Below are 115,343 nucleotides of genomic sequence, written 5' to 3'. Positions count from 1 at the left end.
GGGTTCAGGGTCAGCCAAATCTCGCTGCCCTCCTTCCGAATCGTAGGGATCAGGGTGCCCCAGGACTTCTTGCTCACGCCATGGGCTTCTTCCACCCAAACAATGTCGCAGCCCTCAAAGGACTTGATGGAGTCCACGGTATGGCTCTGCAGGCCGGAAAACAGAAACAGCGAGCCATTGATGCCGCGCACCTCGGTTTCCAGCACCTCGAAGAACGCATGCAGGTTCAGCCGCGCGATCACATCCTTGAGCAGTTGGTGCACCGACTGCTTGATGGACTTCTGAATCTCGCGGGTGCACAGCACGCGCAGTGGCCGGCTGGCCGCCATCACCAGCAGCACGGCCGCCACGGTCCAAGACTTGCCGCCGCCGCGCCCGCCGTGCATGACCTTGTAGCGCTTTGGATCCCAGATGCCGGCCAGCTTCTCGGGGATGGCCAGCACCGGCACCTCGGGCATGCGCTGCGCAGTAGAGGGGACAGGAGCTAGCTTCATGCCTGCTCGTCCTCATCGGGCTCATGCACAGGTGCCTTAACGTGCACGATCTGGATAGCGGGCGGCACATAACCAGCGGTACCAGGTGCTGGCTCGTCCTTTTCCTTGTCATCCATGCCAAAGGCCGTGCGCTCCATGTCCACCAGCATGCGCAGGCTCTCGGAGAGAGTCTTCATGGTCTTGGAGCGCTCGGGCAGGCTGATGACCTTGTGATACAGGTCGTTGAGCCGATCAATCCCGTTCTCGTCCGGGTTGCGCATGTTCTCGCCCAACTGCTCCAGCAGGGCTACGGTGTCGGCGTCGGCCTGCTGCTCCAGCTCGTCCAGCAGCGCATTGGTGATGCGGCGGGCTCGGTGAATGTCACGGCGGTGGGCCAGGCGCACATCGGCAATGGCCTGTGCATTGGCATCAACTACAGCGCGCTCCACAGCTCTGATTTCCTTGGATACCTCGCTGGATACTGCCGCTTTGGATACCAGTGCATCCGCTTTGCGCTGGATTTTCTCGGACAGGTCACGCTCCCATCCATCGCGCTTTGCTCTCTTGTTGATAGCGCCGTGCGTAATACCGTTCTCATCTGCGATCTGACGCAGCGTTTTTACGCCTGCACGATAGTCAAGCTCGATGCGCTCCCAATCCGCAGGCGCAGCCTTGCCGGCCTCCTTCGCGCCGGGGGCCGACTGGGTACTCTTATTGGGTTTGGATACTGCCTCACTGGATGCCATGCACCGGATACTGAGGCGCATGGCATCAAGCGTCGAACCCTAGCTGGGTTCACTGTAGCTCAGCGATGAGACGCGCTTAAACTCTCCTAACGACCAGAAGCTGTCATTTGATAACGGGCTTAAACAGCTATCGCTTGCTCCTTCTCTATCATTGTTGCGACCCAAGAGGTTTTTCCGATCGACGATCGCGTTTAGTTGCTCATCCAAATCTAACTGTGCTCATCTCACAATGAACTCTCCCATGAACAGAGAACAGCAATCTGCCGCATATCAAATTGCAAGATCGGTGCGAGACGGGGGAGTATCACAAAAGGCTGGTGCGGCCCAGATGCATCGAGATATTGGGCTGAAACTCTCAACTGCCAGCTTCTTGATCTATGTTTACCTTCATATGAGCAGTGGCAGTCAATACAAGCGAGCACTGAGCGCTCCAGATTCAGACTACTTGCTCGAAAAAATACGCAAAGACGATGGCTTAGACCGGCTTCATCTTGCGCTTCAAGCTTTTCGCCTTCATATCGAATACAGAGAAGGCATGGGAGTCACGCAAAAGGCAAGCCGCAAAATTCTGCGTAGGCATGAACATTGGCTAGAACAGTTGGGCGCTTTCCAAAATGGTGAGCCCGTTGACATCTACGAGTTGAACTTGCAGTTTGAGCATCAGATTCAACGATCACAGAGTGACTCGGTTGCAGCACGCCAAAAGAGACTGAGCACAGCATCAACGCAACCGCAGCGGATCACAAAACTGGTAAGGCTCTTTCAGAGAAATCCAGATGTTGTAGCGGAGGCCCTCTACCGCGCAAATGGCACCTGTGGAAACTGCGGTAGCGAAGCACCATTCAAGCGTCGCAGCGATAAAAGCCCATATCTCGAGGTCCATCACAAGATTCCACTTGCGGACGGTGGTGATGACACAGTTGAAAACGCTATCGCGCTCTGTCCCAATTGCCATAGAGGAAAGCACTTCGGCCCTATTGACGCCGAGTCCTCTCATGCCAAGTGTTAACGAGTTTCTGCTTTATGTCGTTAACAACCGCCAAATTTGACCGGGATTGACTCACTGAGCTGTACCGTAGTTAGAACCTGGGCGTGGCATAGCCACGGCCAAGGCATGGGTAACTTGCCCCAATCTCAATTAGTGCAACGGCGCCCCGTCAGAGCTTCATTTCTTTGGTAACGGATTTGAGAATCCAGTTCATGTCCTCTTCCGAGTAAACATGATTCGGAGCAAAGAATAGAGTCCCTGAATACAAGCCAAACCGCTTACCGTCCTTGCCTATTGGTTGAGACGATGTGAGAGACCACAGTGCTTGCTTCCCCTCAATCTTGAAGCACATTTCTGTCATGTCAGGGCTTGAGTGAACAAGTCGGCCCGCTCTGGCTTCAAGCCCACCCTCATATTTACCGTTGCGTGTACTGCACTCATAAGCCGCCTCACGCGCGCCAAAGTATTGAAGGCTTGGATGTGCCTCTTCGCGCATCATATGAATGTACTTTGGTAGGACGACAAGATGCGCCCTGCGCCCAGAGACGTTGCACAAGACTTCGGCACCCTCATATGTTGACGGCTGAATCTGGCCGCCGGCATTTTTACACGCCTGAGTGAATGATTGCGTGACTTGGTCCTTGTTTGCCTTGGGGATGGACTCACAACCCACAAGTGCGAGCGACGCAACAGCCATGAGCATGGAGCAAATTTTTTTCATAGATTTCCTGGTGGTTCCAGCTTAGGAAGTGAACTCTGTAGATAAAAGATACCTTCTGATAACTTTGATACATATTGTCACTCAATCCAGGGCTGCTTCGGCGAATGCAAGGCGCCATTGACTAGAACGCCAGCAGTGCACCCTTGTGAGCACAGAAAAGCCGATGCCGTGGAAGCAAGCCATGACATCTACTGGATCAGCTCAAGACTTTGCTGCGCCACATTCCCCGACTGAGATGCTTTGAGCGCTTTGTATCGGCGCTCAACATCCCTGACCTGCTGCGCCATCTCCACCATGCGCGCCTCCATCTCCTGTACGCGCTCCAGCGCAGAAGCCTCCAGCGCCTTGCCTGCCAACATAGGTGCGAGCTGCCGCGCTTCTGCAGGCACCAACGTCATCACTTCATCGCCCTTCTCGATCTTGTAGACCCCGTTGGGCATGACTGTGCAAGAGACAGGCTGCGCGGCCACATGCTGGTGCAGCGGTCGGTAGCACTGCTTCAACGGGCTGATCATGCCCTCGCCTCGCAGCACCTTGATACGGTCGTCCACCGTGGTTGGTTTGAGGCCAGTCATTGCCACGATGCGCTCGCGCGTCGGCTCTCCGCCAGCATCGTGAATCTGCCTGATTGCCTCAAACACCAGCATGAGCGTCGGCGTTTCCTCGGTAGCCCCAAGATCCACGCCTCCATCACGGGCGCGGTGTGTCGATGTTCCAGAGGTTTGCGTTGCTTGTGTGGAATTCATTGATGCTCCAGGGTGTTTTGTTCAATACTCTTCTCAAGCCCACAGGGGCAGCTTCCTGGGCCACAGCCCGGCCTTCAGGATCTGTTCGCGGGTAAATCGGCCGGCCTCGATGCCGTACTCACGGTGGGCCTCTCGCCCTCCGCTCTCCAGCAGCCGGTAGTTGTCATAGGCCACATGGCAGCCCTCGATGTCAGGACGGCTGCAGCACAGCGGGAAGCCGGTGCGGTCGTCGGTCTTCAGGCCCAGGCCTTTGCCCAGATTCAGGTGGGCATGCTGGCTATAGCCGCTGATGCCGCACCAAAAGCAAGGCAGCTCTGCCACCAGACGGCGGTAGGGCTCGCTCTCGATGACGTTCTCTTTCAGCACAGTTATGCCAGTCGTGCCAGCTCCGGGCTCCATGGTGACGTTCTCGGGCACCAGGTCGGCCGTTGCCAGAGCGCTCTCGATCTGGCGGGCGGCGCGCTCGGCAAGACGCTGCTCTCGGCAGTCAGACTGGCCGGGCTCGTAGTGGTGACCCTCGTCCTGGTCATCACGGAGCCCAGCGCCAGCCCAGCCGCCGCGTGACTTGAAGCCCTTGCCGGACTTGAGGGGGCAACGGCGCATCAATACCATGAGGGCCCCCAGTCATCGACCAGCACGGTATCGCCGTACTCGTCCATCACATAGATCCTGCGGGAGCCGACCTCAATGGGGTTGCCGCAGCGGTTTTCCATGGTGACGCGATGCATGTACCGACCGTCGCACATGCGGTCCAGATGCGGCTTCAGCAGCCGGGTGATCGTGGATTTGCTGGGCGGCTTGCGCTGGCCGGCCAGCGGCACGACCTTGCCAAAGAAGGCCGGGTTCAAAGGCTGGATCATTTGACCAACCTCACTTCCAGGCCCAGCAGAGCCTTCATCAGGTGACGCTTGAGCTTGAATTCAGTGGTCAGCACGCCCTTCACGTCCTCGATGACCTCGGAACCCTTCTCCACGTAGACGAAATCGGCCACGTAGCGGATAGCGGGCTTGACGCGGCTTGCGTCCGCAAACTTCACGGCGGGCACCAGCTCATAGGCCACCTGCCGGCGCAGCTCGCTGATTTCACCCGCTCGCAGCTGCATGCACAGATGCCCCCAGCGGCGTGCCTCGGCCCTGCTGTCGAACTTCACCCCATCGGGGGTGACGGTCTTCTTGTTGCCGTACTTGGCTCCACCGGCTCCAGATCGCTTGGCGGCGGCTTGAACCCTAGGCGCTTGAGTTCGCCCCGAACCGCTTCCCGCATTCCCGGCCACAGGCCGTGCCCATGTGTCACGGATTCCTCTTCCAACGCCAAGGCCCTGCGCCTTGAGTAGTGCCACCATCCCGGCGTCATTGCCAGCTGCGCGAGATGGTCCCTGGCTTCCAGGTAGTGCGGTGGTAGATCGTTTGGCATTCATCACCTGCCCTCCTGCTGCCGGCTCAGGCCCAGGGCCTCCATCGCTGCCATGCGGCTGTGGCGCGTCACCGTCTGATCGCCATGGTTGATGCGCGCGACGATCTTTCGAGCCCAGTCCTTGCTGTCACCCTTGAGCTCGACCGGCACGTCCAGCAGGCGCTCTACCTTGGGCGCAGGCAGCGCCAGCAGGCCGTTCTCTTCAAAGTAGGTCTTGCGCGGCGTCAGGGCTTCGCAGGCCTTCACGAATTGCGGCAGGCTGGGTGGGAACTCGGGGCTCTCGCGCTGGGCATTCCGAGAGGCCGTCTCGATTACGTCATCCGCGAATTCAGCCAGGGCGGCATCCCAGACCAGTTGCGCCGCCCGCATGCCCTTGTCCTCGCGGCGTTCGTTGAGCTCCCCTGTGCTGAACTTGGCCAGGAAGGCTGTGCCGTAGGCGCTTTGCAGCACCACGAACAGCTTGCGGGTGCGGATGGATGCCTCCGGGCGCTGGGCCTGGCCCTGCTGCTCGGCGCCCTGCAGGGCGTGCTGCGCCAGGTCTGCAATCTCGTAGCTGCGGTTCATAGCTCGATCCCGTCAAAAATGGCTTTGCCGGCGCCAGCAAACTTGTGGCTCGCGGCCGGGGCCAGGGATGGGGGCGGTGTGCTCGCGCCGGTATTCTGCTGGGTGGCCCACTTCTGGGCATGGCTCAGCAGCAGACCCACGGGATGCAGCTGATCGCAGATGAACTTCTCTTCGACACGGCGCACGTAGTGCACTGCGATACGGGGCGCCCGCTCCGCTCCCACCTTGTCGATGAACTTGATGATTTGCCCTGCAACGGACTCGTTCCACAGGGGCCAGTCCTTGTAGCGGCCCTGGTAGGCAATCGCATAGGCCACCCAAGTTTTGTGGCTCTTGGTGCTCTCGCCCGGATAGCGCAGCTCACCGGGGATGACATGGGTCACGCCGTTGGGCGCTTTCACCATCATCGGCTTGATCTCTTTGGGTTCCTTGGCCTCCTTCGGCTTCTTCGGCTCCTTCCCCTTCGCAGCCTTGGCGCCAGCCTTGGCTGCAATAGAGGGAGTCTCTGTAGGAGTCTTATGTGGAGTCTCTGTACCATTAACGGACTGCGTTTGGCGCAGTTCGTCGAGCGACGAATCAGCAGCCCCCGGACTGCTTTTGGCGTCACTCCCCAATTGCGGATTTGTGTTTTCCCGAACTGCGTTTTCGTCGTTCGGGGAATGCGCTTTTGTTTGTGCCTCGGTCCAGGCGTCAAAAGCAGCGTCCACGGCCTCCAGATTCAGGCGGTAATAGACGCGATGCTCAAGGCGGCGGTGTGTCTCGACCAGAAAGCCGGCCTCGCGCAGTTGCTTGCGCGCTGTGACCTGCTCACGGTAAGACAAGCCCGTCTCTTCGCTGAACTGCTCAGAGCTCTTGTGCGTGCCCAGGTCGCTCTCGCCGCGCTGGCTCCAGTAATGCAGCTGTGCAAACAGAATGGCCACGTTCACGGAGCCGAAGAAGCGCGCCAGGCGCGGGTAATAGGCCACGGGATGGCCAACATTGGTCAAGGATGCGGAAAGGCTCATGTGCTGGCGCTGCCTTCCTGCGCCAGCCGCGCCTTGTGTGTGCTGGGGTTGGTGTGTTGCTGTGCCATCACGCAACTCCTTCGCTTGTCAGGCGCTCAACAATCCATGCCTCGCCGGCGGTGGTGAACAGCGGCTGCGAATAGCCAAGCTCCGTTTGCTTCAGCTCGCCATAGCCCTTGTCGATCACCCACTGCTTGAAAACACGGGCACGCTTTACACCCATGGCATAGATGCCCAGCTCGTCCAGGTGCTTGTTCAGCTTGATGGCCGACATGCCCAGCTTCTGGGCAACCTGCGTGGCGGTCATCAGTGTGGTGCGCTCAACCACCTTGTCAAAGAAGGTCACCTTCGGTGCCGCCAGCGCCAGCTGAGCAACGGCGTTCTGCTCGCCTTCCTTTGCGTCAGCCCAGGCGCGCGCGGCGGCCACTGGATCTGCAAAGTTAGGCAGTGCGGGGACCTGCCGGGCCTCCAGCGCTTGCCAGCGGTCGATGATCTTGGCCCGCACCTCCGCGCTGTAGCCAGACACCACCACCATGGTGTTGCGGTAGTCCAGCAGGAACTCCGGGTAGGTCTGCTGGTTCTGGGGGTGCGTGTAGAGGGTCTCGTTTCCAAAAACGACACCCCTCTCGATCAGTTGGCGAATGGTTTTGAGCACGCTGTCGTGCTGAGTACCGACATACCAGGCAATCTCGCGGCTGCTCATGGTCAGCTGCACGGCCGCCGGGGTCATGGTCGAAGTCAGATTCATTGCTTGCGGTTCCCCATGAGTTCGGGGCCCCCAAATGGACCTATGAGCTGAGCCATCGCATCGATACGATTGGCTTCATGGTTCATCTTCTCCATCACCATTTGCCGATACGTCTTGCCGTGCACCAGGGCGTAGATGCAGTCGCGCAGCACGCAGGCGGTATCCAGGCCGCGCGCAGCGCAGTACTGCAACCACAGGCCATAGGTGACGTCATCGATCTTGGTTTTGACGGCGCAGATCAGTTTTCCAAGCGGGCCGGCGATGCCGCGAGCGAACATCGGGGGTTGGTCGTCAGCAGCCAGATGTTCGGCCGCGTGATCCAAGACCTCCTGCGCATCTTCGGGCGGCAGCCCCTTGAGCGCGTCCAGAACAGCAGCAAGTGCAGTGTTCTGATCCTTGGACAGGTGAGCGAGTGGCGCTATGCGCTTGGTGGAGTCAGCCATGTGTGACCTCCTCATGCAGGTTCTCCGCGCAATCCGCTTTGTGCACGGTATGGCGATAGAAGTTGTTGAACAGGTGCCACAGCGGAGTGCCCACTGCGTAGCGATTGGCCAAAGCCAAGGAGATTCGGTTTTGCGCGGCGTGCTGCGCCTGGGTGCCCACCGCCTCCCGGGGCAGAATGGAAGCTCCTACACAACCATTCCCGGGAGGGGTAGACATGAACAAGTGCCCGAAGTGCGAGCAAGACATCCAGGAATTCCGCATTGCGACCCTCAACGGCATAGGGCCGGACCACAGATCGTGGAAATGCATTGCACACACCTGCCCTCATTGCTCAACAGTGATATCGGCGCAAATGGACCCTGTTGCCCTGAGTGCAGACACCTTGAATGCCGTTCGCGCTCTTCTGGCTTCTCAGCCACGCTTTTGAGCTCGCTTGGCTCTGGCGCGGCATCAATCAGCGTCAGCTCAGATACTTGGTGTGGAGTTGGATCAGTCATTACCCACCTCCTTTTCTGGGGTGGATGGCTGAGCCAGCTCCTGGGGCGACTGAATGGTGCGTAGGTATGCCCAGTCGACGTCAGGGCGCAAGTCCTCGCAACGAATGCGCCCGTGGTTCAGCTTTTCAAGAGTGATGCATTGATCTGCCGGGAGGGTGCGCAATCCATCGCGCCAAAAACAAACCGCCTGGACAGATACCCCGCATGCGCGCGAGACCTTAGCTGGACCTCCTGCGCCGTTAATGGCTTCAGTAATTGCGTTCATGACACAAATTCTACAGTTGCAGAAGAATCAATTCAACAACTGTATTTGCGCCAATTCAACAAATGTTCAATGATCGGCCGCTATGGCACTAGGCACCCGTATTCGTCACTACCGAGAAAAAGCAGGACTCACCCTTGAGCAGCTCTCTGAGCGATCTGGCGTGGAGGTTGGGACAATCTCCGCACTCGAGAATCGAGACAGCAGCCGTTCAAAGTTCGCAACCCTCATCGCCCGTGGCCTAGGCATGAGTGTGGAGATGCTTGAAGACGAATCCCGCGACTTGGATGTCGCATCGCTGCTGGAAGTGCCACCCTCTTCTGCTACGCGTGAGATAGACATGGCGGCATACGGTGCTGTTCCGATGTATCGCGCACCTGACGCTGTAATTGTTCCTTTGCTCTCTAACTGCGGCAGCATGGGCCCCGGTTCCGAGTTGCTGGAGTCAGATGTCATTGTGGGTGACTTGGCCCTGTCTCCACACTGGATCAATCAGCAGATCAGACCTCAGAACCCACAAGAGCTACGCTTCATCCATGCCTACGGCGACAGCATGCATCCAACCTTTACAGACGGTGATGTTCTGCTCGTAGATACCGGGCTCAGTGCACGCGATCCCAGCTCACGTGAAGGCGTCTACGTTTTGCGGGCGAATGACCGAACTTTCGTTAAGCGCGTCACCCCGACCTTTGACGGCAAGCTGCAGGTTACAAGCGACAACCCCAGCGCCAAGACTGTGCAAACACTGAATGGTGATCATCAAGTGGATGTGGTGGGTCGGGTGGTTTGGGCCTGGAATGGAAAAAGGCTGTAATCGGTGCGACTGATTCACATCTTCCCAAGAGGTGCGTAGTGAAAAATAACTGTGCAGCATTGCTTCCGGTTATTTGCTGCTTGTGTGCCGCACCCGCCCTGAGCCAGCAAACATGGCAGGCCGACCTCAGCAGCTACGTGGGCCCGGTCGCAAGAGTCGGGCTTCCTTCAGAAGCCGCCACGAGTCGCTTGGTTTTGATTGCATTTGAATACGCCACCCAGTGCAACCCGCTATTCACCTATGTAGAACTGCAAGGCCCAAAGTTCGGAGTAGCTGAAAAGCAGTCTTCATTGCCTCCATCAAGCATCGGCGGAGCCATCAATGGCAAGCGCTACGCAGGCAACTCCGCAGCAATGACGCTGTATAGCAATGGGATTGAGGTGGGTTTTGCCATGCCTGATGAGATGGCGATGGCACTGGCATCGGATCCAATCACCTCAATCTCATTCACCACACCAGCTGGCAAGGAAATACCGCTTCCCACAACTGGTCTAAGCAAAGCCGCTGCACAGGCACTAGACGCCTGCACGAAAAAGGTTTTTTTCTAGGACTACTGCTTCTCGCTGTTTCACGGAGATAGTGAGTGCAGGCAGGCCTTCAGCGAGCATTCTGCACAGCACTGCTTCTCATGCCGCAACGTAAAACCGACCATCGCTATCTCTAGACAATCCGAACAAGCTGTCTCGAAGCCCGCATCAGCGGGCTTTTTTGCGTCGGTGCTTTATGGATCGGCAGGCGAGTCCATTTATCTACATAAATTCAACAAATTTCTTCTACAGTTGTTGACTGCATTAAATCTACAGTTGTAGAATTCATTCGTCGCAGCAACATCCCGCAGCGATGGGTGCGAAGTGATCGAGCCGCGCGCCACGGGTCTTTAAAAAGATGCTGGTGTGATTTGGAGAGGTGGGCGCATGACTGGAGCTGGCTGGCTAGTACCCGGCCTGCCACTGGATTCGTTGCCCGAGAGCTGCAGTGCTTACTCAGACGGAATGCGTCCTTGCATAGCGGTGAAAGTAGCCCGCCCGCCTCCCCAAATCGCACCAGTCACATAGATAGCGCAATAGCCGGGACGCAGTGATCAACAGCGTCTGGCGCGGGTTAAACCCGTCTCCAAGCCGAGTGAGTCGGTACACGGAGCAAGCAGGCCGGGCATGCGGGCAAAACCTTCATGTTCAAGCCGGGTCGATTTCAAGCAAATCGCATTCGGGGACTGCGCGCGGAAGGAAGTGCAACGCGTGAGACCAGAGCACTGCTGAATCGATGCCAGCGAAAGCATCCCAACCAGGCAGCCGCGCGCTGCGAAGGAGAACACATGCGAGATGAATAGGCCGGGTGACCCGGCCCAGCAACTGCCAATCACAGGCAGGCGTAGAAAGCCGCACGAAAGCCGGCACGGGATCAAAGTTGGCCGATGGTTTGAGGAGTCGCCCGCCCTCTTACACCAGGTGACGCCGCCACATGCACGCATCTGCGCAAGCAGCGCCAGCCCCTGAGCGAGATCAGGGCGCAAACCAAAGCTTTGCTTGCAGGGCTTCGGTTTGGGTACAGTGAATCCATGACACGCATAAACACCACCGAAATCTGGGAGCGGCACGGCTACAAAGTCGAACGCATTGAGCAAGTCATGGGCGCGCCACAGCGCAATATTTATGGCCCAGACGGCACGCTGCTGATCGCGGACGCAGAGTACACCCAAGAGACAGAAGCGCTGCGCGACCTCGGCTTCATCGACTGACCGCAGCTGCGACAACATGGTGGGGTATGTATTTTTCAAGGGCCCCGTTTAAGGTCATTTAAAAGAGTACCTTGGGACAAGGCAATCAATCTTGATCAGCCACCTTAGACCGGAGGTCTACTTGTTAAGTAACCCCATTCCCATCTCTACCCCATCCTTTTTGGACACCTTGAAGCTGATGTTCTTTTTCACGGATGGGCTCCCAGCCCCACAGCAACAAGGCAAACCGCGCGTACCGAAGAAAAGGAACGAGGAAGAACAGCAGCAGCAACGCAAGCAGTAGCGATATGGTGAGGCGTTTTGTCGCGTCAGGGCTGGAATGGTTGCGTCGAGCAGCCGTTTAGAAAGAGCGGCCAAGCCACCTTCTCGGTTGTTTTCCAGCAGCGTTTAAGGTCTTAAAAAAGCGTACCGTGGACACATGTAAGTCATCCTGATTTGCTGCTTTAGACCGGAGGTCTATATGTTTCCACTCCTTGTGTACCAGAGGTATGTCGCATTCTGGCGCGACATGTGGTCGATCATCCTCGAGCCCATTTCTGAGCTTCCGCCAAGCCCTTCAAGTTTCGGCCAAGAGCCTTCCGGCAAGCCTGAAGCGCAGCAGCCCGCGCACCATGCAGAGGCAACCACGGACAAGGCCTGACTCAACGGCTCCTTAAGCCTGAAGAGCACGAAATCCGGATCCTGAGCCACCTTTCAAGGTGGCTTTTCGTTGGGAAAGCGACTGCGAATGACGCCCCGCAGTTCATTCCTGACGTGAGCTTTGAGCGCTCCGTTTAAGGGCATTAAAAGGAGTACTGTGGTGTGAGACGGCCTATCTTGGACCGCCAGAATAGACCGGAGGTCTATATGTCTTTCATCAACAAAACCATCTTTAACATCCGCTCGCGACTTCCCGTCGCGAAACAGGACGTCGAATCCCGGAACGCGGCGGATGACGACCGAATCTTTCACACGCCATTTCAAACGGATGCACAGCTGCAGGAAGAATCACCTGAGCAGATGCTGCGCAAAAAAACGAACCGCCTTTTGCTGCAAGCGGTCCTCAACAAAATCTCTGCCGCTTGAGCAAGCATCTGACCGGAGGTCTATATGTTTTCACTACTTGGCTACAAACGTCAGTCCGAGTTCTGGCGTGATATGTGGGTGATGCTCCTCGAGCCGATTTCAAAGATTCAACCCATCGAACCCAGTCTCGATCAAGCACTCGCGACGACGCCAAAAGCCCCACAGCCCAGCTCCGAAGCACCTGCTGTCAACGACAAGGCGTGACAGCACCACACGGAGACGCAGCGAGCCCCCGTAGCTCGCGCGTGTCAGTCCGGAGGTCTATATGTCAGCAAGCCGCATCCCATCTTCATTCCTGAAGGTTTGGAGAACAGTCAGACGAGTCTTCGCCAGAGGCGAGCTACTCCCCAGTCCACCCAACATCGAGCAGTGCGGACCTCCCGAAAAAAACAAACGAAGGCAAAAAGAGAGGCAATCGCGCATGCGCCATAGCTATCGGTTCTGGTAGCAAGAGTGCTCGACAGCCCACACGATTAAGGGCTTCATTTTCAAAAGCCACCTTCTAAGGTGGCTTTTTTGTGCCCGGATATCTTGAGATGTGAGCGTTTAGCCAGCATGCGGCATGCATGTGCCTTCCCCCGCAGGGCTTAGCGGGGCCATCCGGTGTGACCATGGGAAGCTTTCAGCGAACTCACTCCTCTGCAATGAAAAGCGAGGTCGCATCAGAAGTCTTGATTTACATGCGAAGTAAATCAAGATGGCTGCCAATAGAGCAGGACGCCTTCTGAGCCCGTTGCCTTAAATGCTGGAGCACTGTAGCTAGCGAGTTCAGCATTCCACGAAGTAGTAAGAGAATTCAAGCTAGGACTGCACATGCCCAATCCTTTGAGATCGGAAGCTTGAGGAACCTTTTCCTGTTGAAGAAATTTCGCAAATGCTTCGCCAGCAACCTGACCTCGAGAGTAAAGCTGAGATTTTTTATCAGCAACGGGGAATATATCGCTAACCCAAACTAACTTTTTTGTCCCATCCATGGGAGGCATGGCGATAACATAACAATAGCCCTCTCTATTTGTCGGAAGCATTGCATCTGGCTGTGTATCGGAAAGGGTGATATTTAGGATTTGTGCTGAACGATTTCGCCAAACCTTGAGATTCAATTTATGGCCCGCTCGCAAAGAAACCAAATAGGTCTTCAATGCATCTCCGCTGTTGTACTCTTTGTCGTCAGCGGACAAAATGACATCCAATGATCGCATTCCAGCCCGGCCGGCCGCTGAGTCTTTAACGGCACCTTGTACAAACACACCCATAGGTTCAGACAGCCCCAAAGATGCGGCTAAGACCGGGGTGATGGGAACTTCTAGCAATGAGACTCCAAGCCAGCCACGTGCAGATGAAGAGACTCCTGAAGCAGCCTGACTTGCGACACCGGATTCCTCAGAAATCCTGGACTTTGCCTCTTTTGTTTTAGCAGGCACGGGAGCGGAGCTCTTAGGCTTACCGGATTGCGCTTGTTCAGTCCTAGATGGCGGAGTCTTCGATTTAGACGTCTGAGAAGGGGCAACTAATGCAGCTAAGGCTTTCCTTGCTGCAGGTGATTTGAGCTTTGAATCAAGCTCTTTCGCAGTACTGGGGTTCTTGGAAATGAATTCAAGGATGTGAGCCTCACTGGAAGAGATGCCAAGCACGCATCCTTTCTCCTTCTCAACTTGCTCCACTACAGCCAATTTCCATCTGCCGCGCTTTTGGGAGTATTCCGTGTGTTCACCAATGCGAGTGGTCTCACTTAGCGCATGCTCTCGTTCTGAGGCAAGTTCAGCACAAGATTGACTTCGGTACTTGGAGGCAACCTCTCCAACGCTCTCAGGCGTTTCAGAACTAAGCTGGTTGACAGCTACGGCAGTGATCAGCGACTGCCCGCATCCTGCAAGCGTTAATGACAGCAATACCACTGCCACAAACTTGAACACGTTGTTGAGACTCACTGGGTAGGCTCCTAAATTTTCAGAGCTTCATCATTACTCAGGATGTTGCATCCAACATTGCATGTTGGAAAAAATCCAATCGAAATAGATTTCTAGCTGGGAAAGGTTTAAGAGGAGCAACTTAAAGGGCCCTCTTCCTCTGCGAACTACGCAGAGCCATCCGGCGTGACCACTCAAGCAGGTACGGCAGTTCAGGAATGGGCCTGGGCTGACGGCAATTACGAACTAGGCGACAGTGGTCACACCAGATGGCGCAGCACCAGTTTTAGGTAAGCCGAACTCCTATTGATTGCCTGAAAAGCATCGTGCAGAATTCGCCCCCATCTACCTGTTACGCCGGGCCTGGGATCTTTCCTCCCTCCCTTTCTGACCTCTTCCCCAGGCGTGGCCCGAAAGGGTCACCGGCTCTTTATTCAAGCCCGCAGCAATCGCTCGCGGGCTTTTTCTATTGCCCACAGGAGACCCATGCACTCGAGTCCAACCACCACCTGCACGGCAAAACTGCTACTCGCCAAGCAATAGGCACTTACAGGCTTAGGCCTCGAATGTACCTTCCCTCGCAGGGCTATAGCGGGTTCATCAAAATAGTAAATGTGTATTAATTTGCTTCTATCAATAGAAAATACTGACAGGGTCTGCAATTGGTGAAAGCATTCACCTTAATTGATGTCTTTGAATGAGCGCAGCTACTCAGGTGTGAGAAAAGCCTCTTTAAGCCACCCTTCGCGGGGTGGCTTCTTTTAAACCAAAGTCAGAGCCATCCGGTGTGGCCACTCAAGCAGGTACGGCATCTCAGGAATGGGCCTGGGCTGCTGTCAATTGGGAGCACGGCGCTTTGCGTCGTGAGCGACAGTGGTCACGCCAGAGGGCGCAGAACCTTTTCTTTAACCATGGGAAAACTGCTGCGTCGTTTACCTGTTTCGCCGGGCTTGGGGCAACTTTTCACTCCCTTTTTAGCTCACCCAGGCAAGACCGAAAGGTCACCGGCTCTTTATTCAAGCCCGCAGCAACCGCTCGCGGGCTTTTTCTTCGTCCACAGGAGACTCCATGCATTCGACTCCACCTACTGCCCATCCCACAAAGCTGCTGCTCGCGGCGCAATGGGCTCTCACTGGCTTCGGCCTCTTCTGCCTGGTCGGCGCGGCCGTGGTCATAGCTCTCACGCCCGAGGCATGGCCCGTCTGATCATTCAATTTCGATAGCTGCTCGCGCTTTCTGGATAAGCGCTAAGGAACGAAACCATGACAAAGCTGCTTGAAGCCCTGATCTTGATCGTGGCCATCTGCCTGGGTCTTGCATGGCTGGCCGTGCCAGATGCCCAGGCCGATGAACCCCAGACCATTGCCCAAAACCTGCGCGACGAGTTCGCCTGTCCTGGCATGCATGCCGAGTGGCTGGATGACAAGACAGTGCAGTGTCTGAAGGAAAAGCCCTGACTGCGGGGATGCGGAGCCTTTCACGTTCCTAGTAGCCCCAGCGATGCCCCCCTGGGTAGGCGTCTTCACCGCTGTAGCCCGATCCAGGCCAAGGCCTCAAACCAGCTTGATCTTCATGCCCCTCATTACCCCTGTCGCGGTAATGCTCCCGATCCCAGTCGTTGTCAAATTCAGGAGAACTATCCTGATCCCGGATCTGATCATTTCTAAGATCCTGATCAGTATTTCTTTCCAGCTGATTAGAACCAAGACCATGCGATTGCTTATTCTTATCGGGCGGTGGCATCGCACACCCTGCCAGCATCCCGGCAACCGCAACCAGTGCAAGTAGATTTTTCATGGTGACCCTTTAAGTAAGTGGCTGCATTCAGCCTATTCCCACTGCAGATGCCCCATGTAATTCGATGTTCCGTTGCACTGCACAACACCCCAATCACCCGACTGCCCGCTGCTAAGCGGGCTTTGTCTTTCTGGAGTTCCGATGTTCAAGAACATGATCATTTACCGCATTGCCGAGAGCTGGCAAGGCGATCTGCAGGTGCTGGAGGATGCCCTGCAGAAGACAGTCTTTGCCGAGTGCGGCGCGACCCAAGAGCGCTCTGTGGGCTGGGTTCCGCCGCGCGGCGAGCAGCACGGCCTACTGGTCGAGTCCGTGGCCGGCCAGTGGGTGATGTGCTTCATGACCGAGGCCAAGGTGCTGCCGGCCAGCGTGCTCAATCGCAAGGTCGAGGAAAAGGCCGCGCACATCGAAAAGACCGAAGGCCGCAAGCCTGGCAAGAAGGAAAAGCGAGAGCTCAAGGAAGAGGCCAAGCTGGATCTGCTGCCCATGGCCTTCACCAAGCAGGGCAGCATGTGGGTCTGGATCGACCCGCAGGCGCGCACTCTGGTGCTCGATACCAGCGCCCAGGGGCGCGCTGACGAGGTGGTAACGCTGCTGGTTGAATGCCTGCCCGGCTTTGCCCTGGCTCTGCTGGATACCCAGACCAGCCCACAGGCCGCCATGGCGCATTGGCTGATGACGCAGGAGCCGCCCGCCGGATTCACCGCCGACCGCGAAACGGAGCTGAAGGCTGCGGACGAGTCCAAGGCAATCGTGCGCTACGCCCGCCACCCGCTGGATATCGATGAGATGCGCCAGCACATCGAGCACGGCAAGCGCCCTACCAAGCTGGCCATGACCTGGGACGACCGGGTGAGCTTTGTGCTGACCGAAGGCCTGCAGATCAAGAACATCACGCTACTGGATGCAGTCATGGATGGCAACAGCCAGGACGACAGCGGCTTTGATACCGATGTGGCCATTGCCACGGGCGAGCTGTCGCGCCTGATTCCCGACCTGATCGAAGCCCTGGGCGGCGAAGGCCGCACCAGCCTGGGCGACCTGCCTGCCGCGCTGGCTGCCAGCGCCAGCGGCCACGCATCACTCCAGGGCAGATGTGAAAGCAACGGCTAACGCAGCCACTGCAGCACCTCCTAAAGCAAGTCCTCCAGCAACATGAGTCCAAGGAGTGGCTTGAAGCGCTCAGAGGTTGACCATCGTCGCGACAGCTTAACAATCAAAGCCAGGAAGCTAGCATCACTTCAATATTCGACCGCATCTTTGTAAGCATCGCTTTAAAGCGCTTGCCCTCCTCAGCCAGTTTCTCGTAATCAGCGTCTTGCTTGCTCTTGAGGGCCGCGAGATGCAGCTCTAACTTTTCGCGCTGCCTCACTACCTGATCCAATAGCCTCTCAGCTTCTGCTTGATCAGCAGCGTTCGCACTCATTTTCTGCACACGCTTCATCAGCACATCGATATGAACCAATTCCGCTTCAGACTCGCGAATATGTCTTTCAGCCATCTGCTCTATCGTTTCCATCACGGCCTCCTTGCAGTCAGCACACTGCCTTGCGAATCTGGTTAATCAGTATGAGAAGCCCGTCTCCTTGAGAAAAGAGCAGGTCAACACTGCCGTTCATAAGGTACAGCAACTAGCCTACCGGTGCAAAGAGATCCATTGCCAGACACTATGTCTCTAAGTGCCATCACAGGCGCAAAAGCACACGCACAAAGCGTCTCTATACCTCCTCACCTCACTTCCATACCTAAACGGCCCGCCACTGAGCGGGCTTTTTGCTTTCTGGAGCCCTATGCGAACTGTTTGCCAATTTTCATGTGGCGCCGCCTCAGCAGTAGCCACCAAGCTCGCTATCGCTCAGTACGGCGACCATTGCGAAATCATCAATGCCTTTCTAGCTGGTGAACACGTCGATAACCGTCGATTCCTGGCCGACTGCGAGGCCTGGTTCGGACGCAAGGTTGTAATCCTGCGTGATGAGAAGTACGGTGCGGACCCAATCGAGGTGTTCCGCCGCACTCGCTACATCAAGGGCCGACAAGGTGCTTCCTGCACCAAGAGGCTGAAACGTGACCTACTGCGCACATTCGAGCAGCCCGGCGATGTACTGGTGTTGGGCTACACCGCTGACGAACAGTGGCGCCTGGACGACTTTCAAGAAGCCTACCCAGAACGCCCTGTAGTCGCACCGCTCATTGAGCGCGGGCTCACGAAGACCGACTGCAAGACCATGGTTGAGCGCGCGGGCATCACCTTGCCATTCATGTACCTGCAGGGCTATCAGAACGCCAACTGCATCGGCTGCGTCAAGGGCGGCGCTGGCTACTTCAGAGCCATCCGCGAAGACTATCCGGAAGAGTTCAAGCGGCTTGCAGACGTGGAAGCCGAGATCGGCCCAGGTGCCTACATCCTGCGCCACCGCTCCGGTCCGCTGAAGGGACAGCGCTTCCCCCTCCACCAGTTGCCTGCAGGCAAGGCCGACCGCAAGGAGTGGCTGCCGGCCTGCGGCGTCACATGCGAAATCGCAGAGCAGGAATACACCGCCTGACCACCAACACCCAAGCCCGCAGCCGCGGGCTTTTCTCATTCTGGGAGCCACCTATATGCAAGACAAGCAAGAGATCACCGCAGCATGGCATGCAGGCCTGCCCTGAACATCCAATCATTCCAGACGTTGGCGGATGGTCACGAAGCACCGAGCCTTGAGCGCAGCGTTGTATTGCGCCCAGTTGGTGCTGCTGTAACGGGGTTTGGGTGACCAATACTGACTCAACGGCTGAGGCTATCCGTCTCAGGGGGGCTATTTATGCAAAAACACCCAATAAATTAGATCTCCCTTTCCAATGCCGGTTTACGCAAAAAATCTCTTAATGATAGAGCCAACAATCCCAATCCATCACCCGCAATCAAATTGTCTACATAGTATCGCCAATGAAATATATTCCTGTAGGTAGGAGATTCAGGCCTCACATCATAAATAATATATGCGTCACCATCATCATCATATTCTGAACCAATTGCAATTAAGCCATTAGGTAGCAATGAGCGATGATCATAGACTGACTCCTGTAATAATTTGGTTGAGTTCACAACTCTATCTGTAGAAGATAAGGTAGCCATAACGACCGCCCTAGTTTTTCCGTTATATGTTGCTATAAAATTATCTAGTTCATCCAGTGGGCTACATGCTTGATCGCCGACCAGATGAATAAAATCCAAATATTCATCTGGCAAGCTAATCAACAACGCCTTTTCTACATCAGCGATTCTGCTCTTTAGAAAGATTGGATCAACCATTAAATCCGGTTCATCTGTTTCCCATTTTGCCAAGTCTTCTTGTTTTATCTTCATATTAAAAATCCTTACCACGCTACATGGAGTCACCACATACATGGCGGTGTTCCATTATTAGCAGCACCCGACTTACTATTCTTGATTCGCATGACATTCGCTCACATAAACTTCGCGACATCAGTTGGTGTTGCGCGCTTAGAGGATAAGCCATGCGGCACGGTTACTGGATGGCCTGAAGGCAAGGATTGCCATCCGCCCTGAAGGATCGCACCCCAATCCAATTCAGCGCATGGCTTATGGCATAACCGGCCACCTATCCTGTTAGTCGCTCCAATCTGTATCCACCCCACACACCCGCCACTCGGCGGGTTTTCTCTTTTGGAGCCTCCATGAAAGAAACCGGCTTGATGTTCAAGGCGCCCTTGGTGCGCGCCATCCTGAGCGGGCAGAAGACACAGACCCGCCGCATCGCCAAAGATGTGCGCCACCCTGACTTGGGCAACTGGTATGCGCCTGGTGCCCTTGTACTGGAAGGAGAGCCCCAGCATGTCATTCATCGGGCATGTCCATGGGGCCAGCCCGGCGACCGCATCTATGTGCGCGAGACATGGCAAGGGCCATTGATGAGCGCAAAGGAGTGGGAGGACCACTATTTCTCAAAGGCAGACGAACTCCCCTCGAAATTCAAAACACCCGCCTATTGCAAGTACGCGGCAGACGGCGGTGCACCACCTGAATTCATGACGATGGATGACGACATCGTCGCCCGCTGGAAACCATCAATCCACATGCCAAAGTGGGCGGCCCGCATCTGGCTGGAGGTCACTGGCGTGCGCGTGGAGCGCCTGCAGTCCATCAGCGAAGAAGACGCCGAAGCGGAAGGTATTGGATTCCTGCGAACCGTGCCAGATGCTGATGAAACGTTGACATCCAAGCAACTATTTGAATGCCTGTGGGATTCAACAGGCGGCGACTGGGCAGCAAACCCCTGGGTATGGGTGATCGACTTCAAGCGCATCGAGAAACCGCGATGACCAGCGCCAGCACTGTGGGCCTGCCAGAAGACAAGGCCTACATAGCCCACCACTTCAACTGCCCTACCTGCTGCGCGGCCGGCCTCTCAGGAGGCAAGCAGGCTCGCTGCGCCGGTGGCCAGCAGCTCTGGGATGCCTACAACCAGGCCGCGCGCCTTATCAGCCATCCAAAGCAGAAAGCCCCGAACCCCGGGGCCTAACTATTCACACGCACCATGACCGCATCTACAGAAAACTCTGCCCTGCTCGCCTTGAAAAGCCAAGTGGCCATTTTGACGAGCGCTATCCAAATGCTGTGCGTACAGCAAGGCTCACGCCTCACACGAGCTCAGCTGTCGCACAGGCTGGGCATTCACCGTAACTCATTGAATGTTCGCCTCGCGCAGGATAGAACCATGCCCCGCCCCGGCACAGATGGCAAATGGCTGCTGTCTGAAATCATTGAATGGGAGTCGCGGCGCGCCCAGCGTTAAGCCGTGCGGCAATATCAGATCCCGTGGGGTTGTAATACGTTAGCGCGCGCTTCGTATCCGTCCACCCAAACGCTTTGCACAGATCCAGCACATGCAGCACCTGAGCCATACGGGTCGCTGCTGTGTGTCGGGTGTCGTGAAAGGTGAACCCGTCCAGCTCGGCTTTAGCTCGGTGACGGCGGAACAGCGCGTCAAGTGATGCAGCCTCCACGCCGAACACCAGCACATCATGAAACCCACGCATCATTTCGATGTTTCTGCGTGCGGCATGGGTCAATGGGACCTGGCGCCCTTTACCCGTCTTCGTGCGACCTGTATGCAATATACAGAATGAGTCTCGCACATCATCCCACTCTAAATTAGCGATCTCGCTGGCGCGCATCCCAGTTTGCAGAGCGGCAATAAAGCAATGTGCCACAGCATGCTTTGTAGTGGTCGCTCTCCTGCCTCTCGTCCATTCCAGTTGCCTCAGCATGGCACGGATCTCTGGACCCGCGATGATTCGCTCCCGATGATCGGGCGTTTTTGGCCTGCGTACATCAGCCATGGGATTGCTGCTGATCCAGCCCCAGTCCTGGCGAGCGGTATCGAGAACATGGCTCACCAATGCAATTTCACGCAGCACTGTGCCTTTGGACACCGCCTTCAATCGAGCATCACGCCACTGAATAAGGTCCTGGGCATCCAGATCTACCATCCGCCTCTTGCCCGGCCAGTGCGGGTGCTTTGTCGTAATCGCTTCTATGCGAAGCAGCTCCCATCGGGCGCCGCGCTTTTCTGGTGAAACTTCCTCTCCATACTTCTTCATAGCGTCGTTCAAATTGAACGCTTCGCCGCGAATCTTGGCAGCCACGGTCCCGCCCTCTGCAGCAGCCCGTAGCTCGGTTCTACGAGCATCGGCCCACGCCCGCGCCTCGCGCTGCGTAGGGAAGGTTGCGGCGTCACGCGCGCCTTTGTAGAAGACCTGTATCCGCCAGCTTCCTGAAGGCGTCTTTTGGGGTGCAGACATGGGCAAAAAAAACGGGTAAAAGTGGGTAGGAATGGGTAGAACTTCTGTTCAAAACCTCGCATTCATCGCACTATACCAATTTTTCAACACTCATAACATGTTGATTTAATTAACATTTATGCATCTATTGCACAGCTCCGCACAAGCGTTCGATTCATCTCTGCGGCACCAGGATAAAAGCCCCAGGTTCTTGCGTGCCTGGGACTTTTTCTTTTGCTGCGCCTCGGTTTCATCACAATTTGCTCATAAAAGAACAATGCTTTATAATTGGAGGATTACTGCGTGGCACTTGCCCTACGCAGCATCTCTCAGGCAGTTCTCACGTTGCCCACGCTTGGATCCATACAGCCAAAGCACTCCATGGCAAGAAGCATAAGTCACCCGCAAGCGGCTGGCTTATTTGATCCTGGCTCATTAGAGCTGGATTCCTTCATTTTTCATTGGTCGGCACGCCCTGCCCTGGGTTTTTTGCCGCCCGTTGACTCGATATGCGCACAGAACAAATCACAGAGCGTGTCGGCAACTACATTGTGACTGCCCTCACCCAAATGACTCACTCCGGCAAGATTGCTGCAGCGGTTTCCATCCGACGCGGAACCTATGACCGGATTTTCAGGTTTATCCGCCAGTTCGACACCCCAGATATGGCCAGCAAATATGCCCTCGCCGAGGGGCGCAGCATGGTGCTGGACAACCAATTGAACTGACCTCTTTGTAGAAAGGAAATATTTTGGCCAAAGAAGAATTGATTGAAATGCAAGGCAGAGTGGACGAGGTTTTGCCGGACGCCCGCTTTCGTGTGACGCTGGACAACGGCCACCAGCTGATTGCCTATTCCGGCGGCAAGATGCGCAAGCACCGTATTCGCGTGCTGGCAGGCGACAAGGTAACGCTGGAGATGTCTCCCTATGATCTGAACAAGGGTCGCCTGACCTTCCGTCATATCGAGCGTTCCAACAACAGCAACCCTGCGCCGCAGCAGCGCCGTCACTAAACCTCAGCGGTTGACATGGTGCGCTACGACGGCCACCAGCCCTGACATGGGGCTTATGCCAGTTGCAGGATCACGGGACCGCGCAAGCACCCAGCCTGCAGCTCAATTGCAAGCCCTGCCTGCACCCGATCCAGATCGCAGCGGTCAGCTCTGACTCTTCGATGCTCGCGCTGCTTTCAGCGCGTGTCGACATGGATCGCTGGAGCACTCTCACGCCATCTGCTTGAGATTCCCACATCTGGCCTGACCAGCCTGGCATCAGGCATGCACAAAGTCCGCCACCAGTCATGGGTGGCGTTGCTATCGCCGGCCTCATCCCAGCTCCAGCCCACCGCTGCAAGTGTTGAACTTCCTTGTGGATCTTCGACCTTCCAGCACATAGCACTGGCGTCGATGCCGCTCATAGCCTTCAGAGCCAGCATCAACAATGCATCTGTATGAGGCCGTGTCGTGAGTCATGCGATAGGCCAACCTGCCTTCGCGGGCACCAGTGTTCAAGCGTCACTCACCCCATCGCACGATATGCTTTGCCTGCGTGAGGTTCTTGCGAGCGCGCAGCACTTGCTTGCTGAATGAGTTCACCGACATTGGCAAGCGCGGTGCTTCCCATCAGCAGGTCTTGCTCGGAGCATTGCGCTTCAGGGATTGGCTGCTCCGGTGGACATCCGGAAGATCAGCAACGGTCATTGCCGCCCAGTCCGAGCACAAGAGCCTCTTGGAGATGCCATCCAGCAGGCTTTGCCGAAGACGGAACACGCCAGAAATTCGCAGAAATTCGCTAGCCGGCTTCGGTGCTTTTGCTGCGTCCTGCGTGGTTGCGGACATGCCGGATCTCCTGGCCATGGCTCGACAGACACCTCCAGGCAAGGTTCCCCTTTGGCAAGACTACGGATTCGAAATGACGGCTCGCGCCCTCAGATTGCTTGAAGGTCGTCAAAGGATCCAAGAGACCAGCTCCGACAGCTCAGCACTCGGCACGATTGCGCCCAGCCGCCTTGGCCCGATACAGGGCTTGATCGGCCGCTTCAACCAGATACAGCGGACTCGCCAGTTCATGCCTGCCCTGCATGCTTGCAGCTCCTATGCTCACAGTGACATGGCCGAATTGGCTGGACTCATGGGCAATGCCGAGTCCTCGTATGCACTTCAGCAACTCCTCGGCAACCCGCAGGGCCCCCTCCAGCGCGGTATTGGGAAGAATGATGGCAAGTTCCTCCCCGCCGTAACGTGCGGCCAGATCCCCTGAGCGCTTGGCCGACAGCTCCAACTGCCGCGACACCGCTTTCAGGCATTCATCGCCGGCGACATGACCATAGCGGTCATTGAAGCCCTTGAAATGATCCAGATCGATGAGCAAAAGCGAGAGCACCGTCCCCTCGCGTGCGGCACGGCGGACCTCCAGTTGCAGTACCTCGTCGAAGCGACGCCGGTTCGCCAGCCCTGTCAACGAATCCTGGGTGGCCAGCCGCTCCAGTTCGAGGTTGGCATCCAGTAACTTCTCACGCACTGCCATCAGGGATGTCTCTGCCTGCGCACGCTGCCGGATGACCTGAATCAGGCGCCAGCCTATCAGTGTGACAACTGCCAGCAGACCTAGCACCACACCTGCCGTCAGCAGCGCCTGGCTTCGCCAGGCTTGCAGTGCCTCATACCGCCCCCGGGCCACCACCGTGAAAATGGGATAACGATCATTGCTCCTGAAGGCATATAGCCTTTCCGTTCCATCTATGCCGGACTCAAAGGACGCCGTGCCGGATTTCAGGTTTGAGTGGTAGCGCAGAAAGTTGGGGGAACGAGAGAAGTCGCGCCCAAGATCCTGCTCACGAAATGGATAGCGCACCAGCAACTGTCCGCTGGTGGTTGCCAGTCCAATAGACCCTTGCTCGCCGACATCGATCTTGCCGAACAAGTGCAGAAAGTTCTCTATCCCCAGCACGACAACGATGACCCCGGCAAAGTCACCCTCTTTGCTATCAAATCGCCGGCTGATGGTCAGCACCCATTCACCTGTAGAACGACTGCGTATGGGCGCACCGATGAAGATCTCGTGCGACGGGTTATCGCGGTGATATGAAAAAAAGCGACGGTCAGCACTGTTCGCCCCGTCGAAAAATTCCCCTCTCGATGACATGAGCCATTTACCGCTCGCATCGATGACGAGCAGTTCATTGAGCTGGGAAAACAGATGTTCCTGGCGACCGACCAGTTGCTGCATGCGGATCAGATGCTCAGGCGTGGCGCCCTCCACCTCCAGGCGCTCAAGCATGCCGAGCAGCAGCATGGAACTCTGGGTGAAGACGCCCTCGGCATAGGTGTTCAGCGTCTGTGCAAGATTGCGGTTGTTGGTATCAATCTCGCTCAGGGTGCGCTGATGCGCCGACCCGATTTGCCAGCTGGTAGCCACCAGTACAGAGACCCAGATTACCAGCAACAGACTGGTCGCCAGCTGAGCATCTCGCTTGGCAGCCAGAACTTTGCACACGCCATCACGACTGGTGACGCCGCCCTCCCTCTTGTTCTTTCGACACCACACCTGAACATTCCTCTCATCGTCAACCTGGCAAGAATGGCACTTTTGCATTGCCTGCAGCTTCCCTGCTCAGATTGGACAGGGTCGGTACGAATTCTCCACCATCTCGTGAAATGACATGGGACAAAGCAGCAGACGAGGCTGAATCTGAAGCTACGGCTCAATCGCTGCCAACGGGGCCGCGGCGAACATTGCTGCCCAAAGAAACTCCGGCACAGCTCCCAGGCCTGCCTGGGCGGCCTGGGCAGCAGCCGCATCTGCCAGACTGTGCCAGGTGCCCATCGACAGAAGACATTCAGGCTCTGCCTGCCCGGCTTGCCGGTGGGAACGCCAGGCACACGGGATCAGTCCCTTATGGAGCCATTGATCCGGCGATAGACGGCACCAGAGCGGAGCCATCTTTTGCCAGCGCGCGCCAGCTACAGCGACCAAGGCAACACCATCCGGAAGCGTCTGCCCAGAAAGCAGCCGCCACGGCCCAGGCTTGCAATCCGGCTGTCGAAGCCTCTTCGGACGCAGACATGCCTTGAGAGGAAATCTGCGATCCGGCCCAGCCCGAAGCGGTCTTACGAAACGCAGCCAATTCCTGCGCCGGTTTGCGAGATCAATGTCCGAGCCTTGAAGCCATGGCATTCAAGGGCTGCATCTACCACGGTCCAGATCAAAGCAGCCATCCATTGAAAAGCTATTTTTTTAGTAGCTTACTTCACTTGAATTTACTTAATTTCAGATAGAAATCATTTCAAGTTCCTTATTCTTCAGGCGCAAGCTGCTCTCTTTTTTATAAGAACCTGCACCTCATTCCCCTCCAGCGCACAGCCACAGGACAAATCTTGCTCATGAATTGATACAGTCTCTTCGGTGCATTGCGCTTATGCTCGCAGCGTTTGAAACCGATGCGTCCATGGCTCGGGTCATGGACTGCCCCACCCACAATGAAGAAAATCCTTGCTCTTGTTTCCATCTGCCTGCCTGTGGTGCTGATTGCCACGCCACTGAGCAGCCAGGCACATGACCGCCATCACCACCATCACCACAAGCGCGAGCACAAGGAGGAGTACTGGGACGGCCACTGCAAAGTGCAGCGCAAGTGGAAGAGCAATGGCGAGTACAAGGAAAAGCGCAAGTGCAGAAACCGTCCTGAGGCCTACTATGCGCCACAACCGGTTTACGTAGCCCCGCCCCAGCCGGTATATGTCGCGCCGCAACCGCAAGGGCTGGTGATCGATTCACGCATCGTGCTCAGGCCCTGACCCTCTATTCGCCCAGCAGACCGACCGCCTCCTCTGCAATCAGATCCCAGACCAGATGCGCGACAGGCGATAGCTCACGCTGCTGGCGCTTGACCAGCATGATGCTGCGCTGCACCTTGGGCACCAGGGGACGGCTGACCAAGGCGGCACTGCCAGCTGCCGCTGTCGTTGCAGTCCGAGCCGCCCAGGCCGAGGGAATGGCGAGACGCGGCACCACGCTCAAACCCAGACCTTGCTGCACCATGCTGTAGATGGTGGCCGTATGCCCCACCTCCTGCACCACCGATGCAGCCGCGCCATGCACCTGCAGTGCCGCATCGATCAGGCGGCGGCTGCCTGATGCATGATCGAGCAGCACCAGGGATTCGCCCGCCAGCTGGGCCCAGTGCACCTCTTTCTTGCGCGCCAGGCCATGCGAGGAAAGGCAGACCAGACAAAAAGGCTCGGTCAGGATGGTCTGTGCATGCAGATCCTGTTTCTCGGATGGGTCGATCACCACTCCGAAATCCACCTCCCCGCTGCGCACGCTGAGCAGCACATCGCTTTGAATGCGATCGAGCAGCTGGATATTGACGCCCGGCGACTGCTGTCTGCCACGCGCAATGCACTGCGGCAGCAGGTTGGCGGAAAGCGTGGGACTGCTGGCCACCTTCACGCGGCCCTTGCGCTGCGTCGCCAGGCCTTGCACTTCGAGCAGGCAGGCATCGAGATCCTCGAGCACGCGCGAGAGATTGCCCAGCAGCAGACGGCCTGCCTCGGTCAGCTCCACCTCACGCGTGGTTCGATGCAGCAAAAGCAAACCCATGGCCTGCTCCAGGTCCGTCACATTGCGGCTGACGGCAGGCTGGGTCAATGCCAAGGCATCGGCAGCGCGGCTGAAGCTGCTGCTTTGAGCCACTGCCACAAAGGCACGCAGTTGGCGCAGGCTGATATTCATATCAAAAAATTATAGGACTATCGAATAAATCCATTTCTCTTTTAAATGGATTGCGTGTCCAATACGCAGCCATCGCGCACCAGCCCGGTGCCTTGCATGGATGGCTTCAGTTCAAGAATATGTCTCGCCCCCGCTTTGTCCCCGATAACTTCACGCTGGCACTGATTGCCACCGTCGTCCTCGCCAGTTTTGTGCCTGCATCCGGCCAGTTGGCCAAATATGTGGAGCTTGTCACTACAGGCATCGTCAGCCTGCTGTTCTTTCTGCATGGCGCCAAACTCTCGCGCCAGGCCATCCTGGCAGGCATAGGTCACTGGCGCCTGCATATCTGGATCTTCATCGCCACCTTTGTGCTGTTCCCCTTGCTGGGGCTGGCACTGCGCCCGGTGCTCTCGCCCCTGGTCACCACCGAGATGTATATCGGCGTGCTGTTTCTTTGCACCCTGCCCGCCACGGTGCAATCGGCGATTGCCTTCACCTCCATGGCGCGCGGCAATGTGCCTGCCGCCGTGTGCAGCGCATCGGCCTCCACCTTGCTGGGAATCCTGGTCACGCCGATTCTGGTGAGTCTGATCCTGCACAAGAATGCGGAAGGCGGCGATGCATTGCATGCCATTGGCAAGATTGCCATGACGCTGCTGTTGCCCTTTGTCATCGGCCATCTGATGCGCCCCGTGATCGGCGGCTTCCTGCAGCGTCGCGCCTCCATCATCAAGCTGGTGGACCAGGGCTCCATCCTGTTTGTGGTCTACGCGGCCTTCAGCGCTGCGGTCATCAGCGGCCTGTGGAAGCAGACGCCGATTCCCTCACTGCTGGGCTTGATCGTGCTGTGCTGCATTTTGCTGGCAGCCGTGCTCTTGATCACCACCTGGAGCGCACGTCGCCTGGGCTTCAGCAAGGAAGATGAGATCACGCTGGTCTTCTGCGGCTCCAAGAAAAGCATGGTCAGCGGCATTCCCATGGCCAATGTGCTCTTTCCCGCCGCATCCGTGGGCGCCATCGTGCTGCCGCTGATGCTGTTCCACCAGATCCAGCTCATGGTCTGCGCCGTGCTGGCACAGCGCTATGCCAGGCGCGTGCAGATTGCCGATGAGAGCGCGCCTCATTAAGAGCAGCTGACCCATGAAAAGGGGCGCCTTGTGCGCCCCTTTTTTCCTTACTTGGACGACCCGCCGTTTCAAGCCGCCAGCGTCAGCGCATTGTGCTTGTGCAGCAGCTGTGCGGTTTCCGCATTGACGGAATCGTTCACGATCACCTGAATCCCCAGCCCTGTCGCGGTCTCCACAATGGCTTGCAGCAGATGCAGGGCACCCGGGCTTTGAGCAGCCTGCTCCGAGAACTCGCTGCCCAGCTTCACATAGCGCAGCGGCAAGGTGTGGAGCTTGGTCAGGCCCATGGGTTGCTGATCCAGACGACGCAGTCCGACGCCGACACCGGCCAATGCCATGGCCCGGCAGAACTCGGCCACCTCATCGGGGTAGGCCGTCAGTCCATGGGCATCGAGTTCCAGACAGAGCAAGGACAGGCGATGCCCCCACTTCGGCGCACTCAGCTCTTCACGCAGGCGGCCCAGGAAGTCGGGCTGGGCCAGCGAGGGCAAGGAGATTCGAATGACCAGCTCGCAGTCGTTCTGTTCAAGGCACCCAGCACCGAGAGCCACTGCTCGCAAATCAAACTCTGCCGACAAGCCCAGACGCACGGCCACCGGCAGGAACAGCGACCCCATCAAGGTTTCGCCGGAAGCAGTGCGCAGCGAGAGCGACGCTTCGCCACGCTCCTGCACCCCGGTGCGCCCCTTGAATTGCAGCGGCTGCACGGACAGGGAAAGTGCATCCTGCGCTTCCAGTGCCGCAATCAGCATCTGACGCCACAAGGTCTCTCCGGCCAGATCGGAGACCACCTCGTCATCCCCGTAGGCCACATATTCCACCTCGGCCTGGCCCGAACTCTCGGCGCGCATCAAACCGTAGTCCAGCCGTGCAAGCACACCGGTCACCGAGCTCGATGCCGAGTAATCGGTCAAGGCAAAGCTCCAGCGGCACCACTGACCACTGCTCAGGGTCACACGCATGGACAGCAGCACCTGCCGGATCTGCTGCACCAGAGACATGGCCTGAGGTCCCGCCAGGGCCGGCATGAGCACCACAAAGTCCGAGCCATTGAGGCGGGCCAGCTGGGCCTTGCACTCGGCATGACTCTTCAACACCTGATTGACCTGCTCGCCCATCGCTGCCAGCCAGGCATCGGCACTGACGCGCGACATCTGCGCATTCAAGGCCAGCAGATCACGCTGCCTGAACAGCATCACATGGCCATGTGGCGCAGCGCCATCAGCTCCGCTCAGCGCGCGGCGCAACTCATTGACAAAGTACTTGCGATTCGGCAGCTGAGTAACAGGATCACGATTGACCTCCAGCTCCAGTGATTCGATACGCTCCATCTGCTCCTGCGCCGTAGCCTGAACCCGTTCTCGGGTGTCTGCAATGGCACTGAGTACGGGCACCAGCTCGGCCACTGCGGCCCTGGCGGGCCTCGCCGGAACCTCACTGCCGGCCTGACGTCCAATTGCCTGAACCTGTGCCGAGATTTCCTGCTGCAAGACCTTGCGAAACCATCTGAACAGCAAGACTACAAAGAAAGCCCAGGCCAACCCGGCAAGCACCACCACACCTGCCAAGCGCACGCTGCTGCCCCACAGTGCCTGGCTCGCATAGCTGTTGTCCACAACCAGCGTCAATTGCCCGACCTGCTTCCAGCCATCGCTGATCACTCGCTCCGCCTTTGGCGAGCGCAGCGGCAGCATCTCAACAAACCACGGCGGAGCAGCACTGTCTTTGAGCTTGGCAGCAGGGGCCGAACTATCGGTAATGTCTTTGTCGCGCCGGCGCTCGAACAAGGTTTCGCCCTCGGGCGAGGCCAGGCGAATCAGCTTGAACTGTCCGCCATCGAACAAGGCCATCATCAGCAGCTCCTGGGTGACCGGGTCCTGATTGGCCGGCTGCGACAGTGACAAGGCCAGCGACGAAGCGGCATTCTCGCTCTCGGACTGCAACTGCCCATCCAGATACTGGCGCGCGGCACCTATGCTGAACGCCAGGGTGCCAATCAGGATGGCCACGATGGCCACTGTCACGCTGATCAAAAGTTGTTTCAACAACGACATCTTGCTGCCTTATCTGTGTCGACCATTCAATAGGGCTCCGCTGCCTGCACCGCGAAACATGGCATTCATGGCAAAAAACCTTCCTGCTTCATGCGCGCCAGCAGATCGCGCCAGCGCGTGATCCTGTCCACCGAAGCAGGCTGTGCACCCGCGACATACACCCCCTGGGCATTGAAGCTGAACACAGGAGTCAAGTCCTTGCGCTGGCTGGCCGGCATGATGTTGTCCAGCAGACTGTCCAGCACCAGCGGCTCGGCTGCAGGTGTCTCGTAATAGCCCAGCACCATATGCGCAATGCTCTGCGTGCTGCCTGCGCCGCCCAGTCGGGCACGCACATAGATCAGGCGCAGTTTCTCGACCGCCACGCCCAGGCGCAGCAGCGAGAAATACTTGCCGATCACGTAGTCCTCGCAATCTCCCGCCCCCTTGCCCAGTGTCTCCAGCGGCGTGGCCCAATAGTCGGGCTGGGACCACAGCATGCTGTCCTCCGATTGCAGCACGGCGCGATTCCAGAAGGTATTGACGGCCGGCAACTGCTGCTGCAACGGCCTGTCTTTCTGGGCCTGCTGCATGGCCAGCCACTGGTTCAGCCTCTGGACACCTGCGCCGCCATAACGGGACTGCATGGTGCTGTGCAGCCGCTCAGCATCGAAATCCAGCGCTGCGGCGTCAAACCCGCGCTGCAGCAGCCAGCCGCCGACAAGCGCAGAGCCATACAAAAGCATGCCTCTGCGCGACAGACGCTGCGGTTTTTCCACGGCATGTGGAAACAGAAGGCTGGGCGAAGTGCTCAATCGAGTTGCAGGAAGAGCAGGCACCCAAGACAGAATCTGCTTGAAGCGCCTGTGAATATTGTGATGACTGCTATGAAGCTTGATGGTTCGATGAGAACACAGTCAAGATTCAATGCTCACAAATGTAACCAATCAAGCAAGCTCTGAAAACGACCTGACGATCGCGCCCGGGCAAGGCGGCAGAAGACTTGATTTATCAAGCCCTCTGCCGGCCCTTGCCGGAGCCCTCTTATCAGGTGTGGTCGATCTTGAGCTTGCCTTGATCGATCAGTTCCTTGATCAAGGCGTTCTGATCCGCCGTGGTGGTCAACGCGTGCCCCGCCGTGAGGTCCACCCCCTTGAACGTGATCAGCTGATCGTAGTTGGCGCCTGAAGCCCCCAGACTCCCGTCAGTGGAAACCTTGAGCACGGTATCTGCACCACTCTTGGAGAAGTTCAGGAACTTGGACAGATCCGTGCTGCTCTCCTCACCTTGCAGCAGGTCGTGCAGATCCAGTACGTCGCTGCCGTTGGCGTCGGAGCCGCCCTTGCCAAAGTCGTTGATCACATCCTTGGCAGGAGCCGCAGTGGTTCCCTGATCGCCCTTGAGCCACAGGAAAACATCATCTCCTTCGCCGCCAATCAGCGTGTCATCGCCCTTGCCGCCGATCAGCACGTCATTGCCCTTGCCGCCGTCCAGCGTGTCGTTGCCGGAGCCAGCCATCAGGATTTCGCTATCGTTGGTGCCCACCAGGTGGTCACCCGACTGGTAGCTTACTGAGACATTGGCGCTGTCGCTGTGACCGTCGGCGGTCTGGATGGTGTACGTGCTATTCGCGGTAGCACCATCCAGGTTGACCTTGCTGTAGTCGACCGTCATTGTGAGCGTGTAGTTCTCTTCCGCAGTGGAGCCAGTGCCGTTTCCATTGTCGGGAATGTTGACGATGTGGATCTCGTAGTTGCCTGACTGTGTCACCGGGATCGTTCCGCCATCGGCAACGACGGTGTATGGTCCAGTCGAGCCGGCCAGGCGGTACTCCATCCTGATCCAGTTGGGGTTAGTGAAGTTGTGATCTAAGGTCAACACTTCACCGGCGGTCAGCGCAATGAACAGAGTGTCTTGATCGTTGCCATTATTCGCGCCAACTTTGTCCAGATAGCCCTTCACCACCAATTGGGCCCTGTCCGTACCCGCGCCGGTTTTCATAAATTCACTGCGCGCGATTGACAGTTCCTTAGTGTTCTTGCTGGTGATTTCATAAGTTTTCAACGAACTACGCGTGAAGTCCTTGCCTTGATCCCAGCCCGTATTCACAGTGAGCGGACCCATCGTCAGCGCTCCCGTACCGCGCACGTCGTTCGCCAGCAGCGATCCCGATTGCACCGTGAGCTGCGTGCCCAAGATGTTGGTGATGATCTTGTCATTCACCGCATCCGGGGTCTGGTACACCGGCGGCGTCACGTTGACCGTGATGCTGGAGCTAGCCGTGTCGCCGTCGCCGTCCTGCACCGTGAACTGGATGGTGTCGGTGCCGGCCGTCTTCGGCACGTAGCGGTAGTTGCCCAGATTGTCGCCCGCCAGGTCCAGCGTGAACTTGCCATGCGCGGTGGTCACGGTCAGTTCGGACGTGGCTGCGTCGAAGCTATACGTGGCGCCCGAGGTGGCGGTCACCTTGTTGGTTGCGGCATCGTAGTTGTAGGTCTTGCCTTCGATGACCAGCTGCGTGATGCGCGCACCGCTCAGGTCGGCGCCCAGCGTGCCGCCCGAGGCGATGTCGCCGTTGATGGGTGGCGCGATGGTGCCTTCGATCGCCGTGTCGAGACCGTTGAGGTCCTTCACGAGGATCGTGTTGCTGTCTCCGGGCCGGTCAGGGTTATAGGAGATCGGATCGATGTAGCCGCCGGTGGCGCCAGTACCCAGGCCGATGCCATAAGAGTTGATATGGTTGTCCGCGAGGAACTTTTCCCACGTCGCCTGTTGGGCGGAATTGACGGAACGGTTCGAATCGGGTTCTCCGTCGGTGAAGAAGTAGGAGATGTTCTGGACGTTGCCACCCTCCAGCTTGCCCGTGCCAGAGTTGTTCCAGGCATTCATCGCAGTGTCCAGCGCGGTCTGGTAGTTGGTGCCGCCGCCATAACCAAGGCCGCTCACCAGCGCCTTGGCTTCCGCCAGGGACATCCAGCCGCCGCCCTTCTGCGAGGCTGAGGTATTGAACTCCACGATCATCACGCGGACGTCGCCGGCTTCGCCGTACTTGTCGAGCAGGTTGTTGACCGAGGACTTCAGTACCGCCAGGCGCGACAGCTGCGTCCAACCGTTGTACACGCCGCTGCCATAATTCATGCTGCCGGACGTATCCAGCGTCAGCATGATGTTGGTGCCGTGCGAAGACAGCGCCGAGCTTTCCGCGATCGGTTTGAGGCTGGGGGCCGTGTCGGTGATCAGCACGCCCAGGTCGCCCGTTGCCTTGCCGCCGAACTTGTCTTCCACCGCAATCTGGAAGTGGTCCTGCACGTTGGTGTCGTCACCGGTGTGCGCCTGCTGGCCGCTGGTCTGGTAGGTGTAGCTGACCTTGCCGGTCGTCGGGTCGTAGCCGGTCAGCGTCAGCGTGCCTTTGCTGGTCGTCAGCGTGACCGGATTGTTCACCAGGTCGGCCAGACGGTCCAGCGTCAGGGACGCGTCGGCGTTGCCCGGGCCGTCGAGCGTCAGCGACTTCAGGCCTGCGCTCGCGGTGATCGTGAACGTGCCGCTACCGGAGGCCAGAGCTTCCGACACGCTGATGGCGCCCGGCGCAGCGAGGTTGTAGTCCTCGATGTTGACGCTGGGAGCAGGAGGTTCCACACCCGCCACTTCGAAGTGGCCAGCGGTGGAGTCACCGTCGGCATCCGTCACCTTGTAGGTGAAGTCGAGCTTGCCGTCCGCGGTGCCTTGCATGGGCTGGTATTGATAGAACTCCCACTTGCCGGTGGCCGGCGTCAAGCGCATCTCGAAGATGAGATTGCCCGACGGGTCGCGGCCTTCGATCAGATTGCCGTTGCTCAGCGTCGTCGTGATGTTCGCGCCGTCGCGCGTCTTCAGGCCGCCTTCCGCACCCGTCAGTTCCAGACGGCCTGCGCCGTCGGCGCCGTAGCCGTAATTCAGCGTGCCTTCGCCGTAGGCGATGGCCTGGACGGTATTGCTACCCAGGAAGGTGATGCCGGTGACGGTGAAGTCGCTGTTGTCGCTGGACGAGTTCTTGTGGTTGTCCGTGGCCGAAATCACGATCGTGTCGAAACCGCCTTCTTCGACGCGGAAGTTGGCCGCATAGTCGCCGCCGTTCTGGTCGGAGGTGAAGGTGCGTTCGGCGATCAACACGCCATTGCGGTAGAACTTCGCGACGCCGCTTTCCACCTCGCCGCCGTACATGGCGCCGAAATCGATAGTGGCGCCATAGGCAACCTTGCCACCAGTCAGGCGTATGGTCAGTTCTTCGGACGCGCCCTTGCCGTCGGTCGTGTTGCGATAGTCGATTTCATTGGCGATGTTGTGGTACGGCGAGTCCGTGCTTGCGACACCCAGGCCAGACTTGCTTTGGTTGACCATGGCATCGATCAGCGTGACGTCGGATTTGGACGTGAAGCCCTTGGCCGTGACTTCAATCGCGCCATTGCCAAAGGTCATCTTCATCTGGTTGGTGCTGGTCTGGGAACCAGCGAAACTCACCTTGCCCGTGTAGACGTCGGGGATGTTCGTGGTCTGCACCGAGACGGGGTCGTTCGGTTGCACCACCGGCGAGTCGTCCTCGATCGTGATGTTGATGTTGGTGGACACCGCCAGATTGACGCCATCCGACACCTTGACGCCGACCGACAGGCCCAGCGTGTCTTCACGCGAGGTGTCGGGGTGGTCGACCGGAGCCAGCAGCTTCACGTTATAGGCGCCGTTATCGTCGATCTTGATGACGATGGCGTCCGTGCCGCCCGCACGGCCCGTCAGCGTGTGTCCACTGTCGGACAGCGTCCAGACTATGGGCGTTCCGTGGGAGGTCAGGGCGCCATTGGCGGGCGCAACCAGCGTAATGCTGTAGGTAGCGTTGTTGTCGTCGGTGATCGATAGTTGGCCGTTCGCCTGGGGCGAATCGGTCGTATCCGATGTGCCGTTGCTGTCTTTGATGCCACCAGCCAAGCCTTCTTCGGAGACGGCCGTGTCCCCCCCCCCCACGACAGGCGGCTTGTTGATGTCGACGATTGCAGCATTGCCGCTATCGGTGATGCCCGAGGGCAGCGCGGTGCCGCTGGCGGTGGCGCCGGTCAGCGTCGCCGTCAAGGTCATGCTCTCACGGCCTTCGTAGACGCCGTCGGGCGTGGTCGGAACTGTGACCACGATGCCGCCTGTGGTGCCGGCGGGCACCTTGAAGCTGTAGGTGCCGTCGGCGTTGGCAGTGACGGTGACGGACTGGCCGCCGATACTGACAGTGGGAACACCATAGTCAGCCGCAGTGATCTCGCCGCCGAGCTTGAAGGTCAGCGTGGTTTCGGCATCAACTGCCTTGTCCAGGCTGACGTTGAAGTTCGCTGCGTTGCCTTCGATGACATCGCCCGCATCCTTGACATCCAGCTTGGGCACGTCAGCGCCCGGACCTTGGCTGTCGACGATGGCGGCGTTGCCGGTGTCGGTGATGCCGGCGGGCAGATCCACGCCGCTGGCGGTCTTGCCGCTCAGCGTGGCTTCGAGGGTCAGCTTCTCGCTGCCTTCGAAGACGGCGTCGTCGTTGGTCGGAACGGTGACCACGATGCCGCCGGTGGTGCCGGCCGGGACCTGGAAGCTGTAGGTGCCGTTGCCGTTGTTCACCAGGGTGACCGTGGTGCCACCGATGGTGACCACGGGCGTGCCGATGTCGTCGGATTCGATGTCACCGCCCAGCTTGAAGGTGATGGTGGTTGCGGCGTCGACGGCCTTGCCCAGCGTGATGTCGAACGTGGCGTCGGAGCCTTCGTGGACAGTACCTGGATCGGAGACGTCCAGGGTCGGGACGTCAGCGCCCGGACCTTGGCTGTCGACGATGGCGGCGTTGCCGGTGTCGGTGATGCCGGCGGGCAGATCCACGCCGCTGGCGGTCTTGCCGCTCAGCGTGGCTTCGAGGGTCAGCTTCTCGCTGCCTTCGAAGACGGCGTCGTCGTTGGTCGGAACGGTGACCACGATGCCGCCGGTGGTGCCGGCCGGGACCTGGAAGCTGTAGGTGCCGTTGCCGTTGTTCACCAGGGTGACCGTGGTGCCACCGATGGTGACCACGGGCGTGCCGATGTCGTCGGATTCGATGTCACCGCCCAGCTTGAAGGTGATGGTGGTTGCGGCGTCGACGGCCTTGCCCAGCGTGATGTCGAACGTGGCGTCGGAGCCTTCGTGGACAGTACCTGGATCGGAGACGTCCAGGGTCGGGACGTCAGCGCCCGGACCTTGGCTGTCGACGATGGCGGCGTTGCCGGTGTCGGTGATGCCGGCGGGCAGATCCACGCCGCTGGCGGTCTTGCCGCTCAGCGTGGCTTCGAGGGTCAGCTTCTCGCTGCCTTCGAAGACGGCGTCGTCGTTGGTCGGAACGGTGACCACGATGCCGCCGGTGGTGCCGGCCGGGACCTGGAAGCTGTAGGTGCCGTTGCCGTTGTTCACCAGGGTGACCGTGGTGCCACCGATGGTGACCACGGGCGTGCCGATGTCGTCGGAGGCGATGTCACCGCCCAGCTTGAAGGTGATGGTGGTTGCGGCGTCGACGGCCTTGCCCAGCGTGATGTCGAACGTGGCGTCGGAGCCTTCGTGGACAGTACCTGGATCGGAGACGTCCAGGGTCGGGACGTCAGCGCCCGGACCTTGGCTGTCGACGATGGCGGCGTTGCCGGTGTCGGTGATGCCGGCGGGCAGATCCACGCCGCTGGCGGTCTTGCCGCTCAGCGTGGCTTCGAGGGTCAGCTTCTCGCTGCCTTCGAAGACGGCGTCGTCGGTGGTCGGAACGGTGACCACGATGCCGCCGGTGGTGCCGGCCGGGACTTGGAAGCTGTAGGTGCCGTTGCCGTTGTTCACCAGGGTGACCGTGGTGCCACCGATGGTGACCACGGGCGTGCCGATGTCGTCGGAGGCGATGTCACCGCCCAGCTTGAAGGTGATGGTGGTTGCGGCGTCGACGGCCTTGCCCAGCGTGATGTCGAACGTGGCGTCGGAGCCTTCGTGGACAGTACCTGGATCGGAGACGTCCAGGGTCGGGACGTCAGCGCCCGGACCTTGGCTGTCGACGATGGCGGCGTTGCCGGTGTCGGTGATGCCGGCGGGCAGATCCACGCCGCTGGCGGTCTTGCCGCTCAGCGTGGCTTCGAGGGTCAGCTTCTCGCTGCCTTCGAAGACGGCGTCGTCGGTGGTCGGAACGGTGACCACGATGCCGCCGGTGGTGCCGGCCGGGACCTGGAAGCTGTAGGTGCCGTTGCCGTTGTTCACCAGGGTGACCGTGGTGCCACCGATGGTGACCACGGGCGTGCCGATGTCGTCGGATTCGATGTCACCGCCCAGCTTGAAGGTGATGGTGGTTGCGGCGTCGACGGCCTTGCCCAGCGTGATGTCGAACGTGGCGTCGGAGCCTTCGTGGACAGTACCTGGATCGGAGACGTCCAGGGTCGGGACGTCAGCGCCCGGACCTTGGCTGTCGACGATGGCGGCGTTGCCGGTGTCGGTGATGCCGGCGGGCAGATCCACGCCGCTGGCGGTCTTGCCGCTCAGCGTGGCTTCGAGGGTCAGCTTCTCGCTGCCTTCGAAGACGGCGTCGTCGTTGGTCGGAACGGTGACCACGATGCCGCCGGTGGTGCCGGCCGGGACCTGGAAGCTGTAGGTGCCGTTGCCGTTGTTCACCAGGGTGACCGTGGTGCCACCGATGGTGACCACGGGCGTGCCGATGTCGTCGGATTCGATGTCACCGCCCAGCTTGAAGGTGATGGTGGTTGCGGCGTCGACGGCCTTGCCCAGCGTGATGTCGAACGTGGCGTCGGAGCCTTCGTGGACAGTACCTGGATCGGAGACGTCCAGGGTCGGGACGTCAGCGCCCGGACCTTGGCTGTCGACGATGGCGGCGTTGCCGGTGTCGGTGATGCCGGCGGGCAGATCCACGCCGCTGGCGGTCTTGCCGCTCAGCGTGGCTTCGAGGGTCAGCTTCTCGCTGCCTTCGAAGACGGCGTCGTCGTTGGTCGGAACGGTGACCACGATGCCGCCGGTGGTGCCGGCCGGGACCTGGAAGCTGTAGGTGCCGTTGCCGTTGTTCACCAGGGTGACCGTGGTGCCACCGATGGTGACCACGGGCGTGCCGATGTCGTCGGAGGCGATGTCACCGCCCAGCTTGAAGGTGATGGTAGTTGCGGCGTCGACGGCCTTGCCCAGCGTGATGTCGAACGTGGCGTCGGAGCCTTCGTGGACAGTACCTGGATCGGAGACGTCCAGGGTCGGGACGTCAGCGCCCGGACCTTGGCTGTCGACGATGGCGGCGTTGCCGGTGTCGGTGATGCCGGCGGGCAGATCCACGCCGCTGGCGGTCTTGCCGCTCAGCGTGGCTTCGAGGGTCAGCTTCTCGCTGCCTTCGAAGACGGCGTCGTCGGTGGTCGGAACGGTGACCACGATGCCGCCGGTGGTGCCGGCCGGGACCTGGAAGCTGTAGGTGCCGTTGCCGTTGTTCACCAGGGTGACCGTGGTGCCACCGATGGTGACCACGGGCGTGCCGATGTCGTCGGATTCGATGTCACCGCCCAGCTTGAAGGTGATGGTGGTTGCGGCGTCGACGGCCTTGCCCAGCGTGATGTCGAACGTGGCGTCGGAGCCTTCGTGGACAGTACCTGGATCGGAGACGTCCAGGGTCGGGACGTCAGCGCCCGGACCTTGGCTGTCGACGATGGCGGCGTTGCCGGTGTCGGTGATGCCGGCGGGCAGATCCACGCCGCTGGCGGTCTTGCCGCTCAGCGTGGCTTCGAGGGTCAGCTTCTCGCTGCCTTCGAAGACGGCGTCGTCGTTGGTCGGAACGGTGACCACGATGCCGCCGGTGGTGCCGGCCGGGACCTGGAAGCTGTAGGTGCCGTTGCCGTTGTTCACCAGGGTGACCGTGGTGCCACCGATGGTGACCACGGGCGTGCCGATGTCGTCGGAGGCGATGTCACCGCCCAGCTTGAAGGTGATGGTAGTTGCGGCGTCGACGGCCTTGCCCAGCGTGATGTCGAACGTGGCGTCGGAGCCTTCGTGGACAGTACCTGGATCGGAGACGTCCAGGGTCGGGACGTCAGCGCCCGGACCTTGGCTGTCGACGATGGCGGCGTTGCCGGTGTCGGTGATGCCGGCGGGCAGATCCACGCCGCTGGCGGTCTTGCCGCTCAGCGTGGCTTCGAGGGTCAGCTTCTCGCTGCCTTCGAAGACGGCGTCGTCGGTGGTCGGAACGGTGACCACGATGCCGCCGGTGGTGCCGGCCGGGACCTGGAAGCTGTAGGTGCCGTTGCCGTTGTTCACCAGGGTGACCGTGGTGCCACCGATGGTGACCACGGGCGTGCCGATGTCGTCGGATTCGATGTCACCGCCCAGCTTGAAGGTGATGGTGGTTGCGGCGTCGACGGCCTTGCCCAGCGTGATGTCGAACGTGGCGTCGGAGCCTTCGTGGACAGTACCTGGATCGGAGACGTCCAGGGTCGGGACGTCAGCGCCCGGACCTTGGCTGTCGACGATGGCGGCGTTGCCGGTGTCGGTGATGCCGGCGGGCAGATCCACGCCGCTGGCGGTCTTGCCGCTCAGCGTGGCTTCGAGGGTCAGCTTCTCGCTGCCTTCGAAGACGGCGTCGTCGTTGGTCGGAACGGTGACCACGATGCCGCCGGTGGTGCCGGCCGGGACCTGGAAGCTGTAGGTGCCGTTGCCGTTGTTCACCAGGGTGACCGTGGTGCCACCGATGGTGACCACGGGCGTGCCGATGTCGTCGGATTCGATGTCACCGCCCAGCTTGAAGGTGATGGTGGTTGCGGCGTCGACGGCCTTGCCCAGCGTGATGTCGAACGTGGCGTCGGAGCCTTCGTGGACAGTACCTGGATCGGAGACGTCCAGGGTCGGGACGTCAGCGCCCGGACCTTGGCTGTCGACGATGGCGGCGTTGCCGGTGTCGGTGATGCCGGCGGGCAGATCCACGCCGCTGGCGGTCTTGCCGCTCAGCGTGGCTTCGAGGGTCAGCTTCTCGCTGCCTTCGAAGACGGCGTCGTCGGTGGTCGGAACGGTGACCACGATGCCGCCGGTGGTGCCGGCCGGGACCTGGAAGCTGTAGGTGCCGTTGCCGTTGTTCACCAGGGTGACCGTGGTGCCACCGATGGTGACCACGGGCGTGCCGATGTCGTCGGATTCGATGTCACCGCCCAGCTTGAAGGTGATGGTGGTTGCGGCGTCGACGGCCTTGCCCAGCGTGATGTCGAACGTGGCGTCGGAGCCTTCGTGGACAGTACCTGGATCGGAGACGTCCAGGGTCGGGACGTCAGCGCCCGGACCTTGGCTGTCGACGATGGCGGCGTTGCCGGTGTCGGTGATGCCGGCGGGCAGATCCACGCCGCTGGCGGTCTTGCCGCTCAGCGTGGCTTCGAGGGTCAGCTTCTCGCTGCCTTCGAAGACGGCGTCGTCGTTGGTCGGAACGGTGACCACGATGCCGCCGGTGGTGCCGGCCGGGACCTGGAAGCTGTAGGTGCCGTTGCCGTTGTTCACCAGGGTGACCGTGGTGCCACCGATGGTGACCACGGGCGTGCCGATGTCGTCGGAGGCGATGTCACCGCCCAGCTTGAAGGTGATGGTGGTTGCGGCGTCGACGGCCTTGCCCAGCGTGATGTCGAACGTGGCGTCGGAGCCTTCGTGGACAGTACCTGGATCGGAGACGTCCAGGGTCGGGACGTCAGCGCCCGGACCTTGGCTGTCGACGATGGCGGCGTTGCCGGTGTCGGTGATGCCGGCGGGCAGATCCACGCCGCTGGCGGTCTTGCCGCTCAGCGTGGCTTCGAGGGTCAGCTTCTCGCTGCCTTCGAAGACGGCGTCGTCGTTGGTCGGAACGGTGACCACGATGCCGCCGGTGGTGCCGGCCGGGACCTGGAAGCTGTAGGTGCCGTTGCCGTTGTTCACCAGGGTGACCGTGGTGCCACCGATGGTGACCACGGGCGTGCCGATGTCGTCGGATTCGATGTCACCGCCCAGCTTGAAGGTGATGGTGGTTGCGGCGTCGACGGCCTTGCCCAGCGTGATGTCGAACGTGGCGTCGGAGCCTTCGTGGACAGTACCTGGATCGGAGACGTCCAGGGTCGGGACGTCAGCGCCCGGACCTTGGCTGTCGACGATGGCGGCGTTGCCGGTGTCGGTGATGCCGGCGGGCAGATCCACGCCGCTGGCGGTCTTGCCGCTCAGCGTGGCTTCGAGGGTCAGCTTCTCGCTGCCTTCGAAGACGGCGTCGTCGTTGGTCGGAACGGTGACCACGATGCCGCCGGTGGTGCCGGCCGGGACCTGGAAGCTGTAGGTGCCGTTGCCGTTGTTCACCAGGGTGACCGTGGTGCCACCGATGGTGACCACGGGCGTGCCGATGTCGTCGGATTCGATGTCACCGCCCAGCTTGAAGGTGATGGTGGTTGCGGCGTCGACGGCCTTGCCCAGCGTGATGTCGAACGTGGCGTCGGAGCCTTCGTGGACAGTACCTGGATCGGAGACGTCCAGGGTCGGGACGTCAGCGCCCGGACCTTGGCTGTCGACGATGGCGGCGTTGCCGGTGTCGGTGATGCCGGCGGGCAGATCCACGCCGCTGGCGGTCTTGCCGCTCAGCGTGGCTTCGAGGGTCAGCTTCTCGCTGCCTTCGAAGACGGCGTCGTCGTTGGTCGGAACGGTGACCACGATGCCGCCGGTGGTGCCGGCCGGGACCTGGAAGCTGTAGGTGCCGTTGCCGTTGTTCACCAGGGTGACCGTGGTGCCACCGATGGTGACCACGGGCGTGCCGATGTCGTCGGATTCGATGTCACCGCCCAGCTTGAAGGTGATGGTGGTTGCGGCGTCGACGGCCTTGCCCAGCGTGATGTCGAACGTGGCGTCGGAGCCTTCGTGGACAGTACCTGGATCGGAGACGTCCAGGGTCGGGACGTCAGCGCCCGGACCTTGGCTGTCGACGATGGCGGCGTTGCCGGTGTCGGTGATGCCGGCGGGCAGATCCACGCCGCTGGCGGTCTTGCCGCTCAGCGTGGCTTCGAGGGTCAGCTTCTCGCTGCCTTCGAAGACGGCGTCGTCGTTGGTCGGAACGGTGACCACGATGCCGCCGGTGGTGCCGGCCGGGACCTGGAAGCTGTAGGTGCCGTTGCCGTTGTTCACCAGGGTGACCGTGGTGCCACCGATGGTGACCACGGGCGTGCCGATGTCGTCGGAGGCGATGTCACCGCCCAGCTTGAAGGTGATGGTGGTTGCGGCGTCGACGGCCTTGCCCAGCGTGATGTCGAACGTGGCGTCGGAGCCTTCGTGGACAGTACCTGGATCGGAGACGTCCAGGGTCGGGACGTCAGCGCCCGGACCTTGGCTGTCGACGATGGCGGCGTTGCCGGTGTCGGTGATGCCGGCGGGCAGATCCACGCCGCTGGCGGTCTTGCCGCTCAGCGTGGCTTCGAGGGTCAGCTTCTCGCTGCCTTCGAAGACGGCGTCGTCGTTGGTCGGAACGGTGACCACGATGCCGCCGGTGGTGCCGGCCGGGACCTGGAAGCTGTAGGTGCCGTTGCCGTTGTTCACCAGGGTGACCGTGGTGCCACCGATGGTGACCACGGGCGTGCCGATGTCGTCGGATTCGATGTCACCGCCCAGCTTGAAGGTGATGGTGGTTGCGGCGTCGACGGCCTTGCCCAGCGTGATGTCGAACGTGGCGTCGGAGCCTTCGTGGACAGTACCTGGATCGGAGACGTCCAGGGTCGGGACGTCAGCGCCCGGACCTTGGCTGTCGACGATGGCGGCGTTGCCGGTGTCGGTGATGCCGGCGGGCAGATCCACGCCGCTGGCGGTCTTGCCGCTCAGCGTGGCTTCGAGGGTCAGCTTCTCGCTGCCTTCGAAGACGGCGTCGTCGTTGGTCGGAACGGTGACCACGATGCCGCCGGTGGTGCCGGCCGGGACCTGGAAGCTGTAGGTGCCGTTGCCGTTGTTCACCAGGGTGACCGTGGTGCCACCGATGGTGACCACGGGCGTGCCGATGTCGTCGGAGGCGATGTCACCGCCCAGCTTGAAGGTGATGGTGGTTGCGGCGTCGACGGCCTTGCCCAGCGTGATGTCGAACGTGGCGTCGGAGCCTTCGTGGACAGTACCTGGATCGGAGACGTCCAGGGTCGGGACGTCAGCGCCCGGACCTTGGCTGTCGACGATGGCGGCGTTGCCGGTGTCGGTGATGCCGGCGGGCAGATCCACGCCGCTGGCGGTCTTGCCGCTCAGCGTGGCTTCGAGGGTCAGCTTCTCGCTGCCTTCGAAGACGGCGTCGTCGTTGGTCGGAACGGTGACCACGATGCCGCCGGTGGTGCCGGCCGGGACCTGGAAGCTGTAGGTGCCGTTGCCGTTGTTCACCAGGGTGACCGTGGTGCCACCGATGGTGACCACGGGCGTGCCGATGTCGTCGGATTCGATGTCACCGCCCAGCTTGAAGGTGATGGTGGTTGCGGCGTCGACGGCCTTGCCCAGCGTGATGTCGAACGTGGCGTCGGAGCCTTCGTGGACAGTACCTGGATCGGAGACGTCCAGGGTCGGGACGTCAGCGCCCGGACCTTGGCTGTCGACGATGGCGGCGTTGCCGGTGTCGGTGATGCCGGCGGGCAGATCCACGCCGCTGGCGGTCTTGCCGCTCAGCGTGGCTTCGAGGGTCAGCTTCTCGCTGCCTTCGAAGACGGCGTCGTCGTTGGTCGGAACGGTGACCACGATGCCGCCGGTGGTGCCGGCCGGGACCTGGAAGCTGTAGGTGCCGTTGCCGTTGTTCACCAGGGTGACCGTGGTGCCACCGATGGTGACCACGGGCGTGCCGATGTCGTCGGATTCGATGTCACCGCCCAGCTTGAAGGTGATGGTGGTTGCGGCGTCGACGGCCTTGCCCAGCGTGATGTCGAACGTGGCGTCGGAGCCTTCGTGGACAGTACCTGGATCGGAGACGTCCAGGGTCGGGACGTCAGCGCCCGGACCTTGGCTGTCGACGATGGCGGCGTTGCCGGTGTCGGTGATGCCGGCGGGCAGATCCACGCCGCTGACGGTCTTGCCGCTCAGCGTGGCTTCGAGGGTCAGCTTCTCGCTGCCTTCGAAGACGGCGTCGTCGTTGGTCGGAACGGTGACCACGATGCCGCCGGTGGTGCCGGCCGGGACCTGGAAGCTGTAGGTGCCGTTGCCGTTGTTCACCAGGGTGACCGTGGTGCCACCGATGGTGACCACGGGCGTGCCGATGTCGTCGGATTCGATGTCACCGCCCAGCTTGAAGGTGATGGTAGTTGCGGCGTCGACGGCCTTGCCCAGCGTGATGTCGAACGTGGCGTCGGAGCCTTCGTGGACAGTACCTGGATCGGAGACGTCCAGGGTCGGGACGTCAGCGCCCGGACCTTGGCTGTCGACGATGGCGGCGTTGCCGGTGTCGGTGATGCCGGCGGGCAGATCCACGCCGCTGGCGGTCTTGCCGCTCAGCGTGGCTTCGAGGGTCAGCTTCTCGCTGCCTTCGAAGACGGCGTCGTCGGTGGTCGGAACGGTGACCACGATGCCGCCGGTGGTGCCGGCCGGGACCTGGAAGCTGTAGGTGCCGTTGCCGTTGTTCACCAGGGTGACCGTGGTGCCACCGATGGTGACCACGGGCGTGCCGATGTCGTCGGATTCGATGTCACCGCCCAGCTTGAAGGTGATGGTGGTTGCGGCGTCGACGGCCTTGCCCAGCGTGATGTCGAACGTGGCGTCGGAGCCTTCGTGGACAGTACCTGGATCGGAGACGTCCAGGGTCGGGACGTCAGCGCCCGGACCTTGGCTGTCGACGATGGCGGCGTTGCCGGTGTCGGTGATGCCGGCGGGCAGATCCACGCCGCTGGCGGTCTTGCCGCTCAGCGTGGCTTCGAGGGTCAGCTTCTCGCTGCCTTCGAAGACGGCGTCGTCGTTGGTCGGAACGGTGACCACGATGCCGCCGGTGGTGCCGGCCGGGACCTGGAAGCTGTAGGTGCCGTTGCCGTTGTTCACCAGGGTGACCGTGGTGCCACCGATGGTGACCACGGGCGTGCCGATGTCGTCGGATTCGATGTCACCGCCCAGCTTGAAGGTGATGGTGGTTGCGGCGTCGACGGCCTTGCCCAGCGTGATGTCGAACGTGGCGTCGGAGCCTTCGTGGACAGTACCTGGATCGGAGACGTCCAGGGTCGGGACGTCAGCGCCCGGACCTTGGCTGTCGACGATGGCGGCGTTGCCGGTGTCGGTGATGCCGGCGGGCAGATCCACGCCGCTGGCGGTCTTGCCGCTCAGCGTGGCTTCGAGGGTCAGCTTCTCGCTGCCTTCGAAGACGGCGTCGTCGGTGGTCGGAACGGTGACCACGATGCCGCCGGTGGTGCCGGCCGGGACCTGGAAGCTGTAGGTGCCGTTGCCGTTGTTCACCAGGGTGACCGTGGTGCCACCGATGGTGACCACGGGCGTGCCGATGTCGTCGGATTCGATGTCACCGCCCAGCTTGAAGGTGATGGTGGTTGCGGCGTCGACGGCCTTGCCCAGCGTGATGTCGAACGTGGCGTCGGAGCCTTCGTGGACAGTACCTGGATCGGAGACGTCCAGGGTCGGGACGTCAGCGCCCGGACCTTGGCTGTCGACGATGGCGGCGTTGCCGGTGTCGGTGATGCCGGCGGGCAGATCCACGCCGCTGGCGGTCTTGCCGCTCAGCGTGGCTTCGAGGGTCAGCTTCTCGCTGCCTTCGAAGACGGCGTCGTCGTTGGTCGGAACGGTGACCACGATGCCGCCGGTGGTGCCGGCCGGGACCTGGAAGCTGTAGGTGCCGTTGCCGTTGTTCACCAGGGTGACCGTGGTGCCACCGATGGTGACCACGGGCGTGCCGATGTCGTCGGAGGCGATGTCACCGCCCAGCTTGAAGGTGATGGTGGTTGCGGCGTCGACGGCCTTGCCCAGCGTGATGTCGAACGTGGCGTCGGAGCCTTCGTGGACAGTACCTGGATCGGAGACGTCCAGGGTCGGGACGTCAGCGCCCGGACCTTGGCTGTCGACGATGGCGGCGTTGCCGGTGTCGGTGATGCCGGCGGGCAGATCCACGCCGCTGGCGGTCTTGCCGCTCAGCGTGGCTTCGAGGGTCAGCTTCTCGCTGCCTTCGAAGACGGCGTCGTCGTTGGTCGGAACGGTGACCACGATGCCGCCGGTGGTGCCGGCCGGGACCTGGAAGCTGTAGGTGCCGTTGCCGTTGTTCACCAGGGTGACCGTGGTGCCACCGATGGTGACCACGGGCGTGCCGATGTCGTCGGATTCGATGTCACCGCCCAGCTTGAAGGTGATGGTGGTTGCGGCGTCGACGGCCTTGCCCAGCGTGATGTCGAACGTGGCGTCGGAGCCTTCGTGGACAGTACCTGGATCGGAGACGTCCAGGGTCGGGACGTCAGCGCCCGGACCTTGGCTGTCGACGATGGCGGCGTTGCCGGTGTCGGTGATGCCGGCGGGCAGATCCACGCCGCTGGCGGTCTTGCCGCTCAGCGTGGCTTCGAGGGTCAGCTTCTCGCTGCCTTCGAAGACGGCGTCGTCGTTGGTCGGAACGGTGACCACGATGCCGCCGGTGGTGCCGGCCGGGACCTGGAAGCTGTAGGTGCCGTTGCCGTTGTTCACCAGGGTGACCGTGGTGCCACCGATGGTGACCACGGGCGTGCCGATGTCGTCGGATTCGATGTCACCGCCCAGCTTGAAGGTGATGGTGGTTGCGGCGTCGACGGCCTTGCCCAGCGTGATGTCGAACGTGGCGTCGGAGCCTTCGTGGACAGTACCTGGATCGGAGACGTCCAGGGTCGGGACGTCAGCGCCCGGACCTTGGCTGTCGACGATGGCGGCGTTGCCGGTGTCGGTGATGCCGGCGGGCAGATCCACGCCGCTGGCGGTCTTGCCGCTCAGCGTGGCTTCGAGGGTCAGCTTCTCGCTGCCTTCGAAGACGGCGTCGTCGTTGGTCGGAACGGTGACCACGATGCCGCCGGTGGTGCCGGCCGGGACCTGGAAGCTGTAGGTGCCGTTGCCGTTGTTCACCAGGGTGACCGTGGTGCCACCGATGGTGACCACGGGCGTGCCGATGTCGTCGGATTCGATGTCACCGCCCAGCTTGAAGGTGATGGTGGTTGCGGCGTCGACGGCCTTGCCCAGCGTGATGTCGAACGTGGCGTCGGAGCCTTCGTGGACAGTACCTGGATCGGAGACGTCCAGGGTCGGGACGTCAGCGCCCGGACCTTGGCTGTCGACGATGGCGGCGTTGCCGGTGTCGGTGATGCCGGCGGGCAGATCCACGCCGCTGGCGGTCTTGCCGCTCAGCGTGGCTTCGAGGGTCAGCTTCTCGCTGCCTTCGAAGACGGCGTCGTCGTTGGTCGGAACGGTGACCACGATGCCGCCGGTGGTGCCGGCCGGGACCTGGAAGCTGTAGGTGCCGTTGCCGTTGTTCACCAGGGTGACCGTGGTGCCACCGATGGTGACCACGGGCGTGCCGATGTCGTCGGAGGCGATGTCACCGCCCAGCTTGAAGGTGATGGTGGTTGCGGCGTCGACGGCCTTGCCCAGCGTGATGTCGAACGTGGCGTCGGAGCCTTCGTGGACAGTACCTGGATCGGAGACGTCCAGGGTCGGGACGTCAGCGCCCGGACCTTGGCTGTCGACGATGGCGGCGTTGCCGGTGTCGGTGATGCCGGCGGGCAGATCCACGCCGCTGGCGGTCTTGCCGCTCAGCGTGGCTTCGAGGGTCAGCTTCTCGCTGCCTTCGAAGACGGCGTCGTCGTTGGTCGGAACGGTGACCACGATGCCGCCGGTGGTGCCGGCCGGGACCTGGAAGCTGTAGGTGCCGTTGCCGTTGTTCACCAGGGTGACCGTGGTGCCACCGATGGTGACCACGGGCGTGCCGATGTCGTCGGAGGCGATGTCACCGCCCAGCTTGAAGGTGATGGTAGTTGCGGCGTCGACGGCCTTGCCCAGCGTGATGTCGAACGTGGCGTCGGAGCCTTCGTGGACAGTACCTGGATCGGAGACGTCCAGGGTCGGGACGTCAGCGCCCGGACCTTGGCTGTCGACGATGGCGGCGTTGCCGGTGTCGGTGATGCCGGCGGGCAGATCCACGCCGCTGGCGGTCTTGCCGCTCAGCGTGGCTTCGAGGGTCAGCTTCTCGCTGCCTTCGAAGACGGCGTCGTCGTTGGTCGGAACGGTGACCACGATGCCGCCGGTGGTGCCGGCCGGGACCTGGAAGCTGTAGGTGCCGTTGCCGTTGTTCACCAGGGTGACCGTGGTGCCACCGATGGTGACCACGGGCGTGCCGATGTCGTCGGAGGCGATGTCACCGCCCAGCTTGAAGGTGATGGTAGTTGCGGCGTCGACGGCCTTGCCCAGCGTGATGTCGAACGTGGCGTCGGAGCCTTCGTGGACAGTACCTGGATCGGAGACGTCCAGGGTCGGGACGTCAGCGCCCGGATTGGGGTTGCCCGGATCCGTGCTTTCGGTGTCGACGATTACGGCATTACCCGAGTCGGAGATGCCGGACGGCAGCGTGCCGCTGGACGTTTCCCCGGTCAAGGTAGCCGTGAGCGTCATCTGCTCACGGCCTTCAAAGACGGCGTCGTCGTGGGTCGGAACCGTGACCACGATGCCTCCCGTGGTGCCAGCGGGAAGCGTGAAGCTGTAAGTGCCGTCGGCATTCGCTGTGACCTGGACGGTCTGGCCCCCGATGGTGACCGTCGGCGCTCCGTGATCGGCCGTTTCGATCTGGCCGTCCAGCTTGAGCGTGACCGTGGTGTCCTTGTCAAGGTCGACCGTGTTTTGCAGGCTGATGTTGAACGTGGCCGAGGAACCTTCGTTCACGTCACCGGCGTCGGAGACGGTAACCGTGGGTACGTCGAGGACCGGCGTGACACCGATATTGATGATCGAAGTGGCTTTGCCGCCATTGCCGTCGTCGACGATGACCGTGAACTGGTCAGGACCGTTGTAATTCTCGTTCGGCGTGTAGGTATATTCACCCGTGGTCGGGTTGAACACCAGCGTGCCATTCTCCGGCTGCTTGTCGACCGTGTAGGTCAGGTTGTCGCCGTCGACGTCGGTGCCGACGACCTTGCCGCTAACGGGCTGTTCCTCGGGCGTCGTATGCTCATAATTGGGAACCAGCGGTGCGTCATTGACCGGGGTGACGCCGATCTCGATGACGGAAGTGGTCTTGCCGCCGTGGCCGTCATCGACGATGACCGTGAACTGATCGGGGCCGTTATAGTTTTCGTTCGGCGTGTAGGTGTACTCGCCGGTGGTCTGATTGAATTCCAGCTTGCCATGCTCGGGCTGCTTGTCGACCGTGTAGGTCAGCGTGTCACCATCGGGATCGGTGCCGGTGACCTTGCCGCTGACGGGCTGGTCTTCCGGCGTGGAGTGCTGATAGTTGGGCGCCACGGGCAGATCGTTGGCGCCGGTGATAGTGACGGTGATGGTCTGAGTCGCTGTGCCGCCGTGACTGTCGTCGACGGTCACGGTGATGGTATCGTTGACCTTCTGACCTTCGGCCAGGGCCTGGACCTTGGGGTCGTCGTTGTTCAGCACATAGGTCCACTCGCCGTTCTGGTCAACCGAGAAGTTGCCGTACTGGCCCTTACCTTCGTTGCTGACGCTCCAGCTGTGGGTATCGGTGATGTCGACATCGGCCACATCGAGCTTGCCAGTGACCACCGACACGCCGTCTTCGGCCAAAGCTCCATCGGCCTTGCCGGTGAGGACAGGATCGTCGTTGGTGCCAACGATGGTGACAGTCAATGTCGCGGAAGAATTGGCGCCGTCTTTATCGACCAGGGTATACGTAAAAGTTTCGACCAGGGTCTCACCTACACCCAATGCCTGCACAACATTCAAGCTGCTATCAAGCTGATAGCTATAGCTGCCATCGGAATTGAGGGTAATCTTGCCGTACTGCCCTTGATCTGCGCCGACCAGAACAACTCGATGCTCTGTCAGAGTCCCTTCACCCAACCTGTCGTTGGCGAGCACATTGCCTTGCAAGGCAGATACGGCATCTTCGAAGATCGCACCCGAATCAGCACTGGCCTGAGGAATGCTTGTGGCAGGCTGGATCGGTGTAACTTGATCCGTGCTGTCCGCCAAAGCGCTCACCCCACTAAAAAGTGGAAGCACCGTAGTCGCTGGTACAGAACGTCCGTACTCCAGCGCCAGCGGCGACACTGCTTCAATGATGCTGGAAAGACGCACAAAAGTGCTGCCGCCCTCGCTGCCGCCGGACAATGTGGCCGCCGTGGGATCGAGCTCATCGAACGGATCCTGGCCGGCATTGATGGCCGCAATGATCTGGTCAATCTGCGCATTCGCGGGGCTCGCCACAGCCGCCTCTTCCACGGTTGGCGGCTGGACCAGGTCCGCAGTGAGATGCACGTCCTGGTTCTCGCCCACCATCAGCGGTGGCTGGCCATCCGCCTGCAACTGCACGGTGCTGCCGGAAGCCGTCACTATCTCGGCATCGGCGGGGATACGCATGCCTTCATGGAGCACCGTCAGATTGCCATCAGGACCACGCATCCAAGCCTGGCCAGTGAGTTTGGTAACGAGAACGGTTTGAGCTGCCATGAGGTTCTGCCTATCCAGTCAGATTAAAAAGTGAAGGTGCACAGAGGCACCTCTCCAATATTCCAGCCGACATGGTAGGAGCCAAGACCCCGGGGCACTATTGGCGTCAAAGCCAATCGGGATCTGTTTTATTCGATCTCTGCTGCTCCAGATCAAAAAAAAGCCTGAAGCCTGCAATATGCAGGCTTCAGGCTTTTCAGCAACCGGCACTACAGCGGCAGGCACCGGAGACGATCAGGTCGGCATCAGCTGCGCCAAGGTCGGGCTCAGGCCAGTTGCTTGCGCCCGATACCGTGAACCTTCAGGGTCAGCATCAGCCGATCCTGTACCTGCAGTTTCTCAAAAACCGCAGACAGATGGGCGCGCACGGTACGCTCGCTGATGGACATGCGTTCGGCGATCTCCGCATTGCTGTCACCCAGCGATGCATAACGTGCAACCTCCTGCTCGCGTGCCGACAATGGCTCGGCCCAGTCCGACTCCTGATCAGGCAGGCGGGCGTCAACATCACGTAACAAGCGCTGCAGCAGAGAGCGCCCGAGCCAGATATTGCCGCCAGCCATGCTTTGCAGCATCCGCGACAGTACCTCCGGGCCCGATTGCGCATGAGCATAGCCCGATGCTCCGCGCGACAGCAGGTTCCGGCCCTCCTCATCGCTGGGGCGGTTGCTGAGAACCAGAACCTGAAGATCCTTCAACAACTCAATCCAGCGGGCCTCAGTCGACTCGGGCAAGGATGGCAAGGCTGCATCCAGCACCACCACGGTACGGCCTTGCTGCTTCCAGCGTTGCAAATCGGCCAGACTCTGGCCGCGCGCAGGCATCCACTGAGGGCCTGCGATCTGCTGCCATTCCTGCCACAGCGTGGCATCCTGGGTCAGCATCAATACAGGCAAGGCATTCATAGAGTTCCTTTTTACTTGTTGGCGATCCATGAACTAACGTTCGATCAATGCATTGGACTTGGCACGCAGAATCGGCTTGAGCAGATACTGCATCAGGGTGCGCTTGCCGGTAAGGATATGCACCTCGGCCTGCATGCCCGGAATGATGGGACGCGAGTCATCCCCCACATGGGCTTTTTCCGTGCGCACCTTCACGACATAGAAGGAGTTCCCTTTCTCGTCCGTCACGGTGTTGGCCCCGATCTGCTCGAGTTTGCCCTGTAAGCCCCCGTAGATGGCAAAGTCATAGGCAGTGAACTTCACCTCCGCCTGCTGGCCGAAGTGCAGGAAGCCGATGTCGCGCGGATTGATCTGCACTTCCATGAGCAAGGTGTCATCCAGCGGCACGATGTCCAGAATGTCCTTGCCCGGCTGCACGACACCACCAATGGTGTTGGCCATCAAGGTATTGACCGTGCCGCGCACGGGCGAGCGGACCTCGGCCAGCTTGACGCGGTCTTCCAGCGCCACCTTGCCTTGCTCCAGGGTCCCCAGCTTGGCCTGGGTATCCGAGAGCTCGGAGCGAGACTGATTGCGCATATTCAGCTCAGACTCCTGAATCTTGCGCTCCGCCTCCTGAATCGCTGCCTGAATGCGCCCGATCTGCGCACCTGCCGCCTTGGCCTCGCCACAGAAGCGAGCCACATCCCGCTGCAGGCGCAGCAAGTCCACCTCGGACACGGCACCACTCTTGAGCAAGGGGCGAGTCACCGACAGCTCTTCGGACGTCAGGCTGCAACTGGAGGAAGCCTGGTCGCGGTTGGCCTGGGTTTCGCGCAGCTCCTGCTGGCGTTGGCGCAACTGGTCACGCGCAATATTGACATTGGTGTTGAGTTCCTGGGAACGGCTCTCCCACATGCGCCGCTCCATCTCCACGAGCTGGGGCGCCATGGCCTGCACATCTTCGGGAGCCTTGAATGGCTCGCCTGATGCCAGAGCCTGAAGACGCGCGGCCTTCGCCTTCAATGCCAGCAGCTCGGCCTTGTTCTCGCCCAGGGACGAGCTGTAGCGCGTTGGATCGATGCGCAAGATGACCTGACCCTGCTCCACATGCTCACCGGGATGCACGAGGATTTCCTTGACGATGCCGCCGTCCAGGCTCTGCACCACCTGAACCTGGCGCGAAGGAACCACCTTGCCCTGACCCCGCACCACTTCGTCGATGCGCCCCAGGCAGGCCCAGAGCAGCAGAACCAGCACAGTGACCAAGGCCACCCATATCAGCAGGCGCGAACCGCGCGCCTGTTGCTGCCCTGCCGCCCACTGCGCGTCGGCCTTGAGGTCATCCGGCTGATGCGTTCCTACCACCTCGCTGCCGTCAAGCAGCCATCGCTCCAGCCGCGACCAGCGCGCCTTGAGAGCACTCATGAAGCGCGACGGCTTTTTTTCCGATTGGGACTCGCTCATGCTCGCGCTCCTACTCCACCGATCCGCCCTTGTTTCAGCGCCTCGATGACCTGATCCTTGGCACCATCGGCAACAATCTTGCCGCCATCAATCACGATCAACCGGTCGACCAGGGTCAACAGGGCCGTGCGATGCGTGACCAGCAAAATGGTCTTGTCCTTGGCGGCCTCTTCCAAACGACGCTTGAGCTGTACTTCGCTTTGATTGTCCAGATTGCTGCTGGGCTCATCGAGCAGCAAGATGGCCGGATCGTTGATCAGGGCACGGGCAACCGCAATGGATTGGCGCTGGCCGCCGGAAAGCGACTCGCCGCGCTCGCCCACCAGCATGTCGTAGCCCTTGGGATTGCGGGCCACAAACTCATCCACACCGGCAATGCGTGCCGCATGCAACATATCGGACTCATCGGCAAACGGAGCCCCCACCAGCAGGTTGTGCTTCAAGCTACCATAGAAGAGCATGGGATCCTGGGGCACATGCCCGATGGCACGGCGCAGGTCCACGGGGTCTATCTGTCGCGCATCCACTCCGTCGATCAGCACCGAGCCCTCGCTGGGCTGATACAGGCCCAGAACCAGCTTTTCAAGCGTGGTCTTGCCCGAGCCTATGCGCCCGATAATACCGACCCGCTCACCGGGGCGCAGTGAAAAGCTCACGCCCGAAAGACTGGCCTGCTCGCTTCCCGGGTAGCTGAAACTGACATTGCGAAACTCGATGGCGCCACGCAGATCCGGACGCGAGACGAACTCACGGTCGGCTTCGTGCTCCACCGGCATCTTCATATAGTTGTCGATGGAATTGAGCGAGGTGCGTGCATTGTGAAACTGCATCATCAGCCCCGCGACCTGACCGAAGGGCGCCAGGCAACGTCCCGCAATCATGGAGGCGGCAATGATGCCGCCCATGGACAGCGCCGAATCCTGCACCTGATACACACCGATGACGACCACCGCTATGGTGACCAGTTGCTGCAAGGTCTGAACAAAGTTCACCGTACCCGAGGAGATGAACTTGATCTTGCCGCCCATATAGGCGATGTACTGGGTGGAGCTCTCCCACAGGCGCTGCACTCCGCCCTGGGCATTGAGCGTCTTGACAGCCTCCAGATTGGTCAGCGACTCCACAAGCAGCGCATTGCGCTGCGAGGAGGCCTGAAAGGTCTTGAGCGTCAGGCTCTCCATGCGCGCCTGGGCCCAGAAGGAAACCAGCAAGATCGCGGCAATCGCCACCACGGGGGGAATCAGCATCCAGGGTGAGACCCAGGCAATCGCCACCAGAAACAGCAGCACAAAGGGCAGATCCACCAGCGTCGTGAGACTGGCAGATGCAATGAAGTCGCGGACGGACTCGAACGAACGCAGATTGGCCGCAAACGAGCCCACGGATGCAGGCCGGCTTTCCATGCGCAGGTCCAGAACCCGCTCCATGATCTGCGCGGACAGCTGCACGTCCACACGCTTGCTCGCTGCATCGACAACATAGGCACGCGTCGTCGTCAGCACGAAGTTGAAGATCAGCACCAGAGAGATGCCTATGGACAGCACCCACAGTGTTTCCACCGCGTTGTTGGGCACGACCCGGTCGTACACATTCATGCTGAACAAGGGCATGGCCAACGCAAAGACATTGATGAGCACGGCGGCCAGCAAGGCATCGCGGTACAGGCGCCGGTTCTCCAGAATCACGGCCCAGAACCAGTGGCTGCTGCGAGGCTCCATGCCTTGCTGCACGGAACGCTGCTCGAAGCGGAACTGCGGACGTACAAAGCACATCAGCCCCGTGTAGTCCTGCAGCAAGGCCTGCAACTCCACCTCGACAGGACTATCCGACTCCGGATATTGCAGCAGGACGCGACCGCCCTCCTGCGCCCTGAGCAACAGGCAGGCACGGCCGCCGTGAAGCAGCAGTATCGCCGGCAGCAAGCCCTGGGGGACATCGTCCAGAGTGCGCTGCACGATCCGCGTGCTGAACTGCGCGCGAGCCGCAGCCCGGGCCAGCAGCGAAGGCGTCAGGCGCTGATCCACCAGCGGCAGGCCATTGCTCAGGGCCTGAGCCGTATAGGGCTTGCCATGCAGGTGGGTGAGCTGCACCAGGCAATCGAGCAAGGGATCGGCATGGGCCTCATGAGCCGGCATGCGCCAGCCCTCAGCCGTCGCATGCCCCGCGCTGCGCGCACCCAAAAAGGCCGGGCCGGCATGCTCCGTTGCTGCTGCTGCTGCTGCAGCGGCTTGCGGCGAAGCACCATGCCCTCCCATCTGGGTCGCATCCGTACCGCTGACCGATGCCAATGTAGGTTCAACGTCTGGTTTGGTCATCTTCAACAATCAACCTATAAAAGCTCTTCGTCGTCATCAATCAGGTCCAGCGAATTACGCATGCGCTGGCGCGCCTGCTTGCGTTGGTTCAGCTTATCAAGCGCCTGTGGCGGAAGATCCGTCAAGCGCAAGGTCCCATTGGCAAGCAGGGCGTCAATCAAGTCCTCGAGAACGCGGATGAAATCCGCATCCAGCGCCGATAACTCCCGCCGGGAAGACCGCTCCGAAGGTGGTGAATCGCTTTTATCCATGTTGTTCATCAACTCCCACAAAAGATGCCCCAGACGCCGGCAATCATCACTGACGCACAGGCGCGGCAGGTACCGGCGCTGCCGCAGGGGCTTGCGCAGGAGCACCCTGTTCGGCCCCCACGCTGAAAGGCACCGGCGTCAGATTGGCGGTGTCCGGCACCGAGGATTTGCAGCTGCGCAGCAGATCATCGGGCAAGGTCAGTGCCTGTTGCTCATCCGGGCGGCTATCGTCATGCGGCTGCGCAAGTCCCAGCACCGGCAGGATCTGGCTGGACAGCGTCAGCCACTGGTACTCGGCCTTCTTCAGATCGTATTGCGCATTGACCAAGGCACGCTGGGCATCGAACAGCTCGTTTTCGGTGTTCAGCAGATCCAGCAGCGAGCGCTGACCGATCTTGAACTGCTGCTGGTAGGCAACGCGAACCTTGGCAGTGGAGAGCACGTGCTCACGCAGGAAGGGCGTTTGCTGACGCAGACGGGCCATATTGTTCCAGGTGATCGACAACTCCTGCTGGAGGTTGCGGCAGGTGTAATCGCGCACATCCTGCGCCGCATAACCCTGGGCAATCGTCTGGCGCAGGCGTGCCTCGTCGGCACCGCCTCGATACAGGTTGTAGGTCAGCATCAGCTGCACCCGCGAGCTCTGCACATCCCTGTAGGCGGGTGAGTTCTGGTCACGATCGCGTCCGGTGGAAGCGAGCAGTTCGAGCTTGGGCATGTGCGCGCCCTTGGCCGCCTTCTGACCGGCCTCGGCCGCTTGCACCAGAGCCTGCTTGGACAACAGCAGCGGGCTGGCGCGCAGGGAATCGCCGAAATCCTTGGCAACCCCGGAGACAGGCAGCTTGCCAGTCACCTCGGGCGCGGGATCCAGCGTGGCCGCCGGATACTCGCCCACCACGCGGCGGTAGCGCTGCATCACATCGTTGAGGTTGTTGCTCTCGGTCATCAGATTGGTCTGTGCCAGGGACAGACGACCGCTGGCCTGCTCCAGGTCCACGCCACGCCCCACGCCAGACTGCTGGCGCTCACGCAACTGCCCCAGCGTCACCTGGTGGGTGCCGAAGTTTTCGCGCGCCAGCTTTTCCATTTCGCGGTAACGCTGCACATCCAGATAGGCCGCAACGACATCGTTGGCCAGGTTTTCGGTGGTCGCGCGCAGATCGTAGAACTTGGCCAGCTTCTCGAAGCCCAACTGGCGGATATTGCTGCTGGTGGTGAAACCATCAAAGATCAGCTGACGCAGCTGCAGATTCCAGCCCGGGCGGTTCCAGTTCTGCGATGGAGAATCCTGGATATGGCTGCGCCACTCGCGTCCAACCCAGCCTTGGGCGGTGACCTGGGGACGCCAGCCGCCGCGGGCTACGTTCTGACCTTCAGCCGACGACGTGAAATCCTGGAAGCGCGCCTGCACTTCGGGGTGGGTCATCAGCGCCTGCTCCACCACTTTTTGCAGTGCAACGCCTTGTTCGTTGGCCTGTTGCGCATTCATGGTCGTCTGAGCCATGCCGGCCATGGCCCACGATGCCACGCCCAGGGTGGCGACCACTTGTGCAATCTGATTGAATTTCATTGATATCCCTCTCATTGGGCTCCGACCGGGCAATGCGACAGCTGACCCGCCAGAACGCTGGCGAGAGCAATCGGTGCAACCTTGAAAGTCGTTCCCGCGGAAGCTGGTTGTTGATGCGGACAGGCTCGCTGCTGCCCGGCAAGGCATCGCATACGGCCTCAGAACTCGTCACACGGAGTTCTGTAATTCTCTTGATCACGGCCTTTGGCGTCATGCCAGCGCCGCACGCGAGATTGAAGCTCAGGCAACGCTTGTTGCCTGATCGTCAAAACCCATGACTTTGCCTGGCGCAGCACCACAAAGCCGTGGTGAAGGAGTGAACAGGTCAGCCCCTGGCCAGACAAATCGCGCGGACAGGCTGTGAAGCGGCTATAGGCTAGACACAGCGCATTTGGAGATTTTCCTTTCCACGATAGCAAGGCGGAGCCTCCGGTTTCCGGCCGGTGTTCTTGACGCATAACCTTGCATGCGAAGCCGTGCGTTGATGGCTGATCTCCTGGCAATACCATCAAACAACTGGATTCGATTGCAAATCTAGCACAACGCATGCAAGAATTTGTTTCAAAAATCACTCAAACAGCCGAAGTTCGATTTTTTCGCCTGGAATTGGCAATTCTTTTCATTTCGTTCTTATATCAAAGAAACCAAGAATCAATACCGCATCCATTCTCGCTATTCTCGTTGGAGCGAACGCAATCAGGCGAAATCAGACCCACTCCTACAGTGAAGTCGTCATCAAATACTTCACGCCGGATCACCTCAGAAATAGAAAAAGGGCTTCTGACTTGATAGTCAGAAGCCCTTGTCTAATTGGTCGGAATGGCGGGATTCGAACTCGCGACCCCTTGCACCCCATGCAAGTGCGCTACCAGGCTGCGCTACATTCCGAAGACTTGAATTATACACAGAAATTCGATGTCAAAGAGAAAGCAGCGCCCTGATCTGCAAAAGCTCCTCTTTGACCTCCTCCATGCCCATGGCACCGGCAGGCTCCGAGCAGCCCTGCTCCAGCATTGCAGCCAGCAAAGGGCTTTGCTCCAGCTCTTTGCCCTGAGGGGACAGGGCCGGATGCACAAGCACCGGCTGCTGCTCGACTGCCCTGCCATGACCCGTCACCAGTTCACGCAGACGATTTCGTGCACCGCTGATGGTGAAGCCCTGCTCGTAGAGCAGCTCGCGAATGCGACGCACCATCAACACCTCATGATGCTGGTAGTAGCGTCGGTTGCCACGACGCTTCATGGGCTTGAGCTGCACAAACTCCTGCTCCCAGTAACGCAGCACATGAGGCTTGACGTCGCAAAGATCCGCAACTTCACCGATGGTGAAATAGCGCTTGGCGGGAATTGCTGGCAAAGATGAAGCCATGGCTGGTTGCAAGCGGTCAGTGAAGGGATGGGTGAAAGATAGGCAATCACGACCTGCGCAAATCCGGATCAGGCACGGTGTTTTATCGATCGAGATGCCCGCTATGCATTCCTGTTTGCGCAAGTCCTAGCAATATAGCGCGAAGAGCTGACAGGACCTTGCACCGCGCGCGACGCAAGACTGTCAGCTCTTCAGTGACCGATGCTCCGCTTGACAGTGCATCCGCCGTGTGCCAATCGCCTTAAGACTCCGAACTCTCGCCCTGGATCAGCTCCTTGAGCTTGCTGCTGGCATGAAAGGTCACCACGCGGCGCGCAGCGATGGGAATCAGCTCGCCGGTGCGCGGGTTGCGACCGGGCCGAGGCGCCTTGGTGCGGATCTGGAAGTTGCCAAAGCCCGAAAGCTTGACGTCTTCGCCCTCCACCAGCTTTTGCGAGATCAGGTCGAAAAACGCATCCACCATGTCCTTGGCTTCGCGCTTGTTCAGACCGATTTCGTCAAACAGCAGATCGGCCAGCTGCGCCTTGGTCAACGCAGGGCTGTCGATGCTCTCTACGGCAAGCTCCATGGGTCGATCTCCTTGTGGATTGAACATATCAGCGCAGTCGAGCCGCAACGCGTTCAACCAGAGCCGCAATTGTGCCCTGCATGGCGGCCTCGATTTCCGCATCGGTCAGCGACGCGCTGTCGCTGCCCAGCGTCAGACGCACGGCCAGGCTCTTTTCGTCCTGGGCCAGACTGCCCAGCGCCGCTTCCTCGCCCGCCTTGAGCTTCTTGGGACGGAATACGTCGAACAGCACGGCCGAGCGCAGAATGCCGCCCTGCACGCCTTGCTGCACGGCTTCCATCACCTGGGCGTGGGTCACGGCTTCCTTGACGACCACGGCAATGTCGCGCTCCACCGCCTGGTGCTTGGCCACGGGCTTGAACACAGGGACCTGACGGGCCAGCACGGCGTCCAGCTCCAGCTCGAACATCACGGGAGCCTGGGCCAGATCCCATTCCTGGCGCCATTGGGGGTGCAGCTCGCCGACAAAGCCGATGGCCTTGCCGTCCAGCAGCACGCGCGCGCAGCGGCCGGGGTGCATGGCGGGGTGCTCGGCAGGCTCGAACACGGGCTTGGCCGGAGCCAGCAGCGCTTCCACATCGCCCTTGACGTCGTAGAAGTCGACCTTGGCTTCTGCCCTGCCCCACTGCAGCTGATCGGCAGCGCCGTAGGCCAGACCCGCCACGCGCATGGGCTGGTAAAAGCCCTTGACGGTGGTGTCGGAGTCGACCACGGAGTCGTCCTTGAAGAACACGCGGCCCAGCTCGAACACACGCACGCGCTGCGCCTTGCGGTCCACGTTGAACTTCAAGACTTGCAGCAGCGAGCCCAGCAGCGACGAGCGCATCACGCTCAGATGGCTGGCAATGGGGTTGAGCAGCTTGATGGCATTGTTGTTGCCTGCCAGCTCCTGCTCCCACTTTTCTTCGACAAAGCTGAAGTTGATGGTTTCCTGGTAGCCCAGGCCCGCCAGTTCGTGGCGCACGGCATAGGGGCTGCGCTCGTTCTCAGCGCGCAGCTTGGGCGAGATCGGGGCCAGCGGCTTGGGGGTCGGCAGGTTTTCGTAGCCGATCATGCGGGCCACTTCCTCGATCAGATCCTCTTCCAGATTGATGTCGAAGCGGAAGGTAGGAGCAGTCACCGAAATCACGCCCTCCGAAGCCACGGAGGCAGGCAGGCCCAGGCCGTTCAGGGCGTCCAGGCATTGCTGCTGGGTCACGTCCATGCCGATGACCTTGGCCGCACGCGACACGCGCAGCTGCACAGCCTTGGAGGTGGGCATATTGGGCCGCTGGTCGTCCATGGCGCCGACCTGTGTCTCGGGCGTGCCGCAGATTTCCAGCACCAGCGCGGTGATGCGCTCGATGTGCTCGGTGGTGAACTCGGGGTCCACACCGCGCTCGAAGCGGTGACCGGCGTCGGTCGAGAAGTTGAAGTGGCGCGAGCGGCCGGCCACGGCCTTGGGGAACCAGAACGCGGCTTCGATGTAGATGTTGCGGGTGTCGTCGGAGACGGCCGTGGCGTCGCCGCCCATGATGCCGGCCAGCGACTCAACCTGCTTGTCATCGGCAATCACGCCGACCTTCAGGAAATCGTCGATCTTGATGGTGTTGCCGTTGAGCAGCTTGAGCGTTTCGCCCTCCTTGCCCCAGCGCACATTCAGGCCGCCACTGATCTTGTCCAGATCGAAGATATGGCTGGGACGGCCCAGCTCGAACATCACATAGTTGGAGATATCCACCAGCGGGCTGACCGAGCGCTGACCGCAGCGCGCCAGGCGGTCCACCATCCACTGGGGCGTCTTCACCCGCGTGTTGACGTTGCGCACGATACGGCCCGAGAAGCGTCCGCACAGATCGGTCGCCTCGATCTTGACCGGCAGCTTGTCTTGCAAGGCCACGGCCGCAGCGGGGAAGGACAGAGCTTTGAGCGGCGTGCCGGTCAGCGCCGACAGCTCGCGCGCCACACCGTAGACACTCAGGCAGTGCGCCAGATTGGGCGTGAGCTTGAGCGTGAACAGCGTGTCGTCCAGATTCAGGTACTCGCGCACGCTCTGGCCCAGGGGCGCATCGGCAGGGAACTCCAGCAGACCGCTGGCGTCTTCGTCGATGCCCAGCTCCTTGGCCGAGCACAGCATGCCAAAGCTCTGCACGCCGCGCAGCTTGCCGATCTTGATCTTGAAGGGCTTGCCATCGGCACCGGGCGGCAGCTCGGCGCCCACGGTGGCGCAGGGAATGCGGATGCCCACGCGCGCGTTCGGCGCGCCGCAGACGATGTTCAGCAGCTCGGGCTGGCCAATATCCACCTTGCATACGCGCAGACGGTCGGCGTCGGGGTGTTGCACGGCTTCCTTGATTTCGCCGACCACGATGCCGGTGAAGGGAGGCGCCACAGGATCCAGCTCTTCCACTTCCAGACCGGCCATGGTCAGGGTATCGGCCAGTTGCTGGGTGGTCAGATTGGGGTTGCAGTATTCGCGCAACCAGGATTCAGGAAATTGCATAGTCAGACTCTTTGGCGTTCATGCCAGTCGCACCGCAAGCGGTCTGCCACTGGCTGGGCATGCGTATCATCAAAAAGATGAGCTACTAGCGCTCGTCACACAAGGATTTCAGCATAAAAACTATCTGAAATCGTTTCAAAGCGTGCGCTGACAGCTCACTTTTTTAATTACTGAAACTGCGACAGAAAACGGATGTCGCCGTCGAAGAACAGGCGCAGGTCGTTCACGCCGTAACGCAGCATGGTCAGGCGGTCGGGGCCCATGCCAAAGGCAAAGCCGATGTATTTTTCGGGGTCCAAGCCCATGTTGCGCACCACATTGGGGTGCACCTGGCCGGAGCCCGCCACTTCCAGCCACTTGCCGGCCAGCGGGCCGCTCTGGAACTGGATGTCGATTTCGGCCGAAGGCTCGGTGAACGGGAAGAAGCTGGGACGAAAACGCAGCACCAGATCATCCTGCTCGAAGAAGGTCTTGCAGAAATCGGTGAACACGACCTTCAGGTCCTTGAAGCTCACGTTCTCGCCGATCCACAGGCCTTCGCACTGGTGGAACATCGGCGAGTGGGTGGCATCCGAGTCCACACGGTAGGTGCGGCCGGGGGCAATCACGCGGATCTCGGGCATGGTCTGGCCGGCATCGAGCGCGTTGCGGTAATTCTTCACATGCTGCACGGCATGGCGCACCTGCATGGGGCTGGTGTGCGTGCGCAGCAGATTGGGTGCGTGCTGGGTGCCGCCTTCGACATAGAAGGTGTCGTGCATGGAGCGCGCGGGATGGTCTTCGGGCGTGTTCAGCGCCGTGAAGTTGAACCAGTCGGATTCGATCTCGGGGCCCTGGGCCACATCAAAGCCCATGGAGCCGAAAATACCCTCGATACGCTCCATGGTGATGGAGACGGGGTGCAGCCCTCCCGCGCCACGACGGCGACCAGGCAGAGTCACATCCAGCACCTCGGCCTTCAGATGGGCCTGCAGCTCGGCGTCTGCCAAAGCCTTGCGACGGGCGGTCAAGGCCGCTTCGATCGCCTGCTTGGCCACGTTGATGGCGGCGCCGCGCGACTTCTTCTCTTCGACGGAAAGCTGCGCCATGCCCTTCATGAGCTCGGTCATCTTGCCCGACTTGCCCAGAAACTGCGCCTTGGCATTTTCCAGATCAGCGGGGGTGTGGGCTTGCGCAAACAGTTGCTGTGCGCTTTCGACCAGAGAATCCAACTCGTTCATATCGACTCTTTATCGACTTGTAAAAATAAACAAGGGCTAGTGCCTTTTCAAGCCCTAGCCCTTGCTGTTTGTGCATCAGCAGCTACCGAACAAGACACGACTTCTGCAATCAGGTTCGAGCAAGATGCTCGCCCATCGGCAAATGCCTTTGGGGATTCTGGTCTGCAAAAGTCCTACAAGAGTAACTACCGATCGTGACCTCAGGCAGCCAGCTTGGCCTTGACTTGGTCGACGATAGCTGCAAAAGCAGCCTTGTCGTGCACGGCGATATCGGCCAGCATCTTGCGGTCGATTTCGATGGCAGCCTTCTTCAGGCCGTTGGCGAATTGGCTGTAAGTCAGACCCAGTTCACGTGCAGCAGCGTTGATACGAGCGATCCACAGCTGACGGAACACGCGCTTCTTGGTACGACGGTCACGGTAGGCGTATTGACCAGCCTTCATGACCGCTTGCTTGGCAACGCGGAAGACGTTACCACGGCGACCGCGGAAACCCTTGGCCAGATTCAGAACTTTTTTGTGACGGGCACGGGCCGTTACACCACGTTTGACGCGAGGCATGTGTTTTCTCCTAGTTCGTCAGTGAATTACAGACCAGCGCCAGGCAACATCTTTGCGATGGAGCCCATATCGCCTTCATGCACGTTGACAATGCCACGCAGGTGACGCTTGTTCTTCGTGGTCTTCTTGGTCAAGATGTGACGCTTGAAGGCTTGACCGCGCTTGACGGTACCACCGGGACGAACGCGAAAACGCTTCTTCGCGCTGCTCTTAGTCTTCATTTTGGGCATGTGAATGCTCCTATTGAATTTGTGCTCGCAAGGCGGTGTGCAACCTGCACACACTTCGCTGGCCTCCGAGGCACTTGTTTGTCAGTCCGGCCAGGCCGGACTGACGTCTTGCAGGCAAGCCTGCAAATTCTTTGTTGCCGCACAAAAACGACTTACGCAAATCAGGTCTTAGGCAAGGCATCTTCTAAAAGAAGCTGGCCGTTGCGACATCCTTGTTTGCGTAAGTCCTGCAAAAGTGGGCCAAGCCCACTTTTACCCGCAAGGCAAAACAGCAATTATGCCTTATCTGCAGCTTCAGGTGCAGCAGCGACGCCATCACCTTGTGGTTTTGCACCACCGGCAGGCTTCTTGCCGCCTGCACGAGACGGCGCCACCATCATGATCATCTGACGGCCTTCCAGCTTGGGGAACTGCTCCACCTGGATGGAATCGGCCAGATCGTCGCGCAGACGGTTGAGCAGATTCAGACCCAGCTGCTGGTGCGTGATTTCACGGCCGCGGAAACGCAGCGTGATCTTGCACTTGTCGCCTTCCGCCAGAAAACGGCGGATATTGCGCAGTTTGATGTTGTAGTCACCATCATCCGTACCAGGGCGGAACTTCACTTCCTTGATTTCGATGACGGTCTGCTTGGCCTTGGCTTCGGCAGCCTTCTTCTGTTCCTGGTACTTGAACTTGCCGTAATCCATCAAACGGCAGACCGGAGGAGATGCGTTGGCCGCAATTTCCACCAGGTCGACATCCAACTCACCGGCCATGCGCAGCGCTTCTAGCAGCGGCACGATGCCCAGAGGCTCGTTGTCAGGACCAGACAGACGCACTTCAGGCGCCATGATTTCTCGGTTCAGTCGATGCTTGCGCTCTTCACGGTGGCGCCGATCGCGAAATTCAGTAGCTATGGTTTTCACCCTTGGATTGAAATGGCTACAACAGCGTAGCCGGCTAGCGTGCCTTGCACGCTGACCGGCCCGCCACAAAAATTAATCTGCTTCAGGCCTTGGCCGTGATGTCCTTGGCGAGCAATTCAATGAATGCATCAACCGACATCACACCGAGGTCTTTGTTACCCCGGGCGCGCACTGCAACCGCACCAGCAGCCTTCTCCTTGTCGCCTGCGACAAGGATGTAGGGCAGCTTCTGCATGGAATGCTCGCGTATTTTATACGTAATCTTTTCATTGCGCAGATCTGTCACTACCCTAAGGCTTTGATTCGGCAATGCTTTTTGCAGCTTCTGCGCAACTTCCTGCGCATAGTCGGCCTGAGCGTCCGTGATATTGAGCACGGCAGCCTGCACGGGAGCCAGCCAGGCAGGCAGCGCGCCCGAGTGATGCTCGACCAAAATGCCGATGAAACGCTCGAGCGAACCCAGAATCGCGCGGTGCAGCATGATGGGACGATGGCGCTCGCCATCCTCGCCCACGAATTCCGCATCGAGACGCTCGGGCATGTTCGGGTCCACCTGGATGGTGCCGCACTGCCATTCGCGACCCAGCGCATCCTTCAGGGTGTACTCGATCTTCGGGCCGTAGAACGCGCCCTCGCCCGGCAGATACTCGAACTCGCAACCCGAAGCGCGCAGACCTTCGGCCAGCGCGTTCTCGGCCTTGTCCCAGGCTTCATCGGTGCCGATGCGCTTCTCGGGACGGGTCGACAGGCGATACAAAATATTGGTGAAACCGAAGTCGGCATACACCTTTTGCAGCAGCGAAGTGAAGGCCGTCACCTCGGCCTGGATCTGGTCTTCGGTACAGAAGATGTGACCATCGTCCTGAGTGAAGGCACGCACGCGCATGATGCCGTGCAGCGAACCGGTGGGCTCGTTGCGATGGCAGTTGCCGAACTCGCCAAAGCGCAGCGGCAGATCGCGATAGCTCTTGATGCCTTGCTTGAAGATGATGATGTGGCCCGGGCAGTTCATGGGCTTGAGGGCATATTCACGCTTTTCCGAATCGGTGGTGAACATGTTTTCGCGGTACTTGTCCCAGTGGCCGGTCTTCTCCCACAGGCCCTTGTCCAGAATCTGCGGAGCCTTGACTTCCTGGTAGCCGTTGTCCTGATAGACGCGGCGCATGTACTGCTCGACCTGTTGCCAGACTGCCCAACCCTTGGGGTGCCAGAACACGGTGCCGGGCGAATGCTCATCGATGTGGAACAGATCCAGCTCGCGGCCCAGCTTGCGGTGATCGCGCTTTTCGGCTTCTTCCAGGCGGAACAGATAGTCCTTGAGCTCGTCCTTGGTCGCCCAGGCGGTGCCGTAGATGCGCTGCAGCATCTCGTTGCGGTGGTCGCCACGCCAGTAGGCACCGGCCACCTTCATCAGCTTGAAGTGCTTGAGCTTGCCAGTGCTGGGCACGTGAGGGCCACGGCACAGATCTTCGAAGGCGCCTTCACGGTACAGGCTCACATCCTCGTTGCTGGGGATGGAGGCAATGATCTCGGCCTTGTAGGCTTCGCCGATGCCCTTGAAGTACTGCACGGCCTCGTCGCGCGGCAGCACGCGACGCACCACCTGCTCGTCCTTGTTGGCCAGCTCGGTCATCTTCTTTTCGATGGCAGCCAGATCTTCGGGAGTGAAGGGACGCTTGTACGAGAAGTCGTAGTAGAAACCGTTTTCGATCACAGGGCCGATGGTGACCTGGGCATCGGGAAACAGCTCCTTGACGGCATAGGCCAGCAAGTGAGCGGTGGAGTGGCGGATCACCTCCAGACCATCGGCATCCTTGGCGGTGATGATGGACAGCGGCGAATCCTGCTCGATCACAAAGCTGGTGTCCACGACCTTGCCGTTGATCTTGCCGGCAAGTGCCGCCTTGGCCAGGCCGGAGCCGATCGAAGCAGCGACCTCAGCGACCGAAACCGGGCCCGGATATTCGCGCTTGGAGCCATCGGGGAGCGTGATGTTGATCATGAAATTCCTTGTCAAACCAAATTTGTGTGGGTGAGGGCCAGCGCCAGAGCTTTGGAGTTGCCTGAAAGCAAAAAGCGCGGAACCAGTCCGCGCTTTGATGAGGGGTCGAGAAATCTCGGGCAGGCGCGAACCGCCAGCTGCCATCAGCAGCTGAAGTACATCTCCGATGTAGTTCGCGGTGTCATAACCGTTGATGCCTTTCTCGCCCTTGTGAATTGAAGTCGCGGCATTTTAACCCGGCAAACAAAAAAGCGCCCGAGACTTTCGCCCCGGGCGCATAACCCCTTTTTTTACCTAGACAGAATCACGATTCATCGTGGCTCAATGGAACTGCTCTTCCTCGGTGGAGCCGGTCAGCGCCTTGACGCTGGAGGAGCCGCCCTGGATCACGGTGGTCACGTCGTCGAAGTAACCTGCGCCCACTTCCTGCTGGTGCGAGACAAAGGTGTAGCCCTTGTCACGAGCCGCGAATTCGGGCTCCTGGATCATTTCCACGTAGTGCTTCATGCCTTCGCCGCGAGCGTACTCGTGGGCGAACTTGAAGGTGTTGTACCAGTTGCTGTGAATGCCGGCCAGCGTGATGAACTGGAACTTGTAACCCAGTGCGGACAGGTCTTCCTGGAAGGAAGCGATCTGGCTGTCGTTGAGATTCTTCTTCCAGTTGAACGAAGGCGAGCAGTTGTAGCTCAGCAGCTTGCCTGGGCAGGCTGCGTGCACGGCCTGGGCAAATTCGCGGGCAAAGCCGATATCGGGCACACCGGTTTCGCACCACACCAGATCCGCATAGGGAGCGTAGGCCACGCCGCGGCTGATGGATTGCTCCAGACCGTTCTTGACACGGTAGAAGCCCTCCTGAGTACGCTCGCCAGTCAGGAACGGGATGTCGTTCTCGTCATGGTTGCTGGTGATCAGGTTGGCCGCTTCGGCATCGGTACGGGCCAGCACAATGGTGGGCACGCCCATCACGTCAGCTGCAAAACGGGCGGCGATCAGCTTCTCGACCGCTTCGCGGGTGGGCACCAGCACCTTGCCGCCCATGTGGCCGCACTTCTTGACGGCGGCCAACTGGTCTTCAAAGTGCACGCCGGCAGCACCTGCCTGAATCATGTTCTTCATCAGCTCGAACGCGTTGAGCACGCCGCCAAAGCCGGCTTCCGCATCAGCCACGATGGGCAGGAAGTAGTCGATGAACTCCTTGTCGCCGGGGTTGATGCCCTTGCCCCATTGGATTTCATCGGCGCGCTTGAAGGTGTTGTTGATGCGACGCACCATGGTGGGCACGGAGTCATAGGCGTACAGCGACTGATCGGGGTACATGGTCTCGGAGGTGTTGCCGTCGGCGGCTACTTGCCAGCCCGACAGGTACACGGCTTCCAGGCCGGCCTTGGCCTGCTGCATGGCCTGGCCTGCAGAGATGGCGCCGAAGGCGTTCACATAGCCCTTCTTCGAGCTGCCGTTAATCTTGTCCCACAGCACTTCGGCGCCGCGCTGGGCCAGCGTGTACTCAGGCTGCAGGCTGCCACGCAGACGCACCACATCGGCAGCGCTGTAACCGCGCTTTACGCTCTTCCAGCGTGGGTTCTGTGCCCAGTCTTTTTCGAGGGCTGCGATTTGCTGTTCACGGCTCAGTTGCTGAGTCAGGGATTGGGGCATGGTGCACTCCTTAGCGGTTAAAACAAGATGACTTGGTGTTCGTCCTTGGGATCTACTCTATGTCTGCGACGTTCTTCTACAAAGTCTTATGTCTTATAAAAGACTGAAATTTATATTCAATAAAATCAATGGCTTATTTTTATTTTTCACAATGAGAAAACGCATTTCTCGTATTGAGAAATTTTGCGGCAGCGCAGCATTTCAATTTTTCATAATAAGAAATTGAATTCTTGCTTCATGAAAAATTTGCGCAAGCACGGCCTCTCAAGTCGGCATCCTTTGAACGCGGCACGAAAAAAGTCCCGGCGCCTGTCTTGATCTACCCATTTACCCGGCACGGGACTGGCCAGGCCACTTGAACAAAACCAGGTGACAGGACAAAGACACAGTGCCCAAGGCGGCGAGAACAAAAAAACAACAGCCCCCTGCTCCGAGTCAAATGCATGCAACAGCCCTGCCACACTGCCTTGCATCACCTTCTCTGGTCATCGACATCCATTTCGCCACGCCATGCACACGCCCAGTCGCCCCATCGCCTATCTCTGCCTGGCGCTCAGCATGTCTTTGGTGGGGAGCTATGTGGCCCTGTCCAAGCCTCTGGCTGCCATCTTTCCGGTCATGCTGCTGGCTTGGCTGCGCTTTGGCATCGGTGCCGTGGCCATGCTGGGCTGGCTCAAGGCCCCTGCACACGAGACAACTCTGAGCAGGCAGACCAAATGGCTGCTGTTTTTTGAGTCCTTCTTCGGCAATTTCCTTTTCACGCTCTGCATGATCAGCGGCGTGGCCTTGACCAGTGCGGTCACGGCGGGCGTGACCATGGCCGCAATTCCTGCCGCAGTCGCCATCATGAGCTGGCTTTTTCTGCGCGAAGCCGTTGGCGCGCGTACATGGACAGCCATTGTTTTCGCAGTGGCCGGCATAGGGCTGAATGCCTTGAGCAAGACCGAAAGCAGCCTAACCGCACATCCTCAGCAAGGCCTGGGTCAGTTGCTGCTGATTGCCGCCGTACTGTGCGAGGCTGCATATGCCGTGATCGGCAAAAAGCTCACCGCCAGCGTAAGCCCCAAGCGTATTACGGCACTGATCAATCTCTGGGGGTTCGCGCTTTCCACGCCCGCCGGGCTCTATCTGGCCTGGCAGTTTGATTTTTCCCGGGTTTCGGTGCCTGCATGGGGCCTGCTGCTGTTTTACGCCCTGGCCGCCTGTGTCTGGACGGTGTGGCTGTGGATGACGGGGCTGCGCGCCGTGCCCGCATCGCGAGCCGGAATTTTTACCGTGCTGCTGCCCATCAGCGCCGCTGTGGTGGGTACGCTGGCCCTGGGCGAGCGCATCGGCAGCATGCAATTGCTGGCCTTCGGCATAGCCCTGACCAGCGTTGTGATTGCAACCTGGCCCGGCTCATTGCAGATCAGGCGTTAGGCAGCATCAGCCATCAGGCAAGCAGGTTGCGGCGGCTCAGCACAATGCCGTCGGAGTCGGCATACAGCCAGTCGCCCGGGCGAATCCACAGGCCTGCGATCTGCACATAGGTATCGCGCAGTCCCTGGCCTTGCTTGGCGGTAGGCATGGGGTTGAGCGCCAGCGCATACAGACCCAGGGGCGTGGATTTCAGCTCGGCCACGTCGCGCACGCAGCCATAGACAAGCACCCCGGCCCAGCCGTTCTGGGCCGCCGATGTCGCCACATTACCGCCCACCAGAGCTCGGCGCAGCGAGCCGCCGCCATCGACCACCAGCACACGGCCACCTCCCGGCTCGGCCAGCGCCGCTCGCACCAGACTGTTGTCGTCCAGACACTGCACGGTGCTGACCTCGCCCGTAAAGCCGACATGCCCGCCATAGCTGTGGAACACGGGCGGCAGCACGCGGAAATCGCTGCTGTCGTCACTGATATGCGCATCGCACAAATCGCAGGTGCTAAAGCCAAGAGAAGCCGAGGAATCGCTCATGAAAATCTCCACAGAACCAACTCTCCCGCATCTTGCCCTGAGCACCCGACATAACACAAGCACCTGCGGGCACACACAGAGAGCAACTTTTTCACAACACTCTCAAGGAAAAACCCGTGAAAACGGACACTAAAGGGCCTGAGAGCAACAAATCAAGGCAAAAAAACAGCCCACTAGCTTGGAAGAGCGATTTTTTGCCATTAGCATCAGCCTCAGCCAGTGGATTGCAGCTGTATTTCGCTGGTGATAAGTCCACTACCCAATTAGGAATAAGCAAAATGGCAACTGCAAAGAAGGCACCCGCTGCAGCACCGGCAGCAGCTCCCGCCGCTAAGAAGCGCACTCCCAACGCTGCCTTCATGAAACCTCTGACCCCCAGCGCCGCTCTGGCTGCCGTGGTTGGCAAGGATCCCCTGCCCCGCACTGAAATCATCAGCAAGCTGTGGGTCTACATCAAGGCCAACAACCTGCAAGATGCGGCCAACAAGCGCATGATCAACGCTGATGCCAAGCTCAAGGAAGTCTTCGGCAAGCCCCAAGTCTCCATGTTCGAGATGGCCGGCCTGATCGGCAAGCACGTCAAGTAAGCACTGCGCTTGCGCTGACCACAAAAAAGCTGGCCTGAGCCAGCTTTTTGCGTTTCTGAGACAAGCACCTCACGGCCGAACGGCTGATACCGCAAAGCAAGCCGGGGCTTGCGATCGAGCCCGGCGTGAAGCCGCCCTGCACAGCAACAGGCAAAGCCGGTCTCGGCTTTTTCAATACACATCGCGCCGGTAGCGGCCCGAGCCCAACAGCTCGGCCACCTTGGCCTCGCCCAAAATGGCCTGCAGCGTCAGATGCACGCCTTGCCCCATGCCGCTCAGGCTGCCGCAGACATAGATGGCCGCGCCACGCTCCACCCATTGCCGGACTTCCTGTGCATGGCTGCGCAGCAAATCCTGCACATAGCGCGAATCCTTACCGTTGCGCGACCAGGCCTGATCCAGCCGTGCCAGTCGGCCTTGCCTGAGCCATGCGCCCAATTGGTCGGCAAATAGCGCGTCGTGCTGCGGGCTGCGCTCCCCGAACAACAGCCATTGATCACCAAGCCCTTGCTGCACACGCGCCCTGATATGGCTGAGCAGGCCCGCCAGGCCCGAGCCATTGCCGATCAGAATCAGCGGCCGCCCGGCGTTCTCACCGAGTCTGAAGCCTCGGTGCTCGCGCAAGGTCAGCGGCAGTACATCCCCCTCGGCCATGCCTCGGCACAACCAGTGCGAGGCAAGGCCCGGTGAACCATCGGCACGCGTGCTCTCGCGCACCAGCAGTTGCAGGCTGCCATCGGCCGTGATCGAGGCGATCGAATAGTCGCGCGCACGCTCAGGGTCGGCAGGCACGCACAGAGACACCAGATCGCCCGACTCCCACTGCGGCAGCTCGCCCGACTGCGGCGTCCACTCCAGCAAGTGCAGTGCCCCGCCTTGGCTGCCGGGATTGAGCAAACGCCGCCGACTGAGCACAAAAGGTATGCTGGCCGGCGCCTGCAACCAGTCCGAATCCAGCTCCCGGGCTGGCGCAGACTCGCCCAGCAAGCCCTGTCGCATCTGAGCGACCTGGGTCTGCCAGCTCTGCAAGCTCAAGGCCTCCATATTGTCCACGCAGACCAGATCGCTGCGCGCGCCGCCGCTCTGCAACCACTCGTGCACCTCCACACCAAACGCACAGAACTCCTGGTATTCACGATCACCCAGCGCGAGCACCAGGCTTTGGTGCCGGCTCAGCTGAGGCTGCGTGGCCATGAGCTGCTGGACAAAGCCCAGCGCATGGTTGGGCGCATCGCCCTCGCCTGTGGTGGACAGCAGCCACAGGCTGTGTGCATAGTGCTGCAGCAGCTCGGTCGTCAGCTTCTCGACGGGCAGCAGGCGCACCTGCAGACCGCCATCGACCAGCATCTTGACCGTGGCACGGGCCAGGGCCTCGGCCTGCCCCGTCTGGCTGGCATAGGCGACCAGGACGGCAGGCGCAGCAGCATCGCCTTGCGAGACCTTGCTCTCGGCCTCATCGGCCAGGCGCTGCTTGCGCACCTTGGTGCCAATACCCCAGCACATGCCTGCATAGGCTGCGACCAAACCCATAGCCCCATAGATGCGCTCGGGCGTCAAAATCCATTCCACTGTCATGCCTCAAATAGGTTGATCCAGGCCGGTGTCTTGAGCACCCGTCTGCGGGCCTCATTGCCATCGGATGCGAGATGCGATGTGAGCACGGCTGCAATCTCGTGTTCACGGGCAAAGTCCATGCCTTGCTGCGGACCCAGCACCGTGAGCACGGTGGCCAGCGCATCGGCATGCATGCATTCCTCATGGAACACGGTCACGCTGGCCAGATCATGCGTCACCGGCCAGCCCGTGCGCGGATCCAGCGTGTGCGAATAGCGCCTGCCGGCCTGCGTGAACTGATGCCAGAAATCGCCCGAGGTGGCAAAAGCGCCCTCCCTGCAGGCCACGACCAGCGGCTCGGCCTCGGCAGAACCGCCCGTGCCCAGCTGCACCTGCCAGGGCCGCCCATCAGGGCGCGCCCCCCAGCTGCGCAGCTCACCGCCAATTTCGAGCATGCCCGCAGCCCAGCCTGCGGCCTGCAGCTTGCGCACAGCCCAATCCACGGCAAAGCCCTTGGCAATGCCGCAAAAATCCAGCTCCAGACCTCCGGACTGCTGCAACTGCCGGGTTTGCGCATTCCAGCGCAGATGGCCGTGGCCGCTGGTCTTCAGCAAGCGCTCGATCTCATCGCCGGCCGGCGCCTGCCCTGAATGCGGCTGCAGCGGGTTCTGGCGCGGCCCGAACCCCCACAGCGAGACCAGCGCCCCCATGGCGGGATCCAGGGCCGCGCCGGATAGCCGGCTCCAGTGCAAGGCCGCTTCCAGAACATGGGCGAACTCCGCCGGCACTATATGCGTTTGACCGGGTCCTGAACGATTGAACCGGGTGATCAGCGAATCCGCCTCCCAGTTGCTCATCTGAGCGATGACATCAGCAAACACCTGCTCCAGCAGAGCCTGCGCCGGCTCGGTGGGCAGGTAATCCGGGTTGGCCAGACACAGCGACCAATGCGTGCCCATGGTCTGGCCGGACAGGCGATGAATACGCCCGTCCTGCCGATGCTGCAGGCTTGCAGGTCGCCAGCGCTGCACGCCAAAGTCCGGCGCCGGCATCCGAGCGCGAGCCTGACTCTGTGCCGCCGACAAGGGCAGTTGCCAGAGACTGGCGTCAAAGCGTACGCGGGGGGGTGTGGGCATGGGCATCCAGACAAAGGCGAAAACAGCAGCGAAAACAACGACGCGCCCGGATCGGGCGCGTATTCAGTCCATCAAGCGCCAACGCTTAAGGCAGGACTTCCAGAGTCGCGATATAGCCCAGGCGACGCTCCGTTGCCTTGGCAATGCTGGTCTTCTTGTCCGTGGCATCGGCGTTCAGCCAGAACAGACCTGCGCGGGGGAACTTGATCTTGACCTGGCCCTTGGCATCGGTCTTGAGCTTCATGGCGTCCACACCGTCGCGGTAGCGAATGCCGTCGGCCACCAGCTCCAGCTCCAGATCCGCAGCGGGCTTTCCGTCAAGATGAAATTCGAAAGTCGCCTCTTCGCTGGCCACCAGATCATTGGGGTGCGTCACGGGCTTGAGCTCCAGACCCTTGCCGGTCAGCGCCAGCGCCGAAGGCTTGCCCAGGGACACAAAGGTTTCCATGCGGCGCAGATTCTCGGTCACGCGCACTTCCTTGGCATCGGCGGGAATCTGCTTGAGCACTTCTTCCACCGAGCCACGAAGGCGCTTGGGCTGGCCGTTGGCATCCTTGTAGCCACCCATCACGCCGGTCATCAGCATGGTGACGCGGTAGGTGCCGGCCTTTTCTGGCTTGAAGTCGAACATGCTGCGCAACTCGCCCTTGGCGACATTCTTCATTTCCACCGCCGAGCCATCGGGCGCGGTCACCTTGACGGCTTCCAGGCCCAGCGGACGGTGATTGAAGAAGAACACATCGTTGGACACGGCCGCATCCACCGTCACCCAGTCGGACTTGGACAGCACGGTGCTGGAGGGCTTGAACCACAGATCATGCGCCTGGGCGCCCAGTACGGTCAGTGCCAGAGCGGCTGCAGCGAGAGCACGTGTTTTGAACTTCATATCGGGTCCTTGAGAACAAAAAGGGTGACAAATCAAAAGAGAGAGAGACGTGACGGCCAAGCAACACCCTAAAACTGGCGCTACGCAGGCAAGAGACACCAAGGAAGGGTCGCCCCGCACCGAGGGTGTCGTCCCCCTGCCGCGAAGCCAGAGAGGGGGAAGCGGCGGGGCCGCCTAGGCAAAGCCGCTCAGGGGGTGAGAATCAAGATCAAGGCTTCAATTCCAGCTTGATCGCGCCCAGCTCGGTGCTGCCATTGGCGCTCAGGCTGGTGGCCTGCTTGACGGGCCACTCAAAGGGAATGGACACCAGCTCGCGGCCGCCGACTTCACGCGCGGCTTCCACCATCAGCTTGTACTGACCGGGAGCCAACTGGGGCAGCGGGTTCTTGCCTTCGGCAAAAGACAGCGCATGGCTGCCCACAGGCTTGGTCGGCTGGGTCACGCCGTCAATGGGAAAGCTCAGCTCACGGCCCGTACGACGCCACCACTGGCGCATGTCCTTGAGCCACTTGGTGCCCTCGGCATTCTTCATCTTTGCGTCGTACCAGACGGACAGATTGGCTGCCACGCCGCCATCGGCCTTTTCCAGCCACACGGCAACATACGGCTTGTGGTATTCGGCCACCTGCAACTGGGGCACAGTCACAGCCACATTCATGCCGCCCGCGATTGCCGGCAGGCCCACCACAGCGCTCAGCGCCACCGTGGTCTTGAAAATCCGCTTCGCCATTTTTTCTTCCTTCACAAATTTCCAGTCAACTTTTCCCACATCGCATGAAACGAGCGCAATCCCAGTCAGAGACGGCCAGCAAGGGCTGCCCCAGCATGTACCGTCGCCCCCTTTCAAGAGGGAAGGCGCGAAGCGACTCAGGGAGTGCCTCATTTCAATGCACGAGCAGCAATACCAGCAGCGCAGGCAGCACCAGCCCCAGGCCGACCATGGGCCAGGTCATGGGCCGGCGCTGCGCATGCATCTTCAGAATCAGCAGACCCGTGATGCAGAACACCAGACAGCCAATCGCAAAGACATCTATGAACAGGCTCCAGGCTCCGCCCGTATTGCGCCCCTTGTGCAAGTCGTTGAGGTAGGAGATCCAGCCCCGGTCGGTCTTCTCGTACTCGACCGATCCCTCCTTCAAGTCCACGCGCAGCCAGGCGTCGCCACCCGGGCGCGGCATGGGCACATAGGCTTCGTCTTCGCTCCACTCCACGGCAAAACCCTTGGCACTGACCTTGATCTGCCGAGCCAGCCAGCCATCCACCTCGGCAGGCAAGCCCACCGCATCCTTGCTGGCAGCCTGCGCGCCCTGCTTCTGGGCTTGCTGCAGCTTTTCGAGCAGCTCCGGGGGCAATTGCGCATCACGCGATTCGACCTTGGGCTTGGACTCGATCTGCCCGGCGTGATTCAAGGTGAATCCCGTCAAAGCAAACAGCAGCATGCCGATCAGGCAGATGGCGGAGCTGATCCAGTGCCACTCATGTAATTTTTTGAGCCAGTACGCCCGCTGCGGAGCGTTGGGGGAAGCCGCGGTCATTCAGAACTTTCTGGGATTGCATCGCCGCCGGGCCGAACCGGCCTGCGCGACATCGCGCCACAAGGCCGGCCTTGCTTGCGCAGCAAGGCGGCATTCTAGTTGCGCAAATTCTAAATGCATCTCACTTTTATTTACTTTACTTGACGTAAACAAAGCACCCACCCAAGGCAAGAGCGTTTACGCCATCCCGAAAACTCGTGGCTGTACAGGTAGGCAGGATCCGCACCGCCTATCCAGACCGGCTGTCTGTTGCTGTAGTACAACAAAACGCAGGGTGTCCGCAGCCATTATTGAATGATATCGAGAACTATTATCAATATCACCTAGAATCCGCACGCTTTTTCCAAAAATCGACTCCTCATCAAAAGCATGTCCAACCACTCCCTGACTCCGACCGACTCCAACGGCTTGCGCTGCGAGCTCAAGCAAATCGTGATTGCCGCAGGCCTGTGCCTGATTGGCGCCAGCGCGATGGCTCAGCAGGAAACCACCTTGTCCACCGTGAATGTGGAAGCCGCTGCCGACGCCAGCTTCAAGACCGAAGCAAGCCCTCAAGGCAAGTTCACCGCCCCTTTGCTGGACACGCCCAAGACCGTTCAGGTCATCAATGAAGAGATCATCAAGCAGACCGGCGCCACCAGCCTGCAGGATGCCCTGCGTTCCACCCCCGGCATCACCTTCGGCAACGGCGAAGGCGGCAACCCCACAGGCGATCAGCCTTTCATCCGCGGCATGGACGCCCAGTCCAGCACCTTCGTGGACGGCATGCGTGACATCGCCTCCGGCACCCGCGAGTTGTTCAACGTCGAAGCCGTGGAAGTCATCAAGGGCGCGGACTCGGCCTACGCCGGTCGTGGCGGTGCAGGCGGCTCCATCAACATCACCACCAAGAAGGCCAAGAACGAGAACTTCATCTCGGGCGACGTGGGCCTGGGCACCGACAACTATCTGCGCGGCACGCTGGACATCAACCGCAAGATCAACGACACCACGGCTTTCCGTCTGAACGCCATGGGCCACAGTGCCGACGTTCCTGGCCGCAACGGTCCCGACAACAAGCGCTGGGGCATTGCTCCCACCGTGACCTTCGGCATGGGCACGCCCACCGAAGTGACGCTGTCCTGGCAGCATCTGCAGACCGACAACACACCCGATGGGGGCGTACCTTATCTGTACAGCAATGCGGCCATGGCGGGACTGCCCGGCGGCAGCACCGTGCGCCCCACTTACGGCAATGACCGCGCCAACTGGTACGGCCTGAACAACCGTGACTTCGAGAAGGAAAAGAGCGATCTGTTCACTGCCTCGGTCACCCACAAGTTCACCGACACCAACAAGATCCGCAACAGCCTGCGCTACAGCAAGACCAAGCAGGACTATGTCTGGACCCAGCCCGACGACTCCAAGGGCAATGTGCTCAATGGCTATGTCTGGCGCCGCGGCAACGCACGCGTATCCGACACCACCACGCTGCAGAACGTGACCGAGTTCACCGGCAAGGAGCAGACCGGCTCCATCGGCCACAGCTATGCCTTCGGTCTGGAGCTGTCCAAGGAAAAGGCAGATGTGCGCTCCGCCGCCATCCAAAGCGGCGGCACCTGCACATCGGTATCCGACCCCTGGTGCACCACCCTGAGCAACCCCAGCGGCGCCAATGCCCCCTGGAACTTCGCCTGGGCACTACCTACTCAATCCACCGTCAACAAGATCGACACCATCGCGGTGTACGGCTTTGACACTCTGAAGCTCAACGAGCAATGGCTGGTGAACGCCGGTCTGCGCGTGGACCACTACAAGCTCAGCGCATCCGGCCCCGCAAGCACGGGCCGCAACCCTGCCCCCGCATACGACCTGAGCCGCAGCGACACGCTGTTCAACTACCAGTTGGGTGTGGTCTACAAGCCTGCGGCCAATGGCAGCATCTACGCCAATCTGGGCACCTCTTCGCGCCCCGGCGGCTCGACCCTGGGTAACGGCAATGAAGATCTGGCTGCCAACACCATTGCACTGGCCGACCTCAAGCCCGAGAAGACCAAGTCCATCGAGCTGGGCACCAAGTGGGATCTGCTGGACAAGAAGCTGAACCTGAGCGCTGCCATCTTCCGCAATGAGGTGACAAACGTCCGCATTACGGAAAACGGCATCACCTACATGGGCGGCAACAAGGAAGTCAACGGTCTGGAGCTGGGCTTCACCGGCCAGATCCTGTCCAACCTGAGCGTGTTCGGCGGCTATACCTTCATGGATAGCGAGCAAAAGAACATGGGCGTCGGCAACGTCGCCAATGGCCGCCCCTTCATCAACACCCCCAAGCACAGCTTCAGCCTGTGGACCAGCTACAAGCCCATGTCCAAGCTGACGCTGGGTATGGGCATCTATGCGCAAAGCAGCGTCAATGCAGCTTATGCAGTGTCCACCGTGGATGGCGGCATCGTAACCAAGGGCGCCTCCGGCTATGCCCGCTACGACGCGATGATGGCCTACCAGATCGACAAGAACCTGAGCTTCCAGCTGAATGTCTACAACCTGGGCAACAAGGCTTACTACACCGGCGTGCGCTCGCCCCACTACGCCAATATCGGCGCTGGCCGCTCTGCCGTGGCTTCGCTCAAGTTCACGTACTGATGCAAGCCCTGCCTGCGCTTGATCTGGCGCAGGCTTGCAGCAAACCATCACTCCAAGCCCCGCAGGCCCCGGATGCCAGCGGGGCTTTTTACGTGCACACTGCCCGGATACTCTTTCAGAATGTCGGATTCTGGTTCTTAAAACCATAGCTGCTTACGCTTGCCCTTCAATGATTTCAATATGAAAAGATATTGAAAACAATATGCAGCAAGCGCAAGCAGCTATGGTTAATGAGAGACCAGGATCAACAACCGCCAGATACCCACCCATGCTGCTACGCATACCCGCCCTGCTCACTCCCGATGAAGTACGCCACTGCCGTCAGGCGCTGGAAGCCGCCAGCTGGCAGGACGGCAAGGCCACGGCCGGCCATGTGGCGGCTCAGGTCAAGCGCAATCTGCAGCTGCCACTGGACAGCAAGACCGGCCAGCAGATAGGTGATCTGATCCTGGACCGGCTGGGCCGCAACCCGCTGTTCATGTCGGCGGCCCTGCCGCTCAAGGTCCTGCCGCCGCGCTTCAATCGCTACGAGGGCGGAGGCACTTATGGCAACCATATCGACAATGCGTTCTTCACCATTCCGGGTACCGCCATCAAGGTCAGAACCGATGTCTCCACCACGGTCTTCTTCAGCGATCCCGACGAATACGAAGGTGGCGAGCTGATGGTGGAAGACACCTTCGGTCAGCAAAGCGTGAAGCTGGCGGCGGGCGACGCCATCGTCTACCCCGGCACCAGCCTGCACCGCGTCAACCCCGTCACACGCGGCACGCGCTATGCCTCGTTCTTCTGGACGCACAGCCTGGTCAAGTCGGCGGAGCAGCGCCGTCTGCTGTTCGATCTGGACCAGAGCATTCAGCAACTCAGCCAGGAGCAGCCCGAACACCCGCGCGTCGCCGCCCTCTCGGGCACCTATCACAATCTCTTGCGCATGTGGTCGGAAAGCTAGCCCCCAGGGGGACGACAGCCTGCGCTGCTGGGCAGCCCTCGCCGGCTGTCTCCTCCTGCACCGGGCCTGCTCTGTCGCCCCATCCCCATCCAACCGGCTTGATTTATGACTGTTGAACGTTTGAATGCCACAGGCCAGCCCGTCAAACCGCCACTGACGCAGATTCCCGCTCAGACAGGCTCCCTTGCGGACTACGCCCGGCTGGCGCGCGAGCATATGGAGGCCCACGCCTGGGCGCATATGGAAAGCGGCGCCGATCAGGGGCTGACGCTGGCTCATAACCGCCAGGCGTTTGACCGCTTTCGCCTCTGCCCGGAGCCGCTGGTCGATCTGTCCGCAGCCCATACGCGGCAAAGCCTGCTGGGCCAAAGTCTGGACTGGCCGTTGCTGCTGGCGCCTGTTGCCTATCAACAGCTGGCGCATCCCGAGGGCGAGCTCGCCACGGCACGCGCGGCCATGGCCATGCGCACCGGCATGATGGTCAGCACCCTGTCCAGTTGCACCCTGGAAGCCATTGCCCAGGCCGCGCAAGCCGCAGCCCAGGAGCTGGGACGCAGCGGCCCGCTCTGGTTTCAGCTCTACCAGCAGGCAGCACGCGAGCACACGTTGCAGCTGATCCGACGCGCCGAAGACGCCGGCTATCAGGCGCTGGTCTGGACGGTGGACGCCCATATCAAACGCTCCAGCTACCCGCTGCCGCCAGGCGTGGAGGCCGTCAACCTGCGCGGCATGCCCCAGCAGCGCCAGAGTGGCGACCTGATGAGCGAGCACATTCTGTTCGGCTCCGAGCTGGCCCGAGGCGCGCCCACCTGGGACGACCTGGTCTGGCTGCGTCAGCAAACCCGGCTACCGCTGATCATCAAAGGTCTGCTCTCGGCCCGCGCCGCCGCGCAAGCCGTGGAACTGGGGGCCGATGCCATCGTGGTCTCCAACCATGGCGGGCGCGTGCTGGACACCGCCGTCTCCGCTCTGGAAGTGCTCGCAGCCATACGCGCGGCCACACCTGCCCATATCCCGCTGCTGATGGATGGCGGCGTGCGTCAGGGCACCGATGTGCTCAAAGCCATCGCACTGGGTGCCAGTGCCGTGCTGCTGGGTCGGCCCCAGATGCATGCCCTGGCAGTGGCCGGCATGCTGGGCGTGGCCCATATGCTGTATCTGCTGCGCGCCGAGCTGGAGCTGGCCATGGCCCAGACCGGCTGCGCCAGGCTCGATCAGATCGGGCCCGGGCTCTTAACCACTTGCTGATTGTGCGTAATTTGGCGGCATGCATTGCAAATGCGATGGATTCTCATTTATACTCCGCCTATTACATCAATAGCCAGCAACAACTGCCTGTAGCCATGATCGTCTGTGTATGCCGCCGGGTTTCTGACCGAGAAATAGCACGCCACGCGCATGCGGGTATGAGCTTTGACGAAATCCAGTTTGAATTGGGTGTTGCCACACAATGCGGGCGCTGCGAAGGCTGTGCACGCGATGTCGTCGCCCAGTGCAGTGCAAGCCATCCGATCGCGGCGATCCACAACGAAGCGCAATCGTGCGCTTCGGTGCAGACCGTTCAGCTTGCCACCAATATTCTGGAAAGCAAAGCATGGCCCACCTCTCCGTCCTCTCAGCCGTCTTCGGCAGCCTGATTCTGGTGATGGTATGCACTTGGTGGATCCTGCGTGAATGATGCGATCCCGTCTGCGTGCCCTGTTTCCTCGGCCAGCTATTGCCGGTTGACCAGCGCTTTTCCTTTCTGATTCCAGCCTGCGCTGGTTGCTCTTCTCGCTCTTATGTCCCAGTCTGATCGATTTGCACCTGCCAGCGGCGTGAGCCGCAATATGGCAGTTGCTGGTGCTGTGGTTGTTGTGCATGCTGCCGCCCTGTGGGCCATGCAGCATGGCCTGGCCCAGCAAAAGCCGCCAGAGATAGTGATTCCCGCCAGCGTGATTGCCCAGTTCGTGGCGCCGCCTGCTGCCGAACCCGCACCGCCTGCCCCACCGCCGCCTCCCAAGCCTCCCGCACCAGCGCCCAAGCCCGAAAAACAGCAGCCCAAACCCGAGGTCAAGAAGGCTCCGCTGCCCAAGGCAATCAAGGATCCGACCCCTGCACCGGCCGCGCCTCAAGGAGCACTGGAGAGCAACGACAGCAAACCGGACAAGACGCCTCCAGCGCCACCCGCGCCCCCGGCCCCTCCAGCTCCGCCCGCACCTCCGGCACCACCTGCACCGCCCAAGATCGAGCAGCCATCGAGCAATGCAGCCTATCTGAACAACCCCGCTCCCGCTTATCCTTCGGTCAGCAAGCGCATGGGTGAGCAAGGCAAGGTGCTGCTGCGCGTCTATATCAACGAGCAGGGCCAACCCGAGAAAATCGAAATCAAGCAGTCCAGCGGCTTTGACCGTCTGGATGAAGCCGCCGTCAACACCGTGCGCCAGTGGAAATTTGTTCCCGGCAAACGCAACGGCGTGGCCGAACCCATGTGGCACATCGTGCCCATCAACTTTGTTCTCAAATAAATCTGCAGTTCTCAGGAGTACCCATGGAATCCCAATTCGGCATTGCCCACGTCTGGACACAGGGCGACTTCGTGACCAAAGGCGTGGCCATCATCTTGCTGGTCATGTCGGTGGCCTCTTGGCTGGTCATCGTTCTCAAGGCCCTGGATATCGTGAAATTCAAGAAGTTCGCCACCCAGGCACAGGACTTCTGGCACAGCCCCGATCTGGCCACCGGCCTGGAAAAGCTCGGTAACGACAAGCAGAACCCCTTCCGTTTCATGGTGCTCGAAGGCCGCGAAGCCTCCGCCCACCATCGCAAGACCAGCGTCCACCTGCATGACACGCTGGACATCAGCGACTGGGTGACTCGCTGCCTGCGCAACGGCATCAACGAATTTACGGCCCGCCTGCAATCGGGCCTGGCCATTCTGGCTTCCGTGGGCTCCACCGCCCCCTTCATCGGCCTGTTCGGCACCGTCTGGGGCATCTACCACGCGCTGGTGGCCATCGGCATGTCCGGCCAGTCATCCATCGACAAGGTGGCCGGCCCCATCGGCGAGGCGCTGATCATGACCGCCCTGGGTCTGGCTGTCGCCATCCCCGCCGTGCTGGGCTACAACGCTCTGGTGCGCGGCAACAAGGGCATCCTGAATGCACTGAACAGCTTCGCCCACGACGTGCACGCCTACTTCGTGACTGGTGCCCGCGTTTCCGTGGACGGCCAGGTCTCTGGCAATGTGCTGCCCCTGAAGAAAGGCGCCTAAGCCATGTCATTCGGAACCATGGACGATGGGGACAGCGATGATGTGATGAACGAGATCAATATGACGCCTTTGGTGGACGTCATGCTGGTTCTGCTCATCATCTTCATCATCACCGTGCCCGTGATGAAGCACTCGGTCAACGTGGACCTGCCGCGTGCCACCAACCAGCCCGAGGACACCAAGCCTGCCACCGTCCAGCTGGGCATCACGGCCGACGGCAAGTATTCCTGGAACGGCCAGAATATCAGCGACGAGCAGCTGGAGACCAATCTCCAGGCCGAAGCCGTCAAGGAGCCTCAGCCCGACCTGCATATCCGCGGCGACAAGGAAGTGCGCTACGAACGCGTGGCCCAGGCCATGGCCGCCGCCCAGCGTGCCGGCGTCAAGAAAATCGGTTTTGTGACCGACCCCACCCAATAAGCGCGTGCTTGCCCCCAAAAAACGGCCCTCTGGGGCCGTTTTTTCATGACTCGAATGGCATCGAGCAATGGCATCCGCATCTGCCTGCCCAGCCGGGCCAGCTCTTGCGCAACATCGCAAGGCAGAAATCCCGGGCTGGCGCACGGAAGGACGGATTCCCGCAGAAAAATAAACAGTGTTTTTTCGCAAATGAGACTAAGTATCACTTGCGTTTTAATTGAGAATTGTTATCATTCCCTCAGTTTTGAACTTAAGGAATCACGGCATGTCTGCACCGCTTGTTGCGACCTCACAGCCCAACAACCGCAGCTCTTCCTCCATGGCTGCTGCAACCCCCTCAGCCGCTGCCGGCCCCAGCCTGGGCCTGGACAGCGCCCTGCTGCTCAACGGCCAAAAGGCCGTCACCATCCTGCACAACGGCACGCCCTATCGCCTGCAGGCCACCAAGCTGGGCAAGCTCATTCTGACCAAATAAACCGTTTCATCGTGGGGCGACACCGCAAGTGTCGATTCGCCAGCCATAGTCGTTGTAGAGCACCTGCCCTCTCTTGTGCTCACACTTCACATAGCCACGCGTTTTTTCCCTCATCCGCAACCCGCCAAAACAAAACCCCTGCGCTCATCAAGCGACAGGGGTTTTGTTTTGGTCTCTGCCACCGCAGTGGCAGAAATCAAGCGCGATTACAGACCCAGGGCAGCAATGCCGGCCTTGGCAACCTGTGCGTCTTCATTGGCCTTCACGCCGGAGACACCCACGGCACCCAGCACCTGGCCGTCCTTGACGATGGCCACGCCACCTTCGAGCAGACCGTCCACAAAGGGAGCGCTCAGGAAAGCGGTACGACCGTTGTTGATCATGTCTTCGAAAGCCTTGGTGTCCTTGCGGCCCACGGCTGCAGAGCGCGCCTTGGCGGGGGCGATGTGGGAAGAGATGGGAGCAGCACCATCCATGCGCTGCAACAGCAGCAGATGGCCGCCGTCGTCCACGATGGAGATCGTCACGGGCCAGTTGTTCTTCAGTGCTTCAGCTTCGGCAGCCGCAGCGATGGCTTTCACATCGGCCAGTTCGAGTTCGTGCTTGGTCTTCATAAGATAAAAAGCTCCGTTGGATTGTCAATGCAGCAAGCATATTCTGTACTTTGCAGGCAAAAGTAGATGCGATGTGAAAAACATTCCATCCTAAAACTGCCGCATTGCAACGGGGTATTGCAAAGGCTTCTCAAGACCCCCACCTAGAATGACAATGTTTCAACCCACAATTCCTGAAGGAGGAATGGCTACATGAACGAACAAGTCACCACACTGGGCTCTGCGGGCTACGGTGTCTCGCAGCAAGAGCGCAACCGTGTCTTGCGCAATACCTACTGGCTGCTGGCACTCAGCCTGATCCCCACCGTGCTGGGCGCTTGGCTGGGCGTAGCCACTGGCATGACTCGCGCGCTGACGGGCGGCGTGGGTCTGATCGTGTTCATGGTCGGTGCCTTCGGCTTCATGTTCGCGATTGAAAAGACCAAGAACAGCGCCGCTGGCGTGCCCGTGCTGCTGGCCTTCACCTTCTTCATGGGCCTGATGCTATCGCGCCTGATCGGCATGATTCTGGGCTTCTCCAACGGCACCCAGCTGATCATGACGGCCTTTGCCGGTACCGCTGGCGTGTTCTTCGTGATGGCCATGCTGGCCACCGTGATCAAGCGCGACCTGTCGGGCATGGGCAAGTTCCTGTTCGTGGGCGCCCTGGTGCTGATGGTAGGCGCCATCATCAATGTCTTCGTGGGCTCCACTGCAGGCATGATGGCCATCTCCATGCTGGCCATCGGCATCTTCTCCGCCTACATGCTGTATGACCTCAAGCAGATCATCGACGGCGGCGAGACCAACTACATCAGCGCCACCCTGGCCCTGTATCTGGACCTGTTCAACGTGTTCCAGAGCCTGCTGGCCCTGCTGGGCATCATGGGCGGCGACCGCGACTGAACCTCGCCACCACCCAAGCAAAAAAGGAGTGCCTTGCGCACTCCTTTTTGTTTCCGGTAACCTTGACGCCAGGCGCGGTCATCGCATCGATGGATATTTCAGTCATGGACTAAATTTCCGACTGCTGCTGCCGATAACCAGACAAGATGAAGCCAAACCACCTTCCCCGCGCACTTGCCATTGCCCTGCTGCCCCTGGTACTGGCAGGCTGCAAGATTGAAGACATTCCGGGCCTGGGTCCAGACCCACGCGCCGTGGCGCGCGAGTCCGAAGCCAAGGCCATTGGCGGCGCCTGCCGGCATGCCATGCGCGGACTGGAGGATTGCTACGTCCTCAACCCCAAGGCACCCAAGGCGCTGGTGTTTGCGGGCTGGAAGGACATGGATGAATACATGCGCTCCAACAAGATCGAAGGCGTGCCTTCCGTACTGGGTCAGAACGCAGCCGAAAAACGCAGCACTGCGGAGCCCGAGAACAGCGCCGGTCGCAACCGCAGCTGAAATCGCTTGCGCCAGGCCCGGATCATGAGTTCCGGGCCAGTGCCGGCCAACGCCCGCACAGGCCGTAGCAACACTGCTACGGCCTTTTTTATGTTCAGCACCTCTCACGCCAAGCCACTCGGATGTCATATTTCTTCTGCGGACTTTGAATGAAAACCATTATCATTTATATTCATGAAAGATAAATTCCATTCTTAGCCGCACATGCGTGCATCCCAGCGACGAGTTCTGTTGTGCTCTCAACCATGGGGACAAGACTGCCGTGCCAGATGATGACTTCAACCAAATACGCCTTGAGCATGAGGCCCTCATGCTGACCTATAGGGAAGTGCAGACCCGCTGCACGGCCCAGATGCAGTCGCTGGCACGGGAGGTCGAAGCACTCAGGCAGCAGCTCGTACTGCTCAGGGCCAAGGTCATTGTCCGCGATAGCGCTCTTGCCTGGGAGCGTGAGCAGCGCCACGCCCTGGCCCAGGCGATGGCACTGGATCTGCTGCAGGAAACACCTCAACCCACAGCTGACCAGACAGCGTCCGGCGTCGACTGGCCTTTGGTTGAGGATGCCGACAGCCAGGCCTTGTCCGAGCAACAACTGCTGGAGGACAGCCTGCACGCCGCCGACCTGGTGATTTGCCAGACAGGTTGCATCAGCGACGGAGCCTACTGGCGCGTGAAGGATCACTGCAAGCGCACCGGCAAGACCTGTCTGCTGGTGGATCAGCCGACAGCCTTGCGCGTGGTTCGCATTCACCCATCCGGAGAGGACGGAAAAGTCGTGGCAGCCCAAGCCTGCATCGAAGGAGCCTCATGAGAGTCCACACGACAAACGCCTCGGCAGCTGATTTGTTGTCCGCCTGGAAGCAGCAAACCCGCACGGCGCTGGCCGCAACGCTGGAGCATCGCCATCTCTCAGCACTTGAACACTACCGACATGCACAACAGCTTGGCTTGCAGTTGCTGGTCGCAGAGTCCGGCGATATTGCCGACGATGACCGCATCGCCGCTTTTGTTGTTGCCCACCTGAATCTGGCGGATGCTCTCGTCGAAGCAGATCAGCCGGCAGCAGCATCTGAATGCCTGCATGAGGCGCAACAAACCCTGATGCCATTTCTGCAGCAGGACTCCACCAGCCAGTCCCTGAACCTGGCGATATGCCGCCATCTGCCGCAGCTCCTGGCCGCGCGGGCCGAGCATGGTGCAGCAGGCCCCCACGCCGCCGCGGGCGTCTGCGCCTCGACATCCGCCCCCTTTCTCACTCACCCCGCCAGCAACAGGCGCTCTCGCCTTGCCAGCTTCGAGCCTGTGCATTCATCACTGCACTGACTCCCATCTCTCTCACTGCCAAGGCTTTTACTCATGAGCTACACCCTGCCTCCACTGGCCTACGACTACGCGGCGCTGGAGCCGCATATCGATGCGCAAACCATGGAGATCCACTACTCCAGACACCACCAGACCTATGTCAACAACCTCAACGCGGCTCTCGAAGGCACCGAGTACGCGCAATGGCCTCTGGACGATCTGCTCACCAAGGTCGAATCGCTGCCGCAAACGTTGCGCCAGGCCGTGCGCAACAACGGCGGCGGTCATGCCAATCACAGCCTGTTCTGGCAAGTCATGTCTCCCACAGGGGGTGGTCTGCCCCAGGGAGCTCTTGCAGCAGCCATTGACGCAGACCTGGGCGGCTTCGAGAACTTCAAGACCGAATTCACCAAGGCCGCCATCAGCCGCTTTGGCAGCGGCTGGGCCTGGCTCGGCGTGGACCCTAGCGGCAAGCTGCATGTGGAGAGCAGCGCCAATCAGGACAACCCTCTGATGCTTGGCATTGGCAGCGGCAACACGCCGATTCTGGGCCTGGACGTCTGGGAGCATGCCTACTACCTGAAATACCAGAACCGCCGCCCCGAATACATCGCTGCGTTCTACAACGTGGTGGACTGGAATGAAGTGGCGCGCCGCTTCGCTGCCGCCACCCAGCCCAGCAGGAGCTGAGCCATGGGCCCGGACGGACTGCAAAGCGCATCTTCAAGCCAATCGCTCCTGTCGCACAGAACCCGGCTCGGGCTGCTGATCTCTGCGGCTGGTGCTCTGGTGCTGGCATCCATGGTCTGGAAACAGCTGCAGACCAATCCCGCAGCACTGAATGCACTGTTGGGCGGCAGCATGGCGGCACTGGCGACCGCGCTGGGCGCCTTGCCCGTGCTGCTGACCCGACATCCGTCCGAGCGCACACAGGACACGCTGTTTGGCTTTGGCGCAGGCGTCATGCTGGCTGCCTGCGCCTTTTCATTGATTCTGCCCGGGCTGGAAGCCGCCAAGGTAGCGACTTCGCCCGCAAGCAGCGAATGGATGAGCGGAGCCTTGATAGGCACAGCCATCTTGCTCGGAGGTGCCGCCCTGCTGGCCATGGAACGCCTGCTGCCGCACGAGCACTTCATCAAAGGCCGTGAAGGCGCTGATGCCAAGCAGCTGCGGCGCACCTGGCTGTTTGTGATTGCCATCACCCTTCACAACCTGCCCGAAGGTCTGGCCATCGGCGTGGGCTATGCCGCCAACGAGGGCCTGCGTGCCAGCTCGCTCACGCTGGGCATTGCCATACAGGATGTACCCGAGGGTTTTGTCGTCGCAGCCTCTTTGCTGGCTGCCGGCTATACCCGGGGCTTTGCGGTAGTGCTGGGCGCACTGACAGGGCTGATCGAGCCTCTGGGGGCCGTGATCGGCGCCATCGTGGTCAGCAGCTCCACCGTGCTGCTGCCCTGGGGCCTGGGATTTGCAGCCGGGGCCATGCTGTTTGTCATCAGCCACGAAATCATTCCGGAATCCCACCGCAAGGGTCATGAAGCCTGGGCCACCACAGGACTCATGCTGGGCTTTGTGCTGATGATGATTCTGGATACATCCCTTGGCGGCTGAACTGCGCCGCGCAGGCGCAGTTCAGGACATGCTCGCTTATGCGCGCTCGAAAACGGCCATGGACTCCACATGCGCCGTATGCGGGAACATATTCACCACACCTGCTGCCACGCAGCGATAGCCGGCCTGATGCACCAGCAAGCCTGCATCGCGCGCCAGCGTGGCCGGGTTGCAGCTCACATAGACAATGCGCTTGGGGAACTGCCAGTTTTCCTGCCCCTCGGGCAGCGGCGGCAGCAAATCGGGCTGCTCTTCGCTGGCCACACCGGTCTGCTTGGCGCCGATACGGATCTGGTGAATATCGGCAAGTGCCTTGGACAGGGCAAACGCACCTTCACGCGGAGGATCGACCAGCCACTTGTCGGAGTTGCCGTCGGCAATCAGCATGGCGGGCGTCATCTCGAACAGATTGCGCGCCACGAAGCTGGTGGGAGCCAGCTTGTCGTCTTCGCTGCGCGTGGCATTGTTGCCCGCATAGTTCTCGTGCGAGCGCTTGACCAATGTTTCCGAGCCTTCAATGCCCAGCACCTCGCGCGCCATGGTCGCAATGGGCAGCGTGAAGTTGCCAAGACCGCAGAACCAGTCGATGACGCGCTCGTCCTTTTTCGCATCCAGCAGGCGCAAAGAGCGCGTGACCAGCACGCGGTTGATATGCGGATTGACCTGGGTGAAGTCGGTGGGCTTGAACGGCATGGTGATGCCAAAGTCCGGCAGACCGTAGGACAGCTGTGTGCCGCCTTCTTCCATCAGATGCACGGTATCCGGGCCCTTGGGCTGCAGCCACCACTGGACGTTCTGCTCGGCAGCAAAGTCGCGCAGGCGCTGCTTGTCGGCCTCCGACAGAGGCTCCAGGTGACGCAGCACCAGGGCGGTGACATGGTCGCCGCAGGCCACTTCGATCTGAGGACAGGTTTCGCGCGCATCCATGCTGGCGATCAGTGCGCGCATGGGCATGAGCATTGCATCCACATGGGGAGGCAAAATCTTGCAGACCTCCATGTCGGCGATGTAGCGGCTCTTGCGCTCGTGGAAGCCCACCAGCACCTTGCCCTTCTTGGCCACATAGCGCACCGACAGGCGCGAGCGAAAGCGATAGCCCCAGGCCGGGCCTTCGATGGGGCGCAGCAGCGTCTCAGGCTTGACCTTGGCCAGATGCCAGAGGTTGTCTTCCAGCACACGCTGCTTGATGGCGACCTGGGCCGCCACATGCAGATGCTGCATCTTGCAGCCACCGCAGGCACCGGCGTGCAGCCCGAAATTAGGGCAGCCGGGCGTCACGCGCTGCGAGGATTCGCGGTGGATGTCAGTCAGCGTGGCCGCTTCCCAGTTGTTCTTCTTGCGATGGGTGTTGGCGCTGACGATTTCACCGGTCAGGGCGCCGTCGATGAAGACCACCTTGCCATCGGGCTTGCGGGCTACGCCCTGGGCATCCATGTCCATGGACAGCACTTCCAGCCAGCCCTCGGGCAGCGCCGGGGCATCAGACGGGACTTCGGGCAGGTTTTCGGGAATTTTGTTGTCGCGGGATTCACTCATGGTGCCCGATTGTCTCAGGCCACCCCATACCCGAGAGCCGACCACGGCAAAAAACTGCATGGGCGCCCATGTCACGCGCCAAGCCAATCGGCCTTCTGCAAGGCAAATCAAGCCTCAAGGTGCCGCCGACGCTTGTCTGACAGCTATGCAATCAGAAGCGTTGTTCTTCGCGCAGACGACGCTCGCGGTTGTTGCGCGCCGCAGCAATCTGGGCGCGCTCGGCGATCAGGTTGACCTCGGTGGCACAGTTGTACTCGTCGAGCGAGAAAAACATGCGGGCTCCGGAGTAGAGTTGCGGCACCGTCTGATGCAGAGGCAGGGACAGATCGACCGGCGCCACATTGGAGCGATAGATCAGCTCGTTATTGGGTGCATAGACAAAATAGCAGGCAGCCGATGCGACCTGGGCCCAAGCACAGGCCGACAGAACCAAAGCGGCACGCAAGACGGATGCAGCAGTCATGAACTCTCCCTTCCCTGACGGGGCTCCATGCCCCTGTAATGCGACTATTTTACGAGTAGCGACGCAGCGACCAGGTGGACGTGAAATTTCTTCATTTCGAGAAAATTGCCTACCGTCCCGGCTCCCATGGGCAAAGCCTGCACAAACACCTTGCCGATCCCTCTCTGGCATTCACATGAATAGAAATTTCTGTATTGACAGAAATTTCAAGCAAGACCACACTTCGCTTCATGCAACTGAGTCCTATCGCTGAACGCTTTGTGCACCACTGGGGAGATATGGGCAACGCCTGGGGTGTGAACCGCACGGTGGCGCAAATTCATGCACTGCTGTTCTTTCATGGCCGCCCCCTCAATGCCGACGAAATCTGCGAAACCCTGGGTGCGGCACGCTCCAACGTCAGCAACAGCCTCAAGGAGCTGCTGAACTGGAACCTGATTCGCAGCAGCCGCAAGAGCGGTGACCGACGCGAGTATTTCGAGACCTCGGCCGATGTCTGGGAGCTGCTGCGCACCATTGTGCGAGAGCGCAAGCAGCGCGAGTTCGACCCCACCAGTGCACTGCTGCGCGAATTGATCGCCCAGCCCGAATTCGAGCAGGAAACGCCCGATGCCCAGGATCGCGTGCACGAGACGCTGCGCCTCATGGATTCGCTGGGCATCTGGACCGACGAAATGCTGCGCCTGTCCCCGGCCACGCTGGACAAGATCCTGCGCCTTGGCGCCAGCGTCCAGCGCTTTGTCAGAGGCAAGGATGGCGGCCGGGAGAGCGGCAACGATTGAAGCCGAACTGAATTCTGTCAAGGCAGAAAATTGCAAAGGAGTAGCGTATGCGAGTTCTGATCTGCGGCGGCACAGGCTTTCTGGGCCGACATATCGTGAATGCGCTGGCCCTGCTGGACCACGACCCCGTGGTGCGCAGCCGCCACAGCCAGCCGCCTCTGGACTTCAGCGCCTGTACGACAACCGAAGCGTGGCTTGAGCATCTGCATGGCATCGACGCCGTCATCAACGCCGTCGGTGCTCTGCGCGACAAGCCCGGCCAGGATCTGCAGACCCTGCACTCTCTGGCACCCATCGCGCTGTTTGATGCCTGCGCCCAGGCTGGCGTGCGCCGCGTGGTTCAGGTCTCGGCGCTGGGGGCCGATCAGAGCGGCACCCAGTACGCAAGCACCAAGCGCGCGGCCGACGAACATTTGCTGGCGCTGGGCAGGCAAGCGCTGCTCAAGCCCGTTGTCGTGCGCCCCAGCATCATCTTTGGCGCGGGCGGTGCCAGCAGCCAGTTGTTTCTGAATCTGGCCAGACTGCCCGTTTTGCTGCTGCCCGAGCTCATGCGAAGCAGCCAGATTCAGCCCGTGGCCGTGCGCGATCTCGCCGAAGTGCTCGCGCATATGGCGACATCGGACACCTGCGAGGGTATCGTCGAAATCGGCGGCCCCCAGCCGCTTTCGACAGAGGCCTTTATCGCCAGCCTGCGCGCCCAGATGGGTTACGGCCCGGCTTCGGTGCATGCCCTGCCAGACTGGATGAGCAAGGGCAGTGCCAGAGTCGGAGACCAGATACCAGCCCTGCCCTGGTGCAGCGAAACCATGGCCTTGCTGGAAAACGACAACGTCACCGATCCTCAGACCCTGGCCTCGCTGCTGGGGCGCGCCCCCGTGGCTCCGGATGCCATGCTGGCCACCTTGCCCAAGGAAGGCCGCCGCCATGCCTGAGTTGCAAAACGGCAGCAGAGCCAACCCGCAAAAGCAAGCGGCCAGATTCATGCACGCCAGTCTGGTCGTCGTCTGGCTGGGCACGGCTGTAGTCAGCGCGCTGGACTATCTCGGACTCTCAGGCCTCAACCACGAAGGTGCCCGCCTGCTGGACCAGGGCGGCATTGGCGACGCACGCTGGCAGGCACTGCTCATCTGGTCCGGCCTGCTGGCCGATTTGGCTCTGGGTCTGGCCTTGCTGCTGCGCCCCGGCCGCGCCATCTACCTGAGCGCCCTGCTGCTGATGACGGCCATGACCGTGATCGGCACGGCTCTTCAGCCCACGCTGTGGCTGCACCCTCTGGGTCCGCTGCTCAAGAACCTGCCCATCGCCGCCATGCTGTGGTTCTTGCTGCAAACAGGCAACTCGTCCAACAGGCTTGAATCATGAATACCTATCTGTTGCTCAAGACACTGCATATCCTCTCCAGCGTGCTGCTGGTCGGCACCGGCCTCGGCTCGGCCTTCTATATGTTTTTCGCAAACCGCAGTGGCTCGGTCGCCGCCCAGGCCGTGGTCAGCCGCCTGGTGGTACGGGCCGACTGGTGGTTCACTACTCCCTGCGTCTTCATTCAACCGATTACGGGCATTGCCATGGCGCATCTGGCAGGCTGGCCGCTCACCACTCCCTGGCTCGCACTTTCTCTGGGGCTGTATGCGCTGGCTGGCATCTGCTGGCTGCCCGTAGTCTGGTTGCAGATGCGCATGGCGGCCCTGGCCACTCAGGCCCACAGCCAGAGCCAGGCCTTGCCACCGCTTTTCCGGCAGTATCAGTTGCGCTGGGAAGCTCTGGGCTACCCCGCTTTTGTGGCCATGGCCGGCACCTACTATTTGATGGTGAACAAGCCGGCGCTCTGGGGCTGAAGCGCCTGCCACGATCGGCTCGCGCGCATCTCGCTCATCAGGAAAGACGGCCGCCCGCTCATTGCAACGATAGCGGCCATGCCGTCTCAGCCTTCTGCGACTCATCAGCTATCGAAACACGCCAATCGCTTCCACGAGATTTTTCACCTGCCATTGCATGCTGCTGGACGCCTGCGCCCCCTGGGTCACCAACTGCGCGTTCTGCTGCGTCAGATAGTCCATGTCCGCCACCGACTTGCCGACCTGGCTGATCTCCTCGCTCTGCTCACGCGTGGCCTTGCTGATCTCGGCAATGAAGTCCGCTACGCTGCGCGCCTGGGAGACGATCTCACCAATGTTGGTCCCCGCATCTCCGACCACCAAAGAGCCGGCCTCGATGGTGGCCGTGCTGGCCTGAATCAGCGTCTTGATCTCCTTGGCTGCATCGGCGCTGCGCTGAGCCAGGGCTCGCACCTCACCGGCAACCACGGCAAACCCCCTGCCATGCTCGCCCGCGCGGGCGGCTTCCACAGCCGCATTCAGCGCCAGCAAATTGGTTTGAAACGCAATGCTGTCAATCACGCCGACGATGTCGGCAATGCGGCGGGAGTTGGCCGTGATGGACTCCATGGTGGAGACGATCTGATCCATGGACTGCCCCCCGCGCAAGGCCGCCGCGCTGGCTTCGCTGGCCAGCACACCGGCTTTTTGTGCCGTATCGGCGCTGGATTGAACCCGGGCCGTGATCTGCTCCATGGACGCCGAAGTCTGGGCCACATTCACCGCCAGCTGCTCGGTCTGCCCGTGCAGATAGCTGTTGCCCTGCTCGATCTCGTTACAGGCCTGCTGAACATTGAGCGCCTGCTGATTCACATCGTCCACCAGCCAGCGAAACATGAGACCGATCTGGTTGACCGTGCGCAGCGTGGTGCCGATCTCATCCGTGCGCTGCAAGTATTCGGTCTGCCGGTTGTTGCCGGTTGCCACATTCAGCGACTGACGCTTGAGCAGCTCCAGCGGCGTGGCGAACTGGCTCTCCAGCAACAGGGTCATCACCATCAGCGCCACCGTCATGAAGGCCGCCATCGACAAAAACTGCATCTGGCTTTGACCCAGCAGCCAGGTGCCAAGTATCAGGGCGCTCCACAAGGCCAGGGAGTTCAGGCGAATGCGCCAGCGCACCCCCATGTGCCGCCAGATCGACAGCACCTTCCCCAGCCCCTTCTTGGAGACTATGCCTTTGTGCAACTCGGGAGCGGCAGCGCCCTTGTCATGCATGGACTCATACAGCTTTTGCGCCGCCTCGACCTCTTTGCGCTCAGGCTGCGTGCGCACCGACATATAGCCCTTGGCCTTGTCATTGCGGATGATGGGAATGGCATTGGCCCGAACCCAGTAGTGGTCCCCGTTCTTGCGCCGGTTCTTGACCAGTGCACTCCAGGGCTCGCCGCTTTTGAGGGTGGCCCACATGTCGGCAAAAGCAGCCGGGGGCATGTCCGGGTGGCGCACCAGATTGTGCGTCTGGCCGAGGATCTCCTGCGGCTCGAAGCCGCTGACCTCCATGAACGCCTGATTGGCATATTTGATGTAGCTCTCCGTGTCCGTGGTGGACATCAGAGTTGCATGCTCATCAAAGCTGTACTCCCGCTGGGTCACTGGTGCATTGACTCTCATAGATGCCGCTTTTTGGTCATTAATCGAGAAAAACTGCACAGCTTTGTGCCGCAGCCCACGCTGCGGCGACCACCTCTGTGTGTATCAATTATTTACATGTTTTGGGCAACCCACCCACTCCTGGAAAAGCAGTTGTTGCTAGCCCGCGTCAATGCAGATATAGGGCTCCGAGACCTTCATTCAAACGCGCTTTTCTCCTACAGAGGCAGCCGCGCATCGTCCTTGATCTCCTCCATCACCGCATAGGTTCTGGTCTCGCGCACGCCCGGAAGCTGCCACAGCACCCGACCCGCAAAGTCACGATAAGCAGCCATATCGGCCATGCGGGTCTTGAGCAGATAGTCAAAACCGCCTGCCACCATATGGCATTCCATGATGGCCGGATAGGCGAGCACGGCAGATTTGAACTCGTCAAACACATGGGGCGTGGTCCGATCCAGCAGCACCTCGACAAACACCGTCATGCCCACGCCCAGCTTCTGCGGGTTCAGCCGCGCTTCGTAGCCCAGGATGTAACCATCGCGCGTAAGCCGGGCCACGCGGGACTGTACGGCTGTGGGCGACAGCGCCACCTGCTCTGCCAGGCGCAGATTGGAGATGCGCCCATCGGTTTGCAGAATTGCCAGTATTTTTCGATCAATCCTGTCGATATCCACTTCTGAAGCCTCGATCATTGGTGAATTCCTCTTTTTAATTCACTCAATATAGTGATTCATTTTTCGACAAACCAGCAATGATTTTCCCTATGTAGACAGCTGCGCCCGAGCCGCATGCAATGCAGCTGTGAACATGGTGAAGGCCGCGCACCCGCTCGCGTCCAGGCTCTACAACACCTGCACAGACATGCCGACTTTCACTGCGCTGCCAGATTCCAGCCGCCCTGCCGATGAACTGCGTCAAGCCATCAGTTGCGCCACCCGCATGGCCGAGTCCGATGCCGTGGCACGGCTGCTGCCTGCAGCCACGCTGCCGCCCGCCCAGGCTGCCCAGGTCGCTGCCCATGCACAAAACCTGGTCGAGCAGCTGCGCGCCCAACCCGCCAGCGCGGGGCGCCAGGGGCTGGTACAAGGCCTGCTTCAGGAGTTCTCTCTGTCCTCGCAGGAAGGCGTGGCGCTGATGTGTCTGGCCGAGGCCTTGCTGCGCATACCCGATGCCGCCACGCGCGACGCACTGATCCGCGACAAGCTGCGCGGCGGCGACTGGCAGGCTCATCTGGGCAAGAGCCCCTCGCTCTTTGTCAATGCTGCCGCCTGGGGACTGGTGGTCACCGGAAAGCTGGTCGATACGCATAGCGAGTCTGGCCTGCTCGCGGCGCTCAAACGCATCACAGCCAGGGGCGGCGAGCCGCTGGTGCGCAAGGGCGTGGACATGGCCATGCGCCTGATGGGCGAGCAGTTTGTGATGGGCGAGACCATTTCCAAGGCGTTGGAGCGCGCTCGCGAGCTGCAGGCCCGAGGCTTTCGTTATTCCTACGACATGCTCGGCGAGGCCGCACTCACGGCCGAGGACGCACAGCGCTACATGCAGTCCTATGTGAATGCGATTCATGCGATCGGCAAGGCCGCTGGCGGCAAGAGCGTCTATGAACGGCCGGGCATTTCCATCAAGCTCAGCGCCCTGCACCCGCGCTACAGCCGCGCACAATGGCAACGCGTGATGACCGAGCTGCTGCCGCGCGTGCTGCAACTGTGCGAGCTGGCACGCAGCTACGACATAGGGCTCAATATCGACGCCGAAGAAGGCGACCGCCTGGAGCTGTCGCTGGACCTGCTGGAACAGCTGGCCCACGCCCCTGCCCTGGCAGGCTGGAGCGGCCTGGGCTTTGTGATTCAGGCTTATCAAAAACGTTGCCCCTATGTGATCGACTATCTGATCGACCTGGCCCGTCGCAGCGAGCGCCGCCTGATGGTGCGCCTGGTCAAAGGCGCCTACTGGGACAGCGAAATCAAACGCGCCCAGATCGACGGTCTGAGCGACTACCCGGTCTACACCCGCAAGCACCACACCGATGTGGCCTATATTGCCTGCGCTCGCAAGCTACTGGCCGCCCCCAGCGCCATCTACCCGCAATTCGCCACCCATAACGCACAGACCGTGGCCAGCATCGAATCCTTGGCTGGTGCTCAGCCCTACAGCGCCGGACGTTACGAGTTTCAATGCCTGCACGGCATGGGCGAGCAGCTCTACCTGCATGTGGTCGAGGCCGAGGACAAGGCCGCACGCCGCCCCTGCCGCATCTATGCTCCCGTGGGTACGCACGAGACACTGCTGGCCTACCTGGTGCGCCGCCTGCTGGAAAACGGCGCCAACAGCTCATTCGTGCACCGCATCGCCAACCCCGATTGGCCTATCTCTGATTTGATAGCAGCCCCGGCAGACCAAACCTGGGCTGAGGGCCAACCGGGTCCCCAAACCCGAGCCGGGGTGGAGGCACTTCTTGCAGGCGATGACATAGGCCTGCCCCACCCCCGTATAGTGCTGCCGCGCGATCTGCTGGGTGAGCAGCGCCGCAACTCCTCAGGTCTGGACCTGAGCGATGACGGTGTATTGAGCGCTCTGTCTCAAGCGCTTGCGCAAAGCAGGCCCGCACAACTTCGCCAAGGTGTCCATGCCGTGCATGCCGCCGACACCATCGGCACAGCCATAACCAACCCGGCCAGCCATCAGGAGCTGCTGGGCTATGTCAGCGATGCCGGGCCCGCACAGATTCAGCAGGCCATGCAGGCAGCCGCACAGGCCCAGCCTGCGTGGGAATCCACCCCGGCCGAGCTGCGTGCCAGTCTGCTGCAGACTGCAGCCGAGCTCTTTGAAACGCAGATGCAGCCGCTGATGAGCCTGCTGATGCGCGAAGCCGGCAAGACTGCAGCCAATGCCGTGTCCGAGGTGCGCGAGGCCGTGGACTTTCTGCGCTATTACGCGGCTCAGATTCAGCGGCAGGCCGATGCGGATCTGCTCGCCCCCGGCATAGGCCCCGTAGTCTGCATCAGCCCCTGGAATTTTCCACTGGCCATCTTCACCGGCCAGGTCGCAGCCGCCTTGAGCGCTGGCAATGTAGTGCTGGCCAAGCCCGCCGAGCAGACCCCGCTGATCGCCCTTGAAGCCGTGCGCCTGCTGCATCAGGCCGGCATTGCGCCAGACGTTCTGCAGCTGCTGCCCGGCCGGGGCGAGACCGTGGGCGCCGCGCTGGTGGCCGATGCGCGCGTGTCAGGTGTGCTGTTCACCGGCTCCACCGAGGTGGCGCGACTGCTGGCTCTGCAGACCGCCGCCAGGCTGCGCCCCGACGGCCAGCCTGTGGTGCTGGTGGCCGAAACGGGCGGTCAGAACGCCATGTTGGTGGACTCATCCGCCCTGATCGAGCAAGCCGTTCAGGACATTGCTGCATCCGCCTTTGACAGCGCGGGCCAGCGCTGCTCGGCTCTGCGCCTGCTGTGTGTGCAAAACGACTGCGCCGACCGGCTGCTGGCCATGCTGCGCGGTGCCATGCAAGAGCTGCATTGCGGCAACCCGGCCGAACTGGCCACCGATGTGGGGCCCGTGATCGATGCCGACGCCAAGACGGGTATCGAGCGGCATATCGCCAGACTCAGGGCTCTGGGTCTGCGCATCCACCAATCGCCCCTGAGCCCTGAAACTGCCGCACAAGGGCATTTTGTGGCACCCACGCTGATCGAGCTGCCCGATCTGCATCAGCTCAAACGCGAAGTCTTCGGCCCCGTACTCCATGTACTGCGCTATCAAAGGCGCGAGTTGCCGCAGTTGCTGGAGCGCATCAACGCCCTGGGCTACGGCCTGACAATGGGATTGCACACGCGCATCGACGAAACCGTGCAGCAGGTCGCCCAGGCGGCACATGTTGGCAATCTGTATGTGAATCGCAATATGGTGGGGGCCGTAGTCGGTGTTCAGCCCTTTGGCGGCGAGGGGCTGTCGGGCACCGGTCCCAAGGCCGGCGGTCCCCTGTATCTTCCGCGCCTGCAGCAGACACCCGGCTCGCCCCTGCGTTTGCTCAGTCTGCTGCTGCATCAATCCGGGCAGGCACAGGCCAATGCCACGCCCGTCACGGCAGCAGCGGCGACCGCCTTGCGGCAGCTGGGCCACTGGGCCAGGCAGTATGGTGAGGCCATCGTCAGCCGCGATTGCGAGCGCCTGCAATCGGCCCTGCCCGATCTGCATGCTGTGCGCCTACTGCCCGGCCCCACAGGCGAGCGCAATCTCTACCAGTTGCTTGGCAAGCCGCGCACACTGTGCCTGGCGCAGGAAAGAACCATGCTGCTGCAGCAACTGGCGGCCGCACTGGCCTGCGGCTCGCAACCGCTATGGGCACCCGGCCCGCTAGGCACCGCAGTTCACGGCGAGCTGCCAGAGCCACTGCGCCGCCATGTGCTGCTGCTGCCTGCCGGGCTGAGAATCGAGGAAATTGCGCAAACCGAACCCATGGATTCAGCACTGCTGGAATGCGACGACCCTCAATTTCTACGCTGGGCGCAGGCCTTGGCAAGGCGCCCCGGCCCGTTGATACTGCCCACACGCTGTGTGGCAGGCCAGCCCGTTCGGCTGGAACGGCTCTGGCATGAACGAGCTTTGTCGCACAACACGGCGGCAGCGGGCGGCAATGCGGCATTGATGACGCTGGAATAGGCAAAAACCCCCTGAGACGCTGTGCGCCCGATACTCACCACGCCCCTCAGAGCCGTTAACACCACCCAGCAAACCGCAGGTCTGCTATTGAGACTAGGCGCGAAGCCGCAGACAGTACAAAAGAAAGCACCCAGCGCAAGCAGTACCTGCGCTGGGTGCTCTTTGAGAGTCAATGAGATTTACAGCTTGGCGATGGACACCTCTGTGGACTTGACCAGAGCTACCACCTCCGAGCCCACCGCCAAACCCAGGTCATTGACTGAGCGCGTGGTGATCACCGAAGTGACGATGCCCCAGGGCGTTTCCACATCCACTTCCGAGACCACGTCACCGCGGATGATTTCCTTGACCTTGCCCTTGAACTGATTGCGTACGTTGATGGCTTGAATGGACATACAAAATTCTCCTGAGAAGTCGTGAAAGGTTTTGAAAACAGTGTTTGCTGCACTGCATGAAAACGATTCTGAAACCTTCTCCAAAAAACTCAAAAGAATAAAAATAAAAATTTTTATACCAAAAACATCTTATGAAAATCAGCGTCCATACCGTGGCACGAGCCTGCGTGGCACAACGCCTGCGCGGCCAGGCATCGAACAACAGCCCGATCGAGCGGATGACAAAGACGCCCATCACCACGATATGGCTGTGCAAAAAGCTCGAGACATAGAGCACCACCTGTGCCGGCCCCTGCTGCATATTCGCCCCGTGCAGTGCAATACCCGGGGGCTTGAAGCTCTTTCGGGAAGTCCGAGTTGAAATTCAGTCTTTGACAGATTGCAGTGCCGCACGCACCACCTCAGGCGTCAGCGTAGGCACAAAGCTCTCGATGAAGGCATAGGCATAGCCACGCAGCCAGGCATCGCGGCGCAGTGCCAGGCGCGTGAGATTGACCTCAAACAGGTGGCGAGCATCGATAGCGCGCAGATGGCGGTCGCGCTCGGCATCGAAGGCGATGGAGGCAATGATGCCCACACCCATGCCCAGCTCCGCATAGGTCTTGATTACATCGGCATCCATGGCGGTAAGCACCACATCAGGCACCAGCCCGGTCGCCGCAAACGCCTTGTCGATATGGGCACGCCCCGTGTAACCCTGCTCGTAGGTGATGATGGGGTGGCGCGCCAGCGCTTGCAGCGTCAGTGCTCCTTCTGCATCGAGCAGTTCATGGCCGGGCGGCACGACCACGCTGTGCGACCAGCGGTAGCAAGGCAGAGTCACCAGATTCTCATAACTGCCCAGCGCCTCGGTGGCCACGCCGATATCGGCCTCGCCCGAGAGCAGCATCTCGGCCACCTGGCGTGGCGAGCCCTGATGCAGATGCAGCGAAACCTGGGGGTAGAGCCTGCGGAAATCGCGCACCACCTGGGGCAAGGCATAGCGTGCCTGGGAATGCGTGGCAGCAATCGACAGACCGCCGCGCTCGCTGGCGTGAAAGTCCTCGCCCGCGCGACGCAGATTGTCGGCTTCGAGCAGCATGCGCTCGACAATGGGCAGCAAGGCCGTGCCCGGCGGCGTCAAGCCCGTCAGACGCTTGCCGGCGCGCACAAAGATATCGATGCCCAACTCCTCCTCGAGCTCGCGAATCTGCCGGCTCACGCCGGGCTGCGAGGTGTGGAGCATGGCCGCCACTTCGGTCAGATTGAAGCCACGCCTTGCGGTTTCACGAACCGAACGCAGTTGCTGAAAATTCATATCTTGATAGCCGCCGGCGCAATTTCCTTCTGCGTCGGCCGCCTGTTTCTCTTTGTTGTCGTTGTATGCCTCAGATGGCCCAGCGCAAGCCCGTTGCCGGCACGCCAAGCCAATTGCTCGGCCCGGACACCTGCCCGGATTCTGGCTTTTGCAGCACGCGATCCAGAATGCGCGTCTCCAGCGCAGCAAAGCGGGCATCGCCATGCACACGCGGACGCGGCAAATCGATGCGCTCGTCGAGCGCAATGCGCCCATCCTCGATCAGCACCACGCGGTCGGCCAGGGCCACGGCTTCCTGCACATCGTGCGTGACCAGCAAGGCCGTGAAGCCGTGGCTGCGCCACAGACCTTCGATGAGGCGGTGCATCTCGATGCGCGTCAGCGCATCAAGAGCGCCCAGCGGCTCATCGAGCAGCAGCAGTCGCGGCTGGTGAACCAGGGCACGGGCCAGGGCTACGCGCTGGCGCTGGCCGCCAGACAGCCGCGCCGGCCATTCGTTTTCGCGCTCAGCCAGTCCCACCTGCGCCAGCACCTTGCGGCCGCGCTCGCGAGCCGAATCAGGCAACCCCAGAATCACGTTGTCCAGCACCCGCTTCCAGGGCAGCAGACGCGCGTCCTGAAACATGATGCGCGTATCCCTGTTCTGCCGGCGCTGTTCGCGCGCATCGCCCGCATCGATCAGCAGCTGCCCAGCACTGGCCTCTTCCAGCCCTGCCACAAGGCGCAGCAAGGTGGACTTGCCGCAGCCGCTGCGCCCAACGATGGCGATGAACTCGCCGGGCTGAACATCGAGCTGCACCTGCTTGAGCACTTCACGCTCGCCATAGCGCTTGGTCAGCTGCCGTGTCTGTAAATGCACCCCCTGCGCGCCCTCGGTCTGCTCTTTCTGCTGCGCGTCCGGCCGCTGGCTGCTGTCCTTTTTTTCCTCTTCCGCATCCTCGGCCTTGTGCCACAGCTGGCCGCTAGCCTGCAAGGCCTCGGCCTCGTCCCAGGATGCCTCCCATGCCACCAGCGGCTGACGTGCATTCAAGGCACCAGCACTCACCAGCGACTGCGTCAAACGATTCCACAAACTGCTCATCACCCACTCCCGTCTTTGTCTGTTCAAAACTGGCCCAGCACATGCGCGTGACAGCGAGCAAGCGCCGCCGCGCAGCGAGGCTGTCGTCCCCTGGGGGAAGCCGCAATGCGGCTCAGGGGGCTCCATAGCTAGGATGCCAGCGCAGCCACCAGCGCTCGAGCGAACGGGCAAACACATCGGCCAGCTTGCCCAGGATTGCGTAGAGCAAGATGCCCACCAGCACCACATCGGTCTGCAGAAATTCACGCGCATTCATGGTCAGGTAGCCGATGCCTGCCTGGGCCGAGATGGTCTCGGCCACGATCAGAATCACCCACATCAGCCCCAGCGAAAAACGCAAGCCCACCAAAATGGAAGACAACGCTCCCGGCAACACGATGTCGCGGTACAGCTGCCAGCGCGTGAGGCCGTAGCTGCGTCCCATCTCGATCAGCCCCGGGTCCACATTGCGGATACCGTGGAAGGTATTGAGGTAGATGGGGAAGAACACCGAAATGCTGATCAGGAAGAGCTTGGCCGACTCGTCGATGCCGAACCACAGAATGACCAGCGGAATCAGCGCCAGCGCCGGGATGTTGCGCACCATCTGGATCGTGGAATCGAGCAGCGTCTCGGCCCAGCGCAGCGAGCCTGTGAGCAGACCCAGCAGCAAGCCCAGGCTGCCGCCAATGGCCAGCCCTGCCAGCGCACGCCCGGCACTGACCTTGACATGGGTCCATAACTCGCCCGACTCTGCCAGAGCCCAGGCTGCACGCAACACATCCAGCGGTGCGGGCAGCACCCGTGTGGACAGCCAGCCATAGGCCGATGCGGCCTGCCAGGCAGCGATCAGTGCGACAGGCAATAGCCAGGGCAGCAGCCGCAAAGCGAACTGACGCGCCAGCAGCTCCAGGCGCGGCACCGGCGGTCTTGCAGGCTGGGCAGCGGATTGCAAGGTCAGCGTTTGAACATCACTCATATACACTCCTTCAGCTTTGCGATACTCGGACCTGCTCGCGCTCCGAAGCGGAGGCTGCCGAAGCGACGGCTCCCGAAGCGGCGGCTCGCGGCGAGTACAGATTGGCCACGGTTTCTCCAAACGGGCCACCCGGATTGCCGCCGCCCAGCTTTTCCTGCACATTGACCGGCAACAGCGGGAAGACCAGCTCGGCAAAGCGATAGGCTTCTTCGAGATGCGGGTAGCCCGAGAGCACAAAGGTGTCTATGCCCAGATCGGCATATTCCTTGATGCGGTCGGCCACAGCCTGGGCGCTGCCCACCAGGGCCGTGCCCGCACCGCCACGCACCAGACCCACGCCGGCCCATAGATTGGGGCTGATCTCCAGGTCCTTGCGGCTGCGCTTGGTGCCGCCCGCATGCAACTGGGCCATGCGGCGCTGGCCTTCGGAATCCATGCGCGCAAATGCGGCCTGTGCCTGCACCACGGTCTCGTCCTTGAGGCGGCTGATCAATCGCTCGGCGTCGGCCCAGGCTTCTTCATCGGTCTCGCGCACGATCACATGCAAACGGATGCCGAACTTGACCTTGCGGCCACGGCGCTCGGCCTTCTCGCGCACATCGGCAATCTTCTTGGCGACTTCGGCCGGCGGCTCGCCCCAAGTCAGATAGGCATCGACCTGCTCTGCCGCCAGCTCGTGAGCGGCAGGCGAAGAGCCGCCGAAATACACGGGTGGATAGGGTTTTTGCAGTGGCGGGAACAGCAGCTTGGCACCCTTGACCTGCAGATGCCGACCTTTGAAATCCAGCGACTTGCCCTCATGGCTGCGCGCCAGAATCTCGCGCCAGATCTCGATGAACTCCGCCGATTGTTCATAGCGTGTCGCATGATCGAGAAACACGCCATCACCCTCCAGTTCAGCCTGATCGCCGCCGGTAACCAGATTGATCAGCAGCCGCCCGCCGGAAAGGCGGTCAAAGCTGGCTGCCATGCGAGCAGCCAGGCTGGGCTGATGCAGACCGGGACGCACGGCCACCAGGAACTTCAGGCGCTTGGTGACGGGCAACAGGCTGGACGCCACTACCCAGGGATCTTCGCAGGAGCGGCCCGTGGGAATCAGCACGCCTTCGTAACCCAGGCTGTCGGCCGCAACGGCCACCTGCTTGACATAGTCATGGCTCAGCTGGCGTGCGCCTTCGCTGCTGCCCAGGTAGCGGGCATCACCATGGGTGGGAATGAACCAGAACACTTGCATGACGAAATCTCCTTGAGCCTGACTTAGAACCTGGATGCCACGGCGGGCGTGATGGATGACGCGGCGGGGCCCGCCTGGCCATAGCCCGCGTATTCCGCCGCTGTGGGCTGCCAGACGATGTCGGCCACCTTCACCTGGCGTGGAATCACGCCCAGACGAAAAAAGGTATCGGCCACGCGCTGCTGCTCGAGCACGATGGCGGGATTGAGCAGCGTGGTCGGCGAGCTGGGCCGGCGGCCGATAAAGCGGCTGACCACATTCGCGTCCAGACCGCTGAAGGCAGCCAGCAGTTGCACTGCCTCCTTGCGCGAGGCCTGCACCAGCTGATCGGCGCGCGTGAGCTCGTCGAACAAGGCCTTGATGAGCTGGGGATGGTGCTCGACCAGGCCGCGCGAGGCCAGATAGAACGAGTTGTTGCCCGTCAGACCTTCGCCGGTGGTCAGCACGCGCGCTCGGATGCTCAGCTCGGTGGCCGCATAGAACGGGTCCCAGATGGCCCAGGCATCGACGCTTGCGCGCTCGAACGCTGCACGCGCATCGGCCGGGGCCAGATACACGGGCTGAATCTCGGCCCAGGCAATACCGGCCTTGTCCAGCGCACGCACCAGCAGGTAATGGGCGCTTGAGCCTTTTTGCAGCGCCACACGCCTGCCCTTGAGGTCGGCCAGGGTTTTCAGCGGCGAATCGGCGAGCACGAGAATGGCCGAGCTTTCAGGCTTGGGCGGCTCGGCCCCTACATAGCGCAGATCCTTGCCCGCAGCCTGGGCAAACACGGGTGGCGAATCGCCAGTCAGGCCAAAGTCCAGACTGCCGGCCGACAGCGCCTCCAGCAACTGCGGCCCGGCTGGAAACTCCAGCCAGCTGATCTTGGTGCCTGGAAAGCGCTTTTCCAGAACGCCATGCTGCTTGAGCACGACCAGATTGACGGCTGACTTCTGATAGCCGATGCGCAACTGGGCCGGAGCTGCAATAGCCGGCACAGACTGGGCCAGTGCATCGTTGGCGTAATAGGCGGCCAGGCTCCAGCTGAAAGCCGTGGTGCCCAGCAGTTGCAGAGCCTGGCGACGGCCGCGATGGAAACGGGGTGAAGAGGATGCTGAACTCATGGCAATGACCTTTTCATGAATCAGCGGCTGGCCAGCAAGTCCACGGGCGCGGCATGCAGCAAATTGAGCTTCTTGGGAATCAACTTGAGATCGAAGAAAGTGTCGGCAATCTTTTGCTGCTCACCCAGGATTTCGGCATTCACGGCCTTGGTGCCGAACTCGGCGCGGCTCAGGTACAGCTCGGTCACGGCGGTGTCCAGGCCCAGGATCTGCGACAGCTCTGCCGCTGCTGCGCTCTTGTTCTTGCTGGCCCAAGCATCGATGGCAGCGATTTCCTCGATCGCGATGCGCAGCACATCGGCATTGCGGCTCGCATAGTCACGCGAGGTGAAGTAGTAGGCGCGGTTGTTGACCACGCCCCTGGCATCGGCCAGCAGGCGTGCATCCAGAGCCTTCTGGGCCGAGGCCAGGAACGGGTCCCAGATCACCCAGACATCGACCGAGCCTTTCTCGAAGGCGGCACGCGCATCGGCAGGAGCCAGAAAGACCGACTGCACATCGCCGTACTTCAGGCCATGCTTTTCCAGCAGCTTGACCAGGAAATAATGGACGTTGGAGCCCTTGTTGTAGGCAATGCGCTTGCCCTTGAGGTCGGCCACACTGCGGATCGCCGAGCCCTTGGGAACGATCACCGCTTCCAGACCTGGGCGTGCCACGGTGGCACCCGCATAGACCAGGGGCGCACCGGCGGCCTGGGCAAAGATGGGTGGAGCCTCGCCCACATCGCCAAAGTCGATGGAGCCTACATTGAGCGCTTCCAGCTGCACGGGACCGGCGTTGAACTCGACCCAGCGCACGGCCACGCCCAGCGGGGTCAGGCGCTTTTCCAGCGTGCCGCGATTCTTGAGAATCGACAGCCAGCCTTTTTGATGGCCCACACGCAGCACTCGCTGCCCGCCTGCCGTGCCACTGCCCTGCTGCGCATGCAGTCCACCCGAGGCCAGGGCCAGCGCCGAGGCGGCCGTACCTGCCAGCCACTGACGGCGTGTGGTGTTCAGCAATTGCGACGAAATGACGCCAGAAGTGTTGTTGCGATCAGTCATGAGAAATCAATCCTTGGAGCTTGCAGTCCACACACTTCAGGCGCACCTTCGGCCTGATTTCAGGCGCAGCTCGGCCTTCGCAGTGCGAGGACTGCTATCAAAAAAATGGTAAATGCGTCAACGCTGCGAGAAAGGACGGCCAGCAAGGGCCGCCCCGCAGCAAAGGTCGTCGTCCCCTGGGGGAAGCGGCAAAGCCGCTCAGGGGGACCTACTTAAACGCTACATCGCACGTCGGCAAACGCAATGCTTTCAAAGTCATTGGCTGCGGCCCATTGGGCACTGCGGCGCAGATCGGTGGCCAGCAACTGGGCTGCATCCTCGACGCGCTCGGCGATCTCGGGGGCCAGGCCATAGCCGCCTTCAGGCAGCAGAGGCACACCTTGGTCGGTGGCATAGATGCCCGGCAGTATGTGGCGCGCGCCAAGCGACTGCAGCACGGGGCGCAGCGCGTAGTCCAGCGCCAGCATATGGTGAGGGCTGCCGCCAGTGGCCAATGGCAGAACCAGCTTGCCCTTGAGCGCCGTCTGCGGCAGCACATCGAGAAACACCTTGAGCAGGCCGCTATAGGCCGCCTTGTAGACCGGCGTGGCCACCACCACCGCGTCGGCACGGGCCACTCTATCGGTCACGGCACGAATCTCGGGGTGATCGAAGCGGGCATGCAACAGGGCTGCGGGCTCCAGCTGGTTGAGCTGCAGCACGGGCTCGGTGCTCAGCCCCTGCACCTGCAGGCGAGCGGCCACGGCATTGAGCAAGGCACTGGAGCGCGAAGGCTGCGAGGGACTACCGGCAATCAGCAAAATCGACATGGCTTGGCTTTATCTTTTTGTTATTGCAAAGTCAGGAGCACTCATCGCGCTCCCATCCTGCGTTTCGCTTATTTCTTGGTGTAGATCTGATCGAAGCTGCCGCCGTCGGCAAAGTGAGCCTTGTCTGCCGCTGCCCAGCCGCCAAAAGCCTTGTCGATAGTGAACAGCTCCAGCTTGGGGAACTGGCCGGCAAACTCGGCCGCCACCTTGGCATCGGTCGGGCGGTAGAAGTTCTTGCCGGCAATGCGCTGGGCCTCCTCGGAGTACAGATACTTCAGATAGGCCTCGGCCACGGCACGCGTACCCTTTTTATCGACCACCTTGTCGACCACGGCCACCGAAGGCTCGGCCAGGATCGACAGCGAAGGCGCGACGATCTGGAACTTCTCGGGGCCGAACTCCTTGAGCGCCAGATAGGCCTCGTTCTCCCAGGCCAGCAGCACATCGCCCAGGCCGCGCTGCACAAAGGTCACGGTGGAGCCGCGCGCGCCGGTGTCCAGCACGGGCACGTTCTTGTAAAGCTTGGTGATGAAATCCTTGGCTTGTGCATCGCCGCCGTACTTGCGCTTGGCAAATTCCCAGGCCGCCAGATAGTTCCAGCGTGCACCGCCCGAGGTCTTGGGGTTGGGAGTGATCACCTGAATGCCGGGCTTGACCAGGTCGTCCCAATCCTTGATGCCCTTGGGATTGCCCTTCTTGACCAGGAACACGATGGTGGAGCTGTAGGGCGCGCTGTTGTGCGGCAGGCGCTTTTGCCAGTCGGCCTTGACATTGCCGTTCTTGACCAGGGCGTCGATATCGCCTGCAAGGGCCAGCGTGGCCACGTCGGCCTCAATACCGTCGATGATGGAGCGCGCCTGCTTGCCCGAGCCGCCATGCGACTGCTTGATGGTCACATCCTGATTCTGCGTGGCCTTCCAGTGCTTGGCGAACGCCTGGTTGTAGTTCACATACAGCTCGCGTGTCGGGTCGTAGGATACGTTGAGCAGTTGCACGCCGGTTTGCGCAAAAGCGGGCAATGTGGGCAGAGCCGAGAGGGTCAAGCCAGCAATCAGACCGGCAGCCAGAGGAAACTTGATAAAGTTGCGACGATTTTTCATTGGACTGTGTTCTTGGAGTGAATGGTTAACGGGCTTCTGCCCCGTTGCTGTGCATTCTTGAGCCGCATTCTTAAAACTCAAACTACTAAGATTTCAGTTTGTTATTACTCAAACATCTGAAATCAACCAAGAGGACCCTACACATGGCACGTACCGTTCACTGCATCAAGCTTGGTCAAGACGCTGAAGGCCTGGATTTCCCTCCTGCCCCGGGCGAACTGGGCAAGCGTATCTATGAAAGCGTGAGCAAGCAGGCCTGGGCCGACTGGCTCAAGCACCAGACCATGCTGATCAATGAAAACCGTCTGAACCTGGCCGATGCCCGCGCCCGCCAGTACCTGGCCCGCCAGATGGAAAACCATTTCTTTGGTGGTGGTGCCGATGCCGCAGCCGGCTATGTGCCTCCCAGCGCCGAGTAAGTTCTTCTGACTCGCACACCAAGCCCCGTGGCCCTGCCCCGGGGCTTTTTTATGGTTCATCGAGGAATTTCGTGGAGATAAGCCCGTTCGTTTTGTAATCTGATGGCAACGACACTGACATCGGAGAACAAATCAAATGCTGGACTCGAAGTTATTGCAGGCTCTTGGCGGCTGGGAGGGCTACGTGGTTGAACGTGTGCAGTGGCCCCAGGGCGATAGCCGCACCGTGTCGATTTATCTGAAGCCGCAGGCCAGCGTCATGCATTGCGAGCGCTGCGGTGCGCAGTGCAGCCAAGTCCATGAGACCACGACACGGCGCGTGCGCGATCTGGCATTGTTCGAGTACAGAGTGGTGCTACATGTGCCGCGTCGGCGTCTGTGGTGCGATAGCTGTGGTGGCCCGCACCTGGAGAAACTCAGCTGGCTCGGTCGCTACCAGCGCGTCACAGACCGTCTGGCGCAGGCGTGCAGCCAGTTGCTTCGCAGCAGCAGCATCAAGGCGGTAGCGGCCTTCTTCGATCTGGGCTGGCACACCGTCAAGTCCATCGACAAAGCCTTGCTGCTGGCCAACACTGCGCAGCCGCAATGGGATCAGATCGAGTACCTGGCGATGGACGAGTTTGCGCTGCACAAGGGCCATCGCTACGCCACAGTCGTCGTCGACCCCATCAGCCGGCAGGTGCTGTGGGTGGGGCAAGGGCGCTCACGCGAGACGGCCCGCCAGTTCTTCGAGCAGTTGCCCGCTGGCGTTGCCCAGCGCATTCGCGCAGTTGCTATCGACATGACTACGGCTTACGAGCTGGAGATTAAGGCCCACTGCCCTAACGCCGAGATCGTCTATGACCTGTTCCATGTCGTGGCCAAGTACGGCCGGGAGGTCATCGACCGAGTGCGTGTCGATCAGGCCAACTTGCTGCGCCAACAGCCCTCAGCACGTAAGGTGCTCAAATCCAGCCGCTGGTTGCTGCTGCGCAATCGCAACAAGCTGCAGCCTCAACAAGCAGTGCAACTCAAGGAACTGCTGGCGGCCAATCAACCATTGATGACGGTATACGTCTTGCGCGACGAGCTCAAACAGTTGTGGTTCTACCGTCGTGCGACTTGGGCGCATCGCGCCTGGCGGCACTGGTGTGATCAAGCCCATCAAAGCGGCATTGCCGCACTGAGCACCTTCGCTCAGCGCTTGCAAAGCTACCTGCACGGGATCATCGCCCGATGCAGGCATCCGTTGAACACAAGTGTTGTGGAGGGCATCAACAACACCATCAAGGTCATCAAGCGCCGGGCCTATGGCTACCGCGATCAGGACTACTTCTTTCTGAAGATTCGGGCAGCATTCCCCGGTAATGCGCGATGAACCTTTTTTATGTGTGAATTCGCAGCAGTAACGACGAGGTTGCACGGCTGGTCCGCATGCGGCGGGTCAACGAAGACAGCCCGCCGATCGCGGCGGCAACGGCAGGCCGTCCTCTCCTCATGCCCGGCTCCATCCGCTACTTCCTTTCGACGACCCAGCCAACCAGAGATACTTGAAAATCCGCATCCTGCGACAATTCGCCTCGCGTGCGGCCCGTTCCATTTCAATGCCACGGCCCCGACCGTCACCCCCGAGCAACTGATCGGCTCCCGCGCTTTGCCCCTGGCCGGACGGCTCTCGCGCGGAGCCCACCCGCGCTGACACATCCATCGTCCATGGTTCTCGATCCCTTCACCCTGCTCGTTCTCACCGCGGCCATGGCCGCCGCCTCGGCGCTGTATCTGGCTGCGGAATGGGGGAGCGTGCACGAACGCTCGCTGCTGCTCTGGAGCGGGGGGTTTGCCATCATCGCCGTGGGCTGTGTGCTGGCCCTGCTGCGCTCCAGCGGCCATGTGCTGTTGGGCATCTGGTTTCCCAACGGCTTGCTGATCTCCGCGCACTGGCTGTTCCTGGCCGGCGTTGCCGCGTTCACGCACACCCGGCTGCCGCGCACCTGGTGGCTGGTGGCCGTCGTCTGGCTGGCGATGCTGTTTCTACCTAGCGGGCCGTGGTGGTCCAGGGCAATGCTGGGCATCCAGTCGCTGCTGATCGCCGTCATCAGCCTGCGCGCCGGCCTGCTGCTGCGCCCGCAGGGCGGTACGCTGGGCGTGGGCGCGGCGCAACTGCGCTTCGTTCTGCTGGCACACGGCCTGTTCTACCTGGCCAAGGCCGTCTCGACCGTGGCGCTAGACACCTTCATCAACCTGACCAATTTCCACGGCACGGTGATCCTGGTCTCGCTGGTGGAAGGCGTGATGGCGATCATGCTGCTCGCGATGTCCATGACCGGCACCGAGCGCCATCGCCGTGAAGAGCGTATCGCGCAGATCGCCGCCCGCGACCCACTGACCGCCCTGGACAACCGCCGAGCGCTCTATCTGCGCGCACCTGAGCTGCTGCGGCAGGCCTCGCCGGCCAGCCCCGGTGCCCTGCTGCTGATCGACATTGACCACTTCAAGCAGGTCAACGACCTGCACGGTCACGATGCAGGCGACCGCCTGCTGGTGGCACTGAGCGACCTCATCCGCGGCTCGCTCCCCCAAGGCGCGCTGGCAGCGCGACTGGGTGGGGACGAGTTCGTGATTCTGCTGCGCAGTGTCTCCGGCACCGTCGCGCAGGCGCTGGGACAGAACCTGCGCGAGTCGTTCGCGCAGCAAGCGCGCGCTATGTTCGCAACGCCGGAGCCGGTGTCCCTGAGCATCGGTGCGGCCTTGTTCGAGCAGTCCGAGGCCGAGCTGTCACATTGGCTCAAGCGGGCCGACGAAGCCCTATACGCATCAAAGCGCAAGGGACGGGACCGGATGGAACTCGCCCCGCCTCCGCCAGGGCGGCCGCAATGAGGATCCTCTAGCCTCGACAGGAGCCAGTGCGAGGGCCCGGATGCACTTCACCTTCGGCGGTGCCCTGGCCTCATGGTCGTTACCGTGATGCGCCCTAAGCGGATGCCCACCTGCATGACGGCTCCCACACTGACCGGGGTTCCCCGAAGGTATAGCTGACGATAGATCTCGTCTCTGCTGAGCGCATGCGCAGAAGAGCTCAGCACGCCAATTCTGGCGACGGTTGGACGCAGTCCTGCTGCCCTCAACCGTGGCATCACGCTTACAAACCTCAACCCTCAGGCCCCTCTGGGGTTCGTCTCCAGCCACCTCCTAGGGCCCTGTAAAGCGCAATACTCGCCTGAAGGCGCTCCTGCCGCAACTGAACAGCGAGGTCCCGGCTCTGATAGGCCACACGCTGCACGTCCAGCAAGGTCTGCAAGTTGTCCGCACCAGCCTTGTATCGGCTTTCCGCCAGCGCAAGCGCCTTCTGTGCCTGAATCACTTCCTGCGCCTGAACCTGCGCCTGTTTCTCGGCACCGTCAACCGCATTTAATGCAACTTGAACATCATTGAAGGCCTGCAAAATGGCTTTGCGGTAGCCAATCAACAGCTCCTCCTTTTGCGCTACAGCCAGGTCACGATTGGAAGCAAGCCGTCCGGCATCGAAAATCGGAGCCAGAATCCCTGCTGCCAGAGAAGACAACGGACTCTCCAGCAGATTGCGGATCTTTTCGCTCTCAGAGCCCAAGCTTGCGGTCAACGTTACGCGCGGCAGCATGGCTGCTCTGGCTACGGCAAGATTGGCATTCGCTGCAAGCAGTTGAGCCTCGGCTTTCGCCACGTCCGGCCTGTGTGTCATCAGGTCCGCTGGCGTACCCTCGCGAATGCCCGGAATCGCCAGATTCGACAGACTGGCCTCGCTCACCAGATCCATAGCCCATTGACCCGACAGCAGAGCCAGCACCGCATGTGCATCCGCTAGCTGCTTGCGCAGCAGAGCTACGACACGCTGCTGTGCGGCAACCTGACCGCGCTGCTGAGCCAGTTCCACGGAGGTTGCGGCCCCATAACGGGCTCGGGACTCCACCAGCTTCAACAGCCGCTCGGAAACCTCGAGATTGAGCTGGGCAATCGCAACGCGCTCACGCAAGCCCACACACTGAAGCCAAGTCTGAGCGACCGAAGCCGTGACCGTCAGGCGCACGGTCTCGCGGTCAAACACGCTGGCCTGTCTGCCGGACTCGGCGGCGTCCCTCAACGCCCGCTGGCGTCCCCAGAAGTCCAGCTCGTAGCTGCTCGACAGGCCTATCCGCCAGGCACTGGCATTTCTTTGCGTATGACTGTCCAGAGCGGCTGATCTTGAGGCCCCGAAATCTGCATTCACCTCCGGCACCAGAGCTGCGCGGGCATAAGCTGCGCGGGCATCCGCCTGCTGCACTCTCGCCACGGCTGCTGCCACATCCAGACTTTGAGTTCCGGCCCGCTCGACCAGTGCGCTGAGTTCAGGGCTGCCAAAACCATGCCACCAGCGGGAGTTGACCTCCTCGCGCTCCGATCCCTGCTGTTGCGCCCAGGCATGAGGAATATCGAGAGACATTTTTCGAGCCTCGTCACTGGATTCCTGTGCCGCGCATCCCGCCAGAGCAAGAGCCGCCAGGGCTGCGTTCCATTTGTACATGCCTACTCTCCCGCCAATGCTCGCACGGGCTCCAGCCGTGCCGCCGTTCTGGCCGGCATGAAGCCGAAGACCAGACCGGTGAGCACCGCACAGGCAAATGCCCCCAGCATGGCTTTCACCGAAAAAACCACGGGCACGCCCGAGGCAATCAGCACCAGGCCAATGCCCAAGCCTGCAAGCAGGCCCACGCCCCCGCCCACCACGGTCACCATGCTGGCTTCCGTCAGGAACTGACGCAGGATGTCACGCTGTCTGGCACCCACCGCCATGCGAATGCCGATCTCTCTGGTCCGCTCGCGCACCGTCATCAGCATCACGTTCATGACCCCGATACCTCCGACCACCAGCGAAACGGCTGCAATCAGCCCCAGCATCACGGCCATGCTCTGGCGCGTTGCTGCCTCGGCCTGAATACGGGCTGCAGCATTGCCGATGCCGAAGTCTTCCCTTCCCCCGTGCCGCGCCAGCAGGAGGCTGCGGATGGATTGCTCGGCTTCATGGACCCGCTCGGAAGAGCTGGCTTCCACGACCACGTAATCGGGCTGTGTCTGCGCCTGATAGACCCTGGCGCGTCCCGACTGATAGGGAATGAACACCATGTCGTCATAGTCCTGCGCGCCAGAGTCCGCCCCTCGCTCGCTCATGACGCCAATGACCTCGAACGCCGAGTTTCCGATGATCAGCTGCCGACCCAGGGGATTGGCCACCTCCGGGAAAAAATGCCGGTGCGCCTTGTGCCCTATCACCACCAGCGGAGCCAGATCGCGATCTTCCACATCGGTGAAGTAACGGCCTTGAGCCACACTCCAGTGGTGGACCAGCGGCATCTCCTGGCTGGCCGCAAACACATAGAGCTGCTTGTCGGCCTTGCCATAGCGCACGGTGACGGGGTCTCCGATGACAGGCATCACTCTGCGTATCGCTGGCAACTCCCGCATGGCAGCCAGATCGTCTTCGGTGATCTGGCCCGCAGGTCCACCGCTGGCCGGCGGCTTGCTGCCCATATAGAGAATGGCCGTTCCCATGGTGCCCATCTGCTCGACCACCTTGCGCCGGGCACCTTCGCCGATGGCCAGCATGACGATCACCGAGGCCACACCGATCACGATGCCCAGCAAGGTCAGGCTGGTACGCACGCGGTTCATGCGCATGCCGCGCCAGGCACTGCGTGCAGCTTCGGAAATTTCAGCCACCCAGGAGATTCCCGATGTTGCTGTGTTGCGCTGCGCGGTCAATGGCGGTAGCTCGCCGTGAGCCTGACTGCCATGAGGAGCACTGTCATTGACGACGCGTCCATCGCTGATTTCGATGACACGTCTTGCCTGGGCGGCAACTTCGCGATCATGTGTGATCACGATGATGGTGTGTCCCGCATCGGCCAGTTCGCGCAGCAAGGCCATCACCTCGGCTCCGCTATGCGAATCAAGAGCCCCGGTAGGCTCATCGGCCAGGATGATGTGACCGCCATTCATCAAGGCCCGAGCAATGGACACTCGCTGCTGCTGACCACCCGATA

At 60.8% G+C, this 115,343-nt stretch carries 102 protein-coding genes, 1 tRNA gene and 1 pseudogene (2 of these 104 cut by a window edge); 42 read left to right on the top strand and 62 right to left on the bottom strand.

Annotated elements, in window-relative coordinates:
• Both QYQ99_RS22420 and QYQ99_RS22415 read right to left on the bottom strand, forming a co-directional pair.
• A protein-coding gene (locus QYQ99_RS22420) for a PBSX family phage terminase large subunit (protein WP_302090079.1) crosses the window boundary here: on the bottom strand, positions 1–494 show its 5' portion. The gene continues 823 nt to the left of window position 1, outside the view; the window shows 494 of its 1,317 coding nt (coding positions 1–494); it begins with the start codon at positions 492–494; its stop codon lies beyond the left edge, outside the window.
• A complete protein-coding gene (locus QYQ99_RS22415) occupies positions 491–1,219 on the bottom strand; it encodes a hypothetical protein (protein ID WP_302090078.1) in 729 nt (242 codons plus the stop codon). The genes QYQ99_RS22420 and QYQ99_RS22415 overlap by 4 nt, the downstream gene beginning before the upstream one ends.
• A 241-nt stretch (positions 1,220–1,460) precedes the next feature.
• On the opposite strand from QYQ99_RS22415, the gene QYQ99_RS22410 reads away from it, so the two are divergent.
• Positions 1,461–2,228 carry an HNH endonuclease gene (locus tag QYQ99_RS22410; protein ID WP_302090077.1) on the top strand — a complete coding sequence of 256 codons (768 nt, stop codon included), beginning with the start codon at positions 1,461–1,463 and terminating at the stop codon, positions 2,226–2,228.
• Between the two features lie 148 nt (positions 2,229–2,376).
• Here the strand turns inward: QYQ99_RS22410 and QYQ99_RS22405 are convergent, their stop codons facing one another.
• From QYQ99_RS22405 to QYQ99_RS22355, 11 genes are all read right to left on the bottom strand, one after another.
• On the bottom strand, positions 2,377–2,928 hold the full coding sequence (locus QYQ99_RS22405; protein ID WP_302090076.1) for a hypothetical protein: 552 nt from the start codon (positions 2,926–2,928) through the stop codon (positions 2,377–2,379).
• Positions 2,929–3,116: 188 nt separating this feature from the next.
• Positions 3,117–3,674 carry a hypothetical protein gene (locus QYQ99_RS22400; protein ID WP_302090075.1) on the bottom strand — a complete coding sequence of 186 codons (558 nt, stop codon included), beginning with the start codon at positions 3,672–3,674 and terminating at the stop codon, positions 3,117–3,119.
• Between the two features lie 33 nt (positions 3,675–3,707).
• A complete protein-coding gene (locus tag QYQ99_RS22395) occupies positions 3,708–4,286 on the bottom strand; it encodes a hypothetical protein (protein WP_302090074.1) in 579 nt (192 codons plus the stop codon).
• The gene (locus QYQ99_RS22390) at positions 4,277–4,534 is read right to left on the bottom strand and encodes a hypothetical protein (protein WP_302090073.1); all 258 of its coding nucleotides are present in this window, start codon (positions 4,532–4,534) and stop codon (positions 4,277–4,279) included. Before QYQ99_RS22390 ends, QYQ99_RS22395 begins: the two co-directional genes overlap by 10 nt.
• The gene (locus tag QYQ99_RS22385; protein WP_302090072.1) at positions 4,531–5,091 is read right to left on the bottom strand and encodes a DUF1064 domain-containing protein; all 561 of its coding nucleotides are present in this window, start codon (positions 5,089–5,091) and stop codon (positions 4,531–4,533) included. The genes QYQ99_RS22390 and QYQ99_RS22385 overlap by 4 nt, the downstream gene beginning before the upstream one ends.
• Positions 5,091–5,651: a hypothetical protein gene (locus tag QYQ99_RS22380; RefSeq protein ID WP_302090071.1), complete on the bottom strand. Its 561-nt coding sequence runs from the start codon at positions 5,649–5,651 to the stop codon at positions 5,091–5,093. The genes QYQ99_RS22385 and QYQ99_RS22380 overlap by 1 nt, the downstream gene beginning before the upstream one ends.
• Complete coding sequence (locus QYQ99_RS22375; RefSeq protein ID WP_302090070.1) at positions 5,648–6,655, bottom strand: hypothetical protein; 1,008 nt, start codon at positions 6,653–6,655, stop codon at positions 5,648–5,650. The genes QYQ99_RS22380 and QYQ99_RS22375 overlap by 4 nt, the downstream gene beginning before the upstream one ends.
• Positions 6,656–6,722: 67 nt before the next feature.
• Complete coding sequence (locus tag QYQ99_RS22370; RefSeq protein WP_302090069.1) at positions 6,723–7,403, bottom strand: Rha family transcriptional regulator; 681 nt, start codon at positions 7,401–7,403, stop codon at positions 6,723–6,725.
• On the bottom strand, positions 7,400–7,846 hold the full coding sequence (locus tag QYQ99_RS22365) for a hypothetical protein (protein WP_302090068.1): 447 nt from the start codon (positions 7,844–7,846) through the stop codon (positions 7,400–7,402). Before QYQ99_RS22365 ends, QYQ99_RS22370 begins: the two co-directional genes overlap by 4 nt.
• A complete protein-coding gene (locus QYQ99_RS22360) occupies positions 7,839–8,063 on the bottom strand; it encodes a hypothetical protein (protein WP_302090067.1) in 225 nt (74 codons plus the stop codon). The genes QYQ99_RS22365 and QYQ99_RS22360 overlap by 8 nt, the downstream gene beginning before the upstream one ends.
• 273 nt (positions 8,064–8,336) lie before the next feature.
• Entirely contained in the window at positions 8,337–8,609 is a 273-nt protein-coding gene (locus QYQ99_RS22355) for a helix-turn-helix domain-containing protein (RefSeq protein ID WP_302090066.1), read from the bottom strand.
• A gap of 82 nt (positions 8,610–8,691) precedes the next feature.
• Here QYQ99_RS22355 and QYQ99_RS28380 point away from each other — a divergent pair.
• From QYQ99_RS28380 to QYQ99_RS22330, 6 genes and pseudogenes are all read left to right on the top strand, one after another.
• Positions 8,692–8,814, top strand: a pseudogene (locus tag QYQ99_RS28380) (helix-turn-helix domain-containing protein); the annotation flags it as partial.
• Positions 8,815–8,865: 51 nt separating this feature from the next.
• Positions 8,866–9,420: a S24 family peptidase gene (locus QYQ99_RS22350; RefSeq protein WP_302090065.1), complete on the top strand. Its 555-nt coding sequence runs from the start codon at positions 8,866–8,868 to the stop codon at positions 9,418–9,420.
• A gap of 38 nt (positions 9,421–9,458) precedes the next feature.
• Complete coding sequence (locus QYQ99_RS22345) at positions 9,459–9,968, top strand: hypothetical protein (protein ID WP_302090064.1); 510 nt, start codon at positions 9,459–9,461, stop codon at positions 9,966–9,968.
• Positions 9,969–10,978: 1,010 nt separating this feature from the next.
• Positions 10,979–11,158, top strand: coding sequence for a hypothetical protein (locus QYQ99_RS22340; RefSeq protein ID WP_302090063.1), 180 nt, complete (start codon positions 10,979–10,981; stop codon positions 11,156–11,158).
• A gap of 846 nt (positions 11,159–12,004) precedes the next feature.
• A complete protein-coding gene (locus QYQ99_RS22335; RefSeq protein ID WP_302090062.1) occupies positions 12,005–12,223 on the top strand; it encodes a hypothetical protein in 219 nt (72 codons plus the stop codon).
• A 24-nt stretch (positions 12,224–12,247) separates the two neighbouring features.
• Entirely contained in the window at positions 12,248–12,427 is a 180-nt protein-coding gene (locus QYQ99_RS22330) for a hypothetical protein (RefSeq protein WP_302090061.1), read from the top strand.
• Positions 12,428–12,915: 488 nt separating this feature from the next.
• On the opposite strand, the gene QYQ99_RS22325 is transcribed toward QYQ99_RS22330, so the two are convergent.
• Positions 12,916–14,151 carry a S1C family serine protease gene (locus tag QYQ99_RS22325; RefSeq protein WP_302090060.1) on the bottom strand — a complete coding sequence of 412 codons (1,236 nt, stop codon included), beginning with the start codon at positions 14,149–14,151 and terminating at the stop codon, positions 12,916–12,918.
• Positions 14,152–15,198: 1,047 nt separating this feature from the next.
• Between QYQ99_RS22325 and QYQ99_RS22320 the strand changes: the two genes are divergently transcribed.
• Complete coding sequence (locus tag QYQ99_RS22320; RefSeq protein ID WP_302090059.1) at positions 15,199–15,336, top strand: hypothetical protein; 138 nt, start codon at positions 15,199–15,201, stop codon at positions 15,334–15,336.
• Between the two features lie 56 nt (positions 15,337–15,392).
• The gene (locus QYQ99_RS22315; RefSeq protein ID WP_302090058.1) at positions 15,393–15,587 is read left to right on the top strand and encodes a hypothetical protein; all 195 of its coding nucleotides are present in this window, start codon (positions 15,393–15,395) and stop codon (positions 15,585–15,587) included.
• Between the two features lie 28 nt (positions 15,588–15,615).
• On the opposite strand, the gene QYQ99_RS22310 is transcribed toward QYQ99_RS22315, so the two are convergent.
• Entirely contained in the window at positions 15,616–15,927 is a 312-nt protein-coding gene (locus QYQ99_RS22310; protein ID WP_302090057.1) for a hypothetical protein, read from the bottom strand.
• A gap of 141 nt (positions 15,928–16,068) precedes the next feature.
• Here QYQ99_RS22310 and QYQ99_RS22305 point away from each other — a divergent pair, with 141 nt between their 5' ends.
• A complete protein-coding gene (locus QYQ99_RS22305; RefSeq protein WP_302090056.1) occupies positions 16,069–17,040 on the top strand; it encodes a recombination-associated protein RdgC in 972 nt (323 codons plus the stop codon).
• A 103-nt stretch (positions 17,041–17,143) separates the two neighbouring features.
• Here the strand turns inward: QYQ99_RS22305 and QYQ99_RS22300 are convergent, their stop codons facing one another.
• Complete coding sequence (locus QYQ99_RS22300; RefSeq protein WP_302090055.1) at positions 17,144–17,446, bottom strand: hypothetical protein; 303 nt, start codon at positions 17,444–17,446, stop codon at positions 17,144–17,146.
• A gap of 271 nt (positions 17,447–17,717) precedes the next feature.
• Here QYQ99_RS22300 and QYQ99_RS22295 point away from each other — a divergent pair, with 271 nt between their 5' ends.
• Positions 17,718–18,473, top strand: coding sequence for a hypothetical protein (locus QYQ99_RS22295; protein WP_302090054.1), 756 nt, complete (start codon positions 17,718–17,720; stop codon positions 18,471–18,473).
• 278 nt (positions 18,474–18,751) lie between these two features.
• Here the strand turns inward: QYQ99_RS22295 and QYQ99_RS22290 are convergent, their stop codons facing one another.
• Entirely contained in the window at positions 18,752–19,276 is a 525-nt protein-coding gene (locus QYQ99_RS22290) for an SMI1/KNR4 family protein (protein WP_302090053.1), read from the bottom strand.
• A 332-nt stretch (positions 19,277–19,608) separates the two neighbouring features.
• On the opposite strand from QYQ99_RS22290, the gene QYQ99_RS22285 reads away from it, so the two are divergent.
• Complete coding sequence (locus QYQ99_RS22285) at positions 19,609–20,253, top strand: hypothetical protein (protein WP_302090052.1); 645 nt, start codon at positions 19,609–19,611, stop codon at positions 20,251–20,253.
• A complete protein-coding gene (locus QYQ99_RS22280) occupies positions 20,250–20,453 on the top strand; it encodes a hypothetical protein (RefSeq protein WP_302090051.1) in 204 nt (67 codons plus the stop codon). The genes QYQ99_RS22285 and QYQ99_RS22280 overlap by 4 nt, the downstream gene beginning before the upstream one ends.
• 238 nt (positions 20,454–20,691) lie before the next feature.
• Here QYQ99_RS22280 and QYQ99_RS22275 read toward each other — a convergent pair whose 3' ends face one another.
• Positions 20,692–21,579 carry a tyrosine-type recombinase/integrase gene (locus QYQ99_RS22275; protein WP_302090050.1) on the bottom strand — a complete coding sequence of 296 codons (888 nt, stop codon included), beginning with the start codon at positions 21,577–21,579 and terminating at the stop codon, positions 20,692–20,694.
• A gap of 644 nt (positions 21,580–22,223) precedes the next feature.
• Between QYQ99_RS22275 and QYQ99_RS22270 the strand changes: the two genes are divergently transcribed.
• Complete coding sequence (locus QYQ99_RS22270) at positions 22,224–22,442, top strand: hypothetical protein (RefSeq protein ID WP_302090049.1); 219 nt, start codon at positions 22,224–22,226, stop codon at positions 22,440–22,442.
• A 23-nt stretch (positions 22,443–22,465) separates the two neighbouring features.
• Positions 22,466–22,729, top strand: a complete 264-nt coding sequence (infA, locus tag QYQ99_RS22265; protein WP_003061434.1) for a translation initiation factor IF-1 — start codon at positions 22,466–22,468, stop codon at positions 22,727–22,729.
• Between the two features lie 609 nt (positions 22,730–23,338).
• Here the strand turns inward: infA and QYQ99_RS22260 are convergent.
• Complete coding sequence (locus tag QYQ99_RS22260; protein ID WP_302090048.1) at positions 23,339–23,554, bottom strand: hypothetical protein; 216 nt, start codon at positions 23,552–23,554, stop codon at positions 23,339–23,341.
• Positions 23,555–23,693: 139 nt separating this feature from the next.
• Positions 23,694–25,262, bottom strand: a complete 1,569-nt coding sequence (locus tag QYQ99_RS22255; protein ID WP_304350660.1) for a sensor domain-containing diguanylate cyclase — start codon at positions 25,260–25,262, stop codon at positions 23,694–23,696.
• 932 nt (positions 25,263–26,194) lie between these two features.
• Between QYQ99_RS22255 and QYQ99_RS22245 the strand changes: the two genes are divergently transcribed.
• Entirely contained in the window at positions 26,195–26,512 is a 318-nt protein-coding gene (locus tag QYQ99_RS22245) for a hypothetical protein (protein ID WP_302090045.1), read from the top strand.
• Between the two features lie 4 nt (positions 26,513–26,516).
• Here QYQ99_RS22245 and QYQ99_RS22240 read toward each other — a convergent pair whose 3' ends face one another.
• On the bottom strand, positions 26,517–27,449 hold the full coding sequence (locus QYQ99_RS22240; protein WP_302090044.1) for a LysR family transcriptional regulator: 933 nt from the start codon (positions 27,447–27,449) through the stop codon (positions 26,517–26,519).
• Between the two features lie 119 nt (positions 27,450–27,568).
• On the opposite strand from QYQ99_RS22240, the gene QYQ99_RS22235 reads away from it, so the two are divergent.
• On the top strand, positions 27,569–28,558 hold the full coding sequence (locus QYQ99_RS22235) for a bile acid:sodium symporter family protein (RefSeq protein WP_302090043.1): 990 nt from the start codon (positions 27,569–27,571) through the stop codon (positions 28,556–28,558).
• Between the two features lie 68 nt (positions 28,559–28,626).
• Here QYQ99_RS22235 and QYQ99_RS22230 read toward each other — a convergent pair whose 3' ends face one another.
• The 18 genes from QYQ99_RS22230 to aceA form a co-directional block, all read right to left on the bottom strand.
• Positions 28,627–30,612, bottom strand: coding sequence for a bifunctional diguanylate cyclase/phosphodiesterase (locus QYQ99_RS22230; protein WP_302090042.1), 1,986 nt, complete (start codon positions 30,610–30,612; stop codon positions 28,627–28,629).
• Between the two features lie 65 nt (positions 30,613–30,677).
• Positions 30,678–31,406: a transglutaminase-like cysteine peptidase gene (locus QYQ99_RS22225; RefSeq protein WP_302090041.1), complete on the bottom strand. Its 729-nt coding sequence runs from the start codon at positions 31,404–31,406 to the stop codon at positions 30,678–30,680.
• A gap of 232 nt (positions 31,407–31,638) precedes the next feature.
• Positions 31,639–51,204, bottom strand: coding sequence for a tandem-95 repeat protein (locus QYQ99_RS22220; RefSeq protein WP_302090040.1), 19,566 nt, complete (start codon positions 51,202–51,204; stop codon positions 31,639–31,641).
• 266 nt (positions 51,205–51,470) lie between these two features.
• Positions 51,471–52,109 carry a response regulator transcription factor gene (locus tag QYQ99_RS22215; RefSeq protein WP_302090039.1) on the bottom strand — a complete coding sequence of 213 codons (639 nt, stop codon included), beginning with the start codon at positions 52,107–52,109 and terminating at the stop codon, positions 51,471–51,473.
• Positions 52,110–52,142: 33 nt separating this feature from the next.
• Entirely contained in the window at positions 52,143–53,555 is a 1,413-nt protein-coding gene (locus QYQ99_RS22210; RefSeq protein ID WP_302090038.1) for an HlyD family type I secretion periplasmic adaptor subunit, read from the bottom strand.
• Entirely contained in the window at positions 53,552–55,690 is a 2,139-nt protein-coding gene (locus tag QYQ99_RS22205; RefSeq protein WP_302093247.1) for a type I secretion system permease/ATPase, read from the bottom strand. Before QYQ99_RS22205 ends, QYQ99_RS22210 begins: the two co-directional genes overlap by 4 nt.
• A gap of 194 nt (positions 55,691–55,884) precedes the next feature.
• On the bottom strand, positions 55,885–56,130 hold the full coding sequence (locus QYQ99_RS22200; RefSeq protein WP_302090037.1) for a hypothetical protein: 246 nt from the start codon (positions 56,128–56,130) through the stop codon (positions 55,885–55,887).
• A gap of 37 nt (positions 56,131–56,167) precedes the next feature.
• A complete protein-coding gene (locus QYQ99_RS22195; RefSeq protein ID WP_302090036.1) occupies positions 56,168–57,691 on the bottom strand; it encodes a TolC family outer membrane protein in 1,524 nt (507 codons plus the stop codon).
• 811 nt (positions 57,692–58,502) lie between these two features.
• Positions 58,503–58,579 (bottom strand) — tRNA-Pro (locus tag QYQ99_RS22190).
• 30 nt (positions 58,580–58,609) lie between these two features.
• Positions 58,610–59,059 (bottom strand): MerR family transcriptional regulator, encoded by a 450-nt coding sequence (locus QYQ99_RS22185; protein ID WP_302090035.1) that lies wholly within the window; start codon positions 59,057–59,059, stop codon positions 58,610–58,612.
• Between the two features lie 241 nt (positions 59,060–59,300).
• The gene (locus QYQ99_RS22180) at positions 59,301–59,627 is read right to left on the bottom strand and encodes an integration host factor subunit alpha (RefSeq protein WP_302090034.1); all 327 of its coding nucleotides are present in this window, start codon (positions 59,625–59,627) and stop codon (positions 59,301–59,303) included.
• Positions 59,628–59,655: 28 nt separating this feature from the next.
• Positions 59,656–62,109 carry a phenylalanine--tRNA ligase subunit beta gene (gene pheT, locus QYQ99_RS22175; RefSeq protein ID WP_302090033.1) on the bottom strand — a complete coding sequence of 818 codons (2,454 nt, stop codon included), beginning with the start codon at positions 62,107–62,109 and terminating at the stop codon, positions 59,656–59,658.
• A gap of 167 nt (positions 62,110–62,276) precedes the next feature.
• Positions 62,277–63,329: a phenylalanine--tRNA ligase subunit alpha gene (pheS, locus tag QYQ99_RS22170; RefSeq protein WP_003069975.1), complete on the bottom strand. Its 1,053-nt coding sequence runs from the start codon at positions 63,327–63,329 to the stop codon at positions 62,277–62,279.
• Between the two features lie 200 nt (positions 63,330–63,529).
• Positions 63,530–63,889: a 50S ribosomal protein L20 gene (rplT, locus tag QYQ99_RS22165; RefSeq protein WP_003053572.1), complete on the bottom strand. Its 360-nt coding sequence runs from the start codon at positions 63,887–63,889 to the stop codon at positions 63,530–63,532.
• A 26-nt stretch (positions 63,890–63,915) separates the two neighbouring features.
• Positions 63,916–64,119 (bottom strand): 50S ribosomal protein L35, encoded by a 204-nt coding sequence (gene rpmI, locus QYQ99_RS22160; RefSeq protein ID WP_034365623.1) that lies wholly within the window; start codon positions 64,117–64,119, stop codon positions 63,916–63,918.
• A 275-nt stretch (positions 64,120–64,394) separates the two neighbouring features.
• Positions 64,395–65,027 carry a translation initiation factor IF-3 gene (infC, locus tag QYQ99_RS22155; protein ID WP_302090032.1) on the bottom strand — a complete coding sequence of 211 codons (633 nt, stop codon included), beginning with the start codon at positions 65,025–65,027 and terminating at the stop codon, positions 64,395–64,397.
• Positions 65,028–65,109: 82 nt separating this feature from the next.
• A complete protein-coding gene (gene thrS / locus QYQ99_RS22150) occupies positions 65,110–67,029 on the bottom strand; it encodes a threonine--tRNA ligase (protein WP_003075153.1) in 1,920 nt (639 codons plus the stop codon).
• A 321-nt stretch (positions 67,030–67,350) separates the two neighbouring features.
• The gene (gene aceA, locus QYQ99_RS22145) at positions 67,351–68,682 is read right to left on the bottom strand and encodes an isocitrate lyase (protein ID WP_003053566.1); all 1,332 of its coding nucleotides are present in this window, start codon (positions 68,680–68,682) and stop codon (positions 67,351–67,353) included.
• A 510-nt stretch (positions 68,683–69,192) separates the two neighbouring features.
• On the opposite strand from aceA, the gene QYQ99_RS22140 reads away from it, so the two are divergent.
• Positions 69,193–70,101: a DMT family transporter gene (locus tag QYQ99_RS22140; RefSeq protein WP_302090031.1), complete on the top strand. Its 909-nt coding sequence runs from the start codon at positions 69,193–69,195 to the stop codon at positions 70,099–70,101.
• Between the two features lie 13 nt (positions 70,102–70,114).
• Here the strand turns inward: QYQ99_RS22140 and rraA are convergent, their stop codons facing one another.
• Positions 70,115–70,630, bottom strand: a complete 516-nt coding sequence (gene rraA / locus QYQ99_RS22135) for a ribonuclease E activity regulator RraA (RefSeq protein ID WP_302090030.1) — start codon at positions 70,628–70,630, stop codon at positions 70,115–70,117.
• A 91-nt stretch (positions 70,631–70,721) separates the two neighbouring features.
• On the bottom strand, positions 70,722–70,991 hold the full coding sequence (locus QYQ99_RS22130; RefSeq protein WP_302093293.1) for a hypothetical protein: 270 nt from the start codon (positions 70,989–70,991) through the stop codon (positions 70,722–70,724).
• On the opposite strand from QYQ99_RS22130, the gene QYQ99_RS22125 reads away from it, so the two are divergent.
• Positions 70,909–71,217, top strand: coding sequence for an SWIB/MDM2 domain-containing protein (locus QYQ99_RS22125; RefSeq protein WP_003053560.1), 309 nt, complete (start codon positions 70,909–70,911; stop codon positions 71,215–71,217). The two genes, QYQ99_RS22130 and QYQ99_RS22125, sit on opposite strands and share 83 nt — an antisense overlap.
• Positions 71,218–71,388: 171 nt before the next feature.
• On the opposite strand, the gene QYQ99_RS22120 is transcribed toward QYQ99_RS22125, so the two are convergent.
• The 5 genes from QYQ99_RS22120 to QYQ99_RS22100 form a co-directional block, all read right to left on the bottom strand.
• Entirely contained in the window at positions 71,389–72,792 is a 1,404-nt protein-coding gene (locus QYQ99_RS22120) for a sulfite reductase subunit alpha (RefSeq protein WP_302090029.1), read from the bottom strand.
• Positions 72,789–73,907, bottom strand: a complete 1,119-nt coding sequence (locus QYQ99_RS22115) for an FAD:protein FMN transferase (protein ID WP_302090028.1) — start codon at positions 73,905–73,907, stop codon at positions 72,789–72,791. Before QYQ99_RS22115 ends, QYQ99_RS22120 begins: the two co-directional genes overlap by 4 nt.
• An 85-nt stretch (positions 73,908–73,992) precedes the next feature.
• Positions 73,993–74,793, bottom strand: coding sequence for a DUF4198 domain-containing protein (locus tag QYQ99_RS22110; protein WP_302090027.1), 801 nt, complete (start codon positions 74,791–74,793; stop codon positions 73,993–73,995).
• A 208-nt stretch (positions 74,794–75,001) separates the two neighbouring features.
• Positions 75,002–75,523 (bottom strand): DUF2271 domain-containing protein, encoded by a 522-nt coding sequence (locus QYQ99_RS22105; RefSeq protein WP_057092629.1) that lies wholly within the window; start codon positions 75,521–75,523, stop codon positions 75,002–75,004.
• Positions 75,524–75,677: 154 nt separating this feature from the next.
• Positions 75,678–76,328: a PepSY-associated TM helix domain-containing protein gene (locus tag QYQ99_RS22100; protein ID WP_302090026.1), complete on the bottom strand. Its 651-nt coding sequence runs from the start codon at positions 76,326–76,328 to the stop codon at positions 75,678–75,680.
• Between the two features lie 369 nt (positions 76,329–76,697).
• On the opposite strand from QYQ99_RS22100, the gene QYQ99_RS22095 reads away from it, so the two are divergent.
• The 8 genes from QYQ99_RS22095 to QYQ99_RS22060 all read left to right on the top strand — a co-directional run bounded on the left by QYQ99_RS22095 (position 76,698) and on the right by QYQ99_RS22060 (position 84,050).
• Positions 76,698–78,953 carry a TonB-dependent receptor gene (locus QYQ99_RS22095; protein ID WP_302090025.1) on the top strand — a complete coding sequence of 752 codons (2,256 nt, stop codon included), beginning with the start codon at positions 76,698–76,700 and terminating at the stop codon, positions 78,951–78,953.
• Between the two features lie 268 nt (positions 78,954–79,221).
• Entirely contained in the window at positions 79,222–79,902 is a 681-nt protein-coding gene (locus QYQ99_RS22090) for a Fe2+-dependent dioxygenase (protein ID WP_302090024.1), read from the top strand.
• Positions 79,903–80,022: 120 nt separating this feature from the next.
• Entirely contained in the window at positions 80,023–81,150 is a 1,128-nt protein-coding gene (locus QYQ99_RS22085; RefSeq protein WP_302093246.1) for an alpha-hydroxy acid oxidase, read from the top strand.
• Between the two features lie 95 nt (positions 81,151–81,245).
• Positions 81,246–81,539 carry a (2Fe-2S)-binding protein gene (locus QYQ99_RS22080; protein ID WP_302093245.1) on the top strand — a complete coding sequence of 98 codons (294 nt, stop codon included), beginning with the start codon at positions 81,246–81,248 and terminating at the stop codon, positions 81,537–81,539.
• A 144-nt stretch (positions 81,540–81,683) separates the two neighbouring features.
• Entirely contained in the window at positions 81,684–82,409 is a 726-nt protein-coding gene (locus QYQ99_RS22075; RefSeq protein ID WP_302090023.1) for an energy transducer TonB, read from the top strand.
• A 23-nt stretch (positions 82,410–82,432) separates the two neighbouring features.
• Positions 82,433–83,155, top strand: coding sequence for a MotA/TolQ/ExbB proton channel family protein (locus QYQ99_RS22070; protein WP_302090022.1), 723 nt, complete (start codon positions 82,433–82,435; stop codon positions 83,153–83,155).
• A 3-nt stretch (positions 83,156–83,158) separates the two neighbouring features.
• Positions 83,159–83,575 carry an ExbD/TolR family protein gene (locus QYQ99_RS22065; protein WP_302090021.1) on the top strand — a complete coding sequence of 139 codons (417 nt, stop codon included), beginning with the start codon at positions 83,159–83,161 and terminating at the stop codon, positions 83,573–83,575.
• Positions 83,576–83,840: 265 nt separating this feature from the next.
• Positions 83,841–84,050 carry a hemin uptake protein HemP gene (locus tag QYQ99_RS22060; protein WP_302090020.1) on the top strand — a complete coding sequence of 70 codons (210 nt, stop codon included), beginning with the start codon at positions 83,841–83,843 and terminating at the stop codon, positions 84,048–84,050.
• Positions 84,051–84,256: 206 nt separating this feature from the next.
• Here QYQ99_RS22060 and QYQ99_RS22055 read toward each other — a convergent pair whose 3' ends face one another.
• On the bottom strand, positions 84,257–84,664 hold the full coding sequence (locus tag QYQ99_RS22055) for a GlcG/HbpS family heme-binding protein (protein WP_003053536.1): 408 nt from the start codon (positions 84,662–84,664) through the stop codon (positions 84,257–84,259).
• A 192-nt stretch (positions 84,665–84,856) separates the two neighbouring features.
• On the opposite strand from QYQ99_RS22055, the gene QYQ99_RS22050 reads away from it, so the two are divergent.
• The 6 genes from QYQ99_RS22050 to QYQ99_RS22025 all read left to right on the top strand — a co-directional run bounded on the left by QYQ99_RS22050 (position 84,857) and on the right by QYQ99_RS22025 (position 88,962).
• Positions 84,857–85,549 (top strand): Bax inhibitor-1/YccA family protein, encoded by a 693-nt coding sequence (locus tag QYQ99_RS22050; RefSeq protein WP_302090019.1) that lies wholly within the window; start codon positions 84,857–84,859, stop codon positions 85,547–85,549.
• 146 nt (positions 85,550–85,695) lie between these two features.
• Positions 85,696–86,049 carry a hypothetical protein gene (locus QYQ99_RS22045; protein WP_302090018.1) on the top strand — a complete coding sequence of 118 codons (354 nt, stop codon included), beginning with the start codon at positions 85,696–85,698 and terminating at the stop codon, positions 86,047–86,049.
• A 310-nt stretch (positions 86,050–86,359) separates the two neighbouring features.
• Complete coding sequence (locus QYQ99_RS22040) at positions 86,360–86,860, top strand: DUF2325 domain-containing protein (RefSeq protein ID WP_302090017.1); 501 nt, start codon at positions 86,360–86,362, stop codon at positions 86,858–86,860.
• Positions 86,857–87,372 carry a hypothetical protein gene (locus QYQ99_RS22035; RefSeq protein WP_302090016.1) on the top strand — a complete coding sequence of 172 codons (516 nt, stop codon included), beginning with the start codon at positions 86,857–86,859 and terminating at the stop codon, positions 87,370–87,372. The genes QYQ99_RS22040 and QYQ99_RS22035 overlap by 4 nt, the downstream gene beginning before the upstream one ends.
• 33 nt (positions 87,373–87,405) lie before the next feature.
• Positions 87,406–88,041 carry a superoxide dismutase gene (locus tag QYQ99_RS22030; protein ID WP_302090015.1) on the top strand — a complete coding sequence of 212 codons (636 nt, stop codon included), beginning with the start codon at positions 87,406–87,408 and terminating at the stop codon, positions 88,039–88,041.
• A 3-nt stretch (positions 88,042–88,044) separates the two neighbouring features.
• On the top strand, positions 88,045–88,962 hold the full coding sequence (locus tag QYQ99_RS22025) for a ZIP family metal transporter (protein WP_302090014.1): 918 nt from the start codon (positions 88,045–88,047) through the stop codon (positions 88,960–88,962).
• A gap of 36 nt (positions 88,963–88,998) precedes the next feature.
• Here QYQ99_RS22025 and rlmD read toward each other — a convergent pair whose 3' ends face one another.
• The gene (gene rlmD, locus QYQ99_RS22020; protein ID WP_302090013.1) at positions 88,999–90,498 is read right to left on the bottom strand and encodes a 23S rRNA (uracil(1939)-C(5))-methyltransferase RlmD; all 1,500 of its coding nucleotides are present in this window, start codon (positions 90,496–90,498) and stop codon (positions 88,999–89,001) included.
• 151 nt (positions 90,499–90,649) lie between these two features.
• Positions 90,650–90,961 (bottom strand): hypothetical protein, encoded by a 312-nt coding sequence (locus QYQ99_RS22015; RefSeq protein WP_302090012.1) that lies wholly within the window; start codon positions 90,959–90,961, stop codon positions 90,650–90,652.
• 230 nt (positions 90,962–91,191) lie between these two features.
• On the opposite strand from QYQ99_RS22015, the gene QYQ99_RS22010 reads away from it, so the two are divergent.
• From QYQ99_RS22010 to QYQ99_RS21995, 4 genes are read left to right on the top strand one after another with little or no spacing between them, the layout of a single operon-like run.
• Positions 91,192–91,743 carry a GbsR/MarR family transcriptional regulator gene (locus QYQ99_RS22010; protein ID WP_003075187.1) on the top strand — a complete coding sequence of 184 codons (552 nt, stop codon included), beginning with the start codon at positions 91,192–91,194 and terminating at the stop codon, positions 91,741–91,743.
• A 47-nt stretch (positions 91,744–91,790) separates the two neighbouring features.
• Positions 91,791–92,675: an NAD-dependent epimerase/dehydratase family protein gene (locus QYQ99_RS22005; RefSeq protein WP_302090011.1), complete on the top strand. Its 885-nt coding sequence runs from the start codon at positions 91,791–91,793 to the stop codon at positions 92,673–92,675.
• Entirely contained in the window at positions 92,668–93,105 is a 438-nt protein-coding gene (locus tag QYQ99_RS22000; protein WP_302090010.1) for a DoxX-like family protein, read from the top strand. The genes QYQ99_RS22005 and QYQ99_RS22000 overlap by 8 nt, the downstream gene beginning before the upstream one ends.
• On the top strand, positions 93,102–93,578 hold the full coding sequence (locus tag QYQ99_RS21995; protein ID WP_003075194.1) for a DUF2269 family protein: 477 nt from the start codon (positions 93,102–93,104) through the stop codon (positions 93,576–93,578). Before QYQ99_RS22000 ends, QYQ99_RS21995 begins: the two co-directional genes overlap by 4 nt.
• Positions 93,579–93,686: 108 nt before the next feature.
• Here QYQ99_RS21995 and QYQ99_RS21990 read toward each other — a convergent pair whose 3' ends face one another.
• Complete coding sequence (locus tag QYQ99_RS21990; protein ID WP_302090009.1) at positions 93,687–95,231, bottom strand: methyl-accepting chemotaxis protein; 1,545 nt, start codon at positions 95,229–95,231, stop codon at positions 93,687–93,689.
• A 197-nt stretch (positions 95,232–95,428) separates the two neighbouring features.
• On the bottom strand, positions 95,429–95,905 hold the full coding sequence (locus tag QYQ99_RS21985) for an Lrp/AsnC ligand binding domain-containing protein (protein ID WP_302090008.1): 477 nt from the start codon (positions 95,903–95,905) through the stop codon (positions 95,429–95,431).
• A gap of 115 nt (positions 95,906–96,020) precedes the next feature.
• Between QYQ99_RS21985 and putA the strand changes: the two genes are divergently transcribed.
• The gene (gene putA / locus QYQ99_RS21980) at positions 96,021–99,869 is read left to right on the top strand and encodes a trifunctional transcriptional regulator/proline dehydrogenase/L-glutamate gamma-semialdehyde dehydrogenase (protein ID WP_302090007.1); all 3,849 of its coding nucleotides are present in this window, start codon (positions 96,021–96,023) and stop codon (positions 99,867–99,869) included.
• Between the two features lie 179 nt (positions 99,870–100,048).
• Here the strand turns inward: putA and QYQ99_RS21975 are convergent, their stop codons facing one another.
• Complete coding sequence (locus QYQ99_RS21975) at positions 100,049–100,264, bottom strand: TOBE domain-containing protein (protein WP_003053517.1); 216 nt, start codon at positions 100,262–100,264, stop codon at positions 100,049–100,051.
• 40 nt (positions 100,265–100,304) lie between these two features.
• On the opposite strand from QYQ99_RS21975, the gene QYQ99_RS21970 reads away from it, so the two are divergent.
• Entirely contained in the window at positions 100,305–100,625 is a 321-nt protein-coding gene (locus QYQ99_RS21970; RefSeq protein WP_302090006.1) for a hypothetical protein, read from the top strand.
• A gap of 3 nt (positions 100,626–100,628) precedes the next feature.
• Here the strand turns inward: QYQ99_RS21970 and QYQ99_RS21965 are convergent, their stop codons facing one another.
• The 8 genes from QYQ99_RS21965 to QYQ99_RS21930 form a co-directional block, all read right to left on the bottom strand.
• Positions 100,629–101,561: a CysB family HTH-type transcriptional regulator gene (locus QYQ99_RS21965; RefSeq protein WP_302090005.1), complete on the bottom strand. Its 933-nt coding sequence runs from the start codon at positions 101,559–101,561 to the stop codon at positions 100,629–100,631.
• A 70-nt stretch (positions 101,562–101,631) separates the two neighbouring features.
• The gene (locus QYQ99_RS21960; RefSeq protein ID WP_302090004.1) at positions 101,632–102,642 is read right to left on the bottom strand and encodes an ATP-binding cassette domain-containing protein; all 1,011 of its coding nucleotides are present in this window, start codon (positions 102,640–102,642) and stop codon (positions 101,632–101,634) included.
• A 112-nt stretch (positions 102,643–102,754) separates the two neighbouring features.
• Complete coding sequence (gene ssuC, locus QYQ99_RS21955) at positions 102,755–103,600, bottom strand: aliphatic sulfonate ABC transporter permease SsuC (protein ID WP_302090003.1); 846 nt, start codon at positions 103,598–103,600, stop codon at positions 102,755–102,757.
• 10 nt (positions 103,601–103,610) lie between these two features.
• Complete coding sequence (gene ssuD, locus QYQ99_RS21950; RefSeq protein ID WP_302090002.1) at positions 103,611–104,834, bottom strand: FMNH2-dependent alkanesulfonate monooxygenase; 1,224 nt, start codon at positions 104,832–104,834, stop codon at positions 103,611–103,613.
• A 23-nt stretch (positions 104,835–104,857) separates the two neighbouring features.
• Entirely contained in the window at positions 104,858–105,940 is a 1,083-nt protein-coding gene (locus tag QYQ99_RS21945; protein ID WP_302090001.1) for a sulfonate ABC transporter substrate-binding protein, read from the bottom strand.
• Between the two features lie 20 nt (positions 105,941–105,960).
• Positions 105,961–106,983: a sulfonate ABC transporter substrate-binding protein gene (locus QYQ99_RS21940; protein ID WP_302090000.1), complete on the bottom strand. Its 1,023-nt coding sequence runs from the start codon at positions 106,981–106,983 to the stop codon at positions 105,961–105,963.
• 212 nt (positions 106,984–107,195) lie between these two features.
• Positions 107,196–107,792, bottom strand: coding sequence for an NADPH-dependent FMN reductase (ssuE, locus tag QYQ99_RS21935; protein ID WP_302089999.1), 597 nt, complete (start codon positions 107,790–107,792; stop codon positions 107,196–107,198).
• Positions 107,793–107,860: 68 nt separating this feature from the next.
• Positions 107,861–108,892, bottom strand: coding sequence for a sulfate ABC transporter substrate-binding protein (locus QYQ99_RS21930; RefSeq protein WP_302089998.1), 1,032 nt, complete (start codon positions 108,890–108,892; stop codon positions 107,861–107,863).
• Between the two features lie 143 nt (positions 108,893–109,035).
• Here QYQ99_RS21930 and QYQ99_RS21925 point away from each other — a divergent pair, with 143 nt between their 5' ends.
• The 3 genes from QYQ99_RS21925 (at position 109,036) to QYQ99_RS21915 (ending at position 112,167) form a co-directional block, all read left to right on the top strand.
• The gene (locus tag QYQ99_RS21925; protein ID WP_003053502.1) at positions 109,036–109,311 is read left to right on the top strand and encodes an oxidative damage protection protein; all 276 of its coding nucleotides are present in this window, start codon (positions 109,036–109,038) and stop codon (positions 109,309–109,311) included.
• A gap of 136 nt (positions 109,312–109,447) precedes the next feature.
• Positions 109,448–110,668, top strand: a complete 1,221-nt coding sequence (locus tag QYQ99_RS21920) for an ISL3 family transposase (RefSeq protein WP_302089465.1) — start codon at positions 109,448–109,450, stop codon at positions 110,666–110,668.
• 335 nt (positions 110,669–111,003) lie between these two features.
• A complete protein-coding gene (locus QYQ99_RS21915; RefSeq protein WP_302089997.1) occupies positions 111,004–112,167 on the top strand; it encodes a GGDEF domain-containing protein in 1,164 nt (387 codons plus the stop codon).
• Positions 112,168–112,438: 271 nt separating this feature from the next.
• Here the strand turns inward: QYQ99_RS21915 and QYQ99_RS21910 are convergent, their stop codons facing one another.
• Positions 112,439–113,827: an efflux transporter outer membrane subunit gene (locus QYQ99_RS21910; RefSeq protein ID WP_302089996.1), complete on the bottom strand. Its 1,389-nt coding sequence runs from the start codon at positions 113,825–113,827 to the stop codon at positions 112,439–112,441.
• A 2-nt stretch (positions 113,828–113,829) separates the two neighbouring features.
• Positions 113,830–115,343 carry the 3' portion of an ABC transporter permease gene (locus tag QYQ99_RS21905; RefSeq protein WP_302093244.1) on the bottom strand. Its footprint extends 445 nt past the window's final position, so the window shows 1,514 of its 1,959 coding nt (coding positions 446–1,959); its start codon lies off the right edge, out of view; the stop codon is at positions 113,830–113,832.

The sequence above is a fragment of the Comamonas testosteroni genome, assembly GCF_030505195.1.
GTDB lineage: Bacteria > Pseudomonadota > Gammaproteobacteria > Burkholderiales > Burkholderiaceae_C > Comamonas > Comamonas testosteroni_G.
Note: the sequence above shows the minus strand (reverse complement) of the source record. Positions and strands in the feature narration are given on the sequence as shown.

Bases quoted from the DNA above. Each gene is read 5' to 3' on its own strand.
- QYQ99_RS22415 (WP_302090078.1), bottom strand. From the start codon at position 1,219: ATGGCATCCAGTGAGGCAGTATCCAAACCCAATAAGAGTACCCAGTCG.
- QYQ99_RS22410 (WP_302090077.1), top strand. From the start codon at position 1,461: ATGAACAGAGAACAGCAATCTGCCGCATATCAAATTGCAAGATCGGTG.
- QYQ99_RS22405 (WP_302090076.1), bottom strand. From the start codon at position 2,928: ATGAAAAAAATTTGCTCCATGCTCATGGCTGTTGCGTCGCTCGCACTT.
- QYQ99_RS22400 (WP_302090075.1), bottom strand. From the start codon at position 3,674: ATGAATTCCACACAAGCAACGCAAACCTCTGGAACATCGACACACCGC.
- QYQ99_RS22395 (WP_302090074.1), bottom strand. From the start codon at position 4,286: ATGGTATTGATGCGCCGTTGCCCCCTCAAGTCCGGCAAGGGCTTCAAG.
- QYQ99_RS22390 (WP_302090073.1), bottom strand. From the start codon at position 4,534: ATGATCCAGCCTTTGAACCCGGCCTTCTTTGGCAAGGTCGTGCCGCTG.
- QYQ99_RS22385 (WP_302090072.1), bottom strand. From the start codon at position 5,091: ATGAATGCCAAACGATCTACCACCGCACTACCTGGAAGCCAGGGACCA.
- QYQ99_RS22380 (WP_302090071.1), bottom strand. From the start codon at position 5,651: ATGAACCGCAGCTACGAGATTGCAGACCTGGCGCAGCACGCCCTGCAG.
- QYQ99_RS22375 (WP_302090070.1), bottom strand. From the start codon at position 6,655: ATGAGCCTTTCCGCATCCTTGACCAATGTTGGCCATCCCGTGGCCTAT.
- QYQ99_RS22370 (WP_302090069.1), bottom strand. From the start codon at position 7,403: ATGAATCTGACTTCGACCATGACCCCGGCGGCCGTGCAGCTGACCATG.
- QYQ99_RS22365 (WP_302090068.1), bottom strand. From the start codon at position 7,846: ATGGCTGACTCCACCAAGCGCATAGCGCCACTCGCTCACCTGTCCAAG.
- QYQ99_RS22360 (WP_302090067.1), bottom strand. From the start codon at position 8,063: ATGTCTACCCCTCCCGGGAATGGTTGTGTAGGAGCTTCCATTCTGCCC.
- QYQ99_RS22355 (WP_302090066.1), bottom strand. From the start codon at position 8,609: ATGAACGCAATTACTGAAGCCATTAACGGCGCAGGAGGTCCAGCTAAG.
- QYQ99_RS22350 (WP_302090065.1), top strand. From the start codon at position 8,866: ATGCTTGAAGACGAATCCCGCGACTTGGATGTCGCATCGCTGCTGGAA.
- QYQ99_RS22340 (WP_302090063.1), top strand. From the start codon at position 10,979: ATGACACGCATAAACACCACCGAAATCTGGGAGCGGCACGGCTACAAA.
- QYQ99_RS22335 (WP_302090062.1), top strand. From the start codon at position 12,005: ATGTCTTTCATCAACAAAACCATCTTTAACATCCGCTCGCGACTTCCC.
- QYQ99_RS22330 (WP_302090061.1), top strand. From the start codon at position 12,248: ATGTTTTCACTACTTGGCTACAAACGTCAGTCCGAGTTCTGGCGTGAT.
- QYQ99_RS22320 (WP_302090059.1), top strand. From the start codon at position 15,199: ATGCATTCGACTCCACCTACTGCCCATCCCACAAAGCTGCTGCTCGCG.
- QYQ99_RS22315 (WP_302090058.1), top strand. From the start codon at position 15,393: ATGACAAAGCTGCTTGAAGCCCTGATCTTGATCGTGGCCATCTGCCTG.
- QYQ99_RS22310 (WP_302090057.1), bottom strand. From the start codon at position 15,927: ATGAAAAATCTACTTGCACTGGTTGCGGTTGCCGGGATGCTGGCAGGG.
- QYQ99_RS22305 (WP_302090056.1), top strand. From the start codon at position 16,069: ATGTTCAAGAACATGATCATTTACCGCATTGCCGAGAGCTGGCAAGGC.
- QYQ99_RS22300 (WP_302090055.1), bottom strand. From the start codon at position 17,446: ATGGAAACGATAGAGCAGATGGCTGAAAGACATATTCGCGAGTCTGAA.
- QYQ99_RS22295 (WP_302090054.1), top strand. From the start codon at position 17,718: ATGCGAACTGTTTGCCAATTTTCATGTGGCGCCGCCTCAGCAGTAGCC.
- QYQ99_RS22290 (WP_302090053.1), bottom strand. From the start codon at position 19,276: ATGAAGATAAAACAAGAAGACTTGGCAAAATGGGAAACAGATGAACCG.
- QYQ99_RS22285 (WP_302090052.1), top strand. From the start codon at position 19,609: ATGAAAGAAACCGGCTTGATGTTCAAGGCGCCCTTGGTGCGCGCCATC.
- QYQ99_RS22280 (WP_302090051.1), top strand. From the start codon at position 20,250: ATGACCAGCGCCAGCACTGTGGGCCTGCCAGAAGACAAGGCCTACATA.
- QYQ99_RS22270 (WP_302090049.1), top strand. From the start codon at position 22,224: ATGCGCACAGAACAAATCACAGAGCGTGTCGGCAACTACATTGTGACT.
- QYQ99_RS22260 (WP_302090048.1), bottom strand. From the start codon at position 23,554: ATGTCCGCAACCACGCAGGACGCAGCAAAAGCACCGAAGCCGGCTAGC.
- QYQ99_RS22245 (WP_302090045.1), top strand. From the start codon at position 26,195: ATGAAGAAAATCCTTGCTCTTGTTTCCATCTGCCTGCCTGTGGTGCTG.
- QYQ99_RS22240 (WP_302090044.1), bottom strand. From the start codon at position 27,449: ATGAATATCAGCCTGCGCCAACTGCGTGCCTTTGTGGCAGTGGCTCAA.
- QYQ99_RS22235 (WP_302090043.1), top strand. From the start codon at position 27,569: ATGTCTCGCCCCCGCTTTGTCCCCGATAACTTCACGCTGGCACTGATT.
- QYQ99_RS22230 (WP_302090042.1), bottom strand. From the start codon at position 30,612: ATGTCGTTGTTGAAACAACTTTTGATCAGCGTGACAGTGGCCATCGTG.
- QYQ99_RS22220 (WP_302090040.1), bottom strand. From the start codon at position 51,204: ATGGCAGCTCAAACCGTTCTCGTTACCAAACTCACTGGCCAGGCTTGG.
- QYQ99_RS22215 (WP_302090039.1), bottom strand. From the start codon at position 52,109: ATGAATGCCTTGCCTGTATTGATGCTGACCCAGGATGCCACGCTGTGG.
- QYQ99_RS22210 (WP_302090038.1), bottom strand. From the start codon at position 53,555: ATGAGCGAGTCCCAATCGGAAAAAAAGCCGTCGCGCTTCATGAGTGCT.
- QYQ99_RS22205 (WP_302093247.1), bottom strand. From the start codon at position 55,690: ATGCCGGCTCATGAGGCCCATGCCGATCCCTTGCTCGATTGCCTGGTG.
- QYQ99_RS22200 (WP_302090037.1), bottom strand. From the start codon at position 56,130: ATGAACAACATGGATAAAAGCGATTCACCACCTTCGGAGCGGTCTTCC.
- QYQ99_RS22195 (WP_302090036.1), bottom strand. From the start codon at position 57,691: ATGAAATTCAATCAGATTGCACAAGTGGTCGCCACCCTGGGCGTGGCA.
- QYQ99_RS22185 (WP_302090035.1), bottom strand. From the start codon at position 59,059: ATGGCTTCATCTTTGCCAGCAATTCCCGCCAAGCGCTATTTCACCATC.
- QYQ99_RS22180 (WP_302090034.1), bottom strand. From the start codon at position 59,627: ATGGAGCTTGCCGTAGAGAGCATCGACAGCCCTGCGTTGACCAAGGCG.
- pheT (WP_302090033.1), bottom strand. From the start codon at position 62,109: ATGCAATTTCCTGAATCCTGGTTGCGCGAATACTGCAACCCCAATCTG.
- pheS (WP_003069975.1), bottom strand. From the start codon at position 63,329: ATGAACGAGTTGGATTCTCTGGTCGAAAGCGCACAGCAACTGTTTGCG.
- rplT (WP_003053572.1), bottom strand. From the start codon at position 63,889: ATGCCTCGCGTCAAACGTGGTGTAACGGCCCGTGCCCGTCACAAAAAA.
- rpmI (WP_034365623.1), bottom strand. From the start codon at position 64,119: ATGCCCAAAATGAAGACTAAGAGCAGCGCGAAGAAGCGTTTTCGCGTT.
- thrS (WP_003075153.1), bottom strand. From the start codon at position 67,029: ATGATCAACATCACGCTCCCCGATGGCTCCAAGCGCGAATATCCGGGC.
- aceA (WP_003053566.1), bottom strand. From the start codon at position 68,682: ATGCCCCAATCCCTGACTCAGCAACTGAGCCGTGAACAGCAAATCGCA.
- QYQ99_RS22140 (WP_302090031.1), top strand. From the start codon at position 69,193: ATGCACACGCCCAGTCGCCCCATCGCCTATCTCTGCCTGGCGCTCAGC.
- rraA (WP_302090030.1), bottom strand. From the start codon at position 70,630: ATGAGCGATTCCTCGGCTTCTCTTGGCTTTAGCACCTGCGATTTGTGC.
- QYQ99_RS22125 (WP_003053560.1), top strand. From the start codon at position 70,909: ATGGCAACTGCAAAGAAGGCACCCGCTGCAGCACCGGCAGCAGCTCCC.
- QYQ99_RS22130 (WP_302093293.1), bottom strand. From the start codon at position 70,991: ATGAAGGCAGCGTTGGGAGTGCGCTTCTTAGCGGCGGGAGCTGCTGCC.
- QYQ99_RS22120 (WP_302090029.1), bottom strand. From the start codon at position 72,792: ATGACAGTGGAATGGATTTTGACGCCCGAGCGCATCTATGGGGCTATG.
- QYQ99_RS22115 (WP_302090028.1), bottom strand. From the start codon at position 73,907: ATGCCCACACCCCCCCGCGTACGCTTTGACGCCAGTCTCTGGCAACTG.
- QYQ99_RS22110 (WP_302090027.1), bottom strand. From the start codon at position 74,793: ATGAAGTTCAAAACACGTGCTCTCGCTGCAGCCGCTCTGGCACTGACC.
- QYQ99_RS22105 (WP_057092629.1), bottom strand. From the start codon at position 75,523: ATGGCGAAGCGGATTTTCAAGACCACGGTGGCGCTGAGCGCTGTGGTG.
- QYQ99_RS22100 (WP_302090026.1), bottom strand. From the start codon at position 76,328: ATGACCGCGGCTTCCCCCAACGCTCCGCAGCGGGCGTACTGGCTCAAA.
- QYQ99_RS22095 (WP_302090025.1), top strand. From the start codon at position 76,698: ATGTCCAACCACTCCCTGACTCCGACCGACTCCAACGGCTTGCGCTGC.
- QYQ99_RS22090 (WP_302090024.1), top strand. From the start codon at position 79,222: ATGCTGCTACGCATACCCGCCCTGCTCACTCCCGATGAAGTACGCCAC.
- QYQ99_RS22080 (WP_302093245.1), top strand. From the start codon at position 81,246: ATGATCGTCTGTGTATGCCGCCGGGTTTCTGACCGAGAAATAGCACGC.
- QYQ99_RS22075 (WP_302090023.1), top strand. From the start codon at position 81,684: ATGTCCCAGTCTGATCGATTTGCACCTGCCAGCGGCGTGAGCCGCAAT.
- QYQ99_RS22070 (WP_302090022.1), top strand. From the start codon at position 82,433: ATGGAATCCCAATTCGGCATTGCCCACGTCTGGACACAGGGCGACTTC.
- QYQ99_RS22065 (WP_302090021.1), top strand. From the start codon at position 83,159: ATGTCATTCGGAACCATGGACGATGGGGACAGCGATGATGTGATGAAC.
- QYQ99_RS22060 (WP_302090020.1), top strand. From the start codon at position 83,841: ATGTCTGCACCGCTTGTTGCGACCTCACAGCCCAACAACCGCAGCTCT.
- QYQ99_RS22055 (WP_003053536.1), bottom strand. From the start codon at position 84,664: ATGAAGACCAAGCACGAACTCGAACTGGCCGATGTGAAAGCCATCGCT.
- QYQ99_RS22050 (WP_302090019.1), top strand. From the start codon at position 84,857: ATGAACGAACAAGTCACCACACTGGGCTCTGCGGGCTACGGTGTCTCG.
- QYQ99_RS22045 (WP_302090018.1), top strand. From the start codon at position 85,696: ATGAAGCCAAACCACCTTCCCCGCGCACTTGCCATTGCCCTGCTGCCC.
- QYQ99_RS22040 (WP_302090017.1), top strand. From the start codon at position 86,360: ATGCTGACCTATAGGGAAGTGCAGACCCGCTGCACGGCCCAGATGCAG.
- QYQ99_RS22035 (WP_302090016.1), top strand. From the start codon at position 86,857: ATGAGAGTCCACACGACAAACGCCTCGGCAGCTGATTTGTTGTCCGCC.
- QYQ99_RS22030 (WP_302090015.1), top strand. From the start codon at position 87,406: ATGAGCTACACCCTGCCTCCACTGGCCTACGACTACGCGGCGCTGGAG.
- QYQ99_RS22025 (WP_302090014.1), top strand. From the start codon at position 88,045: ATGGGCCCGGACGGACTGCAAAGCGCATCTTCAAGCCAATCGCTCCTG.
- rlmD (WP_302090013.1), bottom strand. From the start codon at position 90,498: ATGAGTGAATCCCGCGACAACAAAATTCCCGAAAACCTGCCCGAAGTC.
- QYQ99_RS22015 (WP_302090012.1), bottom strand. From the start codon at position 90,961: ATGACTGCTGCATCCGTCTTGCGTGCCGCTTTGGTTCTGTCGGCCTGT.
- QYQ99_RS22010 (WP_003075187.1), top strand. From the start codon at position 91,192: ATGCAACTGAGTCCTATCGCTGAACGCTTTGTGCACCACTGGGGAGAT.
- QYQ99_RS22005 (WP_302090011.1), top strand. From the start codon at position 91,791: ATGCGAGTTCTGATCTGCGGCGGCACAGGCTTTCTGGGCCGACATATC.
- QYQ99_RS22000 (WP_302090010.1), top strand. From the start codon at position 92,668: ATGCCTGAGTTGCAAAACGGCAGCAGAGCCAACCCGCAAAAGCAAGCG.
- QYQ99_RS21995 (WP_003075194.1), top strand. From the start codon at position 93,102: ATGAATACCTATCTGTTGCTCAAGACACTGCATATCCTCTCCAGCGTG.
- QYQ99_RS21990 (WP_302090009.1), bottom strand. From the start codon at position 95,231: ATGAGAGTCAATGCACCAGTGACCCAGCGGGAGTACAGCTTTGATGAG.
- QYQ99_RS21985 (WP_302090008.1), bottom strand. From the start codon at position 95,905: ATGATCGAGGCTTCAGAAGTGGATATCGACAGGATTGATCGAAAAATA.
- putA (WP_302090007.1), top strand. From the start codon at position 96,021: ATGGTGAAGGCCGCGCACCCGCTCGCGTCCAGGCTCTACAACACCTGC.
- QYQ99_RS21975 (WP_003053517.1), bottom strand. From the start codon at position 100,264: ATGTCCATTCAAGCCATCAACGTACGCAATCAGTTCAAGGGCAAGGTC.
- QYQ99_RS21965 (WP_302090005.1), bottom strand. From the start codon at position 101,561: ATGAATTTTCAGCAACTGCGTTCGGTTCGTGAAACCGCAAGGCGTGGC.
- QYQ99_RS21960 (WP_302090004.1), bottom strand. From the start codon at position 102,642: ATGAGCAGTTTGTGGAATCGTTTGACGCAGTCGCTGGTGAGTGCTGGT.
- ssuC (WP_302090003.1), bottom strand. From the start codon at position 103,600: ATGAGTGATGTTCAAACGCTGACCTTGCAATCCGCTGCCCAGCCTGCA.
- ssuD (WP_302090002.1), bottom strand. From the start codon at position 104,834: ATGCAAGTGTTCTGGTTCATTCCCACCCATGGTGATGCCCGCTACCTG.
- QYQ99_RS21945 (WP_302090001.1), bottom strand. From the start codon at position 105,940: ATGAGTTCAGCATCCTCTTCACCCCGTTTCCATCGCGGCCGTCGCCAG.
- QYQ99_RS21940 (WP_302090000.1), bottom strand. From the start codon at position 106,983: ATGACTGATCGCAACAACACTTCTGGCGTCATTTCGTCGCAATTGCTG.
- ssuE (WP_302089999.1), bottom strand. From the start codon at position 107,792: ATGTCGATTTTGCTGATTGCCGGTAGTCCCTCGCAGCCTTCGCGCTCC.
- QYQ99_RS21930 (WP_302089998.1), bottom strand. From the start codon at position 108,892: ATGAAAAATCGTCGCAACTTTATCAAGTTTCCTCTGGCTGCCGGTCTG.
- QYQ99_RS21925 (WP_003053502.1), top strand. From the start codon at position 109,036: ATGGCACGTACCGTTCACTGCATCAAGCTTGGTCAAGACGCTGAAGGC.
- QYQ99_RS21920 (WP_302089465.1), top strand. From the start codon at position 109,448: ATGCTGGACTCGAAGTTATTGCAGGCTCTTGGCGGCTGGGAGGGCTAC.
- QYQ99_RS21915 (WP_302089997.1), top strand. From the start codon at position 111,004: ATGGTTCTCGATCCCTTCACCCTGCTCGTTCTCACCGCGGCCATGGCC.
- QYQ99_RS21910 (WP_302089996.1), bottom strand. From the start codon at position 113,827: ATGTACAAATGGAACGCAGCCCTGGCGGCTCTTGCTCTGGCGGGATGC.